This window comes from Paenibacillus hunanensis (assembly GCF_034055775.1).
Taxonomy (GTDB): Bacteria; Bacillota; Bacilli; order Paenibacillales; family Paenibacillaceae; genus Saccharibacillus; species Saccharibacillus hunanensis.
Map to the genome: position 1 here is coordinate 4569088 of NZ_CP139194.1, position 115343 is coordinate 4684430.

Annotated in this window: 82 protein-coding genes and 1 riboswitch (2 of these 83 only partly in view); of the genes, 30 read left to right on the forward strand and 52 right to left on the reverse strand. The window is 47.6% G+C overall.

Features of this window, described 5'->3' with window-relative positions; genetic code table 11:
* The 11 genes from nikA to SK066_RS18595 all read right to left on the reverse strand — a co-directional run.
* Positions 1-1435, reverse strand: the 5' portion of a protein-coding gene (gene nikA, locus SK066_RS18545; RefSeq protein ID WP_320542579.1) for a nickel ABC transporter substrate-binding protein. It extends 200 nt beyond the left edge of the window; the window shows 1435 of its 1635 coding nt (coding positions 1-1435); it begins with the start codon at positions 1433-1435; its stop codon lies beyond the left edge, outside the window.
* A gap of 598 nt (positions 1436-2033) precedes the next feature.
* On the reverse strand, positions 2034-2768 hold the full coding sequence (locus SK066_RS18550; RefSeq protein WP_320542580.1) for a nucleoside phosphorylase: 735 nt from the start codon (positions 2766-2768) through the stop codon (positions 2034-2036).
* Positions 2769-2771: 3 nt separating this feature from the next.
* On the reverse strand, positions 2772-3461 hold the full coding sequence (locus SK066_RS18555) for a sulfite oxidase-like oxidoreductase (RefSeq protein WP_320542581.1): 690 nt from the start codon (positions 3459-3461) through the stop codon (positions 2772-2774).
* 108 nt (positions 3462-3569) lie between these two features.
* Positions 3570-4493, reverse strand: coding sequence for an ABC transporter permease (locus SK066_RS18560; protein ID WP_188773441.1), 924 nt, complete (start codon positions 4491-4493; stop codon positions 3570-3572).
* Complete coding sequence (locus SK066_RS18565; RefSeq protein WP_188773440.1) at positions 4477-5544, reverse strand: ABC transporter permease; 1068 nt, start codon at positions 5542-5544, stop codon at positions 4477-4479. Before SK066_RS18565 ends, SK066_RS18560 begins: the two co-directional genes overlap by 17 nt.
* Positions 5541-7049, reverse strand: a complete 1509-nt coding sequence (locus tag SK066_RS18570; protein WP_320542582.1) for an ABC transporter ATP-binding protein — start codon at positions 7047-7049, stop codon at positions 5541-5543. Before SK066_RS18570 ends, SK066_RS18565 begins: the two co-directional genes overlap by 4 nt.
* 176 nt (positions 7050-7225) lie before the next feature.
* Positions 7226-8260, reverse strand: coding sequence for a BMP family protein (locus tag SK066_RS18575; protein ID WP_320542583.1), 1035 nt, complete (start codon positions 8258-8260; stop codon positions 7226-7228).
* 1130 nt (positions 8261-9390) lie between these two features.
* On the reverse strand, positions 9391-10563 hold the full coding sequence (locus SK066_RS18580; protein ID WP_320542584.1) for a pectate lyase family protein: 1173 nt from the start codon (positions 10561-10563) through the stop codon (positions 9391-9393).
* A 790-nt stretch (positions 10564-11353) separates the two neighbouring features.
* The gene (locus SK066_RS18585) at positions 11354-12628 is read right to left on the reverse strand and encodes an ATP-binding protein (protein WP_320544924.1); all 1275 of its coding nucleotides are present in this window, start codon (positions 12626-12628) and stop codon (positions 11354-11356) included.
* Between the two features lie 314 nt (positions 12629-12942).
* Positions 12943-14373 (reverse strand): RtcB family protein, encoded by a 1431-nt coding sequence (locus SK066_RS18590; RefSeq protein ID WP_320542585.1) that lies wholly within the window; start codon positions 14371-14373, stop codon positions 12943-12945.
* Positions 14370-15203 carry a nucleotidyltransferase domain-containing protein gene (locus SK066_RS18595; protein WP_320542586.1) on the reverse strand — a complete coding sequence of 278 codons (834 nt, stop codon included), beginning with the start codon at positions 15201-15203 and terminating at the stop codon, positions 14370-14372. The genes SK066_RS18590 and SK066_RS18595 overlap by 4 nt, the downstream gene beginning before the upstream one ends.
* 1012 nt (positions 15204-16215) lie before the next feature.
* On the opposite strand from SK066_RS18595, the gene SK066_RS18600 reads away from it, so the two are divergent.
* The gene (locus SK066_RS18600) at positions 16216-17412 is read left to right on the forward strand and encodes an acyltransferase (protein WP_320542587.1); all 1197 of its coding nucleotides are present in this window, start codon (positions 16216-16218) and stop codon (positions 17410-17412) included.
* A gap of 290 nt (positions 17413-17702) precedes the next feature.
* On the opposite strand, the gene SK066_RS18605 is transcribed toward SK066_RS18600, so the two are convergent.
* The 8 genes from SK066_RS18605 to SK066_RS18640 form a co-directional block, all read right to left on the reverse strand.
* A complete protein-coding gene (locus SK066_RS18605) occupies positions 17703-19439 on the reverse strand; it encodes a sensor histidine kinase (protein WP_320542588.1) in 1737 nt (578 codons plus the stop codon).
* 437 nt (positions 19440-19876) lie between these two features.
* Positions 19877-20173, reverse strand: coding sequence for a hypothetical protein (locus tag SK066_RS18610; RefSeq protein WP_320542589.1), 297 nt, complete (start codon positions 20171-20173; stop codon positions 19877-19879).
* Positions 20174-20180: 7 nt separating this feature from the next.
* The gene (locus tag SK066_RS18615; protein ID WP_188773432.1) at positions 20181-20639 is read right to left on the reverse strand and encodes a cupin domain-containing protein; all 459 of its coding nucleotides are present in this window, start codon (positions 20637-20639) and stop codon (positions 20181-20183) included.
* 69 nt (positions 20640-20708) lie between these two features.
* Entirely contained in the window at positions 20709-21164 is a 456-nt protein-coding gene (locus tag SK066_RS18620) for an OsmC family protein (RefSeq protein ID WP_320542590.1), read from the reverse strand.
* A 207-nt stretch (positions 21165-21371) separates the two neighbouring features.
* Positions 21372-22247 carry an ABC transporter permease subunit gene (locus tag SK066_RS18625; RefSeq protein ID WP_320542591.1) on the reverse strand — a complete coding sequence of 292 codons (876 nt, stop codon included), beginning with the start codon at positions 22245-22247 and terminating at the stop codon, positions 21372-21374.
* Complete coding sequence (locus tag SK066_RS18630; protein ID WP_320542592.1) at positions 22244-23221, reverse strand: ABC transporter ATP-binding protein; 978 nt, start codon at positions 23219-23221, stop codon at positions 22244-22246. Before SK066_RS18630 ends, SK066_RS18625 begins: the two co-directional genes overlap by 4 nt.
* Complete coding sequence (locus SK066_RS18635) at positions 23218-24432, reverse strand: hypothetical protein (protein WP_320542593.1); 1215 nt, start codon at positions 24430-24432, stop codon at positions 23218-23220. Before SK066_RS18635 ends, SK066_RS18630 begins: the two co-directional genes overlap by 4 nt.
* A 53-nt stretch (positions 24433-24485) precedes the next feature.
* A complete protein-coding gene (locus tag SK066_RS18640) occupies positions 24486-24995 on the reverse strand; it encodes a sigma-70 family RNA polymerase sigma factor (RefSeq protein WP_320542594.1) in 510 nt (169 codons plus the stop codon).
* 372 nt (positions 24996-25367) lie between these two features.
* On the opposite strand from SK066_RS18640, the gene SK066_RS18645 reads away from it, so the two are divergent.
* From SK066_RS18645 to SK066_RS18655, 3 genes are all read left to right on the forward strand, one after another.
* A complete protein-coding gene (locus tag SK066_RS18645) occupies positions 25368-26381 on the forward strand; it encodes a hypothetical protein (RefSeq protein WP_320542595.1) in 1014 nt (337 codons plus the stop codon).
* Positions 26382-26479: 98 nt separating this feature from the next.
* Positions 26480-26722 carry an NHLP leader peptide family RiPP precursor gene (locus tag SK066_RS18650; protein ID WP_188773425.1) on the forward strand — a complete coding sequence of 81 codons (243 nt, stop codon included), beginning with the start codon at positions 26480-26482 and terminating at the stop codon, positions 26720-26722.
* Between the two features lie 252 nt (positions 26723-26974).
* Positions 26975-27790: a helix-turn-helix domain-containing protein gene (locus SK066_RS18655; RefSeq protein WP_250342967.1), complete on the forward strand. Its 816-nt coding sequence runs from the start codon at positions 26975-26977 to the stop codon at positions 27788-27790.
* A gap of 476 nt (positions 27791-28266) precedes the next feature.
* On the opposite strand, the gene SK066_RS18660 is transcribed toward SK066_RS18655, so the two are convergent.
* From SK066_RS18660 to SK066_RS18675, 4 genes are all read right to left on the reverse strand, one after another.
* Positions 28267-29817: an ABC transporter substrate-binding protein gene (locus tag SK066_RS18660; RefSeq protein ID WP_320542596.1), complete on the reverse strand. Its 1551-nt coding sequence runs from the start codon at positions 29815-29817 to the stop codon at positions 28267-28269.
* A gap of 141 nt (positions 29818-29958) precedes the next feature.
* Positions 29959-30894, reverse strand: a complete 936-nt coding sequence (locus SK066_RS18665) for a carbohydrate ABC transporter permease (protein WP_373289079.1) — start codon at positions 30892-30894, stop codon at positions 29959-29961.
* 18 nt (positions 30895-30912) lie between these two features.
* The gene (locus tag SK066_RS18670; RefSeq protein WP_188773421.1) at positions 30913-31866 is read right to left on the reverse strand and encodes an ABC transporter permease; all 954 of its coding nucleotides are present in this window, start codon (positions 31864-31866) and stop codon (positions 30913-30915) included.
* A gap of 216 nt (positions 31867-32082) precedes the next feature.
* Positions 32083-33975: an ATP-binding protein gene (locus tag SK066_RS18675; RefSeq protein WP_320542597.1), complete on the reverse strand. Its 1893-nt coding sequence runs from the start codon at positions 33973-33975 to the stop codon at positions 32083-32085.
* Between the two features lie 331 nt (positions 33976-34306).
* Here SK066_RS18675 and SK066_RS18680 point away from each other — a divergent pair, with 331 nt between their 5' ends.
* Complete coding sequence (locus SK066_RS18680) at positions 34307-34582, forward strand: hypothetical protein (RefSeq protein ID WP_320542598.1); 276 nt, start codon at positions 34307-34309, stop codon at positions 34580-34582.
* A 307-nt stretch (positions 34583-34889) separates the two neighbouring features.
* Here the strand turns inward: SK066_RS18680 and rnhA are convergent, their stop codons facing one another.
* Together rnhA and SK066_RS18690 are read right to left on the reverse strand one after the other, a co-directional pair.
* Positions 34890-35570 (reverse strand): ribonuclease H, encoded by a 681-nt coding sequence (rnhA, locus tag SK066_RS18685; protein WP_320542599.1) that lies wholly within the window; start codon positions 35568-35570, stop codon positions 34890-34892.
* A 94-nt stretch (positions 35571-35664) separates the two neighbouring features.
* A complete protein-coding gene (locus tag SK066_RS18690) occupies positions 35665-36900 on the reverse strand; it encodes an MFS transporter (RefSeq protein ID WP_188773417.1) in 1236 nt (411 codons plus the stop codon).
* A 298-nt stretch (positions 36901-37198) separates the two neighbouring features.
* Here SK066_RS18690 and SK066_RS18695 point away from each other — a divergent pair, with 298 nt between their 5' ends.
* Both SK066_RS18695 and SK066_RS18700 read left to right on the forward strand, forming a co-directional pair.
* Complete coding sequence (locus SK066_RS18695) at positions 37199-37735, forward strand: hypothetical protein (RefSeq protein ID WP_320542600.1); 537 nt, start codon at positions 37199-37201, stop codon at positions 37733-37735.
* A gap of 245 nt (positions 37736-37980) precedes the next feature.
* Positions 37981-38178: a hypothetical protein gene (locus SK066_RS18700; protein ID WP_320542601.1), complete on the forward strand. Its 198-nt coding sequence runs from the start codon at positions 37981-37983 to the stop codon at positions 38176-38178.
* A gap of 265 nt (positions 38179-38443) precedes the next feature.
* Here SK066_RS18700 and SK066_RS18705 read toward each other — a convergent pair whose 3' ends face one another.
* The 6 genes from SK066_RS18705 to SK066_RS18730 form a co-directional block, all read right to left on the reverse strand.
* Positions 38444-38773: a hypothetical protein gene (locus SK066_RS18705; protein ID WP_320542602.1), complete on the reverse strand. Its 330-nt coding sequence runs from the start codon at positions 38771-38773 to the stop codon at positions 38444-38446.
* 3 nt (positions 38774-38776) lie between these two features.
* Complete coding sequence (locus SK066_RS18710) at positions 38777-40546, reverse strand: hypothetical protein (RefSeq protein ID WP_320542603.1); 1770 nt, start codon at positions 40544-40546, stop codon at positions 38777-38779.
* Between the two features lie 686 nt (positions 40547-41232).
* Positions 41233-43296: a class I SAM-dependent methyltransferase gene (locus SK066_RS18715; RefSeq protein ID WP_320542604.1), complete on the reverse strand. Its 2064-nt coding sequence runs from the start codon at positions 43294-43296 to the stop codon at positions 41233-41235.
* 82 nt (positions 43297-43378) lie between these two features.
* Positions 43379-44551 (reverse strand): pectin acetylesterase-family hydrolase, encoded by a 1173-nt coding sequence (locus SK066_RS18720; protein ID WP_320542605.1) that lies wholly within the window; start codon positions 44549-44551, stop codon positions 43379-43381.
* An 85-nt stretch (positions 44552-44636) separates the two neighbouring features.
* Complete coding sequence (locus SK066_RS18725; RefSeq protein ID WP_320542606.1) at positions 44637-46004, reverse strand: N-acyl-D-glucosamine 2-epimerase; 1368 nt, start codon at positions 46002-46004, stop codon at positions 44637-44639.
* The gene (locus tag SK066_RS18730; RefSeq protein WP_188773405.1) at positions 46001-46714 is read right to left on the reverse strand and encodes a M50 family metallopeptidase; all 714 of its coding nucleotides are present in this window, start codon (positions 46712-46714) and stop codon (positions 46001-46003) included. Before SK066_RS18730 ends, SK066_RS18725 begins: the two co-directional genes overlap by 4 nt.
* Before the next feature lie 382 nt (positions 46715-47096).
* On the opposite strand from SK066_RS18730, the gene SK066_RS18735 reads away from it, so the two are divergent.
* The 7 genes from SK066_RS18735 (at position 47097) to cysC (ending at position 57374) form a co-directional block, all read left to right on the forward strand.
* On the forward strand, positions 47097-47462 hold the full coding sequence (locus SK066_RS18735; protein ID WP_320542607.1) for a GIY-YIG nuclease family protein: 366 nt from the start codon (positions 47097-47099) through the stop codon (positions 47460-47462).
* A gap of 327 nt (positions 47463-47789) precedes the next feature.
* Positions 47790-48713 carry an AEC family transporter gene (locus SK066_RS18740; protein WP_320542608.1) on the forward strand — a complete coding sequence of 308 codons (924 nt, stop codon included), beginning with the start codon at positions 47790-47792 and terminating at the stop codon, positions 48711-48713.
* Positions 48714-48899: 186 nt separating this feature from the next.
* Entirely contained in the window at positions 48900-49670 is a 771-nt protein-coding gene (locus tag SK066_RS18745) for a peptidylprolyl isomerase (RefSeq protein ID WP_320542609.1), read from the forward strand.
* A 226-nt stretch (positions 49671-49896) separates the two neighbouring features.
* A riboswitch (cyclic di-GMP riboswitch) is annotated at positions 49897-49990 on the forward strand.
* Between the two features lie 40 nt (positions 49991-50030).
* Positions 50031-50918, forward strand: coding sequence for a hypothetical protein (locus SK066_RS18750; protein WP_320542610.1), 888 nt, complete (start codon positions 50031-50033; stop codon positions 50916-50918).
* 294 nt (positions 50919-51212) lie between these two features.
* Positions 51213-51947: a polysaccharide deacetylase family protein gene (locus tag SK066_RS18755; protein ID WP_320542611.1), complete on the forward strand. Its 735-nt coding sequence runs from the start codon at positions 51213-51215 to the stop codon at positions 51945-51947.
* Between the two features lie 240 nt (positions 51948-52187).
* A complete protein-coding gene (locus SK066_RS18760; RefSeq protein WP_320542612.1) occupies positions 52188-56456 on the forward strand; it encodes an S-layer homology domain-containing protein in 4269 nt (1422 codons plus the stop codon).
* 312 nt (positions 56457-56768) lie between these two features.
* Positions 56769-57374: an adenylyl-sulfate kinase gene (gene cysC, locus SK066_RS18765; protein WP_320542613.1), complete on the forward strand. Its 606-nt coding sequence runs from the start codon at positions 56769-56771 to the stop codon at positions 57372-57374.
* Positions 57375-57716: 342 nt separating this feature from the next.
* Here the strand turns inward: cysC and SK066_RS18770 are convergent, their stop codons facing one another.
* Entirely contained in the window at positions 57717-58550 is an 834-nt protein-coding gene (locus SK066_RS18770; RefSeq protein WP_320542614.1) for an AraC family transcriptional regulator, read from the reverse strand.
* A gap of 126 nt (positions 58551-58676) precedes the next feature.
* On the opposite strand from SK066_RS18770, the gene SK066_RS18775 reads away from it, so the two are divergent.
* Both SK066_RS18775 and SK066_RS18780 read left to right on the forward strand, forming a co-directional pair.
* Entirely contained in the window at positions 58677-59681 is a 1005-nt protein-coding gene (locus tag SK066_RS18775) for a Gfo/Idh/MocA family protein (protein WP_320542615.1), read from the forward strand.
* 509 nt (positions 59682-60190) lie between these two features.
* The gene (locus tag SK066_RS18780) at positions 60191-61138 is read left to right on the forward strand and encodes an aldo/keto reductase (RefSeq protein WP_320542616.1); all 948 of its coding nucleotides are present in this window, start codon (positions 60191-60193) and stop codon (positions 61136-61138) included.
* 415 nt (positions 61139-61553) lie between these two features.
* On the opposite strand, the gene SK066_RS18785 is transcribed toward SK066_RS18780, so the two are convergent.
* From SK066_RS18785 to SK066_RS18845, 13 genes are all read right to left on the reverse strand, one after another.
* Positions 61554-63347: an ABC transporter ATP-binding protein gene (locus SK066_RS18785; protein WP_320542617.1), complete on the reverse strand. Its 1794-nt coding sequence runs from the start codon at positions 63345-63347 to the stop codon at positions 61554-61556.
* Positions 63344-64546 (reverse strand): nucleotidyltransferase domain-containing protein, encoded by a 1203-nt coding sequence (locus tag SK066_RS18790; RefSeq protein WP_320542618.1) that lies wholly within the window; start codon positions 64544-64546, stop codon positions 63344-63346. The genes SK066_RS18785 and SK066_RS18790 overlap by 4 nt, the downstream gene beginning before the upstream one ends.
* A gap of 442 nt (positions 64547-64988) precedes the next feature.
* Entirely contained in the window at positions 64989-65447 is a 459-nt protein-coding gene (locus SK066_RS18795; RefSeq protein ID WP_320542619.1) for a lasso peptide biosynthesis B2 protein, read from the reverse strand.
* On the reverse strand, positions 65422-65730 hold the full coding sequence (locus SK066_RS18800) for a lasso peptide biosynthesis PqqD family chaperone (RefSeq protein ID WP_320542620.1): 309 nt from the start codon (positions 65728-65730) through the stop codon (positions 65422-65424). The genes SK066_RS18795 and SK066_RS18800 overlap by 26 nt, the downstream gene beginning before the upstream one ends.
* 169 nt (positions 65731-65899) lie before the next feature.
* Complete coding sequence (locus tag SK066_RS18805) at positions 65900-66835, reverse strand: aldolase (protein WP_320542621.1); 936 nt, start codon at positions 66833-66835, stop codon at positions 65900-65902.
* A gap of 311 nt (positions 66836-67146) precedes the next feature.
* Positions 67147-67281, reverse strand: coding sequence for a paeninodin family lasso peptide (locus tag SK066_RS18810; RefSeq protein ID WP_320542622.1), 135 nt, complete (start codon positions 67279-67281; stop codon positions 67147-67149).
* 50 nt (positions 67282-67331) lie between these two features.
* Positions 67332-67466, reverse strand: coding sequence for a paeninodin family lasso peptide (locus SK066_RS18815; protein WP_188773390.1), 135 nt, complete (start codon positions 67464-67466; stop codon positions 67332-67334).
* Between the two features lie 58 nt (positions 67467-67524).
* On the reverse strand, positions 67525-67653 hold the full coding sequence (locus SK066_RS18820) for a paeninodin family lasso peptide (RefSeq protein ID WP_188773389.1): 129 nt from the start codon (positions 67651-67653) through the stop codon (positions 67525-67527).
* Between the two features lie 60 nt (positions 67654-67713).
* On the reverse strand, positions 67714-69663 hold the full coding sequence (locus tag SK066_RS18825) for an asparagine synthase-related protein (RefSeq protein WP_320542623.1): 1950 nt from the start codon (positions 69661-69663) through the stop codon (positions 67714-67716).
* Positions 69664-69874: 211 nt separating this feature from the next.
* Positions 69875-70150 carry a hypothetical protein gene (locus SK066_RS18830; protein ID WP_320542624.1) on the reverse strand — a complete coding sequence of 92 codons (276 nt, stop codon included), beginning with the start codon at positions 70148-70150 and terminating at the stop codon, positions 69875-69877.
* A 937-nt stretch (positions 70151-71087) separates the two neighbouring features.
* Positions 71088-72068 (reverse strand): aldo/keto reductase, encoded by a 981-nt coding sequence (locus tag SK066_RS18835; protein WP_188773386.1) that lies wholly within the window; start codon positions 72066-72068, stop codon positions 71088-71090.
* A 267-nt stretch (positions 72069-72335) separates the two neighbouring features.
* Complete coding sequence (locus SK066_RS18840; protein ID WP_320542625.1) at positions 72336-73304, reverse strand: hypothetical protein; 969 nt, start codon at positions 73302-73304, stop codon at positions 72336-72338.
* A gap of 546 nt (positions 73305-73850) precedes the next feature.
* Positions 73851-75332 carry a copper amine oxidase N-terminal domain-containing protein gene (locus SK066_RS18845; protein WP_320542626.1) on the reverse strand — a complete coding sequence of 494 codons (1482 nt, stop codon included), beginning with the start codon at positions 75330-75332 and terminating at the stop codon, positions 73851-73853.
* Positions 75333-75503: 171 nt separating this feature from the next.
* Between SK066_RS18845 and infC the strand changes: the two genes are divergently transcribed.
* Complete coding sequence (gene infC, locus SK066_RS18850; RefSeq protein ID WP_320542627.1) at positions 75504-75983, forward strand: translation initiation factor IF-3; 480 nt, start codon at positions 75504-75506, stop codon at positions 75981-75983.
* Between the two features lie 457 nt (positions 75984-76440).
* Here infC and SK066_RS18855 read toward each other — a convergent pair whose 3' ends face one another.
* The 4 genes from SK066_RS18855 to SK066_RS18870 all read right to left on the reverse strand — a co-directional run bounded on the left by SK066_RS18855 (position 76441) and on the right by SK066_RS18870 (position 83012).
* Complete coding sequence (locus SK066_RS18855) at positions 76441-79530, reverse strand: PAS domain S-box protein (protein ID WP_320542628.1); 3090 nt, start codon at positions 79528-79530, stop codon at positions 76441-76443.
* 477 nt (positions 79531-80007) lie between these two features.
* Positions 80008-80667, reverse strand: a complete 660-nt coding sequence (locus SK066_RS18860) for a cysteine hydrolase family protein (RefSeq protein ID WP_320542629.1) — start codon at positions 80665-80667, stop codon at positions 80008-80010.
* A 100-nt stretch (positions 80668-80767) separates the two neighbouring features.
* Positions 80768-82135, reverse strand: a complete 1368-nt coding sequence (locus tag SK066_RS18865) for a uracil-xanthine permease family protein (protein ID WP_320542630.1) — start codon at positions 82133-82135, stop codon at positions 80768-80770.
* A gap of 163 nt (positions 82136-82298) precedes the next feature.
* On the reverse strand, positions 82299-83012 hold the full coding sequence (locus SK066_RS18870; protein WP_320542631.1) for a FadR/GntR family transcriptional regulator: 714 nt from the start codon (positions 83010-83012) through the stop codon (positions 82299-82301).
* Positions 83013-83459: 447 nt separating this feature from the next.
* Here SK066_RS18870 and SK066_RS18875 point away from each other — a divergent pair, with 447 nt between their 5' ends.
* From SK066_RS18875 to SK066_RS18920, 10 genes are all read left to right on the forward strand, one after another.
* The gene (locus tag SK066_RS18875; protein ID WP_320542632.1) at positions 83460-84485 is read left to right on the forward strand and encodes a LacI family DNA-binding transcriptional regulator; all 1026 of its coding nucleotides are present in this window, start codon (positions 83460-83462) and stop codon (positions 84483-84485) included.
* A gap of 1098 nt (positions 84486-85583) precedes the next feature.
* Positions 85584-86510, forward strand: coding sequence for an aldo/keto reductase (locus SK066_RS18880; RefSeq protein ID WP_320542633.1), 927 nt, complete (start codon positions 85584-85586; stop codon positions 86508-86510).
* Positions 86507-87271 (forward strand): sugar phosphate isomerase/epimerase family protein, encoded by a 765-nt coding sequence (locus SK066_RS18885; protein ID WP_320542634.1) that lies wholly within the window; start codon positions 86507-86509, stop codon positions 87269-87271. The genes SK066_RS18880 and SK066_RS18885 overlap by 4 nt, the downstream gene beginning before the upstream one ends.
* Before the next feature lie 151 nt (positions 87272-87422).
* A complete protein-coding gene (locus SK066_RS18890) occupies positions 87423-88373 on the forward strand; it encodes an ABC transporter permease (RefSeq protein WP_407673832.1) in 951 nt (316 codons plus the stop codon).
* A gap of 71 nt (positions 88374-88444) precedes the next feature.
* A complete protein-coding gene (locus SK066_RS18895) occupies positions 88445-90169 on the forward strand; it encodes an extracellular solute-binding protein (protein WP_320542636.1) in 1725 nt (574 codons plus the stop codon).
* A 102-nt stretch (positions 90170-90271) separates the two neighbouring features.
* The gene (locus tag SK066_RS18900; protein ID WP_188773375.1) at positions 90272-91171 is read left to right on the forward strand and encodes a carbohydrate ABC transporter permease; all 900 of its coding nucleotides are present in this window, start codon (positions 90272-90274) and stop codon (positions 91169-91171) included.
* 53 nt (positions 91172-91224) lie between these two features.
* On the forward strand, positions 91225-92190 hold the full coding sequence (locus SK066_RS18905) for a carbohydrate kinase family protein (RefSeq protein WP_320542637.1): 966 nt from the start codon (positions 91225-91227) through the stop codon (positions 92188-92190).
* A gap of 18 nt (positions 92191-92208) precedes the next feature.
* The gene (locus SK066_RS18910; RefSeq protein ID WP_320542638.1) at positions 92209-95763 is read left to right on the forward strand and encodes an alpha-mannosidase; all 3555 of its coding nucleotides are present in this window, start codon (positions 92209-92211) and stop codon (positions 95761-95763) included.
* 3 nt (positions 95764-95766) lie between these two features.
* Entirely contained in the window at positions 95767-97071 is a 1305-nt protein-coding gene (locus tag SK066_RS18915) for a glycoside hydrolase family 125 protein (protein WP_320542639.1), read from the forward strand.
* Between the two features lie 8 nt (positions 97072-97079).
* Entirely contained in the window at positions 97080-100544 is a 3465-nt protein-coding gene (locus SK066_RS18920) for a glycoside hydrolase family 2 TIM barrel-domain containing protein (protein WP_320542640.1), read from the forward strand.
* 223 nt (positions 100545-100767) lie between these two features.
* Here SK066_RS18920 and SK066_RS18925 read toward each other — a convergent pair whose 3' ends face one another.
* Complete coding sequence (locus SK066_RS18925) at positions 100768-108441, reverse strand: S-layer homology domain-containing protein (protein WP_320542641.1); 7674 nt, start codon at positions 108439-108441, stop codon at positions 100768-100770.
* A 32-nt stretch (positions 108442-108473) separates the two neighbouring features.
* Positions 108474-110270 carry a motility associated factor glycosyltransferase family protein gene (locus SK066_RS18930; RefSeq protein ID WP_320542642.1) on the reverse strand — a complete coding sequence of 599 codons (1797 nt, stop codon included), beginning with the start codon at positions 110268-110270 and terminating at the stop codon, positions 108474-108476.
* A 339-nt stretch (positions 110271-110609) separates the two neighbouring features.
* Between SK066_RS18930 and SK066_RS18935 the strand changes: the two genes are divergently transcribed.
* The 3 genes from SK066_RS18935 (at position 110610) to SK066_RS18945 (ending at position 113907) form a co-directional block, all read left to right on the forward strand.
* Positions 110610-111542, forward strand: a complete 933-nt coding sequence (locus SK066_RS18935) for a helix-turn-helix transcriptional regulator (protein WP_188778488.1) — start codon at positions 110610-110612, stop codon at positions 111540-111542.
* 230 nt (positions 111543-111772) lie between these two features.
* Positions 111773-112879 (forward strand): mannonate dehydratase, encoded by a 1107-nt coding sequence (gene uxuA, locus SK066_RS18940; RefSeq protein ID WP_320542643.1) that lies wholly within the window; start codon positions 111773-111775, stop codon positions 112877-112879.
* Positions 112876-113907, forward strand: coding sequence for an SDR family oxidoreductase (locus SK066_RS18945; RefSeq protein WP_320542644.1), 1032 nt, complete (start codon positions 112876-112878; stop codon positions 113905-113907). The genes uxuA and SK066_RS18945 overlap by 4 nt, the downstream gene beginning before the upstream one ends.
* Positions 113908-114290: 383 nt before the next feature.
* Here SK066_RS18945 and SK066_RS18950 read toward each other — a convergent pair whose 3' ends face one another.
* A protein-coding gene (locus SK066_RS18950) for an MFS transporter (protein ID WP_320542645.1) crosses the window boundary here: on the reverse strand, positions 114291-115343 show its 3' portion. 237 nt of this gene lie beyond the right edge of the window; only the last 1053 of its 1290 coding nucleotides appear in the window; its start codon lies beyond the right edge, outside the window; the stop codon is at positions 114291-114293.

The window sequence follows — 115343 nt, forward strand, 5'->3', positions numbered from 1 at the left end:
CACGAATCTGCTGATCCAGTGCAGCTTTGTTAGGAACAGCACTTAGTGTCTCAGCAATACCAAAGCCTTTTTTAGCGACAACGTTAATGAACGAATGTGGATCATAAGGAGCGCCGTAGTTGTACCAGAAGTACAAGTCGAAGTCGTTTGCCTTGAGGCGCTTGATCTGTACGGTCAGCTCCAGACCTGTTAGATTCACCTTCACGCCGATTGCGCTCCACTCCGCTTGAATCGTCTCCGCCATCGCCTTTTGAATCGGATCGGTTTTGTCGTAAATCAATTCCAATTCCAGCGGTTGCCCATCCTTCTCACGTACCGTGCCGCCAGCTGGTAGCTTCCAGCCTGCTTCATCCAGCAGTGCCTGAGCATGCTGTACATTGTACGTATTGCCTGCTGTCTTGATATCTACATTTGTATAAGGATAGTTTTTCGACAGGATCGTATCGGCTGGCTCCTCCAGACCGGAGGTGATGCCTTCTACCATTGCCTGCTTGTTAAAGCCCTGCTGAAGTGCCTGACGTACGCGTATATCTGCCAGCTTCGGATTGGACGAGTTGAGCAGCAAGCTGCGTGTACCGACCGGATCAGACAGCTTGGTTACATAGTCCTTATTGTCACGCAGCTGCTTGAACGCATCCAGACTAATCACGCCTTCACCATAGATCAGATCCAGCTCACCCTTTTCAAATGCGGCTACGCGTGTCTCTGCATCAGGGATAATCTTGACGGTTACCTGATCGAGTGCTGGAGCTTTACCCCAGTAATGAGGATTACGCTTGAATACCGCATATTCATCCTGCTTGTAATCTGCCAGCACCCATGCGCCAGTGCCGACAGGCTCCTTGATGCCTGTTGCTGTATCGCCATTATCCGGGAATCCGGCTGCGCCGAGGAAACGGAATGGACGTACGACCGACAGATCCTGCAATGCCGGGTAATACGGCTCAGTCAGTGTCATACGGAAGGTCAGATCGTTAACCGCTTCGGTTTTCGCGATCACACCGACCAGACCAAGCCAGCTATGTGTATCCTTATGCAGCATTACAGCATCAAAGTTCTTTTTCACAATGGCTGCATTAAAAGCACTACCGTCAGAGAATTTCACATTCGGACGTAGCTTGAACGTGTATACCTTGCCATCCTTGGAGATCGTCCATGACTGGGCAAGTGCAGGTTCCAGCTTGCCATTTTCACCATAGTGTACGAGCGGATCATATAGCATCGACTGCGCAAATAGCTGCGATGGATTATATGTATGTGGATTCATGACGCCAACATCGCGCGGCCATGACATCGTAATCGAACGAATGGATGGATCTTTGGCAGTACCTGCTGCCGATGACTCTGGATTGCTTCCGCAGCCCGCCAGAATAGCTACTAGAGCGAGCGACATAGTAAGCAAAAGCATAGATGAACGTTTGAAGCGAAATAACATAATGGCCTAACCCCTTCTCTATTCTATTGATAACGATTATCATCTTCATTTAATAAGAATAGGTAGCGCTTAACCATTTGTCAACTAAATTGTTACAGGAAGTAAATGAGTTTAACTATAGTTTTCAAATATGGGATTTTGTATGTAGTAAATGGAAAGAAAAGACAAGGGGATTATCTGATTTGTGCTACTTTGTACTGCATTCTATAGTAGAAATAGGCGGGACGCGCAGGGGATGAGCGTGTACAACATAAGCGTTTATTCTCACTTTAGATTTTCTACTACTCTCACTTGATCCATACTTTAACATTAAAAAGCCTGACCTGTGCAATAGCAGCAGGGCAGGCTTTTAAGTATTTTTGAGTATAGGGAATAGATTCGCTAGCTCGAATTACGTTCAGCTATAGGCGTGCTTCTGAGATACTTTTACATTCGGCACGATTATACATAGTACCTTTATATAGGGTGTATTTACGTAAAGCACCTCTACACCTCATACATCCAGGATTACTACTTTAATTGTAGCCTTTTCTGTTCAAAATGGATTGCTGCGGCGAGAGCCATCCTACCTGCTCACGCCACATATCCCAACAGTGGACTAAACGCGCTCCTGCCCTGCCAGCGCTACGAGCGCCGCAATGGCTGCGTCCATCTCACGCTGTACAGCATCCGCTACAGCAGTCGTATGTGGGTCATATTCCGCTGCCAGATCGGCATCCGCATACCCATCAATTGCCACGATCGCGCCTGCACGCACACCACGTAGTGAAGCGATAATGTACAGCGCAGAGATTTCCATCTCGACTGCAAGTGCGCCAGCCTGCTTGAACTTACGATGCGGGAATTCCTCTACCCCATTAAAGAACACATCCAGCGTCACCGTGATGCCCTTGCTCACGATTCCATCGCCCTGACGTGCCGCATGATACAGCGCCTCGGTTACTGCACTATCCGCAACAGCCGGGAACGTCTCGGGCACAAGCTGACGTGTCAGACCATCTGTACGCACCGCTGCCGTACTCACGATTAGACTACCTGCTGGATGATCCGCAGAATACGAGCCAGCTGTCCCCACTCGAATCAGCGTCTTCACACCTGCACGGATCAGCTCCTCAAAGCATACCGCAGCACCAGGTGAGCCTACACCGTGACTCACTACAGCGATCTCTACGCCATCCTTTGTACCAACAAAGCTGCGATATTCACGGCTAAAGGCAAGCTCACGCGGCTGATCGAGCTTGGCAGCAATCGCAGCTGCGCGCTTGGGATCACCACATACAATCGCGTATTCTGGAATATCCTCACTATTCACTTGCAAAATCGGCATTAGCATTGCTCAATCATACTCCTTTTTTGTCCATTCATCTTCCGGGATCGGCAGTGCCTCACCAGAGAAACGTTCCTCACGAAACGGATCGGCTACGTTATGGAAGCCATTTTGCTCCCAGAAGCCCGGACGATCCGCTGTCATAAACTCAAGCCCTTCGATCCATTTTGCACTTTTCCAGAAGTACAGATGCGGCACGACCAAACGTAGCGGCCAGCCATGCTTCGGCGTCAGTGGCTTCCCATCATAATGATAGGCGAGCAGCACATGATCTCCCATTAGATCCGCTAGCGGTACATTGGTCTCGTAAGCATTGCCGCCATGCACCATCACATGCATCGCTTCAGGCTGAACATGAATTCCCAGCTGCTCCAGCAGATCGCGAAAGCGAACGCCTTCCCAACGCGTATCGAACTTCGACCAGCGCGTTACACAATGAATATCATCGGTAATCTCGACTCGTGGTAAGTCCATGATCTGTTCAAACGAAATGTCTTGCTCCTGCTCCACCGCTCCAAAAATGCGCAATCGCCATGTGTTCAGATCAATCTCTGGCACATCGCCCTCATGCAAAATCGGAAACTTATCCGTCAAAAACTGCCCCGGTGGCAACCTTTTCGCCTGCTCTGCTGACAGATTGTGAGTAAGCGGCGTTTTGGAGGCTTTGATTCGGTCTGCCTTTTTACTGCTGCCTGTCATGCCTTTACCCTCCCCTGTAATCACCTGATGTATAGCTCTATTGTATACTGCATTTTATTACAAAAGAATCAGATCATCTGATCGTGAACTAACGCTCGGATGTATGGATCAACGTGAGCTACCGTTCGCACGCTGTGCATCCTTGAGATAGCTGCGATCCTTGAAAAAGAACATCGCTGCTAGCGTCATAATATAAGGTAGCATCTGGGTAAACTGAGCTGGAAGCGCAAAGCCCTGCAAGCGAATGCTGAACGCATCCATCAAACCAAACAACAGACTCGATGCGACTACACCTAACGGATTCGACTGACCGAGCATCGTCGCTACAAGTGCGATAAAGCCCCGTCCTGCGGTCATCCCCTCGGTGAACATCGTCACCTGACCGAGCGATAGCTGCGCACCTGCCAGCCCGCATAGCGCGCCGGACACGAGCACCGCACCATATTGAATACGCCGTACCGGAATGCCCAGACTTTGTGCAGCGACCGGATTCTCGCCAGCGGCACGCAGACGGAAGCCACTCACCGTTTTGAACAGATACACCCACATAAGAATAGCCGCCGCGAAGGCTGCATACACAAGTGGCGAATGACCAGATACGATGCCACCCAGCACCGGAATATCCTTAATGAGCGGAATGTCCCAGCGCGGCAAGCCCTGCATATTTTTATCATAATAAGCGCCCTTCACATCGAAGATCGCACGCAGACAAAAGGTCGTTAAGCCCGCCGCGAGGAAGTTGAGCGAGATCCCGACGACGATCACATTAGCTCGTAGATTAATACTCACATACGCAAACAATAACGAAAATAGCATCACACAAATAACCGCAAACAGCACCGCCAGCCACACATTACCAAGCAAATGATTACCTAAAATCGCGGAAAAGGCACCGACCAGTACCAGTCCCTCCAGACCGACATTGAACAGCCCAACCCGTGCGCAGATCGCACCGCCCAGCGCCGCTAGCAGAATGGGCGTCAAAATACGCAGGGTGGAGTTAAACAGCGAGATATCAAACAGCTGATCCATTATTTTTACGCTCCTTTCTGCGTTTGAGGAACAAATAACCAAAGCGTGCCGATACAAATAGCGTAAGTGTCGCCTGAATAACGCTAGCTACCTCCAATGGCACATTTGTATTACGCTCCACGCCCATCGCGCCTGTTTGCAGTGCGGCTAGCAAAATACCAGCAACCGCTGTTCCGATCGGATGCGAGGAAGCAAGCAGCGTCGCCATAATGCCACTCCAGCCATAATCGGCTGATGTAAGCGCTCCGTCCAGATAGCGGTGCTGTGTACCAAGCACCTCGCCTGCTCCAGCCAATCCAGCCAGCGCACCGCTTGTCAGCATCGCTACGACCATCATCCGCCCACGCTTGACCCCACCATAAGCGGCAAAGAATGGATTATTACCCAACATCCGAATCTCGTAGCCTGCAACCGAATGATGAATAAAAATGTAAATCGCGACCGCAGCCAGCACGGCTAGAATGAAGCCTGCATGCAGACTCATACCGGAAAATAGCTTCGGTAGCCACACATCCGCTTCCAGCATCGGCGTCTGTGACATCGCCGCTGAGCCTGTGCGATCCTTGAGTGGAAATGACACCATATAGCCAGCGAACAAGGAGGCAATATAATTGAGTAGCAGGGTAGAGATCAGCAGATTCACACCGAAGCGTGCATCCATATACCCTGCAAATAACGACCACAAGCCGCCTACGACCATCCCAACCAGCAGTGCCATGATCATGACCAGCCAGCCCGGGCCAGGCATATATAGACCAGTAATTGCCGCGGCAAGACCACCCAGCACCATCTGTCCGGTCGCTCCCATATTAAAAAAGCCCGCTCGAAACGCCAGCGCCACACCGAGTCCAGTCAAAATAATCGGTGTGGCTCGTGTTAACGTATTGGTTAGAAAATAAAAGCTTCCAAAGGCGCCATTCCACATCTCGCGATACGTATCGACAACCGAATCACCGATGAGCAGAATCGCCACCGCTCCGGCGATTAGCCCGATCAGAACCGCAACGACAGGCTGTAGCATCCCTAGCAGTGTACGTTTAATTACATTCATAATTGCCTTTTCCCTCCTGCCATCAGCAGACTGATCTGCTCCTCGGTTGCCTGCTCTGCGGTCAGCTCACCTGCAATGCGACCTTCATACATGACCAGAATCCGGTCAGATAGCTTTAAAATTTCCGTTAATTCTGAGGAAACGAGTAGAATTCCATCGCCACCACGACAGCGCTCCAGCAGCTCACCATGAATCAGCTCCATCGCACCCACATCGACACCGCGCGTGGGCTCCGCTGCAATCAGAAAAGGCTGCTGCTGCGCAAATTCGCGCGCTGCGATCAGCTTTTGCAAATTACCGCCAGACAGAAATTGTGCCTGTGTATCCAGTGATCCCGTCTTAATCGCAAAGCGCTGTACCCATTCATTCATCACCTTGCGCAGTGAAGAACGATCAATCAGACCACGCTTGCGGAAGCGTTGCTGATGTCCCATTAATCCGTTATCCAGCACAGTCGCGTCCCGTGAAGCGCCCCATAGATATCGATCCTCTGGAATATGCGCCAGTCCCTGCTCACGAATCTGACGTACAGGCGCACCCGTTACATCGGCACCATTTAACTCTACCGTTCCACTATCCGGCTGTCGTAAGCCTGAAATCACCTGCAATAGCTCAGATTGTCCATTACCAGAAATGCCAGCAATACCGACAATCTCGCCGCGGCGTACCGATAGCGATACATCATCCAACAGCGGCTTACTGCCTTTGCCACCTGCCAGCTTGATCGCCTGTACATCCAGCACCTTTTCGCCAGGTTCACGAGCGGCGCGACTCATCTGGACAAGCTCACGCCCCACCATCAGGCGCGAGATTTGCTCCTCATCGGTATCATTTGCCGCCATCTGTCCGGTAATGACACCATCGCGTAGCACTGTAATCCGATCTGCTGCCTCCATTACTTCATGCAGCTTATGCGTGATCAAAATAAAGCTTTTCCCCTGCGCTGCCAGCCCCTTGATCGCGGCGAGCAGCTCCTTCACCTCACCCGGCGTGAGTACACCTGTCGGCTCATCGAGAATAATCACATCGGCACCCTGATACAGCACCTTTAGAATCTCCGTCCGCTGCTGAATACCGAGCGGACAATCGCCTGCCTTTTTCCACGGATCCACCGGCATGCCGTACCGCTCGCCCAGCTCACGTACCTTGTCTGCCGCGGATTGTCGATCAAAAAAAGCTCCCTTTTTCGGTTCGCCACCAATAACGATATTTTCTGCCAGTGTAAAGCTTGGAAACAGCATAAAATGCTGATGCACCATCCCGATGCCATGCCGGATCGCCTGGGACGGATCATGAAAATGAACCTCTTTGCCATTCACAAGAATACGCCCAGCGGTGGGCTGCTCCATACCATACAGCATACGCATCATGGTCGTCTTGCCTGCTCCATTTTCCCCGACAAGCGCATGAATCTCACCCTTACGCACATCAAAATGAATATCGTGATTGGCGGTAAAATCGCCGTATTTTTTTGTAATGCCCTGCATTTCTAGCAAAACGGTCATCTGCTCGTTCCCTCCTGTTGCCCGAATCATCCCTACAGATAGAACAAAACCGGCTGCTCGGTGAAGCAGCCGGTTTCGTCAACTTGCCGTGCTAATATCGTATTCATATGGAAGATGAAGGTGATCATCCTCTTGATAGAGAGATTAAGATAAGACACCAATATAGATGAAGCGCATTATTGCTCTAACGGATTTTTCACAACGATTTTGCCAGAAACGATGTCGTCCTTGATCTGCTTCAGCTTCGTGATATTCGCCTCACCGATAAATGGACTCAGCTTGGACTCACTATCCTTCGTAACAAATGTAAGACCTACGCCATCTTCCTTCAGACCATAGTTGGCGGCGCCGAATTTGAAGCTGCCGTTGACGAAATCCTTCACTGTCTCATAAGCCACCGCATCGGTTCCTTTAAGCTGGGACAGCACGATATGATCGGGGTCTTCTACTGTACGATCCGTATCCTGACCGGAGGTGTACAGGTTTTTCTCCTTCGCAGCTTCGAACACACCGAGATCACTTGTTGCAGATGCACCTGCGACAAAGTCAGCACCCTGACCGTATTGCACCAGTGCAAGCTCCTTCGCTTTTGCCGGGTCGTTAAAGCTTCCCACATAGCCGATCAGGAATTTTGCTTTCGGATTGACCGATTCCAATCCCTGCTTGAAGCCTTCGCTATACTTTTTCAGCAGTGGTACATCCTGAGCTGCGACCATGCCGACTACATTCGTTTTCGTTGCCAGACCTGCGGCTGCACCGAGCAGATACGATGCTTCATATTCACGGAAGCCGACACTGCGCACATTTGGCAGATCGACCGTTGTGTCGATAATAGCAAACGATTTGTCTGGATTTTCCTGAGCAACCTGCTTCAATACATCCTCTGCCTGGAATGTCGCTGTAATGATCAGATCATAGTTCTCCGCAACCGTTGCACGCATATTTTGTTCAAACGCAGTAGGGTCGGACGATTGGATCGTTTTTGTCTCTACTCCAAACTCCTTCCCTGCCTTTTGAAACCCTTCATCCATCTGTACAAAAAACTGATTCACTCCGATTTCCTCTGGAAGCACAAGTGCAATTCTCTTCTTTGCGGTGCCGCTTTCACTGCCTGAAGCCGATTGTTCGGATTTAGAACCGCCTGATGCACATGCAGACAGCATTGCAACAAGCAATACCGAAACAATGACGAACGAAAAACGTTTCAACATGCGTTTTTATTCCCCTTTTGTTTCAAATTTTCAGTTCATTTTCAATAATGCTAATGGAATTTGTCGCCTTTTGTCAAATAGTTTTTTGCAATATGTCTTATAGGGTAAGGTTTGGTGATATGCACTGTGACGTGGGAATGGGTGGTTTGTTGAAGTTTGTGGATTGGGAGTGTTATTGAATTTAGTGGGATGGTTGGACGTATGGGTGGTTTGTAGTTTGGATTTTTTATAGTTGGTAGAGTGGGGGTTGAGTTTTGGGATGAGGATGGTGATTTTCTTGCAGGTAGTGAAGGGAAGCATACAGCACTCCGGCAAGGAATAAGGGAACGTCCTTAGGTGGAGCCCAGGAATCTTTTAATCTGGTAGTAAATGAAGATTCCCGGGCTCCAAAAGCGTCCTTTTCCCTTATTTCCTTCCCTCCGTTCCGTGCATCTTGCTTCATTTTTATAATAGATTCAAAATCTATTAAATCTTTACTTCATTAAAACTATTTTTTGTTGTCTTCATACCTTTGGGTTTCGGTAATTCCATACTTTTTTGCTTCCTGTCGTTTGTTTACCTTTCTTCTAACTTATTGATATCCCTATGATTTCGTACCATTATTATGATTAATCAAAATGATGTATGGATATTTTGCTTTGCAAAAATCTTTTTTTATTTCGCCCCGTGTGAGGAGATCGCTCACACTTTAGGGTAGAGTAGCATGCAACCAGTATACATATTGTTTAGAATAGACATGATAGACTCGATTATGACACTATATATTTCATGTCATTTATAGCTATCGTGCTGGTATCCAGTACCAACGCATTACAAAATTGATTCGTTTTATTCTGTAAAAAAGCAGTGCTGGTCTTGATGCAGTTGGTAGATTTGTATCTCACTTATTCCTATCACACTATAGTTTTCCTATTAAATTATAATTGTTTTTTATCGTGCAAAATTATAGATACTGAAATTGCTTTGTCCTCATACCTGCATAGAACATCTTATACAACATAATAATAGAACAGCCCCATTTCTCCTGATCGCAGAGAAATGGGGCTGTTCTTGCTCACTTTTTACTACTCATTTCAAACCTGATTTTATTGCAGATTTGTACGATCCGCATTTTATTTCACAGTGGTACATTATTTCGGGCCTGCATTGTTCTGAACGGTTCCCGGTACGCTGCCTGCGTCGTCTACAGTGTAGCTGTATGGGAATGAGGTGCCTGGGAAGGCTGCGCCCTGGGCGTTGGTTCCGGTGGTTTGGTTGTAGACGTTTTTGCGTTCGTAGAATTTGTAGCCATCGGAGCCACTATCTAAGCCGACCTGGTGGCTATTGTTCGTGCGGTAGAAGTAGTTGCCTTCTGAGAAAATGTTGCCGCCACTGCCGATTTGGGCTGCATTGTATTGTTCTTGCGGGAAGCCCTTGGAGTTTTTGCCGCTTGGCTGGGTGCTGTTATCGAAGTAGTTATTGTACATATGCACATAGCCGCGCAGCAGTGGACGACCCTTCATATTTGGCCCGAACCAGTTGTGGTGCAGGGTGACGTGTAATTTGCCGCCGCCATATTGATAGGAATCGTTTTTGTTAGATCCGATAATCATCGCAAGGCGCTCGGAAGCGAGATCCTGATTGGTGCCGACCCAGTTCCACAGTGGATTCGGGTTCATATTCAGCCAGCTATCGGTAAAGTAGAAATGGCTATTCGATACAGTCGCATAATCCGAGCCCTGTGAGATCAGGAACAGATCATCGCTGATATTGTACATGGTCACATGATCGACGAGAATATTGCTCGTGCGGCGGAAGGATACGCCGAGATAGTTGGTGCCGATTCCGCCAGGCTGGGTATCTGCACCGGATAGATTTTGCAGGTCTTTGATATTGCCGTAAAAGGTAATATTTTTGACGACTACATTTTCGATGTTCGTACCGGCAGGCAGCAGCTCGCCGCTGAACTTGATCTGGATATTTTGCAGCACGGCTCCACCACCTGGTGCGCCCTCAATGGTCGTATTATTCCACTGTGTGCTGGCAAAGGTAAATGTCTTGGGCTTCGTTCCCCCGTAAATATTGCCCTTGATCACAATATGATGCTTGCCTGCATTAAATGCATTTTCCAGCTCTTGCAGATTCGTTACCGTCACTGCGGCTTCATTGGAGCCATTAGCCGTCGCATAGCCACCTGTTGAGGCAGCATGAGCTTCATGTGTACCCGGGCCTGTCCATACGAGCGCAGACATTAGCGCAGTGCTGAGCAGTACAAGCTTGATCGGGGATGGAGCTTTGCGTGAAGACTTAGAAAAATGAATCATTGATATTCCTCCTTTATTTTTGCACACGTTAACATTAAGTTGTAAATCGTTTAGCTGTTTTAAATATGAACTCGCCACGGTGTTATCTTTTCATGGTGTTCACATCAACCATCATCGAAATTCATCCAAACAAGATGTATTCCACAACCTATCCACAAATTGTGCCCATATCAGTTACAGATAAACAATACAAAAGCCTATGTATTTTCCCTGTCCCCTTCCTGTATGGAAAATAATGACTATCAATAACTACACATCCAATTATAGATTTATATGCACATTTATTCTATATAAATAGACCGATATACAATATGAAGTGAATATCATACGAATATGCTATGATTCATTCCATCGATCAAACGCCCGTTTTGAATCCGCTTACAAAGTTAAATCTCGCTAACTACCGCCATAGCTTTATTTCTCTCTATGCACACTCATTTTACATACTATTAAATTCCCTTTCTAATAGCGATCACTCATCTGCATATTAGCATATGCTAATCCCTATAAAGTATAAAAATATAGATATTGCTATTCACCTATCAACGAAGTATCTGTATGATACAAAAAAATAGAGCAGCTCGTCTGCGGCAGCTGCTCTGAATCGTATATCTTTCCAGAAGAACTACGGCAGTCTGCTGCTCCCTGCACTTACTCTTGCTATCCTGCTACTTACAATTTCGTTACTTGCTATCCCGTTACTTACGATCTCGTTACCTACTATGACAATACGTGCTGCACCGTCTACCTATTGCTCCGACAGACTGTACATCAGCGTCACCGATCATGTTCAGAAGTGAAAGCCAACACGTCCCTCACTGTTATGCAGCCATACACCCTTACGGCTCTTATCCAGCTCACCGCGCAGACCTTGAATGACCTCATGCATATCCAGCTTGCCTTCTTCATGCCAGCGCAGGGCAGCTGATACGTACAGCTCGCCAAGCTGAGCAAAAGTAAAGCCTTCGGTCAGACGTGCCGCTTCAACCACCGTATCCTCACCTGCAAATTCATGCAGACGCTTGCGGCGGAAGTATTCCAGGCGCAGTTCTTCATCTGGCAAAGTAATCTCATAAGCCCGATCAAAGCGTCCCGCACGATTCATCAAGCCTGGATCAATCTTCTCCGGATAGTTGGTCGTACCGATCAGGAAGATCCCTTCCTTCGATGTCGCACCATCCAGTGTGTTCAGGAAGAAAGAGCGCGCTTCTGCTGGCATCGAATCGATATCCTCGATCACGAGCACCATCGGCATCATGCGTCCAGCCGCCTCGAATACCTCCTCGATCGACTCACTGCTCGTATATTCCGTAATCTGCCAGTACGCCACCGGCCCCGGCACGCTACCTGCAATCGATTTGACCAGTGTCGTTTTCCCGTTACCCGGGTGACCGTACAGCAGAATGCCGCGCTTGTACGGAATATCGTATTTAAGGTAAAAGCTACGATCCTCTTCAAAGAAGCGATCCAGCGAACGGTAAATGTCCTGCTTGATGCTCGCCGGCATAATCACATCATCACGTGATACCGCGCGGCTTACTGGCTCAAGTTGACGATTAATACCATGACGTCCATCGGTGAATACAGTCACCTTACGCAGACTTTGCTCACGCTGGCGTACACGCACATCGGCGAGAAACGCAAGCAGTGCTTCATCGTTAATCGCAAATACAAAGTCTTCATTTCCAATACCATGCTCGCGGAACACAGGCATACGTGCCAGTGCAATGCCTGATTTAGGGTAAACGAACACATTGTTTTTGATCGAGCGATGCACATCAAAGTCCGGCTCTGGCTTATCGCCGTCATATTCAAATGTCCATTCTTCCAGTCGATCATAGATGCGGGTCACATGCTCCACATCAGGGGATGCCTGACGCAGGTCTTCCTCCAGCAAGGTCCAATATTCCACATTCGGGTCCTCGCTCGCATACAAATGATAGGGAACGCCGTAGCGCTCTAGCAGCCGCTGCTCGATTCTTGCAATGATACGTGCATAATCGGCATAACGTGATGGCTGCTGTGAATTGTTCTCATCGTATATGATGATTGCGTCGTTCTGCACAGGGGCAGGATCGCGCAGTGTGTCTTTACTGGTACGGTAAATAGAATCCAAACCGTTACCCTCCTTTGTGAGTTAAATCATTTCATATCCATTCCAACGTATGTGTAACCATGTAGACAACGAACGGTTATCGTAACTGTGTATCGCCACTGTCTCCTTGCAGGGCGTGATTGAAATGAGCGGCATCGTCCAGCCTATAGAATGGAAGCAGTGATAGGCTGCAACCGATGCCGCCATGACAATGTTTAAACGGTACGATTTAATTATACGCCTTTGTCAGGCAAACATGTACTGATGCGAAATAAAGCGACGGATTAGTTCGTTCCCTTGATCGCTGCCAGTGGCTGACAACGAGCGACGACAGAGGCGAGTCCGGCTCCAGTCACACTTTCAATAATCTGATCCACGTCCTTGTAAGCCTGTGGCGATTCATCCAGTATGCTTTCCAGTGAACGCTGGTTCACCACAATCTCGTTGTCCGTGCCAACCTTGAGCGAGCTAGCAAATTCGTCTACTTTAACCAGACGCTTGGTTGCAGAGCGTGAACGTATACGTCCTGCACCGTGACAGATCGAATAGTAGTTCGATTCCCCACCAGGCTGACCGACCATAATATACGATGAAGTGCCCATCGAGCCTGGAATGAGCGCCGGATGACCGGTTTCCATATAAGGCTTTGGATTGCCGGGATGCCCTGCTGGCAGTGCGCGCGTTGCTCCTTTGCGATGAACGAACATCGCTTCCTCGCCGCTGTATTCAGACCAGGCATAATTATGCATCAGATCATACAATGTGCGTAGCTCACACTGATTACCGAACACATCGCGAAATGCTTCTCGAATCGCAAAGGCGATTAGGTGGCGATTCACTGTTGCATAATTAAGTGCGGAATACATCAGATTCACATAATGCTTCGCTTCTGGATGCGATAATGGCAGAAAGGCAAGTCTTGGATCGGCTGTACCGAGTCCTAAGCGTTGCATCGCTGCCAGCATCGCCGGATTGCTGTCCTGACTAATGGCACCGCCCCATGAGCGCGAGCCAGAATGGATCATCACGACAATTTGTCCATCGTACATGCCCCATGCTTCAGCAATAGCGCGATTCTCCTCGGCGATCTCCAGTGCTTGAATTTCAGCAAAATGGTTACCGCCACCGAGCGTACCCAGCTGGCGATGACCACGATGCCATGCACGATCCTGCACACCATTCAGCACATTTTCGTCAAATTGAAAACGGCTTTCCTCCACATGGGTTAATGATGTCGCGCGCTTCGGTGTATAGCTGTCCGGTACATATTTGCCCGGCAGTCCTTTCAGTCCATTACGCACTACATGCTCCAGACGCAGATCGGCAAAATGTCCGCGCTGCTGGGAGTCCATCGGCAAATACTTCTCAATCGTACGCACCAGCTTGCGGCGCAGCTTCACCTCGCGCAGATCATCACGGTGCAAATTGGTCAAATGTACACGCATCCCACAACCGATATCGCTACCGACGATGGATGGCGAAACGATTCCGTCGTCGTTGCCCCATACAGCAGTCGTACCGATACATGTACCGACGCCCACATGCACATCGGGCGTATAGCCCATATAGCGAATGCCGGGAATTTGCAGATTGTTATTGGCCATTTCAAATACTTTATAATCCAGTCCAGCAAATAGCTCTGGATTGGCATACACATTCAGGTCACCAGCAGGTAGCCGTACCTGATGAATATAAGAATCGTTGTTTGTTATCATAAAGGGTTATCCTCTTTTCTATACGTATCATCATCGGGAGCTGCCCATACATTGCGCAGTGTCGCACGAAATAGCTCATCCAGCTGATGATCGGCAATTCCGGTGCTTACTGGCATCTCTGTGGCACATCGCTCCATCTCGTGAATCATCTGGTCGATAAATTGCCGCACACGCGGCAGACTCGCTTCGACTCCATTTAAGTTACCACTACGCTTGCGCTGTAGCAGCGCATTCACATCATTTCTCAATGCTTCATCCTGAAGCCCATACTGAATCAGCGTGTCCATCGCTAGCGGTGGAAAGGTACGTTTGTCGTTAATCCAGCTACATGCGAGTAGCGGACGCAGCACGTACATATACTTTTTAATGCGTACCTGCTCACCTTGCAGATAGCTGCGGAAATTACTCTTTGCCATACTCAAGTAATGATACATGCATACCTTTGGTGAGAAGGCTTGCTCGCTCCACGTATGAAGCTGTGCGCTCCACTGATCATGCTCCATATACACCATATCCGAGCTTAACCATTCCAGTATGGACGGATTGGAGCGGCGAAACAGATTCAGTGCTTTCACAATGTCCCAGCCGTTCAGATCCAGTCCTGCATCAATCGGCTGCTCGATCACATCACGGCGCGTGAATATCGATAGATACCATTCTGGACGATGCACATAGATAAAGCGCACATCATAATCACTATCCGGCGCATCGCCTCCCCATGCACGGCTACCGGCTTCACACGCGTATAGCACACGCACATCCTCGCGTGCCTCAATGTCGCGAAGCTGATCCCTGATTCGTTGCTGCATGGTAGCGTCTATCGATCTCATGTTCACCACTCCTTTCCCTGTATCCTTATGCGTATTGGTAAAATCAAGCATGCTAACCAGCTCGTCATGGCTGCCAAGCTGCACGACTTCCTGTCTATTGATCATTTGCTTCGTAAATATCTAGCGTCTACTTCGTTTATATCTAGAATCCACTTCTTGTCTATTTATCATCTGCGTTATATTCCGTTATCGTTCTGATTTCAACAAAAAAAGCCGCAACCCCTCTTACGGGCTGCGGCTTGATGGTCGTGGCTCTATCTCTGTCGTAGCGAGAAAAGAGGCGATCCATTAGCTGAATACAACTGTAATTTTCAATAATACACCGAAGGATATAGCTGGAGCGAGGGCATCGCATAGAGCTTGTCGTATAGCGGTAACGATAGCATGGCATTCGCTAATCGTTATGTCGCTGATCATGGCGTGAAGTGTGGCTTGAGTGCGTTAACACTGTACCTACGTTCACACCATTGATTCCGATCACATCTCGTATGATCTACACGCTGTTACTCGTATTGCTCTTTTTGCCCATAAAAATAATCAGGCGCAATTGCTCACCTGATCCTCGCATGGTATGGCTATAAACCATACCCGTCAAGCTATAACTTCGATACACTGAAGATTATGTCGTCCGTTGGAGGCTAGAAAATATTGAACAGGAATATGCAGTTGTCAAATGGCAAGCTTGACTATCGTTGTGCTGATTGTCCGTTATTGGACGATCAGAATGCTGAATGTAACTCGTGATCGTATCCCAGGTCATATCTTCCAACCTCCCCTCATGTAAAATGTACCTCCATCATAACGACTTATTTTTCCAATTGTCAAATAAGAATAATAAAAAAAGGACTTTAGTCCCGAATTTCGTGTATAGTAATACTGAATGTAGCAAGCTATATTTTTGTATGACATTTGCTCTAAATAACCAGTATTTCATATTCTATTCATCTTCTTTTGCTAGACTGTTTCACTGGTGCAAGGTTGTCTTTATTGATAAACAGATCGAGGTGAATCCATGACAAAAGAGCGAATTAACGAATGGTCGCTGCTGCGGGGCTTATGCTTTCTCGCTGTCGTCATGCAGCACAGCATTGGAGAATATATTTATCGCAGTGATATTATGCCAGCAGATTCGATTATGCTGGGGATGCTGTATCACTTTACCCGCTTTGGGACGCTGACGTTTGTATTTTTGGCAGGAGCGATTTTGTTTTATCAGTATGGTGGGGGCAGATCGTATCGCCCTGTGCTATGGAAACGAATCGGTGATATTTATGTTCCATTTGTCGTCTGGACGATCATTTACTGGTTGACGGTGCGATTGAGCAATCATCAGCCGCTATTTTCTAAAGAAAGCGTATCGTCATTTTTCCAGCAGCTTATTGTTCCGACGAACGGCTATCATCTATGGTTCGTCATTATGATTTTTCAGTTTTATATGCTATTTCCGGCGTTTCGCTGGCTGGCTCGTCAATTCCGTACGCATGTGTTACAGCAGCATTCACCAGAGGAACAGCGCAAGCGCATCGTGGGCATGCTACTCGTGCTAGCTGTCGCCTATGGCTGGCTCATGTGGCTCTGTTATTATGTCCTTCCGTTCTGGGACGCAGGTGGAATCATGCAGACGCTGCTGAATTATCGTACTAGCGAATTTGGCTTTTATTTCTTTTACTTTATACTCGGTGCGGTCTGTGGCTCTGCGATTCAGACATGGCGCGAGACGATTCTACGTCTGCTACCGTGGACGACCCTCGTGTTTCTGGGCATGTATATCTGGCTCGGCTATGATCTGCTACGACACTCGAACGATGCGATCGATCTGAATGTATCGACCTATCTGAAGCCAACAACATTCATACTCGTCGTATCCCAAATGCTGCTTATGTACGGTCTGGCGATCCTGCTCTCTCGTCAGCAGCATGCGATTACACGCTTCCTGCAATGGTGTGGACGCTATTCATTTGGTGGATATCTGTCTCATGCGCTGATTCTAGCAGCTGTCGCCTCATGGACACGTAAGCTGGTGCTGACTGATCTGCATCTACTGACTACCGTTCTGACGTTTGCTATTGTCGCTCCAGCGGCGATTGCTCTGACCAGCCTGTTATCCCGTCTGCCCGGTGGACAATGGCTGACTGGCTCTGCGGGTAAACGTAAAAAGTCCAAGTCTACTCAAAGCACTTCACCGCATAGCGTGTTAGGTGCGAAGTGATGATCGTTGACGATAGGAGCTTATAGTAATACGATCATTCGCTCTAGCTGTCCGATCATAAAGTGTGATCGATGCAAGCACAGGAAAATAAGGCTGTTCATCGTGATGATAGATGGTGCTATCCTATTGTGCTACGCAACTGTACTCCATGCAAAAGACCCGATATCCGTTCCTCTCATGACAGAGAGATGGAGATATCGGGTCTTTTTCAGGCTTCTGCGCTTATGAATAGCTTATCGCAGGACTTGCCTGTAGCCGGGCTGGATTCGCATCGAGGCTTCCATAACCTACTACATCGGCAGACGAACAGAGAACTCTGTCCATTGCTCGTCGCTTTCCACCATGATGATCCCACGGTGCTTTTTCAATATTTTCGTTACGATCGCCAGCCCCAGACCGGAGTTTTTCCGGTTCAATGGCTTGGTGCTAAAGCCCGCTTCGAAAATCTGCTGCTTGAGCTTTTCGGGAATCGGGTTGCCATTATTGCCGACAGTAAAGGTCAATTGCTCACCGCGAATCTGTCCGGTTACGCGAACTAGCTTGTCAGGGTTTTCTGTTTCAAGCACGGCATCAAAGGCGTTATCGATCAGATTGCTGACAATTTTGACGAGCTCGGTCGATTTGACTGTTCCGAACTGTACTGACTTGAGATTAGCAATCTCGTATTCAAACTTGATTTTGCGATCATATGCCTGTGTCATTTTCGCCTGAATAAGCGCGGACATCGCTGGCAGATTAATATTGATGATCTGGTTCATCGCAATCGATTCACCGACCAGCTCCGCGGTATAAGCGGATAGATCATCATACTTTTTCATTTTGACGAGCAGCTGGATCGTATTCACATGGTTATTAAAATCATGTCGCTGCTCCTTGATCGAGTTAAACAGGGCATCGATATTTTCCAGATACACGTTTTGTACACTTTGTGCTACCGCTTCCGTACGGCGATTCAGCATCGCAATCACACCAAGCACAAGCGCGATAATGACCATCGTACAGAGCAGAATCGTGAGCGAGATCAGAATCAGCTGCTCGTTCAATCGCTGCTGTACCTCGGTCAGATCCGAGACGATCATCATGATCGCTGGATAGGTGAGTTCTACTGGAATGAACGTTTTGAGCACCTGCTTGTTATTATACGTCTCTGTTACTGAGAGGAGCTGATTCGTCCGGTTCACCTGACGTACATTGTCCAGATCGGTGCCATTTTTGTAGGAATAGTCATTGTTCAGCGTCTGATTCTCGTCATACCAGATCACACCACGCGAATTGTATTGCTTCGCCTGATCCAGGAAGATCGGTGGATTGAAAATAGAGATACCGAGCGTCTGGCGATTCGTTTCGCCATGCAAAATCTCGCGAATAACCGCTTCAACACCTGTATCCTGACGGTACTGTCGAACGGATTCATCATCCATATACACGCTAATGACATAATCGGTTGTTCCATCGTAATAGAAGCCTAGCTTTTCACTGATAGCGGAAGCATCATCATCGGAAGCGACCAGCGGTGCGCCCCAGAAGTTAGGCAGCTTTTGCCCGAGCTCTACATTCGGTTCCTGCTTGCGCAGCAATTGCTTAACTGCCTTGAGCCAATCATTACGCCAGTTGCTCCAGCGGTTCAGATCGTCCGGATCAGAGGAACGGACAGCGACCACCTTGTCCCCTTGCTGCTGGAACAGGGTGATACGGTCAACACCAATCTTTTTACCAAGACTGGCCAGCTGGTCATTCGTAATCGGTGACAAACGGCTTCCAAGCGTCGATTGTACCGCCTGTGCAGCCATACGTAAGTTTTCACCATTAAGGTTCTCCACGAACTCTTCCCCACTCTGGGACAGCTTAATCGAGGATCGAATCTGCTCGGCGATGACACGCATATTTTGCTCCTGTACAGCAATCAATGCACTGCGTGTCGAAAAGTAATAGGTCGTATTAACGATTAGCAATACAACAGCCATAATAACCAGTATATAGACAGTTACCGGGATCGGTTTGGGCAACAGGCTCTTGCGCTGTTTCATATTAGCAGTCTTACCCCCATTTATATCAGCACTTGAAAATGAATATGCGACGATAGGAAACCATGTCTGGCATTCGTATTTATGCATGGATAGATAAGTGCGTTAACCATTTTATCGACAAAGTTCGATGCTATTCTTCGATCATACCATGAACTTTGTCCCACTACATCGGATTTCCAAAAAATAATGCGATTAAATCCACGCTTCTATTAATTTCTGGAAAAGATGCCTAATATTTATTGTAACCGAGGTGGCTAAATAAATCCATAAAGAAAGACTCCGTTTGCACAATGAACATGCACGTCGGAGTCTTGAAACGGCTTATTGACGCACGAATAGGCTTCAATAAGCTTATTTTGCAGATGAATATAATACAGTCGCTTATGTATTTCTGAGCGCGAACACAGTACAACTCCACCTGTCTTTATGCTGATTCACTATTCTGTTATTCGTTCAGCACGCCACTCCAGGTACTGATTTTCCAGCATTTCCAGTGTACGCTCCGTATGCTGCTGGCGCTCAGCAAGCCAAACGAGTGAGTCGTCATCCTCGAAGATTGTCCACAGATCGGAGAACAGATGCTCTTGCAATGGAACAGGCTGACCCTGTAATCTGCCTTCTGCCCAGACGAGCCCTGCTGTTGTTCGGATCACAATCCTCATCCCATCCATCGTACGTGCCTTCTGTCCAAGCTGGATTACCGCCAGCAGCTGTGCAAGCGTATGCCACATCATGTGTACATTAACGCTCGATCAGCTTGAAATCGTCATAGTGGAAGCCTGGAGCGACCACGCATGATACGAATACCGGCTCATCGCCCAGAGGACGTGCCATCTGCCATACACCAGCCGGGATCAATACCTGCGGCATCTGCCCAGCCTCGATGTCCAGACCGAGGATGAATTTCTCCCCTTCTTCTGGATGCTCGCCACTTCCGCCCAGTGTCAGCTCCAGCGGGCTACCGGAATGGATCAGCCACAGCTCATCCGAATGGACTACATGCCAGTCAGACGTTTCGTCTGCATGCAGCAGGAAGTAGATCGATGTTGCAGAGAAGCGCGGGCCGGAGTATTGAGGTGGCAAAATGCTTTGCGGAATCTCGAACGATGCCTTCCACATTTCGCGATACCAGCCGCCTTCCTCGTGAGGCTTCAGATCAAGTGCAGCTACAAGTGGAGATAGAGGTAATTGAGTTTTCATAAAATAGACCTTCTTTCGTTATATAGTTATTGGGCGATAGAGCATGGATTACTGCTTTGCCGATGTTCCTTATTCCGCTGGCTGCGCGGCATGAATATTCGGCTCTGTGGATAATTGCACATTGCCTGCCAGCGCGCGTGAGATCATGCACGACTGCTCCGCTTTGTGCGCCAGTAATTCAGCCTTTTCCAGCTCCTGCGCTGTAGCATCGGCAGACAGTACAACATGCGGGCGATGGATAATTTCTTTATACGTAAAAATATTGTTCGTCACATCCACATTGCCCTGCGATTGCATAGTCAGCTGCTCTACTGTAATATTCGAGCGCTCCAGCATGGCTGCCAGTGTAATGATGTAGCAGGTCGCGGCTGCGCCCAGCAGCATCTCATCAGGATTCGTCCCTGTTCCTGGCCCGCCCATCGGTTGTGGAATAGAAATGACGGTATTCAGGTTGCCGGAAGAAATGGTGCCTTCGCTATTGCGTCCACCCTTCCAGTCGGCATCCAGTATAAATTCGTGAATCATGTAGGATCATCTCCCGAATAATATGTTCAGAGTCAGGCTCAAGACACCTGCCTTTATAACTTACTCTCTCACAACGATCATGGCTGTGTACAGGCATTAGTGTACCATATTCGGCTATATAATGTGCAGTCTCCGCATCCTGTCACCGCATCCTTCAAAGCAAAAACACCGCCCAGCCGGAACAAAATCCGGTAGCAGTGTTTGCCTTTATAATTCTTTGCGATTAAACCGTCTCATGCCCCATAGCAATAAGATTACGGTATAAATTACAGCATAGACGATAAAGCTACCTGAAACGACCTGTCCTAGCCCCATGCCAGCAGTCAGTGAAGAACCAACTTCCACCATCCCGGCGAGGTCATCGAACCCCAGCATAATCGCCATCATTTTGCGTTGTAGCGCATCGACGGGCATAAGGAACGAGATGATTCCAGTAATATTGTTCAATCTCTGATGTATATCCGGCTCCAAGCTCATGACAGACGTGAATTTCTCTACCATTCCGCCGAGCCAGCCTGCCCCGTAGAACATCGTCATAAATACACCGTTGCCCAGCGCGGAAAAAGCAGTTGAACCGAGCAAGCTCAGCGTAATTAGAATCGGCACAGCCATAGCATAGACGAGGAAAGACTGGATATGTACCATCAGATTACCCGGTACAAAGGTATGAATGCCAGTCACGATAATAATACATATATATAGCAGCAATGCATACAATACACCGAATGACACGTATCCGAGCCAGCGTCCGATATACCATTTCCAGCGTGGAATCGGACGAGTTAATGTCGCCTGCATAATGCCAATCTCCGCTTCACCGGAAATCGACGAGAACGAGCTGAAAATAACAAGAAACGCCAGAATAAAGCTACCAAAGAAAAAGCCAAGTGTCAGAAGTGTTGAGCCTTTCGCATACTGCGCAACCAAATCTACGGCGCCCGTAGGGGAAAGAGGAACATCCCTGGTTAATGTACTGGCGATAAACCAGAATAGTACCAGGAACAGGACGGTCATGACCAGCGTCATGAGCATCACCTTTTTGCGCAACAGTTCTTTCCACGTCATTCCAATAATCGTATTCATTCCTGTTCCCCCCGGTGGCTGAGTCCTGATACGGCTTCCATAAACCATTCCTCCAGCCGTTCCCGTACCGGATACACATAGTACAATGTCATCCCTTGATTAACGATTAGCGTTGTAATTAGACCCACCTGCTGCTCGTTATCAATGACCGCCTCCAGCCAGATTTCATCGCCCATGCTACCACCGTTTCTCTCGCCGTCAGGTAACGATTCTGCCCGATGTAGCTGTACGCCGCTCGTTTCGGTTAACCACGGCAAAATTTCGGGAGTGTAGCCCCCGATTTTGAACAGCCAGCGAGTTTGTGCATGCAGCACCTGTTGTACCGTACCGTGACGCAAAATTTCGCCGTTATTGAGCAGGGCGATCCGGTCACAAATATTCTCTACTTCCTCCAATAAATGCGAGTTAAGGAAAATCGTCTTCCCTTCCTGCTTGAGCTCACGCAGTAGTGTACGTACATCAAGCCGTCCAACCGGATCAAGCGCTGAAGACGGTTCATCGAGAAACAGAATCGGCGGATCCGCAACTAGCGCACATGCCAATCCAAGACGCTGCTGCATGCCTTTGGAATACTGTTTCACTCTGTCCTTGCCACGATTACCAATACCTACGCGATCGAGCAGCTCCGGTATGCGGCGCTCTGTTGTTTGCCTATCCAATCCGCACAATCGGGCATGCAGCCGAACCACTTCACTGCCAGTCAACCATTCCTGATAACGGTAAAGCTCGGGCAAATAGCCAATATGCCGCTTGGCAGCTACCGTTCCGATTGCATCGCCGAATAGCGAAGCGGTACCACTTGTTGGCGTAATCAGACCGACTAACATTTTGACGAGCGTGCTTTTGCCAGCACCATTAGGACCGAGGAAGCCAAAGGCTTCCCCCTGTCCTACGGTAATCTGCACATTTCGGCAGCCGCGGCCGTTATCGTACTGCTTGGTGAGATTATCGATATGAATAGCCGTTTGTGTCATGAGGCTGTCAGTTCCTTCACTTTGGCAATAATAGCATCTGTGTTGGCGAATACTTTGTCGCTACCTTCCAGTCTGAAATATTCACCGTCTTTGATCCAATAGGCGTTGTATATAGCATAATCATTATGTTCAGGGATATACGGGTATTCTTCGATGACAACCGGTATATCGTTAACCTTGACCAGTTTACTTGGCTGGTTAGACATAACCGGTAGCGGCAATTCGCCATTCAACACCTTTTGTTTTTCCAGCATACTTTTCACATCCTGTGGCACCAATGGCAGATCCGCTAGCGTTTCTAAAAGACGAGTAGGGTCTACTCCTTCATCAAATGTCACTTTTGGCACTCCCATTTGCTCCAAACTCGCCCAAATACGAGCTGGATTGCTGTCTGAATCAGACACGATCATCTGGTAGCGGATCGACTCAGGTTGGTTGATCGTAATGAGTTTGCCATTCATTTCTTCCGGCAATAACGTTGTCCCGCCCAGACGTGTAATCGCACTGTTCACAGCATCCGTATTCAGTTTGTAGGTTTCTGTTTGTGAGCTGGAGACATACACGCGATCCTCAAACTGCTTCAGCGCCGATGCGGAAAGAGCCTTGTATCCCAGCTTGCTGATCGCCTGACTGGCTGTCTGCTCGCCTACATAAGCACCAGTAGTCGATGAAAACGTACCAAATCGATTCATATCCTCAGTTGTTACACCTTTTTCATGATACTGATCGATCATATTGTTAATACCATTATCATTGATTGCTGTGAGCTCCTGCATACGGAACTCGTTCAGCAGCGATGCCAGTGCATTATTACCAAAAGGCGTGGCTAATACCGTACCTGCCACAACGCATGCGGCAATACCCGCTGTCCATTTACGAGCTTTGCTGCCGAAGCGGCGGGATTTGGTTTTTGTATTCGTCTGTTGGGGTGTATGGGATGATTGATGATTCATTGCATTCAATCCTTTCACATTCGATATTGGGGTGGGCTCCGGTGCGGATAAATCAGATACGGTCGGCTGGTATTCTTCCCATTGCTGCCAGTTTGGATGAGGTGCTTCATTGGCAAGCAGCGCCTGCATTTTCATCCAGGCTGCATCGGTGTCAGCACGATCAGCAGCCGTATCATTTCGAGCATCGTCAGCGGGACGGCGCTTCGTATCGTGTCGGTTGATAGTGTCATCGTTTCCTTGCATAGGATGTCTATTCACCTGCAACTTCCTCCTTTATTTGTATGGGTAAGCTTGAATACATATTGACTTGATCAGGTGGAATTCAGCATCTTTTTACGTAACTTGTTCGTTGCCCGATGAAGCAGTGTGCCTACGATCGGTGGTCTGAGCTGCAATTGCTCGGCAATTTCCGAATAGCTATAGCCTGAATACTTCATCAATAATGCCTGCTTATCTCGCTCGGGCAGCTGATCCAGCAATTCATGCAGTTCGGCTTGCTCCTGCTCTCGGATTACGGTTTGTTCTCCGTCCGCGGTGATGGACTCATTCAGATCATAATATTGCTCCTGCTTATTTTGTAAACGGCGTTCACGCGCCTTTTTATCCATATAGTCGTAAGCAATTCGGGTTAGCACGCGATGCAGCCATGCACCAATCGCCTCAAGCTGATCTGGCGGATTGCGATAGAGGCGGAGGAAGACCTCCTGCGCCAGATCGTCAGCCGCTGCTTCGTCACGAACCATTGCATTTAGTTTTCGTTTGACGCTGGGATAATGTTCATAAAAAATCTGTTTGAACTGTTCCGGCTCCGGTTTGTTCATCAAATGGATGCTCCTTTCCGCTGCAGCTATAAGAAAGACGGGCATGCCGCTGGATTTATATCACTTGTATTCAAATATTTTTATTTTTTCATTATGTATCCTGATATGGTATTCGATTGTACAGTGGTTCTATCGTACTTCAGGACTCCTTGCAAAGCGAGGCGTTACACTGTGCGATGTCCATTTTCCTATAGATGCTAGTTGGCGCCTCGCTCGATCTGTACCATTTTGAATGAAATAGGTATTTACACCCTGTAGAAAAGGCTACCCATCGGACATGAGATGGCTCCCAATCAGCATAATTATGATGGGCAACGCCAGAACGATTGGCTATAATGAGAATAGCTTCAGACCCTTCGGAGGTGATCGTATATGGATTGGCTCGAGGATTTTAGACCACAGCTTGAACGCCTGTTCCAGCAGGCGGAGAAACGGGTTCGCGCATTCCCTGCTCCGCTTCATGAGATAGGTCTTCGTTACCTGTCAGCATTCGACATTCGCACACGCGGTAGCACAAAAAATTATATTTGCTATCTTCTGCCCTTCTGGCTCGAACGCATGCTGTCGGCACGCCTCGAATCTTCCGCCTCAGATGCGCTCCTGCAAACCGCACGTCAAGCCGCACTTGGCAATGTGATGGGAATGCTGCACTTCTTCATTCAGGATGATCTGATGGATATGGCGCAGCAGCAAGCCGCTGAGGACGCGCCTGATATGCGTTCGCTCATTCCGCTCAGTCAGCTTCTTCACAGTGAATTCATTCAAGCGATGTCCGCTGCTACCAGCTCTCAGCATCATGATCAGCTATGGGAATATTATCAGGATCTGTGTGCAGAATGGGCTTCCGCAGTCTATGATGAGAGCGAATCGGATTATTTTCTCCAAGCCCGACATCGTGTTGCTGGCAAAGCCAGTCCTATCAAGCTATCCGTGATCATCATGATGCTGGAAGCGAATCTAGCTTCACAGCTACCTGCGCTACTGGAGCAGCTTGAACGCGTACTACTCGTCCTACAAATGAATGATGATGCAGCGGACTGGCGCGAGGATCTTGCATCCGGTAGCTACAATTGCCTGCTATCGCTCATTCGCCACGAATACGATGCGCTGGAGCAGCATGCAGATGAAGCACCGTCTACCCCTACTGTATTGACCGAGGTTCAGGTACAGCAAGCCATTTATGACCGTCATATTTTACAGCGCTATACCTCTATGGCTGCTGATAGCTACATAGCCGCAGATACCGCTTCGCTCAATCCCTATCTATCCCAGTTTCATGCTTATCTTATCCGTCAGCTAACACGCATGTCAGAGCAGGTTGAACAGCATCGTAGCCTATTGCTTCAGCAAGGAAGCATCTGGTATTATGCGAAGCTTTCCAACTGAAAACAACATGAAGAATATTACAAAAGTTGTGGATTTTAGGATTATTGCATGTTATAGTAATAGGAAAATATAACCATTTTGAGAGAGGGATGATGGGTATGTCTAGCCAAGCCGTTTTTCATACGCAGGTAATTCAGAAAGCATGGGAAGACCCACGTTTCATGGAGCTATTGAAAAGCAATCCCAAGCAGGCGCTACAGGAAATCATGGGAATCTCCTTTCCAGAGCATGTTAAACTGACAACCATCGAAGAAACACCTGAGGAATTGTATCTTGTCATTCCTCCAAAGCCATCTGATGTGGCTGCTTATTCTCGTTTGAAAACCGAGGCTTCCTGGTAAATCGTCAATCATCCTTTCCTTTCATCTTGTTCATACACAAGTTTCTCTGAAATTACATTTCACATTCATAACTGAATTAAAAAGTGCAATTCGTTAAAGAGACGGATTGCGCTTTTTTTATATGCAAGTGCGTCTTTTCTCCCTTGTGCGATGTTAATGGTTTGATTATTCTATTTATAAAAACGCTTACATTATTCTATGCAGCTCGTTTCTATCTATGTCTGGTATACGTAATTAAGGAGGCCTGCATTGATGAGTACCGAAATTATGCTGGAATATTACAATTTGCCGACGTTCTCACTTCGCTATGATCCAACGCTGGATGATAGCAAATGGACGCTGTTGTATGTGAATGCTACAGCGAAGACGGCTTCGTCCACTCATATGGATAGCTATGGACAGATGTATCTGATGGCGCCCGGCAAGCTACGTCAGGAATTGCTGCAATCCGTCGTTGCCGCAGCTAGCGGTATATGCTGTCAGTTTACCGCCTATTCCCAGTGGTCGATCTGGCTTCATAGACTGCAAACAACGGATTCCCAGCAACCCCTTCAGATCGCAGATCGCAAGCTAGGTCAGCAGATCGAGTATGGATTGGAGCGATTGATGGAATATGGTGAACATGCCGAGCATCCAGGCTATCGACAATTGTCCTTTCATTTGCTGAGTGAGCTGCTGCTATTGCTTACTGTGCATGAACAGCCTGCATTGCAAAATAACTCGGATTCACGGATCGAGGAGGTGCTTCACTATTTGCAGGAGCATTATGCTGAGGATATTCGGATTGAGCAGCTTGCCCAGCTGGTCTGTCTCTCTCCTTCACGGCTGTCCCATCTGTACAAATCGCATACCGGTGAGACGATTATGGATACGCTCATTCGTCTAAGACTGGAGCGTGCACAGCATCTGCTCGCCTCCACCTGTCGGTATGTGGGTGAGATTGCGTATGAGGTTGGATTTAACTCGCAAACGTATTTCACCTGTAAATTTACACGTCATTTCGGTATTAGTCCTTCGCTATATCGCAGCAGCCTGAATCCGTCAGGTGGCTGTGCTTCTTCTTCGTAACTTTTTTCTAATCAGCTGGCTGGTACCGTTACCAGATCATCGACGTAAACGAGTGAATATGTAGCAAGCACAACTCTGAGCAGTTAGAAAAGGAACAAAGTCGCCGCCTATTGAGATAGGATGCAGGAGCTGTCAGAGCGTTTATTTTACACTCAGGGCTTGGTACGGTACTTTGATATGTAGAATAATGAGTCTGGATAATAGGGTATCGAGGCAGAGTGTAGATGTGTAGATGTATAGAGAAAGCTTATTATTCAGCAGATACGATAAATAGGCTCTTACCATGGTATGAAAATACCAGGTAAGAGCCTATTTGAGCGATTGAGAGTAGTACGCTGCGGGATTTCATTGTAGCGTACTCCTCTTATCGCTTATTTTGTATCGCTTTATTCATACTTCTTACATGCTTCTTATTTTAGATCAGACGTTTCATTTCAGACGATTCATCTTGTACTGCGTATCTCTTATTTCATGGCTTACTTCGCAGCGCCACTGCTATCCATCTGCGTTTTATACGCATCCAGCTGACGTTGCAGCTCTGCCATCACTTTATCATAGCCAGCCAGCTTCAGCTTGTCGCGGAAGTCCTGCACAGCCTGTGTTGGGTCGCCTGCTTTACCATAGGTGATCGCTGGGCCCATTTCGGCTGTCACCTGCGAAATCGCGGTCAGCTCCGATTGAACATTCGTATTATCGAACACGAATTGTCCGTAAGGATATGGCTTTTTGATTTTGTCGTACTCGCTGTACAGCGTGTCGATCTTATCCCATGTGGTGTCACTTGGAATTTCGAATTTATCCATGCGGCCTGCCCAGAAGTCGGAGTAGAAGCCGTCTTTTGTTTCATCATAGCCATCTGGCAGTGTACGCTTACCGTCTTTGATGACATATTGTGTACCTTCGATACCATAGTTCAGCAGTTGATAGATTTCTTTGTTATTACGCATCAGGTCATATGCCATCAATGCGCGCTCTGGATTTTTGCTATGCGCGCCCAGTGCTACACCGCCGTGCGTGATTGGCATTTCCAGCAGGTTGCCACTTTGACGGGAGAATGGGAACATTTGCAGCTCAGAGCCAGGTTGCTTTTTGTCCATTTGTACACGCAGACCGGAGAAGGTCTGGGTATGGTGTTGATCCATACCAGTTTGACCCGCTTGCAGTGCGGTACGTGTATCGTTTTTGTTGTTCAGTACATCTTCGCGCCAGTAGCCATTGTCTGCCCACTGCTTCATCGTTTTCGCAAAATCAAGGAAGGTATCGTCGAAAACAGGGCTGACTACAGTGTAGCGCTCATCATAGGATTTGCCAGCAAATACAGGCAGATAGCCGGTAGAGATTGGCAGCTCCAGATTTTGCGTATGGGATTGTACCCAACCGCCGAAGATGCTGTCACTTGCCTGCACATCCCAAGGAATTACGCCAGGCTTATTGTCCTTGATCCATTGCAGATACTTACCGATTGTATCCCAATCCTTGATTGGCTCGGTAATGCCAGCTTGCTTCGCCCAGTCGCCACGATAGAAGAAGCCGTGGTTAATCCATTGCGTGTAATCGTTTTCAGGGATAAGTACAATTTTACCGTTATATTTACTTTGCGCCCAATCTTCCTGTGGAATCGATTTCCATGTTTCTGGCGCATATTTTGGCAGCAGATCATCCAGTGGCATAAATGCACCGCGTTGTGCATTGCCCCATGTATCGAGCCAGTCAGTACCGATCGTGACGAGATCGACCGGTTCACCGGAAGCGAGCAGCAGATTGTATTTGGTTTGCCAGTCTGCCCATTCTACCCATTTCCATTGTACATTGGCATTGATCTTTTCCTTCATAATCGCGTTAACTTTATCCATTACCTTTTCAAACTGACCGTTTTTCGGCTTATCTCCGAGCGCTACAAAGGTAACTGTAACGAACTGGGACTTGTCATCTCCGGCGCTGCTGGAGCTTTTGCCACCACATGCTGCGAGCGCGAATACCATGATGCTTGCGAGCAATGCGGCGATCCACTTACGGTATTTCCACATACATTAACCCCCCATGAGTTGTTGGTCTGAATGCGAAATCGGCGGTATGCCTACTAGCCATACCTGTGATGCAGTATCTTCCTCATCTCATCTATATGCCGTCCTATGAAAAGCTGTCCCTCCATAGAGCGACGGAAGCGTTCAGCCCTTAACGGCACCGACCGTGATTCCCTTGATAAAATAGCGCTGCACGAACGGGTAGAACAGAATTACCGGCCCGGTCGCAACGACTGCTGTTGCCATCTTCATCGTCTCCAGCGGCACATCGCTCATCGACACATTTGACGAGGCAGCAGAGTTACGAATAAAGTCGGCACTGGTGACCACGTTATACAGGAATAATTGCAGTGGACGATAGTCCATATCTGGCGATAGGAACAGCATCGCATTGTACCATTCATTCCAGTAGCCCAGTGCGATGAACAGCCCGATCGTCGCCAGTGCAGGCGTCGACATCGGCAGGATCAAGCGCAGGAAAATCGTAAAGTCGCCTGCTCCATCAATTTTCGCTGATTCGGTAATCGCATGCGGAATAGAACGAACAAAGCTTTTCATCATAATGATCAGAAATGGACTGAGCAAGCCAGGCAGCAAGACTGCCAGATAATTATCCTTCAGCTCCAGGTACTGGGTGATCAGCAGGTAAAACGGCACCAGACCACCGGAAAACAGGGTCGTGAAGTAGATAAAGAACGAAATTTTATTCCGATACGTAAAATCTGGACGCTGTAACGCATAGCCAGTCATCGCTACGATAAACAGACCGATAATCGTACCGACGACAGTTAGTCCAATCGTAACGAGATAAGAACCGATAATCAGCTTGGGATTCTCAAATACAATCTGGTAAGCAAAGGTACTAAATTCATGCGGCCAGATCGTAAAACCGAACTTTTTCACCGAGGACTCACTCGTAAAGGACGTTCCGAGAATGAGTAGAAACGGCAACAAACAACAGATCGCAAATGCACCGATGACGATATAACCGAACCAGCGTACAATGACCTCACTCGCATCGGAGCGGATACGTGCCGGACGCGGCGTGTTGCCTCCGATCAGATCGCTTTTGGCATTCATGTCCATACCGGTCACCTCCTAGAATAGTGAGTTTTCAGGCGATACTTTTTTGATAATCCAGTTGGCTGTCAGAACGACGACAAAGCCGAATACCGACTGGTACAAGCTGACCGCACTACCCATTGAGAAGTTGAAATTCGTCATCAGGGAGCGGAATACATACGTTTCAATAATATCGGTGCTGGCGTACAATGCCGTGTTATTCGCACCGACCAGGTTATAGAACAAGCCGAAGTTCCCTTTGAGAATACCTCCGAGTGAGAACAGCAGCAAAATGATAAACGTTGGCTTGAGCCATGGAATAACGATATGGATAATACGCTGGAATGCATTGGCACCATCGATCTCTGACGCTTCCACAATTTCACTATCCAGACCCATGATGGCAGCAAAGTAGACAATCGAACCATATCCTGTCGTTTGCCACAGGTACGTAATGACGATGATGAATGGCCACAGACTTGGCTCGGAATACGCTTTGACTGGATTCAGTCCGAGCGATGCCAGCACATGGTTCAGCAAGCCGTAATCATAGCTCAAAATGTTGTAAGCGAGCAGACCGACCAGAACCGCCGAGATAAAGTAAGGCAGGAACATCAGCGTCTGAGTTACCTTTTTGAACCATTTTTTACGGATTTCATTCAGCAGGATCGCTACCGTAATCTGGGCAACGTTACCGATCAGAATGAAAGCTGCATTGTAGGCGATGGTGTTGAACGTCAGTCTCCACAGATCACCTGTCATGACGAGGAACTTGAAATTGTCCCAACCGACAAACGGACTGCTGAAAATACCGTCGGTATAGTTGTACTTGACGAAGGCAAGGTACAATCCGGGCATAGGCAAGTACGCGAAGATGCAGAAAAACAAAATCGCAGGCAAGCACATCAGCAGGAGCATCCGGCTGTTTTTGAACGTTTTCCGCTTGGTGCGCTTGGCGCGTACTGCTGGGATCGACTTGGCTGTATCCAATGAACATTCCTCCTTTGTGCTTCGTTCGCTTGACCGGCAAATGGAGTTTCTTACGCTGCCGGGACAACACGATGGTTTACCCTTTTATTGTAAGCGTTTTCTTAATGTATGTTATTACACGATTCTGCTATTCCCTTTTAATATTCTGCTATATTTTGTGCTTTTCCAGTCAAATAATATAAAAAAACCGCTCTTACCTGCCGTCAGTCGCCTGTTTTACACAGGCTCGACCAACGGAAAAGTAAGAACGGCTTCGGTTCCTTCCCCTTTTTTGCTATGAAATTCCAGTTGACCACCCATCGCTTCAATGATACGGAAGGTGACCATAAGCCCCAGCCCGGTGCCCTTGGTTTTGTTGGAAAAGTACGGCTCACCAAGTCGTGCTAGCTCCTGCTCATTCATGCCCGCACCGTTATCACGGATGCTAATGATGATGTGTTGCTCCTCCTGCCAGGCTCGAATCGTAACCTGTCCTTCATTACGCAGCGCTTCAATACTGTTCTTAATCATATTGATGCAGGCTTGCTTGAACTTGGAGGAATTGCCGCGAATGTGCAGACCATCTGGAATATTGATCGCTAGCGTACCACCCTGTAGGCTGGCGAGCGGCTGCATAATATTTTCGATATGCGAAAATTCTTCCTTGAGATCCAGCAGATCAATCTTATCGAACTGCGGCTTGGCAAAAGTCAGAAAGTCCGTGATGATATCAGATGCACGATCCAACTCATCCAGTGCCATTTTCAAATGCTCGCGTCCCTTATCGTCCGTGTTCATACGGGTTAATTGCAGGAAGCCGCGCGTCACCTGAAGCGGATTGCGTACCTCATGCGCTACTGATGCCGCCAGCTCGCTAATCATATCCATCTTCTCCGAGCGTTGCAGCTCATTATTGAACAGCTCCAGCTGACGTGAATACTCAATCGCCTGCCGCCGATTCTCAGCAAAGATACGTCCCATAATCGCAATGAGCGCAATAACGAAGAAGATCACGCCCCATTTCCACAGCACCAGCTTGTAATCGCCATCCTGAATATAGAACCAGATCAGCTCAAAGCCGGTAATCAGTGCAAACACAGAAAAGCCCGCTGCAAAAATCTGTGCCGCTCGATTACGATTCATCGCAAAACGCAGCGTCATAACTAGGAACATGATCAGACCGATAAGCATAAACACGCCAAAAATCAGCACGGTCATCACATAATAAATTTTAAAATAACGATCATGGGTAAGTGCGTTGCCAATCAGGGCAAGCAGACAGAGCGCCGAATAGATATATTGCGCCTGCTTCATCCGGTGAATGAGCCCACGGTAACCCTGACCGAACACACTTTCAAAAAACTCATAAAATGCAGGAACAAGCACGAACAGACTAATATCAAACAATAACGTATATACTCGATCCCCATACGGATAAAACGTAAACAAAAAGGGCGAATACGTGACCACAAGCAAGCCAAGCGCCAAAATAACAACACACAGACTAAGCCACATTCGCCTTGCCTGTCCCTCCAAAAAGAACGAGCAAAATGCCATAATGAGCGCGACCAGTACAAATGAGAAGCCGATCACCACATCCGTCAGATCGGAGCTGACATACGCAGTCAAAATATCCTGATAATCGCCGATCAGAATGCCTTTCGTTAATCCAATCTTCTCCCGTGCCGATTCGACCCAGATATAGACCATTTTGTACGAATCATCTCGGGTCAGTGGTAATAATAGCTGGTTCTGCTCATACGCATAGCCGCGTCTGGACTCATAGATTTTGTTATCATCCAGATACACGATCACATGCTTACCCTGTAATTCACGAATGAGCAGACCGGAGGTATTCCAGTTCAGCTCCGGCAACGGAATACGAATCCATGCGGAAGAGCTATTCACCGGCTTGCCATCCTTCATTAACTGAGATGATGTCCAGTAGGCATTCTGGTCATCATTCCACGGTTTCGCGGTAAATGTATTTTGTGCTTGCCAGCGTACCTGCCAGTAATCGATACGCTGAAACTTCTGATCCTCACGCGTATTTGTAGACAGCGACAGGGCAAGCAAACCGACAATCATGATCAATAAAAATAGTACAAACGCCTTGGACATGGTTTTCATGGAGCACCTCATTATCAGTCAGTCTGTCCAGCAGCCAGCTTTATTCAGGTGGGCGACAGAGCCACCAATATATCGTCCTTCAAATTATGTATCTATGTATGCAGCTTAGAATCGTTAAATCCCACAACCTCTATTATACTGCGTCCATTGTGGGAGGAACACTACTAAATTCCTAGTCTCTACCAAATCAACTGTGTTTGTCCATTTTTAGAACGAGGGGCGGCTGTCCACTTGTACCGAATCGGCTGTTTGGTGATCGGATAGGACGGGTAAGCTCCAGTAGGGAGGCATATTGCCCTCCAAAATCCGTAAAGGCAAGGAGCTGATCAACATGGCAGACAAGAAGCATTATGATGATGTGTTCTGGAAGACACGGGACACCCTGCTGGATGACGAGGATGCCCAGCCTGTGGATGAGGAGCTGGAAGCCGAACTGCCGCGCGATGCGGAGCTTGCGGTCATTCATCCAGAGAGATTGGACGAGCCGATCATTCATACGATTGTCGATGAAGAGGATTCGGATACCCATCCACAGGCAGACCCGGAAGACGAGGCTTCTGATGCGAGTCAGGTTACAGATCGGGTGCCAGGGGATGACCCTGAATGAATCGTCATGATGCAATAGAGTGGTATCGTTGTGTCTGATAGGTATCCATGAATAAGCTATGATGAATAGATGTTGGATTTTAGCTTATAGCAACTATTCCGACAAGCAATACGAGCAAAGGCTCAGTAAGGCTACGGGCAGATTTTTAATTTTGGACTTTGGATTTTACATCTACAATCAATTTTTATGCTTACAATCAATTGAAGTAAAACAATAGATGAAAATTTTGCCTGTAGCTCAGCATAGACAGAAAAATATCCGCTATATCACTCCCAGGTGATGTAGCGGATATTTTTATATGCTTGATTTACTTCCGTCCATAATCGGCTTTGATCTCGCCCCAGCTTCGTGTTTCCCATTTCAGTAGCTTATTCGTGTACTTATGGGTACGTAGCCATTCCTCTGCACGGTCGACCAGCTCCCAGATTTCGGCGGTCGATTCGTCACGCACGAGGGTAGAGGCTGCTTTTTTCTGCTTCACCCATTTGAGTGCATTTTCGGAGTCGCTGTAGACAGTTTTGTTGCTTCCCTGCTTATTCAGATAGGCAAGCGCGTGCACGATAGCTAAAAATTCACCCATATTGTTCGTGCCTTTTGCGATCGGGCCTTTGCTGAAAATAACCTGTCCGGTGCGGGTATCTACCCCTTTATACTCAACCGGGCCCGGGTTACCACGTGTGCCCACATCAACAGAAATGCTATCATAATCGATCTGATCCATCGGAATGTTGGTCGCAGCTGCCTGACGCTTACCATAGCTTCCGGTTTTGCTGCCTGTAGCTGTGGATTTGCTTTTAGCAGCGCCGGCAGATTGACCCCAGTGCTTTTTCCAGCCATCACGGTAGGCTTGCTCTGCCTCGGCGCGTGACTCGTATGATTTGTATTTTGCATCCTTGTAGCCGCTCGTTTGCTTCTGGCATTCCGGCCATGAGCTGTATACGCCCGGCTGGTGCCCTTCCCAGACGACATAATATTTTGATTTTGCCATAACGATTGTATTCCTCCATTACCTATGGATCGCTTGTATATAACGACTTCTATTAAACTACTTCATCACTGCTCATACACGTACGTCTATTCTATTATGACTGCTTTGTTTGTACCTTGGCAACCGAATCGGCTGGGGTCGCCAGCTCAGGCGAGACATCCCATTTGCGCCGAGCGACAAATACGGCACAGAATAGCAGCAGCAATCCATTGACGATAAACACATATCGGATATCGAGTATCGAGCCCAGCAGACCGCCAATGAGAGGCCCTGCCATCGTAGCGATCTGAGATGCCGACTGGTTCAAGCCAAATGCGCGTCCACGGAAATCAGACGGCGTCACCTTGACGATCAGCGCATTAATCGACGGCATCACGGCAGCGAAGAACAGTCCGTATCCAAAACGCAGCATGCCAAAGCCCCATATATTAGCGAGCAGGAACTGCAATACATTGCCGATCCCACTACCGATCAAGCCAATCAGAAGCACCTTACCAAAGCCAATACGCGAACCAATCTTCCCCCAGCGCGGCGCCATAATCAGCGTAGCCACCCCCACCGCTGAAAACACAATGCCCGCACTCAGTGAAGCACTGCTCGTCGATACGCCCAGCCCTTTGACATAGATCGTAATGAGCGGCTCCAGAATCATAACCGAGAAGTTAGCCACCCCTGTTAAGACGAGTAGCGAGACAAAAATCGGATTCGCAGCTGCCTGACGAATATCGCTGAGTACGTTAGAACGCTTCGCCGAACGATTAAAGTTATGCTCCTTCACCCAGATCGTCGCGATTAGCGCCGCAATGAGCACGATTAGCGCCGAAAACAGGAACGCATTACGGTTACCTATGTAGTAGCTGACCACTCCACCGATCAGCGGCCCAATAATCGTACCTGTTGCGCCTGAGGTCGCCATAATGCCAAGCGCATAGCCTGTCTTGTCCTCCGGTGTATTTGTACCGACAAGTGCAATCGATGCAGGCACAAACCCTGCCAGCAAGCCTTGAAATAAACGCACCAGCAAAAATACATACGGATCGGTCACAAAGTAGCTAATCAAATACAGTACCGCCAGACTAAAGCCAGAACGAATCAGCATCGGCTTCCGTCCATACTTATCCGACAGTGAGCCCCAGAATGGAGCAATCAAGGCACTCGCTAGGAAGGTAATCCCAAAGGCGACACCTGACCATACTTCCAGATGGCGAGTCACTCCCAGCTCGGTTTCCAAAAAGATCGGCAAAAACGGAATCGAGATCGAATACGCCATACTGCAAAAGAAGACACCGACCCAGATCACCACAAGATTACGCTTCCAAGAAAACTCCATGCACGCCCACACATCCTTTCGTTATCGTCCATTCTACTCCTGTTGGGCAAAATCTCCAAATTGAGACAAATGAAAGCTGTGAATGAACAGTGGATAGATACGATAGGCATAAATGATCTATTTTGCAGATAAGCATAATAAGGAAAAAGGAGCTCCACCCTCGTAAACGATGTCATGATGCTCATTTGCGGGTAAAGACGAGTAGGCGCTGTCATAGGGACGCTCAACATGGAGACCCGGACATAGCTGGATCACCAGTTCAGCATACAAATTCATGACAATTGAGGAGATGATCGGCATGAGTACGAATTTTGATCATAATAAAGACGCAGCTGCACAGGAATATAACCGTTACCGCACCATGGATGCCGTGACTGGACATGACGAACAGGAGCTACGCAGCATTCCAGATAATGAGCTGGATACGGTACAGCCTACAGTACGGGATGAGGATGGCGTACGCTCGGTGGTGAGTGAGCCAGAATCGGTTAACCGTCTGGAGGATGAAGCCGATGCAGGAGTGATGGATCAGGCGATCGCGACCGATCGTGGGATGCATGGACATGTAGCTTCTGACGAGATTGCGCCAGCAGGAACGATTGGTATGGAGGACGACATGAATACAGTTGATGTCGATCAAGAAGAATACGCACTGGACGATGAGGATGCGCCACTGCCAGACGTACCGGATGCCGATGAATTTAACGGCGGCGAGACGCCAGAAGACCCATCCGTGCCTTCGTCATATGATCAGGATGCTCATGGGACAGATCTGCGTAATGGCTCGGTTGGAGATGATGAGATTGTAGATGATGTGGATCGTCGTCTCGTGTGAGTGATTGATTGCATATAAAATGGTTGCACATAAAGTGATGGTGTAGGAATAGCTTCCATATTAACTATATCGTACAGCATAATTTTAGTTCACAGAGATATGGCTGTAGATTGCAGAAGGATAGTTACGCTGTGATTTCAGCTGTGACGAATGAAGATAGATGAAGGCAGATATAGAGCATGCTGTAACAAATAAATTCGAATATGAGCAGGGTACAGACCATTTTATATAGCAATGGAGGGATAATGATGAGTGAGGATCGTTCCAAACCGGAAGAGCAGGAAGAAAAGAATCTCGTGACCGAGCGCGACAATGATGAGTCGTTTGGCTTGTTCCGTGAGGATTCATTCCCTGGCGCAGGAGATGATGAGGTGCAGAAGCGTATTATTCATAATGAGCTGCCACGGGATAATACGTTGCTGGAGGATGAGGATGAAGAATAAATTGATAGTTACGATGAATTTAGGCTGACCGCTTCAAACATTCAAATTCATTTTTTGTTTTTATATACATGAACAATTAGGTGTTTTGATTAATTGCTAAAGGCTCGCATTGTCTCCATAACTTGGACAATGCGAGCCTTTAGTTTAAGACTTATTTGAAATTATAGATAATAACTAATTATGCACTGATTCTGAACTTCAGCTATAATTCCATGACATTCACTCGACATTTATCCCTACTAAACTATAAAGTACATTTATACCACTATCCTATAAAAACAACTGCATCTTTACGCTGAAATGCGAGCGGTAGTTTATCTCGAAGTCCTGCTATCCTTTCAAATATCTTATCTTTTTGTTCCTCATTCAAAGATTTCGCCGCCCATTCTTTTATAAGCATTAGTTCCGCAATGATATGAGGTACATCTTCCTCTTCTACATCAACACCTGTCAGGAAGAGATCGGTCCATTGTAGACCTAATGATTCAATTGCAGGTAACCAACATTCCTTAAAAAATGACTCCGTAGCAACTGGAATGAAAAATTCCTTTTCGAAATCGTTTTTTGGGTCAAGAATTAATGCACTGATAGCCATAATCTATTTACCTCCAAAGATTGCACTAAACTTGTGATCAGGAAATTCTTTTCTTAATTTGTTTACACTATTTTCTACTGCCTGTCTTAATTCGGGTGTGTCTCCGTCTAATCTAAAAATAAATTCTCGGATATGCTTAATGTCTTCAAGGTTAGGTATTTCTGATGAGCTATTCTTAGTTGCCCTTGTAGCAGTCGCCTTTTCTAGAGCATCAATCCGATTGCTCGTTTTAGTAAAAATCTGTTTATCTGCAAATTGTTGTGGAGTTTGCGCAGGCAAACCTGTTTTGGGATTGACTTTGTTGAGACCTTGAGCAGATTTATCCTCATAAAAAATCTTATTCACCAAATCAATCTCATCTAATTCTCCTATTGATTCTCCTCTTTTGTTTACTATTTCAACTTCTTTAGCACTTTTAATTTTTGGAGCTTTGCTCGCTCCCTCAGCCCCAACCTTCCCAGCCGAGCCTTTACCTTCACCCTGAATTAAATGAACCAAATCCTTCGCACTTTGTAAAGTGTTTTTCGTCCCCTGCACGACCGCACCCGATCCATGCACAATCCCAGCCACACCTGCAACGCCTACAGACACACCGAGTGGAGCCGTAATCAGACCTGCGTCCAATGCAATACCGCCACCTTCAGCCGTAGCTCCACCTGCGACTTCCGTTCCACCCAGTGCAGTCGCTACAAGGTGACCGAGCAGCTCGCCAGTTTTATGAGCGACGGGATGCTCCGTTGGTGTCGGGCCTTTCTGGGCAAGACCCCATGTCATATCGCTGATCATCGCCTCTTTGGCGCCATCGTAGCCTTCCTTCGCGGTATCGACGCTCTGGCCTACGGTCTTCGCTACGCTCTGGTAGGCGCTGCGTACTTGTTGCCCGGTTACTTTGGCCTGTTGTTTGGCGTGCTGGATCGTTTGACCGAGCTGATGCTGAACCTGCTGTTCCTTTTGCTGGATCACCGAAACATCGTGCTTCATCGTCTGACTCAGGCGGTGAATATCGTCGACAAACTCGGTTTTCGCCTGATGTAGGAAGGCTTTGGTGCCTTGCTCTGCCTGCTTGGCAGCATGATTGGTCGCTTTAACGGCATGCTCGGTACCCTGTACGACAGCTTGCGCGCCATGCTCTACCTCCTGCTTGATCTCACGACCTGCCTTCATGGCGGCGTGGTACGTTTCACTGACTTTATGCTGTGCGTGATGCACGAGTGGCGTGACGGCTTGTTTGACGGCGGTTTCTGCCTTTTGCTCTGCTCGAACTGCGGCATGCGTGACCTGACTTACCCGATGCTCGGCATTATGTACAGTTTGCTTGATGCTGCTTTCCACTTTGTGCTCTGCATGCTCGACAGCGTGATACACTTCCTTGCTTTTTTGCTCGACGGCGTGAGTGACATGATGCACGGCCTGTTCGGTATGTTCGACCGCGTTCTTCACTGCCGGATGACTCTCGACAGCATGCTCGATCGCACGGCTGACTGTATGCTCTGCTTGCTTGGCTTTCTCCGTAAAGTGACTAACCGCTTGCTGAACGTGCTGTTCGACCTTATGCTCGGCCTGTACGACTTTCTTTTCTGTTTGCTGAAAGGCTTGCTTTGCCGCGTGACTAATATTGATGGTGTCGTGTGCGACTTGTTTGACGACTTTTTCGGTTTTTTGCTCGACGTGCTGGACAGCGTGTACCGTTGCTGCTACCGCATGCTTGGCAGTGTTCGCGAGCTGCTTCTCTTTATTCCCAGCCCAGTGTGCGATTTGTCCAAAGATTGACATGGCCTCACTCCTCCTATGAATGTGCAAGATTTCTACTATTCTCTATTTAGCGCAGCTATTCCCTAAGCTACTTTGTTTATTTTATATACATGCTGACATATGGATAGAGGCATTTATGGTCAATTTTACATATATTATCAGTTTGTCCTAAAAATAATTCCTAAGTCCGTAAGCGGCTCTGTGTTTATATCCTACGAATAGCATATTTTTGCAGAAATGTGCATAATCATTGCGTCAACAAGTGAGTAGATGACGCGCACAGTATACAAGTAGGCTATGGACATATGGAAAAACCCTCTACCTTGTGTCTGTAGCACTAAGCATTCAAGCATCAGCCAGACGTGATAGAGGGTTGATATCCTATCTATATAAGATGTATCCAGGTTGAGTGCAATATTTATGAAGCTTACCCAATAAAATACAATACTTTTTAGCAAACCATACAGCACAATGGAATACAGTGCAGAATTTTCAGAGGTGCCCTGAATGTTTGCTCTTTAATTTGTTGTGATCGTTTATTGGAATGATTTATTAGTACTCTGCTCATCTGTTTATTCCGGATAACATATACTGAGCAGACACTCAACACACGTCCAGCAACTCGGTATCGTTCACTAGCCACTCCAATACGATTCCGTTTATCAGATACCCGCTTTCGTAGAATTGATCGCCAGCTCCCATTTCAATTACACCTTTTCCAGCACAATAATACACGTACTATCCGGAAGCGGTACTGGCATCTCCCATTCATCCGTAATCCGTACCCGATGCTCCAGCGCTTCCGTATAGCCCTGCTGCAAAAATGCCTCCAAATGCACAACGCGTACCTGTTCACCCAGTGTATTCTCGATGAATTCACGATATCCCGTTGGTGTCAAATAACCAAACTGCTCCTGCACCTCATGCACATAGGCTTCCTCGCCCCATGTGTAGGTGTACAGGAATTCCATCGCATCATTAACAGGCATCTGCACGGTTTGCTCGTCCAGCACATCATAACGGATCGCTCGTCCTTGGAAATCGCGTGCATAACGTTCCAGCGCGGCCATACCATCTGGCTCGAGAAATGTAATTCGTCGCTGTTGTACGGTTGGCTCGGTCATGATGCCATCACGAATGATGATCCGCCCACCGCTCGGCAATACATCGCAAGCGCTGAGTAAGGCAGCGGCAACAGTATCCAGATTGAACTTACGACCATTGAGCGGAATGTACGAATACAACTCATGCAGAATCGATGAGAATAGAATCGTGTCTACGCTGCCCTGCTCAATCGTCTCCTTTAATGCCAGTGCATCGCCCTTCATCACTTCCCAGCGATGCCCTTCCAGACGACGACGGCGCTCCAATGCTTCGATGACATTTTCGGATATATCGATCCCGATCGCGCGTCGATCTGGCATTTCCTGCTCCAGCAGATCGAGCATTACGCCACCGCCTGGCCCGATATCCAGTACGGTATTTCCGGTCACATAACGCAGCAATAATCGTTTGTAATCGACCGACTGGTTCATCGTAGCCAGATAACTCTCCTCGTTATGGAACCGATCGTATGCATCCCGGCGCAAGCCGAACAGGTCGTATAGCATCAACACTGCTTTCTCATATAGCGGTGACTTCTCTGCTTCTACGCAAAATTCGATCAGCTTCTCAGCAGCCGCTGAGAACTGGAAGTTGAAGAATACCGTATCGGCAATATGCGGCTCGGTCATCAGCTCGTATTGCAGATGTGGACTATCTGCGGGTGGCTCTCCTGCATGTAGCGCCTCCCAGCTCCAATCCGATAGATACTTCTCGATCATCCGCTTCTTATACAGATTGATCTTCTTCACGCCTTTATAGTCATAATACAGGCTATTCATCAGCCGCTCGAAGCTAATATGCTTCACCTCGGCTGGCACCAGACGTGCGATAAGCGCGAATACCTTGCTGAATTCCTCCAGTGAAAAATCCTGGAGCGCCGCTTCCACATACCAGAATGTATGCTGCTCCAGTCGCTGGAATACCTGCTCGATTCGCGCTTCCTCAGACAGCTCCGCCAGACGCTCCAGCGTATTCTCTCCGCGTGCCTCACTACCTGTACGTAATCGTAAAATACGACTCTGCACATCCAGCCCCTGCGGCTGCTCACCATACGCGATAGCATGCACAAGCACGGATAGCTCATCTCGCACCTGCTGCCATAGCTGCGGCGAAACGGCTTCGATAATACAGCGATTCAGCACGAGCAACGTGCTTTTTAACTCCTCCGGCGACAGGGTGCCTTGCGCGACCACGTCCGCCAGCGGCAGATTATCTGCAAATGGCACCTCTCCACGCAAAAATTGACCCAGCAAGCCATGCGTACGAATGAGTAGCGCGACCAGACGCTCACGTTCTCCGTCTACACTTACCGCACGCTCGTATAGCGCCGCAGAGCCTTCATTATGCACAAACAGATTAATGCCATCCTCCTGCCAGCGGATACGCTGACGTGCCGTACCGCCCTTCGCTGTCTCTGCCCAGCAGAGCGTTTCTTCCACAATATCCCGTAGCCAGTACGATACACGCAGCTGATCCAGAATACGTAGGGTACGCTCCACATAATCCAGCACCGGATTCGCTTCGTTCAGCTCACGCAGGGTGCTTACACGCTCCAGATTAACGACTCGCTCCTCTGCGGATACGAGATAGCTAAGCCAGCGCTCGGTTACCGTACCATCCACCTCATGTTGACGATATTGTTCTATTGCAGCCAGCGTATCCAGCATGATGATTGCCCCTCTTTCGTTCGTTCATTTGTACCCAGCTTATCTAGCGTTCATCTTCAATTCAGTCCATTTATACGATAGGCTATGAGCGATCTGGAAATTCTACAAATTCCTTCCCGACCGAATAGCGTTTGCCGCGATTCACGATATCGTCCAGCCAGCGACTCAACTTCACACCACTCTCCTGCGCGGAATAGAATACTTTGTATGGAGATAACGTATGTGGTGTACCGCGTCTTTTCTTGCGTCCACCTACTCCATAATCGGTAATGAAAAAGTGATAATTATCCAGCTCCTGTCGTAATCGACGTGCCGAATCGAGCATGCCCAGTGACCAGTCATTCGTAATTTCCAGATCATCGCTGACCAGCCCCTTGGTGCGTTCATTTAATACTGCCTCATACGAAGGCAGTACCTTGTCGTATACGGTATTCGATTGCAGTAATATCGCATTCACTGGCAAGCGCTTCGCATTCGCACGGAAGGCAGCACCGATCAGATCATGCTCAATCTCATAACCAAATGTACGCTGGAAGTCCGCTTTCCATACCTCATCGATAATATGCGGCCAGCGATGTGAAGACAGATAGGAGCCATCTGCATAATGGTACACCTGCGCATTCGGATAATGCTCAGCAATATGGGGCGCCCAGAATGCCGAGCCGAAGCCGCCTGCACTTGCGCCAGCGATGAATAGCTTGTCTGGCTCTGGTAAGTGCTGGAACATCCACTCCAATCCGCGCAGTGTATTATCACGTCCACTATAATGCGCGGTGAACGTCAGCTTCCCACGATCTTTATATTTCACCTTGTTATTCCCGATATGAAAGTCCCCAGTCGCATAAGGGATGTAGACGATATTCCAATCTCGAAATGGATTATCCCGGCGTTGATTGTCCAGCATACCGCCCAGCAGATCAGGCTTATAAAAGGGAATATTGGCAAAATAGTAACCCAGCTCTCGATTTTGCAGCAGGGTGCGCAGTCCGAACGGCTTGGTCGCCGTATGACGATTCCAGCTAATGCCGCCACCGGAAAAATAGACGACCAGATTATTGCTGCGTCCTCTACGGGTAAGCAAATAATAATCTGAGCCATCACCGGATACCGCCTTACCACTGAGGCTGATTCGATTCCATTTATATAACGGCGATTGGTCGAAGTGCTCGATCAACGAGGGACGCTTGATAATAAATACGATCACGGCGATGACGATCAACGCCAGCATAACCCATTCAATGCTGGATACGATCATGGTTGGTTCCTCTTTTCTGGGATGCAATTTGAGAGAGTAGAGTGAAGATCGGTAGATGAATAGAGCTTCGATTCATTGCAGCGACTCAGGTCACCGGACGGATGATCGATACTCGGGTTCGGCGAGGTGTACGATTCGCCTTGCGTCCCTTGAGTAGCCATAGCTCTGGTGTGTCACGCACATCACGTACCTCCAGCTGAAATGGCGTGTGCGGTAACGCTCGCGCAAATCTCAAAAATAGCCGATTCCCGTCCACTGCCGATCCTGTTACCTTTACTACCTGTGGACGGCTCATGCCAGAGGACAGATGTAGCAGCACCTCACCGATCGAATCCGGGTCAATTCGCTTGTTATAGGTGATCATCACCTCAGCATCGTCCAGTCGCAGACCGGATGAAGGGAGCGGTGGCTCGGCATACATATAACCGCCAATATGATATTCATATGCCATCCAGGTGCGATATCCAAGCGCATACGCATGATGCTCAAAATCATCCAGCCAGCGGCGACCCTTGATCATACTCGCCCGTGAGCCGATATCTGCCTGAATGCCGAGTGGCAGATCGGGATAACGCTCACGAATCGAAGCGGCAAGTGGCTCGTATTCGCGAATATAGTCGGCAGGCAATCCACGCTTCATCCAGTCCGGCCAATGCGTCTGTAGCACATGAAGATCCGGCTTCACCAGCTCAATCATAGATACTGCATCCAGCCCCTGCCATTCGCGTAGCTTGCGCGCGGCATCGTCATCGCGCACCGCGAGCGACCAGGTAGCCACCTGAATATCCGGTCGCAGCTCACGCGCTCCCTTAGCACCATTGATCAGCTCATGAATAAGTCCGTTCACTGCATCCACACGCAGATCAATCCAGGCTTCGTATAGCTCAGGTACCCGTGTGTAATAACGCGAAGATGACGTATCACGGAATTCCGGCATCTCTTCCCCATATCGTGCACGGAATGCCTGTGCTGCCAGCGGCCCTACGTCTCCGTACACTCCGCGCTCTAGTCCATTCCACTCTGGAAAATAAGGCTCTGCCACCTCCACACCATCAAACGGCACATTCGACAGCACGTATGACAGCACTTCTTTTTTCCATTCTATATATTCAGTTGAAAAATGGGAAAATCGCTCAAATCCATCATTAATCGGTCGCAGTAGCTCCATACGCCACTGCTTCCACAGCGGCGGTGCATGCTCTGCGCTAAATGTACCGTTGCCCAGCACAAGCGCCCAGACCGCAATCTCTCTACGCTGCAATGCCTCCACCAGGCGCAGATCAACCTTCTGCTCATTCACGACAAAATAATGCACCGTACGATAACCCGCCAGTACCAGCTCATCCGCGATACTATCGGGTGAACGATCGGCATAATACGGGAATAACGGATCGATCTGAATACTAGCTCCACGCAGCGCCCACGGGCGTCCTGCACCTACATTCGGCTTCATCGCGAATATCCTCCACGCTTATAAGATGAACGTGTGCGTACTCCAGCAGGCTTGCGCTCTCGCAAAAATAATCGCGCCGCTCTGCTTGCACACCAGATTGAAAAGACAGCAAACCATGCGCCCCATACCACAGGCGGCAAAAAGAATTGACGAGCAAGCCCTGCTGCATCTCCAGCAGCTGAAGGCGAGGTGACAGACATGAGTAGAATCGTAAGTGCCGATATGACCGATTCCTCTAATGTCAAAAACATAATGAGCATAAAATAGCCGTTACGTAGCCATTCCGGCCCGATCAGCATCAAAATGCTCACCACGATAAAGCCGATCAGCCAGATCACTCCAAATCCATGATGCACATACAGAATGAGCATCATCAGGGCAATCGATGCTGTAACGATAATACCTACGCGTTGCTGACGCTTGTGATACAGATAAAACATCCACACCACAAAGATCGATGAACCCATATAACCAGCAAGTCCAATCGGCAGACCGCTCCATGCCGACGTGATCATCGAATAGGTCACTCCACTATGATCTGCATTTAATTCAATTCGACTGACTCGCCCGGAGGTGAGCAGCGTAACCATCGCATGGCTGAACTCATGGATCATCGTATCCAGATTGCGAAATAACGACGAGAAAGGGATCAATCTCGTCAATACTGCCGAAGCTAGCAGCAGTAGAATCAATTTCAGCCAGTTGTTCAAAGCTTCACATCCTTACCCGTTTTAGTTGCCACTGCCACGTTCTATCGCCAAATCGCGCAGCAGCAAGCCTTTTCACCATTTTACCGTGCGTACGAAGCGAACACAATTTGAACGACTACTTATTTTTGAGGCAGGTGAAGCAATTGCTCAGCGATTATGCGCATAGTTGCTTAACCAGAGATACGTACTCTTTTCATATCGGAATCCATTCTTGATCGGTAAATGGATGGTAAGTAGATAATCAACAGACCGATCATTATGCATTTATCTATATTTTGAATAGATAAAAATATATTTGTTTATTTAATTATAGACAAAATAACAATTCATCTATAAAATAAGTATAAAATCAATCAATTATCTATCAAGGAGCTGATATCGCATGGATCGCAGGAAAGAGCTGCAACAGCAATATAAAGAAACGCCGATCGAAGCTGGCGTATATGTCGTTCGTAATCTAGCAGAGCATAAGGCATGGGTAGACAGCCTGCCTAATTTGCGTTCATTAAATGGTAGAACCTTCTCGCTCGATATGGGCTCGTTTGTCCATCGTGAGCTACAGGCGGATTGGTCGCGTCTCGGGAAGGAGCAATTCACTATCGATGTACTGGAGATTGTGAAGCCACCGGAGAATCCATTTGATAGTCATAAGGATCTGCTGTATGACAGACAACAGGAATGGACAGAGCGTTTGCGCGCTGAAGGCTGGAATCTGTATCAACCGCTGGAGAAAAATACGGCGTTGTAAGCTAAACGGTGCGATACAGCTACAATTCAGCGCATCGCTCTGCATTGTGTATCTAACCTAACATGCGGCATTTGTGCATCTGTTATGCATACATCCCTATACAATTAAATGAGTAAAAGTAAACGAGGCAGCCTATGTTATTGCATATGGCTCATCTTCTCCCCTATCACCCTGTACTGGATCGCTATCCGGTTCAGGGTGATTTGCTTGGGTATGGTATACTGGTAAGCAGATTGCGGCAGCGGCTGGGAAAGGATTGCCCTGGCTTATGCCTTTTCCAGATCGGACATCCGTATACCAGATGATGAAAGAAAGAAGTGGAGCCTTTTGTTTCTCAATATTTTGTTCGGTGTCGTATTGCCGATTATTGTACTGATCGTGGCAGGCTCGGTACTGGAGCGTATTTTCCGACTCGACCTGTACACCCTGTCCAAAATCAACTTTTACTGCATTACACCAGCAACGGTATTTATGAGTATGTACCATTCCAATATGAATCCAGAGCTGCTCGGTAATGTGATTCTGTTTTATGCGCTGTATGTACTGCTGTTATATATCGCTGGTTCGATCACCTCGCGGATAATGGGCTATCGCAATGGTAAAAAAGCCGCTTTTAACAATAGCATCATGCTCGATAACTCCGGTAACTATGGCTTGCCCGTGAATCAGCTTGTATTTAATGGGGAGCCGCTGGCGGCATCAATGCAGGCGCTGATTATGTCGCTGCAAAGTCTGCTGACCTTTACGTATGGAGTTATCTCGATTCAGGGTTCTCGGCTACAGGGGAATTATCGTAGTGTAATTGTCGGCTTTTTGAAAATGCCTGTTCCTTACGCGCTCGTGCTCGGGCTATTGCTACATGTGATGGCTGTGCCGCTACCTGCGATGCTGTCCCAGCCGCTGACTTATGCGCAGCAATCGATGGTGGCGATTGCACTGATCACGCTGGGTGCTCAGATCGTCAAATATCCGCTACGGCTGTATCGCAAGGATATTTACCTGAGTATGGCACTACGTTTATTTGGCGGGCCGCTGATCGGGCTGCTGCTTATTTATGTCTTGGGCTTGAGCGGTATTCCTGCTCAGGCACTGCTGATTGCCTCCGCGATGCCTACAGGTGTGAACACGTCGATTCTGGCAGAGGAGTACCGCAATGAGCCAGACTTTGCTGCTCAGACGGTATTGCTATCTACGATGGTTAATGTGTTTACCATTACGATTGTGATCACCCTTTCGCATTATGTAGCGTAACGAAAGCTTGCAAAACTTGTTTTCAAGGGAGTATACATTTTATACTGATACTGTTTGCCCTGATTGTACGCATTCGTCTAGACCTGTACTCGTTCGTATCGATATAGACGTATGATGCTACTGCGTGTCAGCAGCCTGTACATTCAGCTACGGCGATTTATTCATTTCAAAGGAGTGAGCATATATATGCTACGCCAACCACGTCAAGCTATCGTATTTTTCCTGATGTTCAGCGCACTACTACTCGTTCTTGCAGGCTGCGGCAATGCAAGTAACAGTGCTGGACAGAGCAGTACCTCATCCAGTAGTCAGACCGAATCGGGCACGACGGGATCAGACAACAGCAGCACCAGCAGTGAGCAAGGTGAAGCTAGCAGCACCGACAGCAACGCACCATCTGCTAATGACAATTCAGCAAGCTTCAAGCAAGCCAATGATCCAATTGTAACGATTGAGATGGATGATGGTCAGAAGATTGAGCTAGAGCTCTATCCTAAGGCTGCACCGAATACGGTGAACAATTTTATTTCACTGGTGAAAAAGGGCTTCTATGACGGACTGACTTTCCACCGTGTGATTCCTGGCTTCATGATTCAGGGTGGCGATCCGAACGGGAATGGCTCCGGTGGCCCTGGTTATAGCATTCCAGGTGAGTTTACCGGAAATAATGTACAAAATGATCTCAAGCACACTCGTGGTGTACTATCGATGGCACGCGCTGGCGATCCAAACAGCGGCGGCTCTCAATTTTTCATTATGGTTGCCGATGCTTCGCAGCTTGATGGACAATATGCTGCCTTTGGTAAAGTGATCAGCGGCATGGACGAGGTCGATAAGATTGTGAATGTGCCAACGGGTGACATGAATAAACCCAATACACCGCCAGTAATGAAAAAAGTAACCGTTGATACCAAAGGTGTCGATTATCCAGAACCAGAAAAAAGCAGCAGCAACTAAGCATTACATCGCTGCATGGTATGAACAGTAGCAGGCAGAGTCATTACGGATAGAAAGCCGTAGCCACTCTGCCTGCTTTTTCATTTGTAACAAGATATGTACAAAACTATTTTTAACTATTTAGACACTTAGCCATTTGACCGATATATACATTACCCTGTTCATTAAACAGGACATGCGGCGCAGATCATAATTGGCTCACCGCACATTATTAAACGGAACTCATATTCAATCAGGGCAAATTCATCGAAAGGTGAAGACGCAAAGCCATGGGTCTACAGCGAAAGTGCAGGGTTTCGCCACGATAGCCGGTTGCCGAGGAATACCTGATAGGTATGAATCGAAGGAGTCCGATTCATCATGAGCAACAACGCTAATTATTTAAAAACCATCTGGATCACGATGCTTACACTGCTGATCCTGCTGGGAGGTTTACCTATGTCATCCGCTCATGCGCAATCGGCTCAGAAAGCCACCTGGCTGTGGAATACGCAATTGATTGCCACTTCCTCAGCTGACGTGCTGCAATTTGCCGCATCCGAAGGGATCAACCTGATCTACCTGCAAATCAACCGTGATCTGGATGCTGCGGTGTATCACCACTTTATCGCCGCTGCCTCTGCACAGGGCATTGCTGTGCAAGCATTGGACGGTACTCCTTCCTGGGCGCTGGATTCCCAGCGTTCTCAGCTACAAGCCTCGCTCGACTGGATTACCTCTTATCAAAATACAGCGGGTGCCGATGAGCGCTTTAGCGGTATCCATATCGATATTGAGCCTTATCTGCTGCGCGAATGGAAAACGAAACAGAGTAAAGTCATCCGCGGCTGGCAGCAAAGCGTGCTAAGCGTTGTACAAACCGCACGCCAGCTCGGCATCTCCGCTTCGGCTGATATTCCATTCTGGCTGCATACCCTGTATACAGCCGATCAGCAAACGACACTGAGCAGCTGGATGATGCAGCAATACGATTCGATTACCATTATGGCGTATCGCGACCGGGCTGATGCGATTGTCGATGTTGCCTCGGCAGAGCTTGCCGAAGGTGTAACTGCGGGCATCAGCGTGTATGTTGGTGTGGAAACGAATGCTTCCGCAGAAGGAAATGGGATTACATTTTACGAAGAAGGCGCAGCCTATATGAAACAACAGCTTCAGATTGTTAATGATACAGCTTCAGCTTATGCTTCCTTTGCCGGAGTAGCTGTGCATGATTATGCGGGCTGGACAGCATTGAACAATCGCTAATGATCCTGCACGATTAAAATGACTGCTCTTTGCTTTTTGAGGGGCAGTCATTTTAATATATAACAATAGGGACATATTGATCAGTCTGCCACAAATGACTGCAATTGCCTGACTATTTGCCTATATCCCCTAATTTCAATCTCTACAATTTAAACAATTGCTTCTTTTAATGGGGTGAATGTGACAAAAATGTTATGCAATAGTATCGTTTGGAGACTGATTGGCAGGTCGCTTTGCTGGTATGATGGAACACGGGAACAAGAGAAATTTATTATGTAAGGAGCGTCTCATCTCATGCTACATATGAAACGGTGGCTAATTGTCACACTCATCATGGCACTTTTCATTCCGCAAGCAATGACCGCCGATGCGAAGGCAGCCGGCAACAGCAAGTCAGGAGCATCAACTTCGGGTAAAACGGTATATTTGACCTTTGATGATGGCCCGACTGCACACACGATGGATCTGCTAGACATTTTGGACAAGTACGATGCACACGCCACCTTCTTTATGCTCGGCCCGCACATGGAGCGTTATCCTGCGGCAACCAAGCGTATTGTCAAAGAAGGTAACGGACTCGGACTGCACGGTGTTACCCACGTTGCGAGCAAGTTCTATCACTCGCCATACAGCGCTTATAATGAGATGGTTGGTGCGAACAACAGTCTCTACAAGGTAACGGGTCAGCGTACAAGTCTTGTTCGTCCCCCTTATGGTAGCAAGCCGTATTTGAAACAGAACTTCCGTGATGTATTGCTGCCTGTTGGTGGCTTCCACCTGTGGGATTGGAACGTTGACTCGCTGGACTGGAAATATAAAAAGGATCATCAGAAGGTTTATCAGAACATCATGCGCCAGATTCACTCTGTCGAAGGACGCGGTCAAACTCCGGTTGTCCTGATGCATGATCAGCCAGGAACCTTGAAGGTACTGCCGCTTGTATTAAAAGAGCTGAAAGCCGAGGGCTACACCTTCAAAGTACTGAATAAGCAGATCAAGCCAGTGAACTTCTGGAACGACGAGCGTTAATCCATAGTTTTAATCAAAAGCTTAATTACAGCACGCTAACAGAAAAAGCCAGAGCTTGAAGCATACGCTTCACGTTCTGGTTTTTTTGCGTTTAGAAGATGAATGGCAGCCCTATTAATTTTTTTACAATTACGAAAAGAAGTGTTTCGATACCTAAGCAATTGAACAAGTAAAACCGATAATGAGGATAGAGCCTGCCATAGGGCGTAAACAAATTCAAAAGGGCGAAAGGATGATTGTGTGAACCGTTATCATGCAATATCAAAAACACGCATGTTCAAAATTTCATTATGCTTGATTCTACTGCTAGCTTCTTTTTCAAGTGCAGCAGGATCGGTGTTCGCAGGGCCAGCAAGCAACAATACGTTTACGGTCATCAATACGAATGGTGATGATAGTACAGGCTCGTTTGCATGGGCGATTGCACAGGCAGGTCAGTTCGCTGATGGTAAAGTCGTATTTGATCCTTCTCTTAAAGGCTCAACGATCACACTCGCAGGCAGTCTGACACACTGGAATCCAGGAGACAGTACATCCGTGGAGATCGGTTCGCAATCAACAGGCAGCTTCACCATCGAAGGTCTGACCGATGCTCAGGGCAAGCCTGCGATCACAGTCGATGGAAATGGATCACAAGGTATATATGCTACCGGTAGCGGAACATTCAGCATGTCCAACCTGATTATGAAAAACTTCAATGTAGTCGATACGCATGGAGGACTGGACTATATGGGTTCTGCGTTATCGATTACAGGCGAAAATTATTCCAGTGTAACGCTAAATAATATCTATTTTATCGGTAACAACAAAGCGTTTAAAAGCGGTGGCGGCATCGTGTCACTGAGCGTAGTCCAAGCTCCCTACAAGGTGACTATCGATCGTGTCAAATTCACGAACAACTCAATGGCGGCTAATGATGCCACGGACAACACGTTTCAAGGCATGTTATTTTTCAACAGCTTCGTCCAGGCTACCATTACCAACTCATTGTTCGCAGATAATACAGTCAATACACATACATCTTCAACTGGAATCGGCTCCATCAGCTCCGGTGGCGGTGCATATGATGCGATCTGGTACAATAATACATTTGCCAATAACAATCTGAATAATGATCAAGGCGCTGTGCTCGCTCCAATCGCCTATCTGACAGATGCAGGGCGACCAAATGGCGTTTCGTTTCAAAATGAATTCCGTAACAATATCGTTGCTAATTCTTCCATGAATTTCAGCGCACAGACAGATCTCTCTACCCTCATCTACAGAGCATCGCCCGATGTTCCTCCAGTAAAAGTAGGTCCCAACTTGATTGTGTCGTCTGCTGATTCCAGTACATTTAGAAACACAGATATGAAGGACTATAGATTAAATACTCAGGCTGTAGATGCGATTGATCAGGGTGACAATACGTATGTACTGAGCAGTCTCGATCTGGACGGTAACCCTCGTACCGATGGCGGCATCGTCGACCTGGGTGCACTGGAATATACACCAAGCTCTAACGCTGCATTGGATTCTGTAGCTAATCAAGCACCTGCAAGCACAGATATAACGGGCGGCAATGGAAGCTCGACTATAAATGCAATCAAATGGAAACTAAGTATGCCTGCGTCTGTGAACGAACTGGGTCTGGCTGACCTGAAAGTTCAGGATCCAACGGCTACAGTCAATCTATACAAAAGCTCTGATTATGCAAGTAATGAAATCACTGGTAGTGGAACGATCAGCATTAAGGATCATCAGCCACCTACCTATCTTTATGTCAAAGTAACCGCAGAGAACGGTACAACGGTTCAATATTATGAGCTCGCCGTATATCCGCCTGCAACGGATGTAACCTTACTATCTGCCCTGGCAGATGGTTCTGATACAAGCACATCCACCAAAATCAATCTTACTTTTGACAAGGATGTCGTTGATCTAAGCGCTAATGACATTGCCTTTTTCGATGTCACAGCTTCCGCAACCGTAGGAACAGTAAGTGGCTCCGGTAAAAACTGGTCGGTCACGATCACTTCGGTGCAAATGAAGCCTGATCCACCACCTGCTGATCAATATCCAACTTCCGGTCAGCTTCAATTCATTCTATCTTCGGGAGCCAATTATAACTTTATCGATGCTTCACCGATGGTAACGATCTACAAAGCCAAAGCACCACATGCTACACCACAAGCAACGATTGATTATGCTAACGAAAAACTGACCGGACTGGCGCCAGATACAACTTACCTCGTCAATGGTTCTACAGTTGTTGCGGACACATACGGTCATATCGTGATCCCTTCCTTCTGGATGGGTCAGACGATCAATGTGATCCAGGCTGCAAGTGCGGGCTCGGTAGACAGTCAGCCACAATCCTTGCTGATTCCGACTCGTCCACTGCCACCATTGAACCTGAGCGTGACCGATGCCACCTACGCAGAAGCGCTTGATGGCAAAATATCCGGCGTGAGTAGTGATATGGAATATACGATCAGCGATGTGGTTCAGTGGAACAATATTTATAGTAACGAGCTAACTCATCTTGCGGTCAATACGTATTTCATTCGCTACAAAGCGACAGCAAGCTCATTTGCATCCAAAGCGGCAGGTAAAATCGTTGGTGTCAAAGATCCGAATGCCGAGATCGTACCTGCACCTGTCGTGATGGCAGATGATACACTGAATACGATTATCGGACTGGATACGACGATGGAAGTTTCCGTCGATGGACAGGCATATGTACTATACAACGGCTCCAATTTGCCATCTCTGATCGGCGACCATGAAGTCAAAGTACGTTATGCAGCTACCGCGTCCAAGCCTGCTGGTCTGGTGACATTGTTGCAATTTACAGCCAACCAGCTTCCAGCCTTAACGGTAACAGCAAGTGATCCATCTGGCTCTGCCAATAATGGCAAAACGGTACTGACCATCACTTCACCAGCGTTGCCTGGTTCCGGTAATAAATGGCTCTTCAAAAACTTTGGAACAGCTACTGCTGTTCAGCCAGGAATCGGCTCATCGGTAAGCAATTATAGTGAATTGCCTACTAGCGGACTCGTGGATGCAGCCAATGGTGATTCCATCGTAGTCGTTGAAGCAGATATGAATTCCAATGTACTGCGTTATGCTATCGTTCAAGCTGTCGTCGTTTCAGAAAGCTCTGGCGGCGGTTCCAGCGGTGGTAGTTCTTCGGGTGGCGGCGGGGGTAGTCCTTCCACAACCCCTACGGTACCAACTCCTGGCACAAGCACACCAGTTACTGGTGGAAAACAACCTGTTATTGTACTTGTGAATGGCAAACAGGAAAATGCAGGCGAATCCACGACAACGATCGAAAACAATATCAAAACGACCACGATCGATGTGGATACGAACAAGCTCAAAGTGAAGCTGGATGCAGAAGGTGCTAATGCCATCGTTACGATCCCGATCTCTTCCGATTCGGATGTGAATCGAGCACAGATCGATGGGCAAGCCTTGCAAAATATGCAGGATAAGTCCGCTACGATCGTTTTGCAAACTGACCAGGCATCGTATAAGCTTCCAGCCAAAGAAATTCAACTGAGCACACTGGCTCAGCTGAATGGATTAGGTGCTATCACTTCTACTGACAATATTAAGGTATCGCTACAGATTGCTAAGTCGTCTCAAGCAGTAAGTGAGCAGATGACTCAAGCAAGTACGTCGAAAAAAGCTACACTGCTTATACCTCCATTTGACTTTAAAGTGACAGCCATCATAGCTGATAAAGAGGTAGCTGTAACTTCATTCAATTCGTATATCGAACGCACTATCCAATTACCAGATGATATTGATCCAACGAAAATCACGACAGGCGTTGTTATGCGTGACGATAACTCGATTGATCATATCCCTACTAAAGTTATCAAGCAAAACAACAGATATTATGCTGTCCTGAACAGCTTGACCAACAGCAATTATTCGGTCGTCTGGCATCCAATGACATTCGCTGATGTGAGCAATCACTGGGCAAAAGATGCTGTGAATGATATGGGCTCGCGCATGGTTGTAAACGGGGTAAACGATACTACCTTTAACCCGAATGCCAACATTACACGCGCTGAATTTGCCGCTATTATCGTTCGCGGTCTGGGACTGCCAGCAGGGAAAGGCGCAGATTCCTTTAGCGATGTGAAGTCGGATGCATGGTATGCAGGTGCTGTACAGACAGCCGTTGCTTACAAACTGATTAATGGCTTTGAGGATGGTACCTTCCGTCCACAGGATACCATTACACGCGAACAAGCGATGATGATTGTAGCCAAAGCGATGAATCTGACGGGTCTTGCGCAGCGTACACCTGCGTCTGACACAACAGCAGCACTGGCTGGCTTTGCTGACCATAGTCAGATCGGTAACTGGGCAAAAGACAATCTAGCATTAACCGTTCGCGCTAAGCTGATCAATGGACGTAACGGTAAAATGGATCCAAAAGCAAGCATGACTCGTGCAGAGGTTGCAGCCATGGTAGAACGTCTGCTGAAGCAATCCGAGCTGATCTAAACGAAACATCTGGCTATACGCTGCATGGCATGTAGCTAGACCACCATGACGGTGAACGGATCAGCGATCATGGATTGAACCCCATCATGCAATACAAATATCCGTATACAAAAGATACAACAGCCCCCTTTCTACAGAGAAAGGGGGCTGTTGTTATGCGCTCCTTTATTCATTCGCAACTAGATACCAGCCATACATTTCCAGATTCGCAGTCCAGCACATTCGCTGGTATGATACAAGTACAGCCATCGAAAACGACACCTATACATACACGCTACTATGCTATTTAACGATGAAAGGACGCATACCATTATGATCAACCTTCAACCTAATATCCACTGGCAGACCCCTGCTGTTACACGCCAGGAGCGGGAGCAGTGCTATGCACAACGCGGCAGACTATTGTGGCTAACCGGACTTCCTGGTGCAGGTAAAAGCACGATCGCCTTCGCGCTGGAACGAGCACTATTTGAACAGAATAAGCTCTGCTATGTACTGGATGGCGATAATATACGACATGGACTGAATGCCGACCTCGGCTTCTCCGCAGACGATCGCCATGAGAACCTGCGCCGAATCGGTGAGGTAGCTAAGCTTATGGTGGATGCCGGACAGATTGTGATTGCCGCCTTTGTCTCTCCTTACAGCAGTGACCGTCAGATGGTGCGCCAGATGTTTGCCGAGGAGGACTTTGATGAGATTCATATCCATTGCTCACTTGATGTATGCGAGCAGCGCGATCCCAAAGGGCTGTACGCCAGAGCTAGAGCAGGTCAGATTCAAGGTTTTACCGGAATCGATGCACCCTATGAAGTACCGGAAAACCCAGAGCTAGTTATTAATACGGAGCTGCTATCGGTGCAGGAGGCAGTGCTGTTGATGATAGAGACGCTGGAGCTGGGGTCTACGCCCGTATAAAAGAACCTCTATCAGTTGTTATATGCTTTTATTTGTGCAACGATTCTATCTATCTATCTATCTATCTATCGTACTGCATGCTGATACACATCTGTGTATAATATCACGCTGTACATCAGCACTTATTTATCGAATACCTGACTATACTTCCCAGTCATAAATCTATATTTGCCAGATATACAGTACACCTATGTATCCGCATTTACTTCTTGCACTCCAATCATTCCACCTATCCCCTATACATCTGCCGCACCACCTGCCCAGCCTTTAACACGAAGCAGATGTATAGGGAATATACCGCATTTACAAATGATTTCATTACATTTACCAATATCGCTACAGCTACCAGTACAGCTTCCGATACTCCGTTGGTGTCATATTTTCCCGCGCCATAAACTGACGATTAAAATAACTGACACTCGGATAGCCAGCATCCTCTGCAATTTGTCCAATATTGCGATCTGGACGCTCCAGCAGCCATTGCTTCGCCATTTGCAAGCGAGAGCGTGTGATGAACTCCAGCGGTGTCATTTCGACCACCGCTTTGAACAGCTTGCAAAAGTAATATTCGCTAACTCCTGCGCGCTCTGCCCATTCCCTCAGTAAAAACGGCTGACATGCCTCCTGCTGCATCTGTGGGAGTAAGCCAAGAATGCGACTTTCCGCTTTGCCTGCACGCGTATTTTTGAGTGGAACTGCCTGATGAACGAACTCGGCAAGCACTGCATACGTGAGCGTGGATAGCTTGGCCTGATGCAGCATCCGATTATGCTCGGCTTCGGCTAGTAGCTCCAGATGCGCCTGCTCCCACTCACCGCGCTGTCGTAGCGTCCATAGCAGATGCCGATGGAATCCGCGCTCGATCATATAATCATGCAGTCGTTCTCCATAAAAATGCACCCACCGTACATCCCACGGATCATCCTCACTGCTGTAATAATGCTGTCGTTGATGTGGAAAATAGAGCACCGCCTGCCCACTGCGCAGCTCATGCACCGTCCCATCAATCTCTACATATCCTTTTCCAGATGCTACATAATGAATATTAAAATTGTTCAGCGCACCTTCTTCCCGTAGCACATGATGCTCTGGCTGCTGATTGTAATGCCCAACCGATTCTGGCAGGCAAAAATAAGGTTGCTCCTGCAAAGTCAGCAGTACGCTTTGTCTGGGCATATTCGTCCTCCTTAATAACAATATTGTACTAATTCTATTCAATATATTATCATTTTCAAGCGCTTATTCATTTATTATAATCACAACATAGAACAATATAGCAACCCAGACAGGAGGATCTTTTTCATGACGCAAGAACGCAAACTACGCTGGGGTATTCTTGGTAGCGCCAGCATCGCCATTCGCTCGGTGATCCCGGGCATTCAGCAATCCAGCCTGAACGAAGTAACTGCTCTGGCAAGCCGTACTCTGGACAAAGCAGAGCAAACGGCAACCGATCTGGGCATTCCAAAAGCCTATGGGAGCTATGAGGAATTATTAGCTGACGAAAGTATTGATGCCGTTTACATTCCGCTTCCGAACCATCTGCATTATGAATGGACACTGCGTGCCGCAGAAGCAGGCAAGCATATTTTATGTGAAAAGCCAATCGCTCTGAATGCAGCACAGGCCGAGGAAATGGCCGCGGCAGCATCCAAAGCTGGCGTGCATCTGGCAGAAGCATTCATGTATCGCCACCATCCGCGTTACGAGCAGATCCGCGATATTATTGCCAGCGGCGAGATCGGCGACGTGCGCGGCATCCATAGCACCTTTACCTTTAACAGCAGCGGCTCCGACGGCAACGTACGCTTCCGCAAAGATTGGGGCGGCGGCTCGCTGTACGATATCGGCTGCTATTCTATCAGCGCAGCACGCATGCTGCTCGGCAAAGAACCGTCCGCCGCTACCGTAATCGCCATGTTCTCCCCTCAGCACGATGAGGTCGACATGATGGCAAGCGGCCTGCTCGAATTCGACGACCATATCGGCGTCACCTTTGACAGTGGCATGTGGGCAGCGTTCCGCAACACACTGGAAGTACTCGGCACCGAGGGCATCATCGAAGTCCCATCCGCTTACGTAAGCCCAGGCGACGAACGCTCCAACTTCTTCGTCACCGTCGGCGACAATCGCCGCGAAGTCCAGGTAGCCACACTCAACCAATACGCAGCCCAGGCCGACGCCTTCGCCCGCACCGTCCTAAACGGCGAAACACCACTTTACGACGCCGAAGACGCCGTACGTAACATGCGCGTATTAGACGCCTGCCTGAAGTCAGCCGAAGAACGCCAACGTATCACATTGTAAACGATGCCTAGTATGTAGACCTTCTCATTCCAAAAGTACAGGTTTCTACAGCTAGCAAAAGTTTAGAATAATCAAAATATAATAAAGTTTAGTCGTATATAGTTAATCGCATTAGGTTAACCCCATATGGTATGTATAGCATAACTATCTGCAACATCATTGATTAAAAAATGCACAGCATTTTTTAAAACGGCCACACCACCCAAAACAGGATTAGAAAAGCTCCACCCACTACAACTTTCGGTGTATAGGTATATAGCTGTTCCTAACTTAGTTTGCAAGCAGCACAGAACGCAGGCAAGGAAATAAGGGAAAAGGACTCCTTTGGAGGGGCGGGAATCTTCATATACTCCTAATCCAAAAGATTCCCGCGGCTCCACCCGAGTCCGTTCCCTTATTCCTTGCCGAAGTGATTGCTGCCCCTCAACACAAGTCAGCGAGAACACCCAAACAAGCACGCAATTTTTCTAATCCTATAACACCCACAAATGAAAGGAAGGCTGATCCCAATGAAACATATCGAAATCCCAGGCGCAGGCAAACCCGTATCCACCCTGATCAAAGGCTCCGATTACTTTACCCACGATGCCTACGAAAAAGTAGTCACCAACCTTAACGCCTTTATCGAAATCGGCGGCAATACGATCGATACCGCATACATCTACTGCGGCGGTCAGAGTGAAGAAGTACTCGGCAAATACATGCAGGAGCATGGCAACCGCGACTCACTCGTTATTCTCACCAAGGGCGCTCACCACGACCAGAACGGCCCGCGTGTCAATCCAGATGCGATTCGCAACGACCTGATGACCAGTCTGGAGCGCCTGCAAACGAATTTTGTAGAGCTATATGCCCTGCATCGGGATGATGAATCCGTGCCTGTTGCAGTCATTCTGGAAGCGCTTAATGAGCATATCGAGGCAGGTCGTATCGGAGCGATTGGAGCGTCCAACTGGACATGGCAACGGATGCAGGAAGCGAATGACTATGCTGCTTCCAACGGATTGACTGGCTTTACATTTAGCAGCCCGAACCTGAGCCTTGCCAAAGCGAACGAGCCGTTCTGGGCAGGCTGTGTATCCGCAGATCAGCAAACGCTGGACTGGCATGAGCAGACTCAGCTTCCACTACTGTCATGGTCATCGCAAGCACGCGGCTTCTTCACCGGACGCTTTACACCAGAGGTGCGTGACAACGAGGATCTCGTACGCGTATTTTACAGCGATGATAACTGGGAACGTCTGCGCCGTGCTGAGCAGCTCGCTGCGGATAAAAACACGACGACCATCCAGATCGCGCTCGCGTATGTACTCAATCAGCCATTCCCAACCTGTGCCCTCATCGGTGCGCAAAATCGCGAAGAACTGCTGTCCTGCGAGCAAGGCGCTGGCATTACACTCACGCGTGACGAGCTGAACTGGCTCGATCTGAGCGGAGCAAATCCTTCTGGTGTATAAGATCATCTGAACGTATACCCACTCACTATAGGCTTAACTATAGGATATGTGTATTCGTAGCGCATTAACTTAGAATCAACAGTTATACTCATTACAATAAATGAACAGCCAGCATATGCACTTCCGTACAAAGGAAGCGATGCTGGCTGTTCATATGTTGGGTAAGATGAGCTACATAAATAAATAAGTGGTTACGAGCTTCGCGATGTTACAGGCTCCAACATACATAACAAAAGATCACGTATCAGCGGAAATTCCACATCGCCATCCCCAGCTAAAAAGTGTCCCACCTGTTCCACACGATCTAGCTCTGCCTGCAAGCATTATAGGATAATCGGCCACAAAAATAGCCAGATGCTAATAACTTCATTAACATCTGGCTATTTGGCTATCTGGCTAACCGATTGAATTGCTATTACTGCGCCGCATTCTGATATCCGAGCAACTGATGAAACGTTCCTTTCGTTTCCCGAGACAATTGACCGAATTCCCCCGTCTGCACAATCCGTCCATCATCAACGACGACGACCTGATCGGCATTACGAATTGTAGATAGACGATGGGCAATAACGATCAGCGTAATGCGACCTTTAAGCTTATCGAGCGCCGCCTGTACCTTCGCTTCATTCTCGGTATCCAGCGAGCTTGTCGCCTCATCCAGAATAAGCACTTCCGGCTTACGCAAAATCGCTCGCGCCAGTACGACACGCTGACGCTCACCACCTGACAAGCGCACGCCACGGTCACCGATAATCGTATCCAGACCTTCCGGTAAACGGCGAACAAATTCATCACAAGCCGCAAATTCCAGCGCTTCCCACAGATCGTCCTCTGTCGCATCAGGCTTCACCAGCAGCAGATTATCTCGGATGCTGGAATGGAACAGGAATGGCTCCTGTGCCACATAGCCGATCGAGTTACGCCAGGACAGCAGACGCTCCCCTGTTAATCGTTGTCCATCCACCTCGACTGCCCCCTGCTGCGGCTCCATCAAGCCCATTAACAGATCGATCAGTGTACTTTTCCCAGCACCAGAGCGTCCAGCGATTGCCGTCATTTGCCCGGCTGGAATGAACAGATTAATATGTTGCAGCGCGGCTTCATGCCCTTCATTATAATGGAACGTCACATCTGTACAGCGAATACCCTCCTGTAGTGGCTGGGTAGGCCCTTCCCCATGCGCAACCGGACGATAGCTCTCCTCCGACTGCTGGCATTCCTTTTGCAGCTTGGATAACGCATGAAAAGCAGGAATGAGCGCGCTAATATACTCCAGATACGACTGAATACCGCTAAATCTCGGCCATAACCGGGCGAAGATCAGAATGATCAGCACCGAGCGCTCCGGCTGAAGCTGGAATACCTGTGCAGACAGCACGATAAAGCCGATAATGAACACCACCGAGATCAGCTTATAGATAAGCTGTGTGGTGGAGTTAAGCCGTACCTGCTGAATCAGATTGTATTCCAAACGATTCGCCATATTGCGGAACCAGTTAAAATGTGAAGCCTCCAGCATATTGCTTTTAATATCTTTAATCCCGTTCAGATTCTCCTGAATACCAGAAAAATAATCCTGTGACAGCTCGGTCATCCGATCGCCGTATGCTTTGGATTTGCGTACAAAGCGGCGTGAATACAGTGCCAGCAAGCCGCCACCAATTAGCACAAGCAGCGTCATTTTCACCGATATCACCATCGCAAAGCCGATTTGCAGCACGGTAAACAAAATCGAGGTTGCCAGCATCAGCACCAGATTCGTCCCCTGACTCACACGAGCGAGCTCAGTCGTGAGCATATGACTCAGATCGGACTTCCGCTTCCGTAGGAAAAAGGTCCAGTTCGAGCGCATAATCGAACGATACACACGTAGCCGTAGCGACTTGATAAAGCCCTGCTGAATCTCTGCTCCCATCACCGATTGCTGACGCTGCATAAAGCCCTGCACAATCGTTAGCACACTATACAGTCCCAGCACAATCGCCAGTGAAGTGACCAGCGGCATCGAGCGTAGCGGTTCAAATACCTGTGCAAATGGCAATGAGCCTGTACTGCCACCGAATACGCCAATCAGACTGAGCAGTGGAATGAGCATATAGAGCGTAACCATATCCAGTACACTAATCAGCAACATCAATAGCACATAGCCGTACAGACGCTTGCCAGCATACTGACGTAGCTCATTGACATAATTGCGGACGATGTTCATTGCTCCACCTCCCGTTGTAATGCCGTACGCCGTTGCATACGACGATATAACAGCAGGAATGGATGCAGCGGATAATATAGAAAGTAAAGTCCCTTAGGTAATGGCAAGGTCTGCATATCCCAATCATCCGGTGCCAGCTTGCGCACCCAGAACAGCGCCTTTTGTCCTGACGTTTTGAGTGCATACTGATAGGCACGATAAGGCTTTGCCAGTGCTTCGGTTTCTGGCTCGGGACACAGATTCACCCGATTCGTAATAAAGGGCAGCACACGAACCGCTAGCTCATGCGAACGTGCATGCTCTGTCCAATGCTCCATTTCCGCATGAATCGGTGTGTGGAGCCAGCTGGCACTGAGCAGTAGCGCCTGACCGACAATATGCTCACAGCGATACTGGCGTGTGAGTTGTCGCAGCAGCGACCAATCCAGATTGCTGCGTGTTAGCCGATCGATATCGACCAGCCAGCGCAAACGGAACCAGGCATGGCGCGCGCCATGTACAGCTAGATAGATCAGCAAATCCTCCATCCCCAGCATATGTACATCGGTGCCGCCAAATGCTAGCGTCTGGCGACGACTCCATAGCTCCTCGAAGCCCTGCTCCTTCCCGGCATCCCCGTTGAGACGCCAGTGCAGCTCAATCTCTACACCCGTCCGCTCATCTGTATACGATTCATGATTGTACCGCCAGCGCCAATTATGCGTCGTACGCGGTACAGATTGCGTTTTGACATAGCCAAGTTCTAGTAACAGCTCCTCGGCCTGCTGTGCTTGCTCCATCGGCACGAGTACGTCCAGATCCTTCGACGTGCGGCGAGATAGATCACCATAGAGCAGCTTTGCCAGCACCGGCCCTTTGAGCTGTAATGCACGGATACCTCGTTCGCCCAGCAAGGCGCTCAGGCGCTGCATCTGTCCGCTAAGCTGAAGCATGGTGAAGGCATTACGATTGTATTTTTGCGTTAGCCATTGCTTGACCTGCTCTGGCAATAGCGGATGCTCAGCGCACTGCGCTTGAATGGTCGGATACACGCGATGATGATGCGCAAGAGCGACAAACTCTTTCCAATCTAGCGACGATGCTGTACGGGAAGTCACTTCGATGGATGACGATGCAGCTGATTCTGACTGGAGCAGCTCTAGCAACAGTGTCAGCTCAGCAGAATACATATGCGGTTCAAGGCTACTTTGCTTGTTCATGGCGTACTCCTTTCATTAAGGTGGTGGGGTTGCGATAGGTACACCACTCCGGGAAGGAATAAGGGGACGAACTCAGTGGAGCCGCGGGAATCTACGGATTAGGATAGAATGTAGATTCCCGCCCCTACCAAGCGGTAAGATATTTTGCTTCGCAAAAATCACTTTTTATTGAACCTCGTGTTAGGAGATCACTAACACTGTAAATCGTTCTTTCCCCTTATTTCCTTCCCTCCGTTCCATACGTATGCAAACCATGGAGGGAGAAGCAGCATCAAAACCTAACATCCATAATCTCCAATCTAATCCATAATCAATCGGAGATTGAGAATCAGAGATCAAAACTGTAAATACTCTTCTTCACAAAACCACTTTCCATCTAAAATGGTGTTAGAAATAAAATAGTGTTAGAAAAGCACTAATAATTGAACTGAAAAAGTAACAATTAAAACCCCTTCGCAAATTGACCGACTACCGTGTATTGCTCCAATTCCTTCGCTCCTGTTAAATAAAAGCGTCCGCTGCGTAGCCAGGCGTGAGCAGCAGTTTTGCCTTTTTCATCACGGCGCATGCCCAGATAGAGTGTGCTCGATAGACGGCGGCGATTCAGCATACGTTGAGCGGCGAATGCCATGACAAGGCATTCCGCTTCCCATGGGACATGCGGACTGACCAAATGTAGCGCGCGCGAGATTTGTATGGTCTGGCGGTGTTGTTCGCGCTCGCTTTCATAGGATGTTTCCTTCATGTAATCACCCAATGACGGTGATACGCGGGCAAAAGGGAGCTGCTTGAGCACACGTCCCCATGCCAGTGCGATCAATGCTTCGAGCATGAGTCGCCGCATATCGGCAGGATAGCTGCGTAGCTTGCTCAGTTTATCGAGACGAAGTGCCTTGATCATCGATGTCAACCAGCCCTTCGCTCAGCATTTGACCCATGAATGTTGTCACCTGCTGCTTGCAGACCTCCTGTGATACTTCGTATTCTTCCAACAGACGTGCCACAATCTCATCTACAGTAGATGCCTGTGCGCTCAGGTCCCAGATTCGTCCGCCGATCGTGCCGAGATTGTAGTATTTACCGGATTGCACGTCTAGCATGACCTTTTCTCCATTCATATCACTGGCGATATAGTTTTTGTTTTGAACGAATCGCTGTTGATCGAGTCCTGCTATATTTGTCATTATATATTCCCCTCTCATCGTATAAGTGGTGCCAGTTCAATGGCTAGTTTCCTTATTACTATGATCCGTTAGCCTGTAAAGGCGTGATCCTCTCCTTTGGTTAGCAAAATGTACTTTTATTTATGTCAGATATTTAGATCAGGCAATTACACGCCTGAATGCTAATCCATCAAGCTCCGTTTTCATGCTCACTACGCACCAGCTGCACTACACGCTCTACGATATCTGGCGCGGTAAAGGCTGTCGTCGAACGGTGAATCTGGTATGCCTCTAGCTCACCCGCCAGCGCAGCCACCATCGAGAAATGCTGCTCCTTCAGATCGAGCCGCGGAATAATCGCGCTCCGATACGTATGTGCCAGTAAAATATGCAGACGCTCCAGTCGCTCCAGCTTATGGATCGACGCATACGGCTCTTCGGTTTTCACTAATTCAAACACGCCTGCCAGCGGAATCGGCTCATTATGGAATCGATCACCAACCGGAATGGCAAATTTATCATATTCATCGTGCAATGCTGAATATCCACTGGAGGACTGGCCAAAATGATCCAGACTTTCCTGCCACAGCTTTTGCTGCGGATAAGCAGGATAGACGAGCGGCACGCCATTTTCATAACTAATTGCAATCACATCATCACTAATAAGCGAATATCCAGATTGAAGGAAGCTCGCTGCCAGTGTGGACTTGCCCGCACCGGACTGTCCCACAAAGGCGTACGCACGTCCATCAATCGATAATGCACTACCATGCAGTGGAAATAGACCACGCTGCATTAACAGCACACCCATACACGTGCCTAGCACAAACAAACGAAGCTTTTCTGTACTCACTCCAGGGAGTGGATCAATCGTAATGGTCGAGCCATTTTGCACGCAAAAGGTTGCTGTATCCGGCATCCGAAATACAAAGCCTTCTGTCTGATTACTAAAATTCGTATCGCGCGAGCTCACGATAGCATCCCAGCGCGACAAGCTTGCCAAACGAACCGTGACATCTACATTTTTGCCTGCATGAGACACAGGCGGCAATTCAGGCAATGGAATCTCACTTTGAATCGCTAAACCAAATGCCTCATATACAGTTTGTTGAATGGTATTCATCATCTGGGCCTCCCAGCATGTTTCTGCGCTTTGCGCCAACATATAGTGTCATGCAAGCCTATTTTCAGAGCATCGTATAGCTGTCTCACGATGCAATTGAAATCTGGCGCATACGGCGGTTGCTATGGTCGATTCACGAAGAAAATGGACCCTTATACCTGTGAAATGTATAAGGGCCACCTTCATATTCAGCAAATACATGGGTCCAGGGATAAGTATCCAAAGTGTTCAGCACCTGCACTCATTATGTCGCTCTTGCTTACGCATGAAGCATCATGCCCTCAGCTGGCAACAACGATTTTGGGAAAAACGAATCAGCTCGGGTTGTACAGATCTGCGTCGTCGTACGTTACCCAGTCAATGGCTTTCCAGCCTTTACCTGCTGCGGTTTCGTTCATTTCCAGCACTTCCATTGCTGGCGCTTGCCACTGCATTTTTTCTTTCGTCATTATCGATTCCTCCTTGTCCGTTAAGAAATGATTAGGTATGGTGTGATCGATCAGCTCGGATTATACAGATCCGCGTCGTCGTATGTCACCCAGTCAATAACTCTCCAGCCTTTGCCTGCCATTGTTTCATTTACATCCAAAACCTCTAACGTTGGAGCCTGCCATTGCATTTTTTCATTGTTCATGCGTTTGCCTCCTCAAATTTGGATATAAACAGCGAGCGACTACCCCTTCTTCATTGCATCAGCTTGGATTGTACAGGTCAGCATCATCATAAGTAACCCAGTCGATTACTTTCCAGCCTTTACCTGCCATCGTGTCATTGACTTCCAGAACTTCAAGCTCTGGAGTGGTCCACTCCATTTTTGTCATTGGTTATATTCACCTCCTTTGTAGAGTATACGTTCGTGCTGCCCCTGCTCGTACTCACGCTCAGGCAAGACCGCGGATAAAGCGTCCTACGATCAAGCTGCGCATCAGCAGCCTTGTGGATGGGTTAAATGCCGCCTCTGCATCGGGCGCATCACCCACCTCTTGCAATGCACTTAATATATTGTCTGTATTGACCCATTCGGCGACTGAGGCATCCCGGCATAGCTCACGAATTTCATCCGTGAAGGCGCCCCATTGCGGACGCATACGCAGCACCCAATCGGCTGGCTGTAGTCCACGTACCTTTTGATTAAGGCGGATTTTATCCGGTAGCTGCCCTTCGGTTGCACGGCGAATGAGTGCACGATCCATGCCATTTTGTACGTATTGATGGAAAGGGATGGATAAGCAAAACTTGACGATACGCGGATCATTCGTCGGATCGCGCTCCCATACGCCATAGCCCATCGATAGCTTCGATGTGACAGCACCATCCTTGTTGGCAACCGCAAGATTGGCGAACTTGCTGTTACGAACCTCTTCATCGGTCATCGTATCGCTGCCGATCAGATCCAGCTCTGCCTGACGTACACGCTCTGCCATACCGGTTCGCGCCGCCAGCTCTGGATTAATCCAGCGCAGTGCATCCGGTCGCCCCAGATCCGGGCTACTTCGTACCAGACCTGGAAAGGCAGACTGACCAATTTGCTGTACAAGCTTTTTACGCCTTATCCCTGCATTGCGGCTGTACAGCTTCAGCTCCTGATATAGACGCATCCATTGGAATTTGCGCAACATCTGCCCGTAATATTCAATCGCTGGCCCCCAGGAGATGGTAAAATTCCCACGCGCTCCTGTTAGCAGCACGCCTGCTCCATGCTGCTGTGCCTGCTCAAAAATACCGCGAATCCAAAATGAATTTTCAAAATACTTGTACGGCATTTCCATTAACGATAACCAGTGCTCCACCTCACTGAACGGACTTCGATCCGCAAAGTCCATATAATGATCATGCACTTCATTGACGCGGCGCACATGCCGTACCGTTTCCTCGATATAAGGTCGCTCATTCGCCATAACTCGCGAGGAAGTCCAATCCTTAAAGCCTGGAATCGGTACAAAGCTATACGTATAGAGCGGCTTCTTTTGCTGAGATAGAATCGGTGCCGCATAGCTAACTACACTGCCCGAGTCGAGTCCACCGCTTAGCGTAGCAGCTACGCCATGTCGTGTGCGTACCTTCGAGCGCACAACCCGTGCAAATAGCTCACGGAACGCTTCCTCGTACTCACCGTCCGAGCGAAGCTGGAGCGGGCCATCTGGCAACAGATTGCCATACTGCTCGATCCGACAACGACCGGATGCGACCGTGATCTTATGTGCCGGTGGAAGCTGATGAATCTCTTCATATACGGTGGCATGAATATCAGTCGATTCCTCCATCGCTACCGTAGTCAGAAATTCCGCCATCCACGGCGTGGACAGCTTACGCTTCACATTGCCTGTATGCAGCAGTGCCTCCATCGTACTGGCAAAGTAAAATTGATTCTGTCTATTCGCATAATATAATGTGCGGTTTCCCGACCAGTCGCGTGCGCCAAACAGTCGTTCCTGCTTGCCATCCCAGATCATAAAGGCAAAATCACCATTTAATCGTGAAGGCATCTGCTCTCCCCACTTGGTGTAGGCATGAATGAGCAGCAGTACATCCGGTAATTCGGGCTGCTGTAACAGTCCAAGTTGCTCCAGTAGCTCCTCCCGATTGTCCAGAATCACATCGCCTGTGATTGCCAGCTCGCGCAGAGCATCATAATAAGGCATGGGCTGACCTACCGATTCCGGAGTCACCCATTGATCATGACAGCCGAACCAGACGCGATCCTGCTGCCAGACGCCGGAACGATCCTTAGGATAGCGTGCCATTTGCTCCATCATTCGCTGTCCAGTCTGCTCCAGCTCTTCGGAAGACCATTGTTTACTATGATCCCATATACCAGCTGCTGTACTCATTCACTCCACCCCTTTCCTGAGGATATTGATGTCTGTTATTTCTGTATGGTCACGAATCGTTCGTCTGTTGCCACGACCCTACTTTTGACACGATCGTACTTTTAATAAGCAAACGATTCGTTTTTTGTATGGTTGGCAGCTTTCATGATGCCCTCTGCACTTCTCAGCACCAGCATGACAATGTGCTGCAACCTATACCATTATGTATGAATTAACGTGTACTCCATTCATGTAACGGCTGACGATGTAGCAGCTGTGCTGCCTCTGCTCGAAGCTGATTGCTGCGCTCTCGTAGTTGCTCAATCTGACCTTTATATTGCTGTGTGCGCTGACTGTAATGCTGTACAAAGGTGTTCAGCTCCATCAGCTCTGCGATCTTTACAGATGGTGACTGCTCCATTTCCTGAAAGGGCATATTATAGTAAACATCAGCTCCAACGACAAGTTGAGTAACTGCCTTAACCTTTTTTTCACAATAGCTCACCATTGCACCTCCAGTAGATCGAGTGGTGCCGAAGCGCGAAGCATCGGCCAATCATATACAAATGTGGAACTACGGGTTTGCGAGTATACGTCATTTGGTAGGATGAAGCAGCTGTTCATTACTGCTGCCCCATTCACATACTCATCCTGAGCATAAGTAGAGAAACAGTTTAATCAATGAACCAAATGCTAGCCTTCCCGCTCTGTTACCTTTACCCAAATGTTATTCGTTTTGAATAACTTCTTAGCTGTTGAAGCTATTATATACTCTAAACGAATAATTTACATGATAATTTTTCCATTTTATACGATTCTGGCGATTTTTTTTAAAAGGAACAAACCCTTGTACTGCAAGGGTTGACAAGGATTCTTATCTTTATTTTATGTCGCTATAAGTGTATGCCTTGCATAAACCCCTGCTATGACTGGCTTTTGAAGAATGATTGATCAAACAAGTAAATGACCATAATATCCAAAACTGACTTTGTAAGTTAACTAAAAAGAAAACGATTAAAATTATTACAATTTGGTTACAAAACGTTCATCATTGTCATTTAATAAGATATTTATACCATGAACAGAATATATGTTCGCCTAAAATTCTTTTGGTGTTATATGTATTCAAAACGAGTAATGACTGCAATGTAGCGATTTTTTATGCTTTTCGTGGATAAGTGGATATACATAAAGTGAATATAAATCGTGCATTAACGTCTTGGAAAAGGTTACATTTACGTTTTTGCGCTGGATCGGTATATGGTCAAACGTCCTGTTCGTTCTTTATTCTCATAGCTTCATTTGGAACGGGAATTGCTGTGCGGAAGCTATGGCTTGATCGTTCTATGCGAATCCATCCCACTATCCATCTATAAGAAAGAGCCAGACTGCACAGCTCCTGATCGGATGCTGTATCATCTGGCTCTTTCTGTCATGCTCGTATGTTAAGGCACCATTTGCCCGCGCGCGCTCGTGTAAAGCAAGTACCATTCATCACGCGTCATTTGCTCGGCTTGACGCTCTGCATCCTGACATGCCCCGATACGCTTCGGATTGGTTGTACCTACGATCGGTTGAATCATTGCTGGATGGCGCATGAGCCAGCCGAGTACGATCGCTTCGGCGGTTGTTTCTTTTTCGTCAGCCATACGCTGTACCAGTGCTGCGGTCTTGCGGATATGTTCCGGTTCCTTTTTCACATCGCGACCGGAGAATTTGCCCTGTGCCAGCGGCCCCCATGCTTGCAGCTGGATATCCTGACTACGGCAATATTCCATCAGTCCGGAGCCAAAGTTCACGCTTGTGCCTGCATTTTGGTTCACATGGATATCTTGATCAACAAAGTGCAGATGACCAAGGCTCATTTCCAGCTGATTTACCGCAAAGGAATCTGGAATCGCCTGCTGTAAAAATTGAATCTGCGGCGCACTCATATTGGACACGCCCACATAGCGAATTTTACCTGCTGCCTTCAACTGAGCAAGAGCTTCTGCTACTTCATCTGGTTCAACAAGTGGATCTGGACGGTGTAGCAGCAGTACATCCAGATAGTCGATTCCAAGACGCTCCAGACTTCCATCGACCGAGCGAATAATATGCTCACGCGAAAAATTAAAGCGGCCCGGCCATGTATCATCCTGCAATTGAATGCCGCATTTGGACTGGATCACGATCTGCTCGCGTAGCTCCGGTCTCGCCTGCAAAATACGTCCGAATACTTGCTCTGCCTTCCCACGTGTATAAATATCCGCATGGTCAAACATCGTAATTCCGATCTCCAGGGCAGCATCTACCGCAGCCTCCGCTTCCTTCACATGCTCGTCGGTAAATGGCTGTTGATCCCAGCTTCCTCCAAACGGCATACATCCGAGTGCCAGACGGCTTGCTTTTACCCCACGCTTTACAAGTGGCATTACTTTGCTCATTCTCTATGTCCTCCTGTCGCTATGTGCTGATCGTTATGCCTTACTATGTTCTCACATTCCACCTATCCATGACAATAGAGCAGGCAACTACAGTAGCTATGCGATACATAAAAAAAGGGAACTGTCCTGATGAACAGTTCCCTTTCGTTTCTCATTCATGCTCATGTTCTCATTCATACTTATTACAGCTAATTACAGCGAAAGCCCATTAGCGCTATTCTTTCACATTTTGTATAGCCTGATCTCCATGCTACTTTTCTCTAACGCTTAGTACAGCTCCAGTTCACTAATGCTAATCTGTGCTGGGCCGCTGTTACGACTGATGATCAGCTTATACGTTTTGTAGGCTGTATCGTTATCCACCGCATATGTCTTCGTCACGCCAGAATCCCAATGAATAGAGGATGGCACCTCATGAACAACCTGACTCCATTCTTCTCCATCGTTGGAGCCGACCAGCACCCATGATACGGGAGCAGTCTGCGGACTTGCTGCTGTGATCGAATATCCTTTAATTGCAGTCGGCTGGTCAAATGTATACGACAGCGACACATCCACATAGCTCTGTGCATCGGATGTCCAGTAGCTATCTGCGGCTACAGAATGGTCAAATGCCTTCCATGCGGTATCCCCATTTTCCGAAGCGGTTGCCGTTCCGCTAGCTGTACCTGCTGGCACCAGATTATAGTTGTTCTGATACTGCTTGAGCTCCAGATCGTTAACCGCTATCCAATCTCCGCCGTTATTGCTAGAAATGAATAAGGCGTATCCACTATAAGCCGCATCATTATCCACATCAAATGTTCTTCGCTCACCTGGCTGCCAGTCCGTCTGTGCAGACTGCTCATCAATCGCCAGCCATCTGTTGCCAAGCTTACCTGCAAATACCCAATCCTGCGGCGCACTTGCCGCATCGTATGTATCTGCCTGCACGGTGTACTGTGTAATTACCTTTTTGTCGTTGAATTCGTAGCCAATCTGCGCCAGCGATCCATCGGCGGCGGCTCGCCAGTAGCTGTCGGATGCTGCGCTATTATCGAATGCACGCCATGCCTCATATCCTGTCTCTTCCGCACTTGCAGTCGCTGCGCCGTTACTGCCTGTGTCTGAACTCAGCTGTGGAACGACATCATCACTGTACGAAAGTGCCGCCGCTGCCGTTCCTGCCTGATAGCATGTGCCTGCCAGTAAAATACCTGCGATCCATAATCCCTTTTGCTTACCCCATAATTTCATTTAGCTAATCTCTCCTTTATATTCGATCAAACATCCGAAGCATCGTTTCGGAAATGGTTAAACTGGATTAAATTTTCCATGACCGTTTAATAACCATTAATTTCCTAATTGACTCATTTTATTACATAGTTATTAAGCAATTTTTTTATTTTTTTTTAAAATACTAGACTGTGGCTTCAAATGAATCTATCCGGCACTCCGATGAAAATTCACCAGAACCCCGGGCGAGTCAGATCACTTCTATGTATGGATACATTTTAGCCACTATGTGCTATCTTGGAATGATTCGAATTGCTTATTTATTCTTTTTGTCCAATTGCTCCCTAAATCTCTGGTTTTTGGGATAACCCATCTCTTTTACGAAGCAGATTGAGGATTGCTAATCGCGAGTTTCGAGTAATTTTGACGTGGTAAACGGTTCTGCTGGAGTATCATTTCACGTCTGCGTAAGAAAATCAGCATAAAAAAGGACGATTTCAGCAAATGAAATCGTCCTTTTCGTTATTATTATATTCGATTTCGCAACTGCGAAGTGTGCAACCGAAATTACTTACGTTCGATTGTCAGATCGCCATAAGTCGCATCGACAGTAGCACCGAGCAAACCGGCTCCAGCACGAAGTGGGACATAGGTCGTACCTTTAACTTGAATCACATTTGCTGGTAGCATACGTGCTACACCGTCCACTGTTACTTTTTTGGAGTTGAGCTTCAATTCAGTCACCGCTCCAGTAATATCGTCAGTCAGACGAATTTGCTTGCTGGATGCGTTCCATTCCATTTTCGCATCCAGCGCGCTTGCCAGATCCTTTACCGCAATATACGTCATTTTGTTGCGAGTAATCGTATTGTAATCCGAGTATTCTCCAACATAGACGTTTTTTTGCGTGACACCTGACATTTTCATCAGCTGATACACCGGAGAATTGGATTCAAAGTTACGCAGCACTGTACCTGGTGTCGTGCTGTCCGTCACGTTCAATGTACCACCGCTCACATCTACCGGATCCGCAAGCACATTACCGTTCACATTCCACGATTCACTTTCGGAATGAAGATTGAACGAGGAATATGGAGATTCTTTCGGCAATGCAACCGTTACATCCATCATTTGTTTACGTGCATACATATCCTTGTCAAAATACGTATCGGCTACGACACGTGTCTCTGGACCAAAGACGGTATTGAAGGAATCGTCAGCTTTTAGGGATTCGATCTGTTGATCATATTCCTGAAGCAGCTCTGTCAGCGCTTCGCTGATCGATTTGTAGCCTTCGCTCACGAATTGATCACGGCTACCTAGAACTCCTTCTAAATCTTCGTCAGATGTACCGATAAACAGAGGTGCGTAATAATCATAAAATGCACCCAGCAATTCCTTCATTCCTTGCTCATCCGCAGCGATGCTAGTCAGGAATGGCTTAACCAGTTGTAGCATTTCCTGTCCGTCCAGCTCGATATGCAGACGAGTCATATCCGTTGTCTCGCCGCCATATACCGCTGTGCTCACTGTATCAGCAGAAATATTCGCTGCATTTGGCAAATGCGTGAATAGGAATGAAGCTACGGCTTTGGCAAATTCCTTTTGTTGTCCTTGTAATACTTGCAGATTGAAGCCGGAATCCAGCCCTACAGCCTCTCCGTAAGCTTCATAAGATATGTAAATCGGCTGTTTTGCTCCTTCCAGATCGATCGTAATACCGCCCTGGTTCATGTATACATGGAATGGAAGACGCTGACCGCTGTATTCTACAGCTCCGATCAGTGACAGCTCGTTCGCGCTCTGCATTTTGGCGCTATCGATCACCAGTTTACTAGAGTTCAGCATCGTAGCGATCATCCGATCCTCTACACTTGCTGATTCCGAAGGTGTCAGTGTCATGCTGAGCGTCTGGTTCGATTCCAGCGACTGTACCTCCAGATTGCGAATCAATGCATTTTTCACATTCAGATTGCCTACTGCCTGACAACCGGATAATACAATAAGCAGTAAAACAAGCGGAAGTGTGATCCACAATTTCCTTTTCATTGATAGTGTTCCCCTTTCTGTATCGGACTTCGCCTTCATTATCCCAGTTTATATGCGGTTTGTAAAATGAACAAATACCTATAACCAGCCGTTTTTCAGGCGCTATGTTACAATAGAAGCACTTTGCTATAAGGTAGAAAATTATCGCATTTTGCTGGAGGATAGCTAAATATGATTAAAAACGAAAAAATTAAAGCATCTGAGGTACATGTTACCGGGATCAATGGCGAGGATCTGGGCATTATGCCAACTGCGGAAGCACTCAAGCTTGCCAAACAGCTCAAGGTCGATCTAGTCTGCACCTCGCTACTCAGTAGCCCGCCCCCATGTCAGCTGATCGGTGCAGGCGCAGCACGTCAGAAGCAGCAGCAGGAAGCCAAACGTGATCGTCCTGCCAAGCTTAAGGAAATCCGACTGACCGCATCGATTGAGGATCACGATTATGAAACCAAGCAGCAGCAAGCACGCCGCCTGCTCCACTCCGGTCATCCCGTTATGCTCGTCGTCAAGACAGGTAACAATAAAGAATCAGCCGCTGCTCGCAAGCTGCTAGAGGATTTGGTTCGTGATCTCAAAGCCGAAGGACGTCCAGCTACTGGCATTCAGGTCAGTGGCAAGCAATCGATGGTGCAGCTCGATCCGCTGAATTAAGCGATATACCAAGCAACTGCTCACAAGCACCCACTCATAAGATGATGATGAATAGACTTTGTATAAGCAAGTTTATCGTAGAAATTGTTGTAGAATGGTCTTCGAGTGGAACATGAATTGAAATAGCAGTTGGAATGCCACTTGAAACCGCTTGAAAATAAGCTAGCTCATACGTCTAATCCGCTGCGACTCTGGAAACGTAAGAAAACAACGAGCCTATGAACTGAAAAATCGAACGTAAAAAGCCTTTCCTCATTATGGGGAAAGGCTTTTTACCTATCATGTTATATCGTATATACGCTTATCCGTTACGCCATAGCAGATAGTTGCTCTATCGTATTTTAAATGCTTACTCTACTTGTTCAACTTGCTCTATATGATCGTTCCCATCACATAACTTCTCATTCACATTACAGAATCAGCCTCTAATCATCTGATCCCTGATCTGTACTGCGAATCAGCAGTGATTATCCCCCTTGGAATAATCATTATCTGGCAGCAAGCGCGCCTGATTACGCTGACGGGTAATCTCTGCATTCGGAGTCAGGTCTACTCGTGTAGCAGGCGGATTCATACTTGTCTGCAATACCGCGCCCAGCTTCAATACAAAGCGGAAGCTTGACCCTTCATTAACGACACTGGTCACATCGATACTGCCATCCATCAGCTCGACCAGCTTTTTGCAGATCGATAAGCCGAGCCCGGTACCACCATATTTGCGGTTCAGCGCTGGATGCAATTGTGAGAATGGCTGGAAGATGAGATGCTGCTGCTCGGCTGCAATCCCAATGCCTGTATCCGAGACATTGAACTCCAGCCAGGTATCTCCACCGCTGGACGCTTGTCCTTCCTCACGCAGTAGTGAGCGAACCGTCATATGAATCTGCCCCTGATCGGTAAACTTGACCGCATTACCCACCAGATGCGTCAAAATCTGACGAATCCGCAGCTCATCACCATATAATAGCTCCGGTACATCCGGCTCAATGGTAACGGTCAATGCATTACCCTTTTCCGAAGCGCGTAGCAAGAATAGCTCGGCGATATGATCGAATAGATCAGCAATGGAGAACGTATTCGGCTCCAGCACAAGCATGCCGGATTCCACCTTGCTAAAGTCTAAAATTTCATTCAACAGATTGAGTAGCGCCTCACTGCTACTTAGCAAAATCTCCAGATAGTTACGCTGCTGCTCATCCAGCATCGTCTCAGCAAGCAGCCCTGCCATGCCCATAATTCCATTCATCGGCGTGCGCAGCTCATGACTCATCACCGACATGAATTCCGACTTGGCACGGTCAGCACGCTCTGCCGACTCCTTCGCACGTAGTACTTCCTTCTCGTTCGTAATATCACGGAATACGATAACGGTTCCGCGCCGTTCGCCCTGCTCGTATACCGGTGTCACCCGATAGGCAGCGAGGAAGCTGGAGCCGTCATTTTTCCAAAAAACCGTCTCTTCCTCCTGATGCGGTGTTGCCTGCCGAATCACCTGAATAATCGCAGATTGCTCATTCAGCTCATCAAAGTTATAGAAGCCATGCTGCCAGCCCGGCTCACTGTCCTCGCTGCCAGCCAGCATGGCGGGCTTCATCGTCAGCCCTAGCATCTCAGCTCCAGCACGGTTGATGAAAATACCACGACCATCCTCGTCTACACTGAAAATGCCCTCTGATACCGAGTTCAAAATAAGCGCACGTTCATTACCCAACTTCTCAATCAAGCGAATATAGCGCTTCAGCTCTGTCGTCTCCGTCACAATGCAGTACAGCCCGATCACCTCAGTATCCGACATGATCGGCACATTGATCACATCTGCACTGAATATAGAGCCATCCCGGCGCCGTACATTCAGCTCATAGATCTGTGGCACGCCCTGCCGGGCAAGTCTAGCGTGATGACGAATCTTTGGCAAATCCTCGTCCATGAAAAATGGATATACCTGCATTCCGATCAGCTCATGCCGTGAATAGCCCGTTAATTCCTCCAGACTACTATTTACAGATAGAAAATGCCCTTCCAGATCAATCGCACATACGCCAGACGGGTTATGCTCGAACAGGGAGCGATAGCGATATTCACTATCTCGAAGCACAGTCTCCAAATATTTACGCTCGGTAATATCGCGCGATACCGCGGTAAACGTATATCTGCCCTCGTATTCGTTATATGTGTAGCGACTGAGTGTTTCCAGCCAGATATAACGACCGCTGCGATGACGATACCGGAAAATCAATGTATCATGATGATTGTGCTCTCTGGAACGGATATTTTCGATATATCGTTCTAGCTTGTCTCGATCCTCGGGATGCGCCAGATCAAAGCAGGAACGACCGATCAGCTCATCCGGCTCATAGCCAAGCAATGTTTTACACGCCGAGGATGCGAACAGCACGGTGCAGTCTGCATCATCCTGATGACGTGAGATCAGATCGAGTGAATTATCGGTGATCAGTCGATAATTGTACTCACTGCGACGCAGCTTCTCACTTACGCTGTATTGACGGGTCATATCCTGCACAACGCCGATAATCTGCACAGGCTTACCTGTATCTGGATCACAGATCGTTTCCCAGTGTGTCTGTACCGTCTTCTCAGTTCCATCTGGAATGATTATGCGATATGTGTTCACCCCATCATAGCCAAACTCAACCGAGCGCTGCATACATTCTTCCACATAATCGAGATCATCTGGATGAATCACAGCCAGATACGAATCCGGTGTATGTTCGATCGACTTCATGGCATAACCAAAAATACGCAATACATCGCGCGAAAAATAGATTTCTCCTTTGACCATATCCCAATTCCATGCACCAATGCCTGCCATCCGGTGTGCACGGGAAATGATATCCTCCTGCGACTTGCGCTTGGTTACGTCCTGAATGACGCTCATAATATTTTTCAATCGTCCATGCTCATCGTGCATTTCCTGAATAAACGCTTCAATCCAGCGCTCTTCTCCATTCTTGTGACGCACACGGCGAATGATACTGCCCCGACCCTCATGCATCCAGATCGGCATATAATCTTGATTGTCACCTACACATAGATCGCTATAGTGCGTATGAATGATCTCCTGCGGCGCATAGCCGAGCATTTGCTGGATCGATGGCGATACATATTGAAGGTATCCATCCGGTGTACTCAGCGCAACCACACTCGTTGAATTACGTGTAACCAGTGTACGAAGGTCTTCCTCCTGATGCTCCTTCGTTTCGCTAGCATAAATGATAATATATTGAAGCGGCTCAGCCGAAGACTCCGGGTAAAAGGAAGGCTTGAGTGTTAACCAGATCGGGCGATAATCACCACGTACAATCCGATGCTCCAGCTCCTGCGTGCTGCGATGCTCTGCCCAGAGCTTAATTAGCTGCTGCTGCTCTAGCACCTCACCCAATTGCTCCTCTTCATACGCTAACAAATGACAAAACGCCGGGTTCACATATTGACACGCTCCCGCCGGCGAAAAAATGGCAATTCCACCGGGCGCGTGCTGATATACGTGCAACAGTAAAGACATATCAGGTGCAAGCCCTTTATTCACAATTCCATCCTCCCATATCCTACACACTTCTTGAAACTTGGAACTTTCACCATAATATAGCCTATTTCAAGGAAAGTTAAACGGTTTTACTACGTATATTTCGTGAACGAGGACATAACGGACGATTCGTAGAAGGATTGACTAAGAGGATAAAACAGTAGTAATTATTTCAGAATTGAAAATGATATAGCTTCGATTCGAGCAGATTAATCGATGGAAGCTAACATACTTATGCTAAGTATATCGGTTATTGTCTGTGATGTCCTTAGCAACTGTTATATTTTATTCGCTTCCTCCTCCATACAAAAAAGGACAGCCACGAATGGTACGTGACTATCCCTTGCATACATAATCTTCTTTTATAAAAACGACACAGCTCTGCTACCCCACTCAAACTCGATCTCAGTCCGCAGGATCAGTGATGAACTCATCGATTGCCGATGAACAGAAGGACTATCAAAGCTTTAGACCTATCCTTTATACTTTATTGCTATGAAGCACGGCCTTCGTGGCGATTTCTTCGACGATCTGTGCAGTTGGCGATACCTGTCCGAATTCATAGGCAACGACCGTCAAGGTCATACGTTGAATATCGTCTGCTGCTACAGCGCCCCAGCCCATATCAGGATAATCCATCGCTGCATTCGCGTCACTGAGGAAAATAATCTTATACTCACGATGCGCGCCATCACGTACAGTCGTTTCACAGCATACATTGGTTACCGTACCACATATAATGAGCGTCTGAATATCATGCTTACGCAAAATCGTATCCAGATCAGTATCATGAAAGCCGCTGTAAAATAATTTATCTACTATAATATCACCTGGCTCCGGTGTGAGCTCGTCAATAATCTCTACCCCTGGTGTACCACGCTTGAGAATTTCATTTACATTAGGATACATGTCGAGCATTCGCCCTGTATCGCTACCATCACCACGTACAATATGGCGTAAATAAATAACAGGCATGTCGGCTGCACGTGCAACAGCTGTCAGCTGCTGAATCGGCTCGATGATCTCTGCTGTACGTGGCACATACAGTGCGCCATCCGGCTTGCAAAATACATTTTGCATATCGACGACGATAACTGCTGTACGCTCAGGCTGAATATCCCATTTGATTTTATTTTTCATAGTTGTTATCCCCTTTAAGCTATTCGTCTTCTATTTTGCTGTACATATTGATCATTTCTTCAGTCATGACTTTCAGTGATTAAATGTGGTTTGTACGTTATTATACGACTTCACTTGTCGCTTCAGGTAATATAGCCTCACGCTCTGTGCGTCGTGCCAGCAATGGTCGTAGCCACATATTCACTATCGTATTCAGACCGATTAATAATACGACACCAACAAGCATTGGCTGCGTCACTACACTCTGAATCGCAAGCGGTAGCTTCGTAGTTAGCTCTGCTGGCAAATACATCGTCCCCAGCGAAATAATAAACGAAGCTCCGGCTACGACCAGATTCAGCTCATCCCAAACGACCTTGCTAACCATCTGTACACCGCTAATCGCAATAATGCCAAACAAAATAGTCGATGCTGCGGATAGCACAGGCCCAGGAAGAGAAGCGATAAACATACCTACCTTGGGAATCAAGCCAAGTACAATAGCCAGTATGCCAGCGGTCATCGTTACATAACGACTACCAATGCCTGATACACGCACGATACCGATATTTTCAGGATAGGATGTCGTACCGAGACCACCAAAGATTGCGCCCAGTGTACAGCCTAGAAATTCACCAAATAAGCCGCGATTTACACGCTCATTACTTAACTGCTGCTTGCCCCATTTGGTGAGCAGTGTATACATTCCCACCGCTTCCGCTGAGGCTTGCAAAAAGGCGAGTAGCATCAAAATGACAATCGGAATCGATACGCCAAATCCGAATGGAAACACTCCAGGAAGACTAAACCAACTTGCAGATGCTACCGCCGAAAAATCAGTCGTTCCGAATATCGAATAAAAAATCGTTCCGATCAGGATGCCCCATAATAGCGCACCACGTCGCACCATAGTATTCCCACCTACAACCATACATACAAGTACACAGAGCACGGTCACCAGTGAGGCGATAAAGTTAATTCCTATACCTACACTGCCAAACCAGTTTTTCAGTCCAATGCTCGCCAGCTGGGCACCGATAATAATAAGTAAGGTTCCATATACAATCGGTGGCGAAATAAATTTGTTCACATAGCCGATCAGACCCAGGCGACGAATCGGAATAGCCAGCAGCATGAAAATGATTCCGGCTACTGCCATGGAACCGAAGGCGGTGCCAAGCCCTACACTAGCACCCGCAGACAGGACAGCTACGAAAAAAGCTGCTGTCGGCCCCTGTACGACCGGTAGTCTCAACATACGACCCGATTGCAGCACCGTGACCAGACCTGTCGTTAAAAAGCACGCCTGGATCATATAGCCAATTACACTCGAATCGAGCTTGAGCGCCTGACCGATTAATACCGGGAATAGGAAAATGCCTGTTAGTGCGAGCAAATGCTGCAAGCCATACGTCATATTGGCCCCCACAGACAGCTTCTCTTCAATGCCTACCGTTAATACTTGCTCTTCCCCATGTGTATCTTGCATGGTATCCACTCCTATCGATTATTCATACCTCATCCACCGGACTCTTTACAGGCTTTGGTTACCTGTTCACATGCAAACAGCATATCATCTGATGTTTATCTCTATAGATAGGCTGGTAGTGGAGCATTGTTCTCTAGTATGGCTGCTTCCAGGCGGTTGCCTATTACGAATGAGCTGCGATAGAGCTTCGACTTGTCACCGCATCCAAATTTTGAATCGTATAGCGCTTGGCAGCCTTACTATCTTGAGCTTCAATCGCATGATAGATCGCTTCATGATAAACAGTGTTATCCTCATAGCCCTGTGTATCCAGAATAAGCTGACTGAGTAATTCACGTAGCCCCTCGGCAATCACACTGTACATGGCTGTAAACACATCATTATGACATGATTCGACAACCGCAATATGAAAAGCGATGTCCGATGCCACATATTCGGCGTATCGGCCCCCATCTAAATATTCATTGCGTTGATCCAATAGAGTACGCATCCGCTGTAGATCTGCATCGGTACGCCGAATCGCTGCCAGTTCGACGGCTTCACATTCCAGCATCCGTCTGACTTCCAGCACCTGTTCAAAATTTTGCGGAATCAATGTTGCTTTTACAGATTGGAGTCCTGTTGACGATTTTTTGATATAGGTTCCATCGCCTTGACGAACCTCTAAAAATCCGGCGTGCATTAGAATCTTAACTGCTTCTCGTACCGTAGAGCGTCCCACTGATAGGAGCCGCATTAATTCTGGCTCTGGTGGAAGCTTAGCACCTTGCTCATATTGTCCAGATTGAATGAGTGCCATGAGCTGATCCAGTACCTCATCCACCAGCTTGCGCCGTTGGACTGCTTTTAATCCCGTTGGTGTCGAAATAAACAGCACCTCCTTTTATTATGTTAGGTTTTATGACTTGTTTTAGTAAACATCTGATGTTTCGATCGTTATATCGCACATTATAGGAGCAGTTTAATACGAAAACAAGCGTTTTTTTTCTTTATCGTTATATTTATTGACTTGATAATAATGAAATTGATCTTTAAAACGCATTTAATGTTAGTTTATATATCTTTGAAAAAGCCGAATAAATAGCTTGTTTAGATTCTATGTAATATTTACTTACATATATCTATTTTCTACTATATTCCTTTTATCCAGTTTTCTTCTGCTTATGAATATGCCATGGAATCAAACCGAAGCGATGTAGAAATTTCATGTATTATCAGGTTTGCCGATTGACGAAACCTGCTGGAATTGTCAAAATATTATACTAAGACACATTCAAGCAAATACTAATAGGCGGTATCATTTGCTGTAAAGGGAGCTGAAGGCATGACTGTTAAAATCAAAGACGTTGCCCGCCGGGCAGGTGTATCCGTGACCAGTGTCTCCCGTGTCCTGAACGGTGAGAAATATGTAAGCGAAGACATTTTGAACCGTGTGAATCAGGCGATTGAAGAGCTGAATTATTCGCCAAGCTATATTGCGCGTAGCCTGAAAAAGCAAAAAACGAATACAATCGGCGTGATTGTACCGGATCTAACGTCAAACTTCTATTCGACTATTTTGAGCAGTATTGAGGAAGCTGCCAGTAAATACGGCTATAATCTGATCGTCTGTAATATCGCTGAGAATCTGGGCAAAGAGCTAAAGTATTTGCATATTTTTCAGGAGATGCGAGTAGAAGGCATCATTATTATGCACGAGAAGACGAATGAGGATATCGTGAATTTTATTCGGAATGCGACGATGCCGATACTATTTTCCAGTGTGCAATCACCTGATGCAGACTTCATCTCTGTGCTGATTGATGACTATCAGGCAGCCTTTGATGCGACCGAATACTTGATTCGTTCTGGTCATACAGCGATCTCTTATCTAGGTGGCGATCTCGAGGATGTGACGTCCGGGCAGAACCGCTACAATGGATTTCGTGATGCACTGCGTAAGCACGATATTACGATTCCAGAGGACTATGTGAAGTTCGGCGATTATAAGCTTCCGAGCGGACACCGCTTAATGGGCGAATTGCTTGCTCTAGCCCAGCCGCCGACGGTTGTATTCGCAGCGAGCGATGATATGGCTGTTGGTGCATTGAATTGTGTATTGGATCAGGGGCTTCGTGTACCTGAAGATGTATCGATTATGGGCTTTGATGGCAGTACAATTACCGATATTGTGCGCCCTTCGATCACTTCCATGCAGCAGCCTATTTATGAAATGGGTCAGGTATCGCTTGAGAATCTGCATCGCTTAATCATCCGTGACAAACAACGTCCACAAGCTGACATTATGCTTCAGCATCAGCTCGTCGTGCGTGAAAGCTGCAAAACGATGTACCCTTCTACCTCTTTGTAAGGGGAGCAGACTGTAAAACTATAAAATGTCATAGAGCAGAAGCTTCCTACATCAGCATTATTCAACTGGAATGCGCGATTTCCCCGCTTGGAACGGAGCATCGCGAAGCCAGATGAAAAGACCATTCTGCTGGCTATATGGATACGGAGTATCCTGTTAGACCGATGCCGTATTATAGACAATCTGCTTGATTCAGCATATGTGACTATCCATCAACGTGCATGTACGAGTTAAATATCCTTACAGAGGTTCCTGTTAGCTGCCTTTACACAGGCGAAGCACAGCAAGATCATGATATCCAAATAAATTCAAATGCAGATCAACAATTTATGTTTACGCTTTCATAAAATTATGGTATCGTTACCATACAGACGCATCCTATACTCTTGTTCAGCCAGTCAACCGATCATTCTGCTCTACGCTCCACTCTACATGGAATAAATTAAATTCAAAGTTTTACTTGTCAATTTCAAAACTAGCGTAATATAATGTCTCATAAGAACAGAAAATGTCGAATAAACCTTCCTATAACCCTACGATTAAGTCAATTATCATTACATTTAATGGTTTTTCAAATTTAAAAATGTCGTAAACTCCAATAAATTCACTCTTTAATGTCATTATAATTAACATTAATTCACCTATCTGATCTACAATTCAATTCGGTATAGCATCTATGCAACTTATACTTTTGTAAGCTATCGCCTACCTATTACTCACGATCTGGTTTCACTCGCATATACCTGGTTTAGTCCCTGCTCGCTGATTTAGAGCGTCTGGACGATATGACGAAGGTTGATGCTCTATATATCTTACTCCATCCCAATGTAGAATTCGTATTCACTCCAAGGGCTCGATTCATCTTCTTGACATTGCATGGTTATGGTATCGATTCCAGATACTGAATGAGATCTATTATATCGCTCACTATCAATTTGATTTTTCATTGCTTCTTCTCATCACTTCTTTTCACCTCCCACATCATAGAAGCTACTCACAGCAGGCTATTGGATTCATGTTAGACAACATAGAGGCATACGATTGATACGCATGAAACTACATCTGGTATCGATACCAGATACAAGGGGGAATGTTGGTTTGAATCATGTAGCTGTCGCAGGAATTACACTATCACCGCTCATTATCGGTACCGGGGATCTGTCTCGTATGAATGGGACATGGGTGCTTGATGAATTTGTTGACGCGGGTGGAACAACGATCGATATGGCCTATCAGTATACGAACAGTGAAGAAATCATTGGTCGCTGGATGAAGGAGAAGGGGAATCGCAATGAGCTGGTTCTACTTAGCAAATGTGCTCATCCATTGAAGGGTGATCCGACGCCACGCGTCACGCCTGAAGCAATTACGCATGATCTGCTGATCAGTCTTGAGCGTCTCGGTACAGAGTATATCGATCTGTATGCACTGCATCGCGACAATGAAGCCGTTCCAGTGGAGCCGCTGATCGATACGCTGAATGAGCATCTCGCTGCTGGGCGGATTCGCGCACTTGGTGCCTCGAACTGGAGCTGGCAACGGATTCAGGAGGCAAATGATTATGCAGCTGCTAATGGCTTGCAGGGCTTTAGCTTTAACAGCCCGAATCTGTCGCTCGCGGTAGCACTGGAAGCACGCTGGCCGGGCTGCGTGTCTGCCGATGCTGCGACTGTACAATGGCATGAAGCGAATCGGATGCCACTGTTATCATGGTCTGCGCAGGCAGGTGGATTTTTCTCCGGTGCCTTTTCACCGGATGATCGTTCCAATGAAGAAATGGTACGTGTGTATTATAGCGAACCGAACTGGGAACGCTATCGCCGAGCAGTACAGCTAGCCGAGGAAAAGGGCGTATCTCCGACTCAGATTGCACTGTATTTTGTCCTTCATCGCCCCTTCCCAACCGCAGCGATTATCGGACCACGCACCAGCGATGAGCTAGCTCAGTCGTTTGCTGTACTGGATATCGAGATTTCCAAGCAAGACCTGCAATGGTTGAACCTTGAAAAGGAGGAACGAGCATGATCCAACATAAACTCGCCGCGCAGCTATTCACCGTACGTAACGAACTCAAGCAGGATTACATTTATACATTACGTGAGCTTGGCAAAATGGGCTGGCAAGCTGTTCAGATCGACGGTCTGCATGGTAATGATCCGGTAGAAATTGCCGCCGTTGTGAAGGAACTTGGGATGAAAACGGCTGGCATGCATGTCGGTCTGGAGCGAATGCGTAACGATCTGGACAATGTGCTGCGCGAGGCTGATCTATTCGGTACACCGGATATTATTTGCCACTCCTTACCGGATGAGCATAAAAATGCAGCTGGCTACGAATTTGTTAGACAGGAGCTACGTAGCGTATCAGCGATCGTCTCCCCTCGTGGCTATCGTGTTGGCTTCCACAATCATGATTGGGAATTCCATACGATGATGGGCGAGCAATACGCACTGCAATATCTACTCGATTATGACGCGCAAGCGCCGGTCTATGCGGAGATCGATACGTACTGGGTGAAAAAAGCAGGTCACGATCCATTGTCGGTCATTAGCCAGTATGCTGGACGTATGCCGATCCTGCATTTTAAGGATATGACAGATGATGGGCGGGAATACTTCGCCGAGGTAGGCAGCGGTACGATTGACTTTATGCCGATTCTTCAATGGGGCGAGGCGAACGGTGTTGAATTTTATGCAGTCGAACAGGATTATTGTCCAGGCTCCCCAATGGACAGTCTGGAGCAGAGCCTGCGCTATCTACAAGGGCTGGTGGCACAGCCGGGTTAAGCGTTCCCGGCTTCTCCCCTCCCTATTCATAAGCAATACGGCAACCCTCATGGACTACAGTGTGATCAGCTATTTATTAGTCGGGTAACATCCAGTTCCCGCACCTTTGAAAATGGAAAGGAGTCGTGCTATGCAAGCCGAACTGGATTCGATGTCCAAAAAAAGAAGCAAAGCTAAAAAAGCCGCTTCAACGGGATTATGGAAAACAATCGTTGCCAACCGCTACCTGTATCTGATGCTTCTGCCGTGTTTGATCTTTTTCGCAATCTTTTCCTATTTACCGATGGCTGGACTGGTGATGGCGTTCAAGGAGTTCCGCTTTAATGGCGGGATGTTCGGCGGCCCGTGGGTCGGTATGCGTTACTTCAAGCTCTTCTTCTCGTACCCGGATGCGGCACAATTGATCGCTAATACCTTTATTGTCGGCTTCCTGAAAATCATCGTCTACTTCCCGTTCCCGATCCTGCTGGCGCTCATGCTCAATGAGCTACGCACCAAATGGTTCAAGTCGATGACGCAAACGATCTCCTACCTACCCTACTTCCTCTCCTGGGTTGTCGTCGCTGCCTTCACGACCAAGGTGCTTGCACCGGATGATGGTATTTTCAACCAGTTCGTAGCTGCGCTTGGTGGCGATGGAAGCACGTTTTATATGATGGATGGTCATTACTTTTACCTCATCATGTTCCTTACCTATGTATGGAAAAATATCGGCTGGGGCTCGATCATCTACCTTGCTTCGATGGCGAGCATTGATCCCACGCTATATGAAGCCGCCGAGATGGACGGTGCGAGCAAATGGCGCAAAATCTGGCATATCACCTTGCCATCGATTCGCCCAACAATCGCGATTCTGTTCATTCTCGATATCGGCAGCTTGCTCACTACAGGCTACGAGCAAAACTGGCTGCTACGTACCGCAGGTAACTCTGACTTCTCCGATATTCTCGATACCTACGTCCTACGTGTCGGTATGATGCAGGGTCAATACGGCTACGGTGCTGCGGTCGGTCTGCTACAGGGTCTGGTCGGTCTGATCCTCGTTATCGTAACCAACTATCTGGTCAAACGCTTTAGCAAAAATGAATCCAGTCTCTGGTAGTACATGGCTCTATACATGCACCTGACCTGAGTATAACGACATATGAAAATAATTCATTTGGGGTGATTTCATTGAAAAAGATTACGCATCGTCTGTCCTTTACGCTTGCCCTTATGTTGATCATGGTTACCATCCTGTCTGCCTGCTCCTCTGACACAGATGATGCTGCCAGCACCGTCGCTGCTGACGGTCGCAAATCCGGTGAAAATGGATTTATCGCTAACCGCGATGTAACAGGACGTATCTTCCTCGAAGGTGACGGCGCACAATTGCCTGATGATCAGGTCAATAACCCGGTTGCCCAGAAAATCAAAGAAAAAACCGGGATGACGATGAACTGGCAATCCAGCGGTGCCGCTGACGGTCTGCAAGAGCTGACGGTTGCACTCGCTACTGGCGATCTGCCTGATGTGATCGAAGCGTATCTGGATCATGGGGGTCGTCCAGAAATGCCGGTTCTGCTCAAAGCAGCGCGTGAAGGCATGTTCACCGATCTGCGTCCATATCTGGAAAACACGAAGGTGCTGAAAAACTATCTCGATCCGGACTTTTTACCACGTGATACACGTGAGAACATCATGTTCCGTCCAGACTTCGATGGCAAAGTATACTTCATTCATATGAACATCCCTGCTAAAAATACAACAGATGCTGACCGTATTCACTATCGCGGTGGCATGTGGATTCGCGCCGATATCGCTAAAGCGCTGAATGTAGACCCAACCTCTATCAAAACACAGGATGACCTGTTCAATCTAGCGATGAAGATCAAAGCGGGCAACTTCAAAGACAATAACGGTAAACCTATTACAGTCATCGGCCCTCGTAAATGGGGCGGTCAGGTCGTAAGCAGCCTGTTCAAAAACTACGACTTCGGTAACGGTACCCAATTCGATGTACAGGATGGCAAGGTCAAACACGTAGCTGAAACCGACTACGCACTAAAAAGCATCGATTTTGTTCAAAAGCTACTGAAAGCTGGTCTGCTTGATAAAGAAGCATTTAACATGGACGGTGTGCGTGCAGAGGAAGCATACAACAATGGCTCCTATGCGATCTCGCCTTATATGAACATCGCACCAGATTCCCTGACCATGTTCGAGAAAACAAAGTATTTGCCAATGGATCAAATGTACAACTACAAAGGCGAGGATGCGATCTACGAAAAAGCAAAATCCGGTAGTCAGGTATGGGCGATTCCAGCCACGACCAAAAATCCAGAGCAAATCGTACAGTTCGCTGATTATCTAGCAAGTAAAGAAGGTAAAGCACTGTGGAACTACGGTATTGAAGGCGAAGATTACAAGATCAATGATAAAGGTCAGTACATTTTCACAGACAAAGTGCTGTCGATCCTGAACAATAGCCCGCAGGATGAGCGTAATACGATCCCTTACTTCTGGGGCAGCCTGCTCGGTAAAACAGATGTGAACAACAATAAAGACTTTGGTGAATTGATCCGTGGCGCTAATTCCCAGCCAGATCGTTATAAGCTGTATTTTGAGCTGATGAACTATGGCAATCCGAAGTACAAATACTGGGATGGTTACACCGCTGCGTCCTATCTGTCCGAAGTACCAGACATCGAGGCTTCGCTGAAGCCTGTACTCGATTCGTATAAGGACGTGCTTGTGCAAGCCTTCTTTGCTAAAGACATGACTGAAGCGACGAAGATTTTGGATGATTATCGTGCACAGCTCAAAGCGGCTGGCGTAGAGCAATACGAGCAATATCTGCAACAGAAATATGATAAAGATCCTAGCTCGGTTGTTTTCTACATCGACGCATTCTTCTGATCGACGAAGCTATGATGAGTTAGATTCATATTTTCATCCCTTCTGTAGCTGGAGCGAGCTTGACTCGCTCCGGTATATGGACAGGAAACGGAGGTTATACGGATGGATCAACATGCTGTAGGCAAAACGCCTCTTAACGAACGCATCGCAACGATTGTCAACTACATTCTGCTTGCGTCATTATCGATTATTATTTTGCTGCCACTCGTTAACATTCTGGCGCTGTCCTTCAATGATGGTAAAGATGCTTCACTCGGCGGAATCGCTTTCTGGCCGCGGATATTCAGCGTGTCCAACTATATCGAAGTGTTCAAAAATCCAGCTGTGATTAACGGTTTGGAAGTGACCCTTTTCCGTACGATTGTCGGTACGGCGGTAAGTGTATTACTAACCGCAATGGCTGCCTTTGCACTGAAAAATCGTAATCTGCCGGGCGTTGGTATTGCGAGTATGTTTATCGTCTTCACGATGCTGTTCAACGGCGGGATTATTCCCTTTTTCATGGTGCTGAAAATGTTCCACCTGAACAATACGATCTGGGTGTACATTATCCCTACTCTGTATAGCGCATGGAATCTGATTCTTGTCCGTACATTTTTCCAATCGATCGATCCAAGTATGGAGGAATCCGCGAAGATCGATGGTGCACATGATTTTCAGGTGCTATTCCGCATTTATTTTCCACTCAGTATGCCAGTGCTCTCGGTAATCTGCCTGTTCAACGGGGTCATGCACTGGAATGACTGGTTCTCCGGTGCCTTTTATGTGACCGATGAGAAGCTACGTCCACTGCAAACCGTGCTCCAGCAGATGCTGACTGCCGCAGAAGCAATGCGTAAAAATCTGTCGATGAACGCGATGATGAGCGCATCGAGCACGGTAACGAGCGAATCGATGAAGATGGCGATGGTCATCATCTCGATTGTACCGATTGCTAGCATTTATCCGTTTATTCAGAAATATTTTGTACAGGGCATTATGGTCGGTTCAGTAAAAGGCTGATTCCAGTCCAAATTTGAGCACGTCATGCCTTTAACTTAAATGGGGGATGTTCATTGGATAACAAACAATATGATGTCGTCTCCATCGGTGATGCCAATATCGATCTGATTGTGGCGGGAAGCGACCATTTACCTGAACCGGGACAAGAAGTATTTGTAAGCAATATGCTCGTGCATATCGGCGGCGGCGCAGCATTATTCTCGATGGCAGTCGCCAAGCTGGGCTTAAAAGTCGCCTTTAACGGTGTGCTGGGACAGGATTATTATGGACAGTTCATTCTGGATGAGTTCAGTGAGCTGAATATCGATACGACCTATATCCGGCAAAGTCAGCATAATAATACGGGCATCTCCATTGCCCTTAATCCTGAGCAAGACCGCTCCTTTATTACGTACATGGGCTCTAATAGCGAGGTGCGAATGGAAGACCTGCACGAAAATAGTATGAAGTACGGTCGTCATGTGCATATGACAGGCTATCAGGGTAGTCGTAATCACGATGCTTATCTAGCGATGATTCGTAAAATCAAAAGCTTTGGCACAACGATCTCATTTGACGTGGGCTGGGACGATACTGGTGAATGGTACAGCGGTATTTTCGAGATTATGCGCGAGGTGGATGTATTTTTCCTGAATGAGCTGGAGGCGCTCCATTACTCCGATTGCTCTGATATTCGTCAGGCGATTGCGCTCATGTCGAAGCAGTCTTCCCATCTGGTTGTAAAAATGGGCTCCCGTGGTGCCGTGTCGATCCAGAACGGTCAGCAGACGTATCGTTCTGCCTATACAGTCACTGCGGTCGATACGACAGGCGCAGGTGATAGCTTTAATGCAGGCTATATGTACGGTGTATTGACCGGCAAGCCAGCTGGCGAATGCCTGCAATATGGCAATGCGTGCGGCGCACTATCTGTATCTGCCTATGGCGGCAATACCGGGATTCCTGATCATGCAGGCGTAGCAGCCTTTATTCAAAATCATTCCACACAAGTAGTCGACGACTGGGAAGTTATTGCCTGATGACAGAGGAGGAGCTTCATGTTTTTTACAGAGGAGAAATTAAAAAAGCGGATGGAACAGCTTGGCCCACTGCGTTATCGAGAACCATTTCCGATCGAACAATTCGAAGCATTAGAAGATAAGGCAGGCAAGAATGGCGTCTATCCGCAGCATAAAGAAGCGGATAGCGCTGCGTACACAATGAAAAAAGGAGAAACCTGGACAGGCAGAGATCGCTACTTGTGGCTCTCTGCCTGTATCTCCATTCCGGCAAAATGGGCGGATCGCACAGTGGTCGGCCTATTTGACTTTGGTACGACGGAGGATGGAAACAATGTAGGCTTTGAGGCGCTTGCGTATTGGAATGAGCATCCGTATCAGGGTGTGGACAGCAATCATATCGAGATGATTCTGCCTGCTGCTTATACCGGCGAAGCCAAGCTCGATTTTCGCCTCTGGTCAGGCTTGGAGGGTGGCGGCGTGCCACGTGAGGCAACGCATACGATTCGTGATTCGCGGATCGGCTGGTTAGATCATGCGACCGATCGGCTCTATTATACGTCCAAAGCGATCCTGCAAACGATCGCGATTTTACCCGAATCCACGTATGAAAAATCTCTGCTCACCAAGCTGTTGAATCAGACATTACTCAAGCTGGATTGGTCTGTGCCTGGCTCGGACGCTTTTTATACGTCAGTAGCTGAAGCGGATGATCATCTCAATATCAGGCTGGAGGAGATCAAGCAGGAGCATCCGGTGCTCGTGACGACTGTAGGACATACCCATATCGATGTAGCATGGCTATGGCGATTAAAGCATACACGCGAAAAGGCGGCACGCTCCTTCTCTACTGTGCTACGCCTGATGGAGCATGATCCCGATTATATTTTCCTACAAACTCAGCCGCAATTGTATGAATATATCAAAAATGACTACCCTGAGCTATACGAGCGGATCAAAGAACGCATTGCCGAGGGTCGCTGGGAAGCTGGCGGCGGGATGTGGGTGGAAGCGGATTGCAATCTGACCTCTGGTGAATCACTGGTGCGTCAGTTCTTGCTTGGCACACGCTTTTTCAAACAGGAATTTGGTGTGGCGAGCCGTTATTTATGGCTGCCCGATGTGTTCGGCTATAGCTGGGCATTACCGCAAATTTTACGTAAATCAGGCTTTGATACGTTTATGACGACGAAGATTAGCTGGAATCAGGTGAACCGGATGCCACGCGATACTTTCCGCTGGCGCGGCATGGACGGTTCGGAGGTGCTGACCCATTTTATTACGACACCGGATGACTGGGAAGGTGGCAATTCCTTCTATTATACGTACAACGGTCATGTGAAGGCAGATACGGTGCAGGGTGTATGGAATAGCTATCAGGACAAGGAAGCGAACCAGAATATGCTGATCGCCTACGGATTCGGTGATGGTGGCGGTGGGGTGACACGCGAAATGCTAGAGCTGCGTCGTCAGCTGGATCGCATTCCGGGGATTCCAGCAGTCAAAAGCGGACGTGCTGATGATTATTTTGTACGTTTACAGCAGACGTTCCAGCACACCGATAGCTATGTGCATACGTGGGATGGCGAGCTATATCTGGAATATCATCGCGGTACGTATACAAGTCAGGCGTACAACAAGCTATTGAACCGCCGATTGGAGCTGCTCTATCGTGAAACGGAATGGCTGCATACATTGCGTGCAGCGGTCACAGGCGATTGGTCAGCTTATCCGGCAAGTGAACTAGAAGAAGGCTGGAAAATTATTTTGCGTAATCAATTCCATGATATTATTCCGGGTTCATCGATTGCTGAGGTGTATGAGGATAGTACGATCGAATATGCCGAAGCCGAACGGATTGGGCGCAATGCATGGGCAACAGCAGCTGGTGCAACATTACCCATAGCTGCGTTGTCCTCCTCCCTTCGCTCGCAAGAAAATGTAGCAGCAACAGGAACGAAGTCAAGCGTAAGCAACACACAGTCGATGATCGATGAAAAGACTCCAAGTGATACCGATCATAACGGGTACGATAACACAGTTGCTAATCTTGCTTCTAAACAAGATATGTCCATAGTGGCTGGTGGGCGCGAAGCTCATACTGCTGACGCTGTTACTCATGCTCACCCAACCACATCGGGCGAGCTGACTGTGCTGAACAGCTCTTCGTGGTCGCTCACTCCACTCGTCCATATTCCGTTGAACCAATGTGCACAAGGGAACTATGTATGGAGTGATCAGACAGGTCAACCCTTATCTGCGCAGCAAACAGCAGATGGCTGGCTTGTACAGGCTACTACGGTTCCTGCTCTTGGCTGGAGCACCATTCATTACGCGGAGTCGACAGCGACAACGTCTGAAGCAACCACAGCTGACGACAGCATAGACGCATCTACGAGTGCAGCTATCGATGGGACTGCACATGCAACTCCCAATACCAATGTGAATGCCAGTATAGATGCGCCGATGGATGCGAAGGCAGCAGAGGTATTTTTCCACTATGCAGAGGGTAAGCTGATGACTCCTCATTATGAGCTGGAATGGAATGATAACGGACAGCTGACACGTATTACGGATCGACAATATCACCGCGAGGTGCTGGCTACAGGGGAACGTGGCAATGTACTACAGCTGTTTGAAGATAAGCCGATGAATTTTGATGCGTGGGATATTGATATTTTTTATGGGGAGCGTATGGACGAGATTACCGCGCTAAGCAGTGTAAGACTGGTTGAATCCGGCGCACTGCGCGCGATCGTAGAATTCGTCTGGGGCTATGAGGATACACGGATTGTACAGCAAATGATCGTTTACACAACGAGCCGCCGCATTGACTTTGTAACGGATGTCGATTGGAAGGAACGGCAGAAGCTGCTTAAAGTTGCCTTTCCAGTGCAAATTCGCGCGACTGAAGCCACGTATGATATTCAGTTTGGCAATGTGAAGCGTCCGACGCACTGGAATACGAGCTGGGATTGGGCACGCTTTGAAAGTGTTGGGCATCAGTGGGCGGATCTGTCGGAGCGTAGCTATGGCGTCAGTCTGCTGAACGATTGCAAATATGGCTATGATATCAAGGATCATACGATGCGTCTGTCCCTGCTCAAATCAGCCATTCATCCCGATCCGATGGCAGATTACGGACAGCATCACTTCACCTATTCACTCTATCCGCATGGTGGAGATTGGCTGGATGGCGGCACCGTACAGGAAGCATGGCAGTTGAATGCGCCAGCTGTGACCATTCCGGCGGAGCAAGCCTTGATTCAAGAGCAATCAGTCACCCGTAACTCGACGTCAAATCTAGTATCAAGCTGCAATCAAGCCGCCTTTTCCCTGTTCCGCTTCTCCGCAGAGCATGTAATCGCAGATGCGATCAAAAAAGCGGAGGATTCAAGCTCGATTATTTTACGGATTCATGAATATGGCGGGATGCGTACACCGCTAGCGATTGAAAGTGATCTGAACATCGTTTCATGGCAGGAATGTAGTCTGATGGAGGAGCCGATTGGTGAAGCACAGCTTGGTCCGATTGAGATTACGATCACGCCATATGAGCTGCGTACCCTCCTGATTACAGTACAGGAGGTGTAGACGATGACGCTAATCGATACACCGCTCACACTCACGCCAGCGATGGAGCAATATGTACAGCGGATAGAGCAGCAGCTAGAGGATTTTCCCGATGTACAACGAATGTTCCGCGGCTGTTATGCCAGTACGTATGAAACGACAATTCGTGTGATGGAGGATGGAAGCTCCTTCGTCATTACTGGCGATATCCCGGCAATGTGGTTACGAGATTCGGCAGCACAGGTGCGGCATTATTTGCCACTGGCTGCGGAGGATACGGAGCTGAGTGAGCGTATTGCTGGACTGATTCGCAGGCAGTTATTTTGTATTAGCCTTGATCCATATGCCAATGCGTTCAATCCTGAGCCGAATGATGCTCGTTATGATGAGGATCTGACAGAGCTGACGCCGTGGATCTGGGAACGAAAATATGAGATCGACTCCCTCTGCTATCCGATTCAATTAAGCTATCTGTTCTGGCGGCATACCGGGCGAACGGATTTGTTTGATACGAGCTTTTATCAGACGATGCACCGCATTATCGATCTATGGATCGTTGAGCAGCGGCATGATGAACGCTCGCCGTATCACTTTATCCGTGAGCATTGCCCACCGTCTGATACACTGCGAAATGAGGGACGCGGCATGCCGACCTCCTATACCGGTATGACCTGGTCTGGCTTCCGTCCAAGTGATGATGCGTGTACATTCGGCTATTTGATCCCGTCGAATATGTTCGCTGTCGTGGTGCTTGGCTATATGGCAGAGATTGCGCGCGAAATCTATAACGATGAACGCCTGATGGCACGCGCGCAGAGGCTACAGGAAGAAATCGAATTCGGCATTGAGCATTATGGCACAGTACTGCATCCAACTTATGGTAAAATCTACGCGTACGAAACAGACGGCCAGGGCAATCATCATCTGATGGACGATGCCAATGTACCGAGCCTGCTATCGATTCCGTATCTCGGCTATCGCGACGCAGATGACGCTGTCTATCAAAATACACGCCGTTTTATTTTGAGTGAGGATAATCCGTATTATTTTACCGGCACAGCTGCTAGTGGAATCGGCAGTCCGCATACACCGCCATCGTATATCTGGCATATTGCGCTATCGATGCAAGGCTTAACGTCCACTGATCCTGAAGAAATGAAGCAGCTGCTCCACTGGCTGTCTACGACACACGACGGTACAGGCTTGATGCACGAAGGCTTTCACAAAGATGATCCAGCGCAATATACAAGGCCATGGTTTGCCTGGTCGAATAGTATATTCGCTGAATTCGTTATTCGTTTCGTTGAACGATGTGACAAGGAGGAATAGACCCGCTTATGACCTTTTTCATTCCGAATTTTCATCAACAGCTCGATGTACTGCATATGAATCGTGAGCCTGCGCGTGCCTATTATATTCCTTATGCAGATCAGCAGGCTGCCAACTCAGGAAAACGCAACCGTTCTCCCTTTTACCGTTCACTCAATGGAGACTGGCAATTCCGTTATTATGATTCCGTTCGTCAGGTAGAATCTGAATTCTGGCAGACTGCTGGTGCTGGTGCTGGTGCTGGTGCTGGTGCTGGTGCTGGTGCTGGTGCTGGTGCTGACAAAATGATATCACCTGCTAGCGATGCATGGAATACACTGACCGTGCCCTCCTGCTGGCAGCGTCATGGATATGATCAACAGCATTATACGAATCTGAACTATCCTTTCCCTTGCGATCCACCACATATTCCGACTCGTAACCCCGCAGGTGCTTATGTGCGTGAATTCGAGCTACCGGATGACTGGCAAGCACGGGAAACGTATGTCGTATTTGAAGGTGTGCTATCGTGTGCCTATGTATGGGTAAATGGTGCATTCGTCGGCTATAGTCAGGGCAGCCGTGTGCCAGCGGAATTCCGCCTTACGCCGTATCTCAAATCAGGCATGAATCAGATGGCGGTACTGGTACTCAAATGGTGCGATGGCTCCTATCTGGAGGATCAGGACATGTGGCGGTATAACGGAATTTTCCGCGATGTGTATCTGCTGAGTCGTGCTTCAAGTCATATACGTGATGTGTTTGTGAAGCAGACGCTCACTCGCGCTGCGACAGGAGATTATACAGCGGCTACTTTGCAAATCGAGCTGGATTATGAGCATATTGCCTACCATGCTGGGGCACTGGATGCGTTAAGTCATTCCTTTGCCGAAGCGATCAATCCAGCTACAGATGTAACCTCCGATTCAGATGCTGCTTCTGCACAGCTCGCCTCCCCAGCTTCTGGTTCTGGTTCTGGTTCTGGTTCTGGTTCTGGTTCTGGTTCTGGTTCTGGTTCTGGTTCTGGAGAAAGTGTATCCGAGCTCGCCCTGCCAATCAAGTTCATGGTGCTTGCGCCAGATGGTACGATCGTTGCGCATACACAGCAAGCTGCCAATGATTTGACGGAAGCCGTAAACATACAGCTGAGCTGGAATAATCCTGTTCTGTGGAATGCGGAGACACCGGAGCTATATCATTTGTATATTGAGGCGGCTGGTGAGGTGCTGCATTTTGCGATTGGTCTGCGAGAAGTGACGATCAGTGAACAGGGTGTGTTCATGATCAACAGGCAGCCGATCAAGCTCAAGGGTGTGAATCGCCACGATACACATCCGGTGCTGGGACATACGGTACCACTGGAGCATATGATCGACGATCTATTGCTCATGAAGCGGCATAATATCAATACCGTGCGTACAGCACATTATCCGAACGACCCACGCTTTTTAGAGCTATGTGATCGGTACGGATTTTATGTAATCGATGAAGCGGATCTGGAGTGTCATGGTATCGGAATTCCAGAAAGCTTTGGCCCCGGTGCCTTTCACCAGCTATCCGCTAATCCAGATTGGGAGCAGGCTTTTGTCGATCGCGCTGTGCGGCTAGTCGAGCGCGACAAGAACTTTAGCTCGGTAATTATGTGGTCGATGGGCAATGAATCTGGCTATGATCGCAACCATATCACGATGGCACGCTGGACAAGGGAACATGACGATTCGCGTCCCGTTCATTATGAGGGCGCAGCACCCGGATACAAGGGTCATCCCGATACCTCGGTGCTGGATGTGGAAAGTCGTATGTATTCCTCGCCCGTAGAAATAACGGAATATGCTATTCATCCAGATAGCCACAAACCGTTATTCCTTTGCGAATATAGCCATGCGATGGGCAATGGCCCGGGCGATCTGAAAGCCTATTGGGATGCGATCTATGCTCAACCGCTATTAATGGGCGGCTGTGTATGGGAATGGGCAGATCATGGGATTCAGCAACAGGATGCGCTGGGACGCATCTATTATGCGTACGGTGGCGATTTTGGCGATACACCGAATGATGGCTCCTTTTGCATCGATGGATTAGTTTCTCCGGATCGCAAGCCACATCCCGGATTACTGGAGCTCAAGCAGATTATGGCTCCGGTATGGATGGAGCAGGATCTCCAGTCTCAACAGGACGGTGAGGATGATCTCGATTCCACTTTATCCTTGCGTATACACAATCGATACGACTTTATCCATCTAGATCATCTGCTACTCGACTGGATTGTAGAGGACGAGGGCATATTGCTAGCACAGGGACAAATAGAGCTACCGACGATTGCTCCGCATGATTCTGCGTTGCTGGACTGGACATTGCCTGCTGAGTCTGTAGCCCGGACACGCTTTGCCATTTCAGATCGCTCGCCAAGCTCCAACAGAGCAGCCCATACATTAGGGCAAAACAGCTATGTAACGTTCCGTCTACGTCAACGTGGCAGCACAGCCTGGGCAGATACAGGGTATGAGATTGCCTTTTTCCAATTTACGCTGGATGGAATGAAGGTAGCTGACGTTACGGATCATTCTGGGAGAGATACGACTTCGACTTCCACTGCACTGATCCATGCACAACCGCTAACTGTAACAGAACATCAGGGTGTGCTTCATATTACTGGAGATCGCTTCCGCTACGAATACGATCTGGTCGAAGGCGTATGGCAACAGCTACAGCGTCAGGACACGTTATTGTTGGATGCGCCATCCTCCTTTGCCGTGTGGCGCGCGCCGATCAGCAATGACATGAATATCGAGGAAAAATGGCGAGATATCGGAATGGATCGATTGCATACGAAAACATATGCTTCCACCTGGAGCGAGCAGGAAGAGGACACGATTCAGATCACTACCTCCTTCTCACTCGGTGCAATCGCTCAATATCCCCTTGTTCGTGGCGAAGCACAGTGGATCATACATCGTAGTGGGCTCATTCAACTCAAGCTGCATGCTAATGTGTTAGAAACAGCACCATTTCTGCCGCGCTTTGGATTGTTGTTGCCGCTCAAGATGGGGATGGAGCATGTGACGTACTTTGGACGTGGACCGCATGAGAGCTATGTGGATAAGCACCATAGTACACGCTTGGGTCGGTATCGCTGTACGGTGGACGATTTATTTTACAATTATGTCGTACCGCAGGAAAATGGTTCACGTACCGATACGAGCTGGCTGACGATTACCAATTCGCTGGGTGTGGGTCTGTATGTGAGCGCGCCGAAGCGCTTTTCGTTTAACGCGTCACATTATACGCCAGCTGATCTAACCGCAGCCACGCACACGTATAAGCTACAGCCGCGTGCCGAGACGTATTTGCATGTAGATTATAAAATGAGTGGGGTTGGCTCGAACTCATGTGGACCGGAATTGGCAGAAGCGTATCGGTTGCAGGAGAAGGAATTCCAGTATGAGCTGGATATTGTTCCGATGGTGCTGGAGGATGGTTGGGTAGGTAAGTAGTTCGATTTTAGTTCGGGTTCGGGTTCGGGTTCGGATAAATGGTAATTCGCAATCTCTTTCGGATCAGTATAATCTAGTAATAACAAAAAGCGTCAACACCATTTAAGTACAGGTGTTGACGCTTTTCTTTTTCCGATGCTAGTTGCCATTATTTCTTGTACTGCTTCAATTGTTTTTAGTTACTAGCTTTTGAGGATGCAGAACATTACTCTAAAATAACCAATTACAGCATATCCACCACTTTCGCAATAACTGCCGCCATTTCCTCACGTGTTACTGCCTGCTTAGGACGGAAGTTCTGATCGTCATAGCCCTTCATCAATCCAAGTGCCTGTACCTTCGCAATACCCTGAACTGCCCAGGTCGACATTTTCGAAGCGTCCTTGAATGTGACATTGGTTGCCGGCGTGCCTGTAGTTACGGAATCTGGCAGCATACGCCCAATCAATGTAGCCAGCTGTTCTCGTGTCACCTGACCGTTACCGTTGAAGCTGTCACTATTGCCTGTCATGATACCCTGACTCACTACAGCCTGTACATAAGGCTGTGCCCAATCAGGAGTATTCGCTGAGGAGGCTGGTGAACCCTGTGACGGAGCATTCACATCCAGGCGCAATGTTTTCGCTAAAATAACAGCCATTTCGTAGCGATTAATTGCCTGCTTTGGATTGTAATTCCCCTGCGTATCTCCCTGCACAATACCAAGACTCATCAGCTTCATAACTGGCGCGACTGCCCAGCTCTTCACTACATCAGCAGGCTTCACCGCCTGCTCGCTATTGATGACCGATGTCCATGAACCCGCTGGAACATCTGCTTTCAGCGTCGTGCCATCACTCGTTGTCGGAACGGCAATCCATTTATCCCATTTGGCATCATAATAATGGACAAATGTATTCGCTGTTGGTGCTACTGGTGCTGGCAAGCTCACTGTACCGGATGATGCAAGCTGCGGCGTAGTCAGCATAGACGCGTTCGATGCTGGCGGCGTTGGCTTATCGTTTCCAGTGTTGGAAGCTGGTGGATTGCTACCAGCTGGTGTGTCGGTCGTTGAGCCTGGTTGTGGCGTTGTCGTTGGAGGTGTAGAAGAACCACCTGTGCCTCCACCACCAGTAGATGGACTGGTTGTAGAAGGCTTTTTATCGTCATCTGGCTTGCTGGATTGTACAGTTCGGAAGCTCCAGCCTGTAGAGTCGGTTGCTGTAGCGCCATTATTAGCTAAATCTGAGAACATTCCAGATGACACATGCACAGAATACGTATGACCTGCCTGTAGATTTGAAATCGTTAAATGGTACAAATCTTGCATGCTGTAGTCTTCGGTATGACTTAAATTAGCATGATCTGCAACCACCAGTTGCCCGCTAGACGCTTCGATATGCGCAATCACTTTAGATTGATCTGTATCGTCCCATACCTCTATCGTCCCTTTGTCTATCTTCACTAGCTCGTCAAAACGAAGCCAGCCTCCACTGTTTTGGCTGTAGTCGAACGTCATTTTTGGCGCAGTCAGATCGACAGTTCGGAATATCCATCGGAATGGCTCCATTGAACCATCACTTATTTGCCCCATATGATCCACAAAGGCTCCTGACGTTACGGTAATATAGTACAGATCATCTTCTTCTAAATTATGCTGAGGAGTGACCTGAATCGCAGAACCACCACTCAACCATGTATAGCTTGCTCCAGACAGCTGACCGTCGTGAATTACAAGGTATTCTCCATGCTCTGGGTTTTCAGCGTTATAGATTTCAATTTCTCCTCGCTGACCTAACTGCATATTTTTATTGAAATAAATTGTAAGCTTAGGACGCAGCGGAGTTCCATATCCCTCTATTCGCTCTATATTGACACCATATACTTTTGGCTTACTTGTATCTGCTACACGGAAACTCCATTCCTCTCCTACTGTACCAACATAACGATTATCATCCATGTCAACAAACATTCCAGATGAAATATGCACAGAATACTTATGATCTTTTTGAATGTTGGCAATGGTTAGATTATACAGACTGCTGAAATTATAATTGTCTGTATAGCTCAAATTAGCATGATCTGTAACCACCAGTTGTCCGCTCGACGCTTCGATATGTGCGACTACTTTGGAATGATCCGTTTCGTCCCATACTTCTATCGTTCCTTTGCCTACCTTCACCAGTTCATCAAAACGCAGCCAGCCTCCACTATTTTGGCTGTAGTCGAACGTCATCGTCGGTGCAACCGAATCCGCTACCGTTGTAAAGTCCCAGCCGTCTCCATAATCCGAGCTTTTAATCGGTCTTCCCCAATTGTCGATAAAGGCTCCAGAAGTGAAGCTAACATAATAATGTTGTTTATACTTCAGCTCCTGCTGGGGCACAAAATTGAATACCGAGGCCATCCCGCTCAGCTTCGCTGACTCTTCCGGACTTAACCATGTATAGCTTGCTCCAGATAGCTGACCATCATGAATGGTCAAACGCTGTACGGGTGTTTCGTCGTGCCCGTATTCATAAATCCGAAGTTCTCCGTCCTGCCCCAGCTTCATTGGTTTAGTAAATCGTACCTGAAGCGGTGGACGCAGCGCTTCTCCCTCCAGCTGGTGTAACCCATAATTCGCACGCATCCCATTATCTGTCACATGGAAGCTCCAGCCTTCCGGTGATGTTCCTGGATACAGATTCCCCTCCGTATCGGCAAACATGCCGGAGCTAATATGCAAGGAATACGTATGACCATCCTCCAGATTCACTGTGAAGAGCTTAAACACATCTGTCGATGTTTGCCCGTTCATGCCTCGTACACTGTACGCTCCAGGTTGTGAGTAATAGTTATACGACGCATTGTCGAATACGACTTTACCATCTACAACCTTCACATACATTTTGACTCGAGATGGATCAGTCTCATCCCAGATTTCCAGTTGTCCCGTTTGCAAATGGACATCTTCATTAAATCGCAAATAGCCCTCTGTGCCCGATGCGTACTCCGATTTGCTGTAATCATCTTTCAGGTCAAAGGTCATCGTCGGTGCAACCGAATCCGCTACCGTTCCAAAATTAAATCCTGTACTTGAATGAGCTTCAATCCCTCGACCCCACTTGTCTATAAATGCTCCTGACGTGAAGGTGATGTAATAATTCGTGTTGTATTTCAGATCCTGTTGCGGGATCAGATTCACTACCGAAGCCATACCACTGAGCTTCGCCGCTTCTTCCGAGCTTAACCATGTATAGCTTGCTCCCGACAACTGACCATCATGGATCACGAAACGCTGAGTTGGCGTTGTGAAATTATTGTATTCATAAATCTGAATTTCCCCGTTTTGTCCTAGCTTCATCTCTTTCTCAAACTTCACTTGAATGGCTGGACGTAGAGGCTGTCTTCCTTGGGGTGGAGTCACCCAATAGTCACTATTCATCCCATTATCCGTCACATGGAAGCTCCAACCTTCTGGCGGTGTTTCCTGATATAAATGCCCTTCTACATCAGCAAACATACCGGAGGTCATATGCAACGAATACGTATGATTATCTCGCAGCTTCGATGTGAATAATTGATATACATTATTCGGCTCCCAACCGCCCATTCCTTGTAAGCTTGTAATACCACTCGTCCAATAATATCGGCCTCCTAAGGCGTTATTGGATACTATTTTTCCGTCCACTGCCTTCATATAGGTGATCGGTTGCGATGGATCCGTCTCATCCCAAATTTCCAATTGTCCCGTGTTCAAGCTTACTTTTTCGCTAAATCGTAAGTATGCCTCACTCCATGCGTTAGGAGCTACTCCATAATCATCTTTCATCTCCACTGTTATCTTCGGTGAAATCGTTGTAAAATCAAGCGTTCCGCCTACATGAGAAGCTTCGATCCCTCTACCCCAGTTATCAATAAACGCACCCGAGGTAAAGGTAATATAATAATCCCTGTTATACTTTAGCTCCTGCTGCGGTGCAAAATTGAATACAGACGGCACTCCACTTAGCTTAGCGGCTTCTTCTGGACTTAACCATGTATAGCTTGCTCCGGATAAATGTCCATCTCGAATCGTCAGTCGCTGAACTGGTGTTTGTAAATTCTCACGGTCATAAATCTGAATTTCGCCGTTTTGTCCCAACTTCATCGGTTTATAAAATTGCACCTGAACCGATGGACGTAGCGGTTGTCTATCTTCTAGTGGAGTTATTGAATAGTCACTACGCATGCCATTATCCGTCACATGAAAGCTCCAGCCTTCTGGTGATGTTCCCTGATACAGATTTCCATCTGTATCCGCAAACATGCCAGAGCTAATGTGCAAGGAATACGTATGACTATCTTCTAGTTTGATCATGAATAATTTGAATTTATCTGTAGAGGGCTGACCATCCATGCTTTGGATACTGTATGCTCCAGGGTACCAGTTATAGTTATACGACGCATTGTCAAATACGACTTTACCATCTACAACCGTCACATACATTTTGTATCGAGATGGGTCTGTCTCATCCCAGATTTCCAGTTGTCCCGTTTGCAGATGGACATCTTCATTAAATCGCAAATAGCCCTCTGTGCCCGATGCATACTCCAATTTACTGTAATCGTCTTTCAGATCAAAGGTCATCGTCGGTGCAACCGAATCCGCTACCGTTGTAAAGTCCCAGCCGTCTCCATAATCCGAGCTTTTAATCGGTCTTCCCCAATTGTCGATAAAGGCTCCAGAAGTGAAGCTAACATAATAATGTTGTTTATACTTCAGCTCCTGCTGGGGCACAAAATTGAATACCGAGGCCATCCCGCTCAGCTTCGCTGCCTCTTCCGGACTTAACCATGTATAGCTTGCTCCGGATAGCTGACCATCATGAATGGTCAAACGCTGTACGGGTGTTTCGTCGTGCCCGTATTCATAAATCCGAAGTTCTCCGTCCTGCCCCAGCTTCATTGGTTTAGTAAATCGTACCTGAAGCGGCGGACGCAGCGCTTCTCCCTCCAGCTGGTGTAACCCATAATTCGCACGCATCCCATTATCTGTCACATGGAAGCTCCAGCCTTCCGGTGATGTTCCTGGATACAGATTCCCCTCCGTATCGGCAAACATGCCGGAGCTAATATGCAAGGAATACGTATGGCCATCCTCCAGATTCACTGTGAAGAGCTTAAACACATCTGTCGATGTTTGCCCGTTCATTCCTCGTACACTGTACGCTCCAGGGTACCAGTTATAGTTATACGACGCATTGTCGAATACGACTTTACCATCTACAACCTTCACATACATTTTGACTCGAGATGGATCGGTCTCATCCCAGATTTCCAGTTGCCCCGTTTGCAAATGGACATCTTCATTAAATCGCAAATAGCCCTCCGTGCCGGATGCGTACTCCAATTTGCTGTAATCGTCTTTCAGATCAAAGGTCATCGTCGGTGCAACCGAATCCGCTACCGTTGTAAAGTCCCGGCCGTCTCCATAACCCGAACCTTTAATGGGTCTTCCCCAATTGTCGATAAAGGCTCCAGAAGTGAAGCTAACATAATAATGTTGTTTATACTTCAGCTCCTGCTGGGGCACAAAATTGAATACCGAGGCCATCCCGCTCAGCTTCGCTGCCTCTTCCGGACTTAACCATGTATAGCTTGCTCCAGATAGCTGACCATCATGAATGGTCAAACGCTGGACAGGTGTTTCGTCGTGCCCGTATTCATAAATCCGAAGTTCTCCGTCCTGCCCCAGCTTCATTGGTTTAGTAAATCGCACCTGAAGCGGTGGACGCAGCGCTTCTCCCTCCAGCTGGTGTAACCCATAATTCGCACGCATCCCATTATCTGTCACATGGAAGCTCCAGCCTTCCGGTGATGTTCCTGGATACAGATTCCCCTCCGTATCGGCAAACATGCCGGAGCTAATATGCAAGGAATACGTATGACCATCCTCCAGATTCACTGTGAAGAGCTTAAACACATCTGTCGATGTTTGCCCGTTCATTCCTCGTACACTGTACGCTCCAGGTTGTGAGTAATAGTTATACGACGCATTGTCGAATACGACTTTACCATCTACAACCTTCACATACATTTTGACTCGAGATGGATCAGTCTCATCCCAGATTTCCAGTTGCCCCGTTTGCAGATGGACATCTTCATTAAATCGCAAATACCCCTCCGTGCCCGATGCGTACTCCGGTTTGCTGTAATCGTCTTTCAGGTCAAAGGTCATTTGAGTTGGGATCGAATCGAACATAGGACGAATTAGCCAAGGATACTGATCGTTTACACTATAGGTACCTCTATTCCATTTATCAACGAAAGCGCCTGATGTAAACGAGACACCGTACTCCGTATTGAATTTCAGGGCTGATTGTGGAGAAATTTCTAATAAAGAGGCCATGCCACTAATTGCCTCAGCTTCTTCAGAACTTAACCAGACTGAAGTAGCTCCTGACAGTTGTCCATTGTGAATGATTAAGCGCTGACTCGGTGTAGAATGACCCATTTCGTAAATCCGAATTTCTCCCTGTTGACTCATTGTTACTTTTTTATCAAACTTCAGCTTTATCGTTGGATGGGCTGGTGTGCCTTTTTGTCCAGTCAATATTCCGAATAATGGATCCTGACCTGTATCTATAATATTGAAATGCCAGCCTTCCTTAGATGTTCCAGCATATGGATTTCCCGCCTCATCTACAAACGTGCCAGAGGATACATGTAATGAATAGCTATGATCTTCTCTCGAATCATACATTGGCAATACAAATAGATCATCCCACGTGGAATAGTTCGAGCTGTGCAAGCCATGTCCAAACTCTTTCACCTGCCCGCTCAATACTTCAGCATGTATAAACACCTTAGTTTGCTTCGTTTCATCCCATACTTCTATTGTGCCTGTATTCAGCCGCACGGGTTTACTAAATTGTAGCCGCAAGAAATTCCCGGTATCGGAATAGCTAAAATCATCCGTAGGAGCGACCGGATCTTTAATCGTATGGAACATCCAGCTATAAGCAATTGTTTTACCGCTCGTACCTCTCCCAGTACTATCAACAAAGGCTCCCGAGGTAAAGGTAACATAATAACTGGTGTCATAATCTAGCTGAGATGGAGGGGTGATTTGTACGATGGAGGATGCTCCACTGAATCTCTGGACCTCCTGATCGCTTAACCAGGTAGAGCTTACTCCAGACAATAATTCTCCATCACGAATCGTTAGCGTTTGTTCACGCATCGATGGATCAAAGCTATGAATCTTAATTTCACCCTGCTGACCTAGCTTCATCTTTTTGTTAAAGCCAATGGTCAATGGCGAATTAATCGGTATATCGCCTTCTCTTGGAGATAACAACGAGAATGTAGCCTGTTGACCATTATCTGTAAACTGGAAATCCCATCCGTCTTGCGGGGTACCATTATAAGAGTTGCCGTCTATGTCTGTAAACATACCAGAAGATATATGTACAGCATATGTACCGCCTTCTCTCAAATTCGAGAGTGACAACATATATAGATCATTCCATGTAGAATGATCAGAGCTGCGCAAGTTCTCATTGCCGTTTACAATTTGTCCATTCGATACTTCAATATGTGTCATAACTCGAGATGAATTCGTCTTATCGCGAACCTCTAGTGTGCCTGTATTTAATCGTACTGCTTCACTAAACTGCAAACGTAAAAACCCATCATTGTACTTGCTGTAGTTAAATTCAGCTGTAGGTGGTATTGTATCCGTAACTGCCATCGTATATACGTTATCACTAACCGTATTCGTACTTGTAGCTCCTTCACTCTGCTCCTGCTCTGTTAATACCTCTGCTGCATGCGCATAGTTCGTCACCATCGGAATAGACATATTTCCAAGCTGCAAGATCGTCAAGCTGACGCTGATCGCTTTTGTCGTTTGCTCCCATTTTGCTAAACGTAATTTCTTTCTCTTTGCCATTATGTTGCCCCTTTATTCTCTATAATTTTGGCTTATTGTGGTTTAGCAGCGAGTGCTGTAAGCATCTCGGTGTACATTGGATGAATTTGCTGTTCAACCTGTCCAGCATGATTGAGGAAGTCTACATAATAACGCAGGATCAATCCCGTCTTTCGAACTGGATCACGCTCTTTCAAGACATTTTCAACCTGACTGTACAGAAGCTCGTATTGTGCTCGGCTCGCAGGAATAAGTAATAGCTTGGAATACAGATTACCAAGCCAGCGATCAAATGTCGCATCAAATACAGAAAACAATTGCTGCAATGGCTCTCGCTCCCCGCGATTTGCGTACCCTTGCATATCTTTAAAAATGTGCTGTAATTCTTCGACTGACTTATTTAGCTTTTGGCGCTCCATCTGAAGCAGCTGCATCCGATCCGGCAACGTAGCTGACCATTCATTCGCCTCAGGATGCTGTAGCCAGTTAGCATCAATCGTATTTGGTTTAAGATCATTCGCTCTTATGTCCTGCAATGACCTGAATAGAGTGCCTTCAATATGGGCGCCGCCCTGTGTCGTATTAAAAATCTGGGCCTTGCCGAACATACGGATATAAACTTCCATTTCCTTTTTCATACTGAGAAAAGCGGGATTGCTCTCTACGACTTCTCCTTGCACACCTCGAGTCTGTACGACGGGAGCACCTTCAAAATAATGTACAGGATCAATATGATCAATATGCTGTGCGTATCGTAATGCTCCTTTATAAGCGAAATTTTGACCGACTAGAATGATCGGCCCTGCGCCCATCATGCACAGTAGCTGTAAGGTAATAATTGCAATCGAAGAAGCATCATATACAACAGGTAACCCCGTCTGTGCAGCAGGCAAAAAGTAAGATGCAATCGTATCCTGACTCGTAATCATATGCCATTTGGGTCCCGGATAATTCCCCAAATCGATCCCACCTACTGACGAGCCAAATATAAGTGGAATATCGTCGATTCCTTGCTCCATCACCTGCTTGACCACGACACCGTTACCTGGATTCGGGTCATAGCTGCATATCGCATCCGGATGTATCCCATAATGAATTAATGTAGATAAAGCTGAGCCGACAGCTAGAATGTAGGCAGAACGCTCCTGCTTGATCATTTTCAAGTGCTCCATCTCTTCATTCAACGAAGGTCCTGCCGAGACGATAATAACGGGCTTATTGTAGAAGTGTTCTCGCTTTTGTAAGATGTTAGGCGTACTCCTTACATACTGAAAATTACGGAGGCTGTTGCTGAGCCAGAACACACTAAATTTATTACTGATTTGCAAATTACCATGCTTTCCCTTGAGCGTGTTGGACAATAGAGTGTTAAAAACCTGCTTTTCCTGCTCAAATACATGTGTATACGCGGAAAGTGCACAACTAGAAATCGTACCCGGTGTCCGATCCACAAACCCTCTCAGATGTTTCGCCAATTCCTGCTCATCATCACCCACAAACAAATTCCGCCACTGATCCATGTTCCATTCATCCAACACTGCATGTTTAGCGAATTGCTGGAAAACCTCCACGCTCGGCTCATAAATAGAAAATGGAATATGCGGAAATTGCCGCTGAAATTGCAAAATATGATGTCCCATGCCCATCCCAAAAAACATCATATGATCGATCGATGCATCCTTTAATTGTAAAAATAAATCATGTGCTTCCTGCCAGGGAGATTCCTCATTATGTATGGTGGCTTCTCGGTTGCCATAACGGATATACAAATTGCTATTATTGCCTGTATGAATAGGCTCAATTTCAATCGCTTTCGCCTGCGAACTCCTTCCCTGTAAGATGTCATCCAAATGTGGAAATTTCGTTTTTATTATATGATTATTTTTTAAGGCTCCCATTTCATCCTCACTTTCTTATAATTTCAAAAAATTCCTTCTATTAATTGGATTATAATAAACTGCTAATCCTTACTATTATTAATCGGAAAAAATTGCGTCTTTTTTAGCGCTATTTTTTTTATTTGATTCCAGCACAATGAAAACCCTTTCATTTTTCTTCATATACATGTATGCTGAAGTTAATGACGCTAGCAAAATTACCCTTATCCATCTTCGTCACGCTATTTGGGCTGATCCAGCATGTTGGAGTCGAATTTCACGCAACCATAAATGTGAGATTGGAGGTTATCTATGTCCACTTCCTTTATTTCTCCGGAATGGGGTCTCAGTGTATCGGAAACCGTTTGCCCGGATGTACAGACATCGGTTAATCTGCTCGGGATTCATATGCGCGAGGTTAGCCGCGACTGGGAATGTCCGAGCCATGCGCATCATCAGTATGAGATCAATTATGTGCTTCAAGGGACACAGCAAATGAAGATCGGGGATTACAGCTATGTACAGCAGGCTGGTGATCTAGTTATTTTGCCTCCAGGGGTCAATCACATGAGTCGCAGCATTAGCGAAGGAACGCTGGTGTATGTATGCATTCATTTTGAAATGAATGATCGTGTATTCCTGTCCTTGCTGGAGCGAACCAATCAATTGATTTTCCGCAAAAATAGCCTGGCAGCCAGACAGATCGAGCCCTGCATTATGAAGCTCGTACAGGCAGCCGAGCATGGTGGACAGCATATGATCACTCGCCGCATTCGTTTGCAGGCGGCATCATTCGAGCTGTTCAGTGTGCTGTGGGAGATTTTGCTGAACGAAGCAGCGCAGGCGTCTCCATCGACGTATGCCCATATGGAGCTGGCTCACCAGATTGCTGCCCGTTTACAAGCGATTGTCAGCCGTAATCTGACGGAGGAAGAGCGTCCAGAATCGCATTATGGCATCGACGATATTGCGGCTGAGCTGGGTATCAGTCCGTCACATTGCAACCGCATTTTCCATCAGGTATTTGCGATTTCCCCGCGCAGCTATTTATCCAATCTGGTCTTACACAAGTCCAAGCTACTGCTCGCCGATCCGCATATGTCCATTCAGGATATTGCAACTACACTCGGTTACCGGGATATTGCACATTTCAGCCGTCAATTCAAACGCTGGTCTGGCATTTCGCCAAGTCATTATCGTAAAACACAGTTGCATATGAGTCAGCCGCTTGAAGCAGGTGTGTAATGCATTCCGGCAATCTACAAGGGTAAATGATGTTCATCAGGAACAGGCTACCCACTTCTAATGTAGAATCGTCTGAGCGGCTGTCCGATATTTGCTAGCGTTTATACCGTATATCGCATGCAGCCGGGCAGACGTGGCGCTATTGCCCGGTTTTTTTGTTTCGTTTAACCTGTTTTTGTCATGGCACTTCAGGCACCATTACCCATTCGATTATGGAGGATGATATCTTTATGCGCATGGTATTTCGCTGGTTTGGTGAGCAAAATGATACAGTAACTCTGGAACAGATTCGTCAGATTCCAGGTGTGGAGGGCATTGTCTGGGCGCTCCACGATATTCCTGTCGGTGAAGTATGGCCACAGGAACGCATACGCGAGCTACAAACACTCGCAGAGCAGCATGGATTACATATTGAAGTCGTGGAGAGCGTGAATATTCACGAGGACATTAAGCTTGGTTTACCTTCACGCGACCGTTATATCGCTAATTACAAGCAGACGATTGAGCATCTGAGTGAAGCCGGGGTCAAGGTGATCTGCTATAATTTTATGCCGATCTTTGACTGGCTACGAACCGATCTGCACCATCCGCTACCCGATGGCTCGAATTCGTTATTTTATGAATACAGCCGCATTGAAAATATCGATCCATTCGAGCTGGTTATGCAAATCCAGTCTAACTCTGCATTGACGATGCCCGGCTGGGAGCCAGAGCGATTGGCACATCTGACCGAGCTATTTGAAGCCTATCAGGGCTTTACAGAGGAAGACCTGTGGCGTAATGTGAAGTATTTTCTGGATGAGATTATTCCGGTTGCTGAAGCGAATGGCATCCAGATGGCGATTCACCCGGATGATCCGCCATGGTCGATCTTCGGATTGCCACGTATTATTCGCAATCAGGACAATATTCGCCGCTTCCTCAGCCTGTCGGATAGTCCAGCACACGGCATCACCCTGTGTACTGGCTCGCTCGGTGCTAATCCGGACAATGATATTATCGGGATGGTGCATGAATTTGCGGATCGGATTCCGTTTACCCATATTCGCAATGTGAAGGTCGAGCCGAATGGTGATTTCCAGGAAACGTCGCACCGGACGCAGGATGGTAGTGTAGATATCGCTGGAATCGTGGAGGCATATCACGAGGAAGGCTTTACAGGCTATTGCCGACCGGATCATGGACGCCATCTGTGGGATGAGCAATGTCGCCCGGGCTATGGATTGTATGATCGTGCACTTGGAATTATGTATCTGTGGGGATTGTGGGATACCCATGCGCTCCGTAACTCCAAATCGCTGGCATCTGCACAGCAACATAAGGAGGATACTGTATGAACGAGCACGAACAACAACTGAGCGAACATGCACAACTACGGCCACAAGCAGCTTCGGATTCTGCCCCTCCTTCTTCTCCTGCTGCGCCAACGACGGGCAACAAGCTCGTTGACCAGACACTGCGTGAGGTTATTCGCCATGTAGAGGGTGAACAGCCGCCGACCGAAACAGAATTAAAGCCCTTACCGCTACATGATTCGCTCAGCGGCAAAGTGGTGGTGATTACAGGCGGTGCGGGTGTGCTCTGTCGTTCTATGGCATTGGAGCTGGCACGTCAGGGCTGCCGTGTGGCGATTCTCAATCGAACACTGGAAAAGGGTGAAGCCGTCGTTGCCGATATTCGGGCACAGGGTGGCGAGGCGATTGCGGTTGCCTGCGATGTAACGAAAGAGGATAGCGTGATCGTAGCGGAGACGGCAGTGACAGAGCAGCTAGGCCCGTGCGATATTCTGATCAATGGCGCAGGCGGGAATCGACCGGATGCGAATACAACGAGTGAGACGTTTAGCGAGCAGGATCTGAATGTGGAGCATATGCAGACCTTTTACGATATCGGGGTCGATGGATTCCGACAGGTGCTTGATCTGAATATGATCGGTACGCTGATTCCGACACAGATTTTCACACGTCGCATGGTGGGACGTCCCGGCGTTACCGTGATCAATATCTCATCCATGAGCGCGTATAGCCCGATGACCAAGGTGCCTGCCTACTCTGCTGCCAAGGCGGCAATCAACAATTTTACGCAATGGCTGGCGGTACATTTTGCTGAGAGTGGTATTCGGGTTAATGCGATTGCGCCGGGCTTCTTCCTCACGGAGCAAAATCATCGTCTGCTCAAACACGAGGATGGTTCACTGACAGAGCGCTCAGAGAAGATTATTGCTCATACACCAATGCGGCGCTTCGGTGTGCCGAATGATCTGCTCGGTACGCTGTTATGGCTGTCTGATGTGGATACATCCGGCTTTGTAACGGGAATTACAGTACCGGTGGATGGTGGGTTTATGGCGTATTCTGGCGTGTAAGGAGAGATTGTATTGAGGGATGTCACGACATTGCTATAGATGTAGGATGGTATAACGTAAAATATTTGCTATAGCGAGCATGTACGCCTATATATATATGTCTATGCCTATATTTAGGTCTATGTCTAAATAAAGCTTACGACTGTGTATCCTCTATCCAAACGAAATCAGTTATACGCTATGCTAAACTAAATACTAGACTAAAAAGCCTTCCGTTCGTCGGAAGGCTTTTCGCTTTTGAAAAGAGAACGTACAGTGGAGCGATCTCTTTTTCACTATGCAGTTTCGGTTATACGTGTGCGATGCATTAAAAACGATACTATTCGTTTTCTAAATCTCATCAAAGTGCGAATTTTCCCATAACTGCAACGATTCTGTATACATTAAGCCTTATTCACAACTGCCATTTCTTCCGTCTCATACGACTCGGACAGCTCCTTGCGAAACACCGACCGGCAGACATAGCCTACAATAACAGCAACCGTTGTTAATAGCCCTGCCAGCAAATACATATCCCGCATACCAAAGCGATCCGCGAACCAGCTCAGGAACAGCATCGCCAGTGCAAAGGTCAGATTGCTCAGTGCACTCAGTGCGGACATGACACTTGGCGCTTCCGCAGGCGTAAGATTTTGCTGAATCAAGGTCGAACGAATAACACCTGCTACCTGTACAGGCAGACCGGTAAGCATTAGCAAAATAAGGGCTGGAATCGGATATACATTGAGCGCAAATGCAACAGCAATCGCCACATAGATCATTAGGCTTACCAGCATGTATAGGTAAGCGTTCGTCCAGATTCGTTTACCAATCGCTACAACCAGCAGACCACCGACAATCGAGCCGATAAAAAAGCCTGCATTCATAAAGCCGAGCCAGCTTACATCCTGATGCAGTACCTGAATAACAAATGCGAGTACAAACGCACCAATCCAAGCCGCTCCCCCTAATGTATCGATATTATCGATAATCGCAATCAGACGCACACGGCGATTAGCCAACAATGCTTTCCAGCCACTGGATAGCTGATCACCATAGGAGGGCTTGCTGACTGTATTGTTCGCTTCTCCATCTACGGCTTCCGGTGCAGCTGTCAGTCCAGCACGCGCATACGGATCACGAATAAACGCGGTGAAGAACATCGCCAGAAAATAACTAACCGAGGCGATCCACATCGTCGGTAACGCGCCGATCACAGCGACGATAATACCGCCGAGTGCCCAGCCGGAGCAACGTACAATCTGATCGCTCACCGACATCAGACCGTTTGCCTTGATCAGTCCTTCACCTTCTGCCAGCCTGGGAATTAATGCGTTACGCGCTGGATCTGTCCAGCCATCCAGAAAGGACATACCGATGACTGTCAAAAATACCAGTGGAAAATAAGGGGTTGGTGCTAGCCATAAATAGCCGATCAAGCCCGTAAACACGACAAA

Coding starts and splice junctions, on each gene's coding strand:
- SK066_RS18550 (WP_320542580.1), bottom strand. CDS start 2,768: ATGCTAATGCCGATTTTGCAAGTGAATAGTGAGGATATTCCAGAATAC.
- SK066_RS18555 (WP_320542581.1), bottom strand. CDS start 3,461: ATGACAGGCAGCAGTAAAAAGGCAGACCGAATCAAAGCCTCCAAAACG.
- SK066_RS18560 (WP_188773441.1), bottom strand. CDS start 4,493: ATGGATCAGCTGTTTGATATCTCGCTGTTTAACTCCACCCTGCGTATT.
- SK066_RS18565 (WP_188773440.1), bottom strand. CDS start 5,544: ATGAATGTAATTAAACGTACACTGCTAGGGATGCTACAGCCTGTCGTT.
- SK066_RS18570 (WP_320542582.1), bottom strand. CDS start 7,049: ATGACCGTTTTGCTAGAAATGCAGGGCATTACAAAAAAATACGGCGAT.
- SK066_RS18575 (WP_320542583.1), bottom strand. CDS start 8,260: ATGTTGAAACGTTTTTCGTTCGTCATTGTTTCGGTATTGCTTGTTGCA.
- SK066_RS18580 (WP_320542584.1), bottom strand. CDS start 10,563: ATGATTCATTTTTCTAAGTCTTCACGCAAAGCTCCATCCCCGATCAAG.
- SK066_RS18590 (WP_320542585.1), bottom strand. CDS start 14,373: ATGATAACAAACAACGATTCTTATATTCATCAGGTACGGCTACCTGCT.
- SK066_RS18595 (WP_320542586.1), bottom strand. CDS start 15,203: ATGAGATCGATAGACGCTACCATGCAGCAACGAATCAGGGATCAGCTT.
- SK066_RS18600 (WP_320542587.1), top strand. CDS start 16,216: ATGACAAAAGAGCGAATTAACGAATGGTCGCTGCTGCGGGGCTTATGC.
- SK066_RS18605 (WP_320542588.1), bottom strand. CDS start 19,439: ATGAAACAGCGCAAGAGCCTGTTGCCCAAACCGATCCCGGTAACTGTC.
- SK066_RS18610 (WP_320542589.1), bottom strand. CDS start 20,173: ATGATGTGGCATACGCTTGCACAGCTGCTGGCGGTAATCCAGCTTGGA.
- SK066_RS18615 (WP_188773432.1), bottom strand. CDS start 20,639: ATGAAAACTCAATTACCTCTATCTCCACTTGTAGCTGCACTTGATCTG.
- SK066_RS18620 (WP_320542590.1), bottom strand. CDS start 21,164: ATGATTCACGAATTTATACTGGATGCCGACTGGAAGGGTGGACGCAAT.
- SK066_RS18625 (WP_320542591.1), bottom strand. CDS start 22,247: ATGAATACGATTATTGGAATGACGTGGAAAGAACTGTTGCGCAAAAAG.
- SK066_RS18630 (WP_320542592.1), bottom strand. CDS start 23,221: ATGACACAAACGGCTATTCATATCGATAATCTCACCAAGCAGTACGAT.
- SK066_RS18640 (WP_320542594.1), bottom strand. CDS start 24,995: ATGAACAAACCGGAGCCGGAACAGTTCAAACAGATTTTTTATGAACAT.
- SK066_RS18645 (WP_320542595.1), top strand. CDS start 25,368: ATGGATTGGCTCGAGGATTTTAGACCACAGCTTGAACGCCTGTTCCAG.
- SK066_RS18650 (WP_188773425.1), top strand. CDS start 26,480: ATGTCTAGCCAAGCCGTTTTTCATACGCAGGTAATTCAGAAAGCATGG.
- SK066_RS18655 (WP_250342967.1), top strand. CDS start 26,975: ATGAGTACCGAAATTATGCTGGAATATTACAATTTGCCGACGTTCTCA.
- SK066_RS18660 (WP_320542596.1), bottom strand. CDS start 29,817: ATGTGGAAATACCGTAAGTGGATCGCCGCATTGCTCGCAAGCATCATG.
- SK066_RS18665 (WP_373289079.1), bottom strand. CDS start 30,894: ATGAATGCCAAAAGCGATCTGATCGGAGGCAACACGCCGCGTCCGGCA.
- SK066_RS18675 (WP_320542597.1), bottom strand. CDS start 33,975: ATGAAAACCATGTCCAAGGCGTTTGTACTATTTTTATTGATCATGATT.
- SK066_RS18680 (WP_320542598.1), top strand. CDS start 34,307: ATGGCAGACAAGAAGCATTATGATGATGTGTTCTGGAAGACACGGGAC.
- rnhA (WP_320542599.1), bottom strand. CDS start 35,570: ATGGCAAAATCAAAATATTATGTCGTCTGGGAAGGGCACCAGCCGGGC.
- SK066_RS18690 (WP_188773417.1), bottom strand. CDS start 36,900: ATGGAGTTTTCTTGGAAGCGTAATCTTGTGGTGATCTGGGTCGGTGTC.
- SK066_RS18695 (WP_320542600.1), top strand. CDS start 37,199: ATGAGTACGAATTTTGATCATAATAAAGACGCAGCTGCACAGGAATAT.
- SK066_RS18700 (WP_320542601.1), top strand. CDS start 37,981: ATGATGAGTGAGGATCGTTCCAAACCGGAAGAGCAGGAAGAAAAGAAT.
- SK066_RS18705 (WP_320542602.1), bottom strand. CDS start 38,773: ATGGCTATCAGTGCATTAATTCTTGACCCAAAAAACGATTTCGAAAAG.
- SK066_RS18710 (WP_320542603.1), bottom strand. CDS start 40,546: ATGTCAATCTTTGGACAAATCGCACACTGGGCTGGGAATAAAGAGAAG.
- SK066_RS18715 (WP_320542604.1), bottom strand. CDS start 43,296: ATGCTGGATACGCTGGCTGCAATAGAACAATATCGTCAACATGAGGTG.
- SK066_RS18720 (WP_320542605.1), bottom strand. CDS start 44,551: ATGATCGTATCCAGCATTGAATGGGTTATGCTGGCGTTGATCGTCATC.
- SK066_RS18725 (WP_320542606.1), bottom strand. CDS start 46,004: ATGAAGCCGAATGTAGGTGCAGGACGCCCGTGGGCGCTGCGTGGAGCT.
- SK066_RS18735 (WP_320542607.1), top strand. CDS start 47,097: ATGGATCGCAGGAAAGAGCTGCAACAGCAATATAAAGAAACGCCGATC.
- SK066_RS18745 (WP_320542609.1), top strand. CDS start 48,900: ATGCTACGCCAACCACGTCAAGCTATCGTATTTTTCCTGATGTTCAGC.
- SK066_RS18750 (WP_320542610.1), top strand. CDS start 50,031: ATGAGCAACAACGCTAATTATTTAAAAACCATCTGGATCACGATGCTT.
- SK066_RS18755 (WP_320542611.1), top strand. CDS start 51,213: ATGCTACATATGAAACGGTGGCTAATTGTCACACTCATCATGGCACTT.
- cysC (WP_320542613.1), top strand. CDS start 56,769: ATGATCAACCTTCAACCTAATATCCACTGGCAGACCCCTGCTGTTACA.
- SK066_RS18770 (WP_320542614.1), bottom strand. CDS start 58,550: ATGCCCAGACAAAGCGTACTGCTGACTTTGCAGGAGCAACCTTATTTT.
- SK066_RS18775 (WP_320542615.1), top strand. CDS start 58,677: ATGACGCAAGAACGCAAACTACGCTGGGGTATTCTTGGTAGCGCCAGC.
- SK066_RS18780 (WP_320542616.1), top strand. CDS start 60,191: ATGAAACATATCGAAATCCCAGGCGCAGGCAAACCCGTATCCACCCTG.
- SK066_RS18785 (WP_320542617.1), bottom strand. CDS start 63,347: ATGAACATCGTCCGCAATTATGTCAATGAGCTACGTCAGTATGCTGGC.
- SK066_RS18790 (WP_320542618.1), bottom strand. CDS start 64,546: ATGAACAAGCAAAGTAGCCTTGAACCGCATATGTATTCTGCTGAGCTG.
- SK066_RS18795 (WP_320542619.1), bottom strand. CDS start 65,447: ATGATCAAGGCACTTCGTCTCGATAAACTGAGCAAGCTACGCAGCTAT.
- SK066_RS18800 (WP_320542620.1), bottom strand. CDS start 65,730: ATGACAAATATAGCAGGACTCGATCAACAGCGATTCGTTCAAAACAAA.
- SK066_RS18805 (WP_320542621.1), bottom strand. CDS start 66,835: ATGATGAATACCATTCAACAAACTGTATATGAGGCATTTGGTTTAGCG.
- SK066_RS18810 (WP_320542622.1), bottom strand. CDS start 67,281: ATGACGAAAGAAAAAATGCAGTGGCAAGCGCCAGCAATGGAAGTGCTG.
- SK066_RS18815 (WP_188773390.1), bottom strand. CDS start 67,466: ATGAACAATGAAAAAATGCAATGGCAGGCTCCAACGTTAGAGGTTTTG.
- SK066_RS18820 (WP_188773389.1), bottom strand. CDS start 67,653: ATGACAAAAATGGAGTGGACCACTCCAGAGCTTGAAGTTCTGGAAGTC.
- SK066_RS18825 (WP_320542623.1), bottom strand. CDS start 69,663: ATGAGTACAGCAGCTGGTATATGGGATCATAGTAAACAATGGTCTTCC.
- SK066_RS18830 (WP_320542624.1), bottom strand. CDS start 70,150: ATGGTGAGCTATTGTGAAAAAAAGGTTAAGGCAGTTACTCAACTTGTC.
- SK066_RS18835 (WP_188773386.1), bottom strand. CDS start 72,068: ATGAGCAAAGTAATGCCACTTGTAAAGCGTGGGGTAAAAGCAAGCCGT.
- SK066_RS18840 (WP_320542625.1), bottom strand. CDS start 73,304: ATGAAATTATGGGGTAAGCAAAAGGGATTATGGATCGCAGGTATTTTA.
- SK066_RS18845 (WP_320542626.1), bottom strand. CDS start 75,332: ATGAAAAGGAAATTGTGGATCACACTTCCGCTTGTTTTACTGCTTATT.
- infC (WP_320542627.1), top strand. CDS start 75,504: ATGATTAAAAACGAAAAAATTAAAGCATCTGAGGTACATGTTACCGGG.
- SK066_RS18860 (WP_320542629.1), bottom strand. CDS start 80,667: ATGAAAAATAAAATCAAATGGGATATTCAGCCTGAGCGTACAGCAGTT.
- SK066_RS18865 (WP_320542630.1), bottom strand. CDS start 82,135: ATGCAAGATACACATGGGGAAGAGCAAGTATTAACGGTAGGCATTGAA.
- SK066_RS18875 (WP_320542632.1), top strand. CDS start 83,460: ATGACTGTTAAAATCAAAGACGTTGCCCGCCGGGCAGGTGTATCCGTG.
- SK066_RS18885 (WP_320542634.1), top strand. CDS start 86,507: ATGATCCAACATAAACTCGCCGCGCAGCTATTCACCGTACGTAACGAA.
- SK066_RS18890 (WP_407673832.1), top strand. CDS start 87,423: ATGTCCAAAAAAAGAAGCAAAGCTAAAAAAGCCGCTTCAACGGGATTA.
- SK066_RS18900 (WP_188773375.1), top strand. CDS start 90,272: ATGGATCAACATGCTGTAGGCAAAACGCCTCTTAACGAACGCATCGCA.
- SK066_RS18910 (WP_320542638.1), top strand. CDS start 92,209: ATGTTTTTTACAGAGGAGAAATTAAAAAAGCGGATGGAACAGCTTGGC.
- SK066_RS18915 (WP_320542639.1), top strand. CDS start 95,767: ATGACGCTAATCGATACACCGCTCACACTCACGCCAGCGATGGAGCAA.
- SK066_RS18920 (WP_320542640.1), top strand. CDS start 97,080: ATGACCTTTTTCATTCCGAATTTTCATCAACAGCTCGATGTACTGCAT.
- SK066_RS18925 (WP_320542641.1), bottom strand. CDS start 108,441: ATGGCAAAGAGAAAGAAATTACGTTTAGCAAAATGGGAGCAAACGACA.
- SK066_RS18935 (WP_188778488.1), top strand. CDS start 110,610: ATGTCCACTTCCTTTATTTCTCCGGAATGGGGTCTCAGTGTATCGGAA.
- uxuA (WP_320542643.1), top strand. CDS start 111,773: ATGCGCATGGTATTTCGCTGGTTTGGTGAGCAAAATGATACAGTAACT.
- SK066_RS18945 (WP_320542644.1), top strand. CDS start 112,876: ATGAACGAGCACGAACAACAACTGAGCGAACATGCACAACTACGGCCA.